This window comes from Pseudomonas sp. R5-89-07, assembly GCF_003851685.1.
Classification (GTDB): domain Bacteria; phylum Pseudomonadota; class Gammaproteobacteria; order Pseudomonadales; family Pseudomonadaceae; genus Aquipseudomonas.
Genome location: NZ_CP027727.1, coordinates 4,571,637 through 4,683,068, shown reverse-complemented (window position 1 = coordinate 4,683,068; position 111,432 = coordinate 4,571,637). Strand labels below are relative to the sequence as shown.

General features: G+C 60.4%; 115 protein-coding genes and 2 pseudogenes (2 of these 117 running past the window's edge). 55 read left to right on the top strand and 62 right to left on the bottom strand.

What is annotated here, in order from left to right; translation table 11 throughout:
- The 3 genes in view from C4J94_RS21395 to arcD (C4J94_RS21385) are tightly spaced (at most 25 nt apart) and all read right to left on the bottom strand, a layout consistent with a single transcriptional unit that may run on beyond the window.
- Positions 1-80, bottom strand: the 5' portion of a protein-coding gene (locus C4J94_RS21395) for an ornithine carbamoyltransferase (protein ID WP_124387953.1). It extends 931 nt beyond the left edge of the window; only the first 80 of its 1,011 coding nucleotides appear in the window; the start codon lies at positions 78-80; its stop codon lies off the left edge, out of view.
- A gap of 11 nt (positions 81-91) precedes the next feature.
- Entirely contained in the window at positions 92-1,348 is a 1,257-nt protein-coding gene (arcA, locus tag C4J94_RS21390) for an arginine deiminase (protein ID WP_124387952.1), read from the bottom strand.
- Between the two features lie 25 nt (positions 1,349-1,373).
- Positions 1,374-2,801, bottom strand: a complete 1,428-nt coding sequence (gene arcD / locus C4J94_RS21385) for an arginine-ornithine antiporter (protein ID WP_124387951.1) — start codon at positions 2,799-2,801, stop codon at positions 1,374-1,376.
- A gap of 402 nt (positions 2,802-3,203) precedes the next feature.
- On the opposite strand from arcD (C4J94_RS21385), the gene arcD (C4J94_RS21380) reads away from it, so the two are divergent.
- Together arcD (C4J94_RS21380) and C4J94_RS21375 are read left to right on the top strand one after the other, a co-directional pair.
- Positions 3,204-4,631: an arginine-ornithine antiporter gene (gene arcD, locus C4J94_RS21380; protein ID WP_124387950.1), complete on the top strand. Its 1,428-nt coding sequence runs from the start codon at positions 3,204-3,206 to the stop codon at positions 4,629-4,631.
- On the top strand, positions 4,628-5,491 hold the full coding sequence (locus C4J94_RS21375) for a DNA-3-methyladenine glycosylase (RefSeq protein WP_124387949.1): 864 nt from the start codon (positions 4,628-4,630) through the stop codon (positions 5,489-5,491). The genes arcD (C4J94_RS21380) and C4J94_RS21375 overlap by 4 nt, the downstream gene beginning before the upstream one ends.
- Before the next feature lie 104 nt (positions 5,492-5,595).
- On the opposite strand, the gene C4J94_RS21370 is transcribed toward C4J94_RS21375, so the two are convergent.
- The 7 genes from C4J94_RS21370 to C4J94_RS21340 form a co-directional block, all read right to left on the bottom strand.
- A complete protein-coding gene (locus tag C4J94_RS21370) occupies positions 5,596-6,945 on the bottom strand; it encodes a CoA transferase (RefSeq protein ID WP_124387948.1) in 1,350 nt (449 codons plus the stop codon).
- Between the two features lie 40 nt (positions 6,946-6,985).
- Entirely contained in the window at positions 6,986-8,329 is a 1,344-nt protein-coding gene (locus C4J94_RS21365; protein WP_124387947.1) for a HAMP domain-containing sensor histidine kinase, read from the bottom strand.
- A 69-nt stretch (positions 8,330-8,398) separates the two neighbouring features.
- Positions 8,399-8,860, bottom strand: coding sequence for an LTXXQ domain protein (locus tag C4J94_RS21360; RefSeq protein ID WP_124387946.1), 462 nt, complete (start codon positions 8,858-8,860; stop codon positions 8,399-8,401).
- A gap of 227 nt (positions 8,861-9,087) precedes the next feature.
- Positions 9,088-9,765, bottom strand: coding sequence for a response regulator transcription factor (locus C4J94_RS21355; protein ID WP_124387945.1), 678 nt, complete (start codon positions 9,763-9,765; stop codon positions 9,088-9,090).
- Between the two features lie 7 nt (positions 9,766-9,772).
- Positions 9,773-10,144, bottom strand: a complete 372-nt coding sequence (locus C4J94_RS21350) for a translation initiation factor 2 (RefSeq protein ID WP_124387944.1) — start codon at positions 10,142-10,144, stop codon at positions 9,773-9,775.
- A gap of 106 nt (positions 10,145-10,250) precedes the next feature.
- Positions 10,251-10,550: a YciI family protein gene (locus C4J94_RS21345; protein WP_043049070.1), complete on the bottom strand. Its 300-nt coding sequence runs from the start codon at positions 10,548-10,550 to the stop codon at positions 10,251-10,253.
- Position 10,551: 1 nt separating this feature from the next.
- A complete protein-coding gene (locus C4J94_RS21340) occupies positions 10,552-11,148 on the bottom strand; it encodes a septation protein A (RefSeq protein WP_124387943.1) in 597 nt (198 codons plus the stop codon).
- A gap of 87 nt (positions 11,149-11,235) precedes the next feature.
- Here C4J94_RS21340 and C4J94_RS21335 point away from each other — a divergent pair, with 87 nt between their 5' ends.
- The 6 genes from C4J94_RS21335 to rluB all read left to right on the top strand — a co-directional run bounded on the left by C4J94_RS21335 (position 11,236) and on the right by rluB (position 16,165).
- Entirely contained in the window at positions 11,236-12,099 is an 864-nt protein-coding gene (locus C4J94_RS21335) for a PHP domain-containing protein (protein ID WP_124387942.1), read from the top strand.
- A gap of 13 nt (positions 12,100-12,112) precedes the next feature.
- A complete protein-coding gene (locus C4J94_RS21330; protein WP_124387941.1) occupies positions 12,113-12,742 on the top strand; it encodes an L-threonylcarbamoyladenylate synthase in 630 nt (209 codons plus the stop codon).
- A gap of 120 nt (positions 12,743-12,862) precedes the next feature.
- Positions 12,863-13,561 (top strand): ScpA family protein, encoded by a 699-nt coding sequence (locus tag C4J94_RS21325; RefSeq protein WP_170827597.1) that lies wholly within the window; start codon positions 12,863-12,865, stop codon positions 13,559-13,561.
- Between the two features lie 12 nt (positions 13,562-13,573).
- Positions 13,574-14,488, top strand: a complete 915-nt coding sequence (scpB, locus tag C4J94_RS21320) for an SMC-Scp complex subunit ScpB (protein ID WP_124387940.1) — start codon at positions 13,574-13,576, stop codon at positions 14,486-14,488.
- 129 nt (positions 14,489-14,617) lie between these two features.
- Positions 14,618-14,809, top strand: coding sequence for a DUF1289 domain-containing protein (locus C4J94_RS21315; protein ID WP_005790815.1), 192 nt, complete (start codon positions 14,618-14,620; stop codon positions 14,807-14,809).
- Between the two features lie 144 nt (positions 14,810-14,953).
- Positions 14,954-16,165 carry a 23S rRNA pseudouridine(2605) synthase RluB gene (gene rluB, locus C4J94_RS21310; protein ID WP_124387939.1) on the top strand — a complete coding sequence of 404 codons (1,212 nt, stop codon included), beginning with the start codon at positions 14,954-14,956 and terminating at the stop codon, positions 16,163-16,165.
- 197 nt (positions 16,166-16,362) lie between these two features.
- Here rluB and C4J94_RS21305 read toward each other — a convergent pair whose 3' ends face one another.
- The gene (locus C4J94_RS21305) at positions 16,363-17,322 is read right to left on the bottom strand and encodes a leucyl aminopeptidase (protein ID WP_124387938.1); all 960 of its coding nucleotides are present in this window, start codon (positions 17,320-17,322) and stop codon (positions 16,363-16,365) included.
- Positions 17,323-17,395: 73 nt separating this feature from the next.
- The gene (locus tag C4J94_RS27665; protein ID WP_003237751.1) at positions 17,396-17,533 is read right to left on the bottom strand and encodes a hypothetical protein; all 138 of its coding nucleotides are present in this window, start codon (positions 17,531-17,533) and stop codon (positions 17,396-17,398) included.
- A 648-nt stretch (positions 17,534-18,181) separates the two neighbouring features.
- Between C4J94_RS27665 and C4J94_RS21300 the strand changes: the two genes are divergently transcribed.
- Both C4J94_RS21300 and arfB read left to right on the top strand, forming a co-directional pair.
- A complete protein-coding gene (locus C4J94_RS21300) occupies positions 18,182-19,603 on the top strand; it encodes an amino acid permease (protein WP_124387937.1) in 1,422 nt (473 codons plus the stop codon).
- Between the two features lie 102 nt (positions 19,604-19,705).
- On the top strand, positions 19,706-20,119 hold the full coding sequence (gene arfB, locus C4J94_RS21295; RefSeq protein WP_053257714.1) for an alternative ribosome rescue aminoacyl-tRNA hydrolase ArfB: 414 nt from the start codon (positions 19,706-19,708) through the stop codon (positions 20,117-20,119).
- On the opposite strand, the gene C4J94_RS21290 is transcribed toward arfB, so the two are convergent.
- The 3 genes from C4J94_RS21290 to C4J94_RS21280 all read right to left on the bottom strand — a co-directional run bounded on the left by C4J94_RS21290 (position 20,116) and on the right by C4J94_RS21280 (position 22,248).
- Positions 20,116-21,312, bottom strand: coding sequence for an MFS transporter (locus tag C4J94_RS21290; RefSeq protein ID WP_124387936.1), 1,197 nt, complete (start codon positions 21,310-21,312; stop codon positions 20,116-20,118). The two genes, arfB and C4J94_RS21290, sit on opposite strands and share 4 nt — an antisense overlap.
- A 103-nt stretch (positions 21,313-21,415) precedes the next feature.
- The gene (locus C4J94_RS21285) at positions 21,416-21,598 is read right to left on the bottom strand and encodes a hypothetical protein (protein ID WP_124387935.1); all 183 of its coding nucleotides are present in this window, start codon (positions 21,596-21,598) and stop codon (positions 21,416-21,418) included.
- Positions 21,599-21,936: 338 nt separating this feature from the next.
- Positions 21,937-22,248, bottom strand: coding sequence for a DUF962 domain-containing protein (locus C4J94_RS21280; RefSeq protein WP_124387934.1), 312 nt, complete (start codon positions 22,246-22,248; stop codon positions 21,937-21,939).
- A gap of 161 nt (positions 22,249-22,409) precedes the next feature.
- Here C4J94_RS21280 and C4J94_RS21275 point away from each other — a divergent pair, with 161 nt between their 5' ends.
- Positions 22,410-23,468 (top strand): AraC family transcriptional regulator, encoded by a 1,059-nt coding sequence (locus tag C4J94_RS21275; RefSeq protein ID WP_124387933.1) that lies wholly within the window; start codon positions 22,410-22,412, stop codon positions 23,466-23,468.
- Here C4J94_RS21275 and C4J94_RS21270 read toward each other — a convergent pair.
- The 7 genes from C4J94_RS21270 to C4J94_RS21240 form a co-directional block, all read right to left on the bottom strand.
- On the bottom strand, positions 23,425-24,879 hold the full coding sequence (locus C4J94_RS21270; protein ID WP_124387932.1) for a TrkH family potassium uptake protein: 1,455 nt from the start codon (positions 24,877-24,879) through the stop codon (positions 23,425-23,427). The genes C4J94_RS21275 and C4J94_RS21270 overlap by 44 nt on opposite strands.
- Positions 24,880-25,130: 251 nt before the next feature.
- Positions 25,131-26,471 carry an imelysin family protein gene (locus C4J94_RS21265; RefSeq protein WP_124387931.1) on the bottom strand — a complete coding sequence of 447 codons (1,341 nt, stop codon included), beginning with the start codon at positions 26,469-26,471 and terminating at the stop codon, positions 25,131-25,133.
- Positions 26,472-26,597: 126 nt separating this feature from the next.
- Complete coding sequence (locus C4J94_RS21260) at positions 26,598-28,649, bottom strand: bifunctional diguanylate cyclase/phosphodiesterase (RefSeq protein ID WP_124387930.1); 2,052 nt, start codon at positions 28,647-28,649, stop codon at positions 26,598-26,600.
- 211 nt (positions 28,650-28,860) lie between these two features.
- A complete protein-coding gene (locus tag C4J94_RS21255) occupies positions 28,861-29,049 on the bottom strand; it encodes a hypothetical protein (RefSeq protein WP_124387929.1) in 189 nt (62 codons plus the stop codon).
- Positions 29,050-29,203: 154 nt separating this feature from the next.
- On the bottom strand, positions 29,204-29,800 hold the full coding sequence (locus C4J94_RS21250; RefSeq protein ID WP_065949384.1) for a superoxide dismutase: 597 nt from the start codon (positions 29,798-29,800) through the stop codon (positions 29,204-29,206).
- Positions 29,801-29,977: 177 nt separating this feature from the next.
- Positions 29,978-30,580 carry a LysE/ArgO family amino acid transporter gene (locus C4J94_RS21245; protein WP_124387928.1) on the bottom strand — a complete coding sequence of 201 codons (603 nt, stop codon included), beginning with the start codon at positions 30,578-30,580 and terminating at the stop codon, positions 29,978-29,980.
- A gap of 5 nt (positions 30,581-30,585) precedes the next feature.
- Complete coding sequence (locus C4J94_RS21240) at positions 30,586-30,987, bottom strand: ACT domain-containing protein (protein ID WP_124387927.1); 402 nt, start codon at positions 30,985-30,987, stop codon at positions 30,586-30,588.
- Between the two features lie 98 nt (positions 30,988-31,085).
- On the opposite strand from C4J94_RS21240, the gene C4J94_RS21235 reads away from it, so the two are divergent.
- The 10 genes from C4J94_RS21235 (at position 31,086) to C4J94_RS21190 (ending at position 42,318) form a co-directional block, all read left to right on the top strand.
- Positions 31,086-31,979, top strand: coding sequence for a LysR family transcriptional regulator ArgP (locus C4J94_RS21235; RefSeq protein WP_124387926.1), 894 nt, complete (start codon positions 31,086-31,088; stop codon positions 31,977-31,979).
- A 52-nt stretch (positions 31,980-32,031) separates the two neighbouring features.
- Positions 32,032-33,030, top strand: coding sequence for an NAD(P)-dependent oxidoreductase (locus tag C4J94_RS21230; protein ID WP_124387925.1), 999 nt, complete (start codon positions 32,032-32,034; stop codon positions 33,028-33,030).
- Positions 33,031-33,157: 127 nt separating this feature from the next.
- A complete protein-coding gene (locus C4J94_RS21225) occupies positions 33,158-33,979 on the top strand; it encodes an ATPase (protein WP_124387924.1) in 822 nt (273 codons plus the stop codon).
- Positions 33,980-34,092: 113 nt separating this feature from the next.
- Entirely contained in the window at positions 34,093-35,352 is a 1,260-nt protein-coding gene (locus tag C4J94_RS21220; RefSeq protein WP_124387923.1) for an AGE family epimerase/isomerase, read from the top strand.
- A gap of 104 nt (positions 35,353-35,456) precedes the next feature.
- Positions 35,457-36,743 (top strand): ABC transporter substrate-binding protein, encoded by a 1,287-nt coding sequence (locus C4J94_RS21215; RefSeq protein ID WP_124387922.1) that lies wholly within the window; start codon positions 35,457-35,459, stop codon positions 36,741-36,743.
- A gap of 170 nt (positions 36,744-36,913) precedes the next feature.
- Positions 36,914-37,822, top strand: a complete 909-nt coding sequence (locus tag C4J94_RS21210; RefSeq protein WP_124387921.1) for a carbohydrate ABC transporter permease — start codon at positions 36,914-36,916, stop codon at positions 37,820-37,822.
- A complete protein-coding gene (locus C4J94_RS21205) occupies positions 37,815-38,660 on the top strand; it encodes a carbohydrate ABC transporter permease (protein ID WP_124387920.1) in 846 nt (281 codons plus the stop codon). The genes C4J94_RS21210 and C4J94_RS21205 overlap by 8 nt, the downstream gene beginning before the upstream one ends.
- A 2-nt stretch (positions 38,661-38,662) precedes the next feature.
- Positions 38,663-39,823, top strand: a complete 1,161-nt coding sequence (locus tag C4J94_RS21200; protein ID WP_124387919.1) for an ABC transporter ATP-binding protein — start codon at positions 38,663-38,665, stop codon at positions 39,821-39,823.
- Between the two features lie 202 nt (positions 39,824-40,025).
- Positions 40,026-41,372 (top strand): carbohydrate porin, encoded by a 1,347-nt coding sequence (locus C4J94_RS21195; protein WP_124387918.1) that lies wholly within the window; start codon positions 40,026-40,028, stop codon positions 41,370-41,372.
- Between the two features lie 100 nt (positions 41,373-41,472).
- Positions 41,473-42,318 (top strand): D-hexose-6-phosphate mutarotase, encoded by an 846-nt coding sequence (locus C4J94_RS21190; protein ID WP_124387917.1) that lies wholly within the window; start codon positions 41,473-41,475, stop codon positions 42,316-42,318.
- Between the two features lie 146 nt (positions 42,319-42,464).
- Here C4J94_RS21190 and C4J94_RS21185 read toward each other — a convergent pair whose 3' ends face one another.
- On the bottom strand, positions 42,465-43,325 hold the full coding sequence (locus C4J94_RS21185; RefSeq protein WP_169856377.1) for a MurR/RpiR family transcriptional regulator: 861 nt from the start codon (positions 43,323-43,325) through the stop codon (positions 42,465-42,467).
- 220 nt (positions 43,326-43,545) lie between these two features.
- On the opposite strand from C4J94_RS21185, the gene zwf reads away from it, so the two are divergent.
- The 3 genes from zwf to C4J94_RS21170 are packed head-to-tail and all read left to right on the top strand — an operon-like array spanning position 43,546 to position 46,395.
- A complete protein-coding gene (zwf, locus tag C4J94_RS21180; protein WP_124387916.1) occupies positions 43,546-45,012 on the top strand; it encodes a glucose-6-phosphate dehydrogenase in 1,467 nt (488 codons plus the stop codon).
- The gene (gene pgl / locus C4J94_RS21175; RefSeq protein ID WP_124387915.1) at positions 44,999-45,712 is read left to right on the top strand and encodes a 6-phosphogluconolactonase; all 714 of its coding nucleotides are present in this window, start codon (positions 44,999-45,001) and stop codon (positions 45,710-45,712) included. The genes zwf and pgl overlap by 14 nt, the downstream gene beginning before the upstream one ends.
- Before the next feature lie 17 nt (positions 45,713-45,729).
- Positions 45,730-46,395 carry a bifunctional 4-hydroxy-2-oxoglutarate aldolase/2-dehydro-3-deoxy-phosphogluconate aldolase gene (locus tag C4J94_RS21170; RefSeq protein ID WP_065949399.1) on the top strand — a complete coding sequence of 222 codons (666 nt, stop codon included), beginning with the start codon at positions 45,730-45,732 and terminating at the stop codon, positions 46,393-46,395.
- A gap of 201 nt (positions 46,396-46,596) precedes the next feature.
- Here the strand turns inward: C4J94_RS21170 and C4J94_RS21165 are convergent, their stop codons facing one another.
- Together C4J94_RS21165 and C4J94_RS21160 are read right to left on the bottom strand one after the other, a co-directional pair.
- The gene (locus C4J94_RS21165) at positions 46,597-47,772 is read right to left on the bottom strand and encodes an aminotransferase class V-fold PLP-dependent enzyme (protein WP_124387914.1); all 1,176 of its coding nucleotides are present in this window, start codon (positions 47,770-47,772) and stop codon (positions 46,597-46,599) included.
- 14 nt (positions 47,773-47,786) lie between these two features.
- Positions 47,787-48,023 (bottom strand): DUF3820 family protein, encoded by a 237-nt coding sequence (locus tag C4J94_RS21160; protein ID WP_065887770.1) that lies wholly within the window; start codon positions 48,021-48,023, stop codon positions 47,787-47,789.
- A 206-nt stretch (positions 48,024-48,229) separates the two neighbouring features.
- Here C4J94_RS21160 and C4J94_RS21155 point away from each other — a divergent pair, with 206 nt between their 5' ends.
- Positions 48,230-48,697, top strand: a complete 468-nt coding sequence (locus C4J94_RS21155; protein ID WP_124387913.1) for a PA2169 family four-helix-bundle protein — start codon at positions 48,230-48,232, stop codon at positions 48,695-48,697.
- A 119-nt stretch (positions 48,698-48,816) separates the two neighbouring features.
- Here the strand turns inward: C4J94_RS21155 and C4J94_RS21150 are convergent, their stop codons facing one another.
- From C4J94_RS21150 to C4J94_RS21140, 3 genes are all read right to left on the bottom strand, one after another.
- Entirely contained in the window at positions 48,817-50,175 is a 1,359-nt protein-coding gene (locus C4J94_RS21150) for a hypothetical protein (protein ID WP_124387912.1), read from the bottom strand.
- Positions 50,176-50,430: 255 nt separating this feature from the next.
- Positions 50,431-50,901 carry a MaoC family dehydratase gene (locus tag C4J94_RS21145; protein ID WP_065949403.1) on the bottom strand — a complete coding sequence of 157 codons (471 nt, stop codon included), beginning with the start codon at positions 50,899-50,901 and terminating at the stop codon, positions 50,431-50,433.
- A gap of 57 nt (positions 50,902-50,958) precedes the next feature.
- Positions 50,959-51,903: an alpha/beta hydrolase gene (locus tag C4J94_RS21140; RefSeq protein ID WP_124387911.1), complete on the bottom strand. Its 945-nt coding sequence runs from the start codon at positions 51,901-51,903 to the stop codon at positions 50,959-50,961.
- A gap of 213 nt (positions 51,904-52,116) precedes the next feature.
- Between C4J94_RS21140 and fadD2 the strand changes: the two genes are divergently transcribed.
- Positions 52,117-53,805 carry a long-chain-fatty-acid--CoA ligase FadD2 gene (gene fadD2, locus C4J94_RS21135; protein ID WP_124387910.1) on the top strand — a complete coding sequence of 563 codons (1,689 nt, stop codon included), beginning with the start codon at positions 52,117-52,119 and terminating at the stop codon, positions 53,803-53,805.
- A 383-nt stretch (positions 53,806-54,188) separates the two neighbouring features.
- Positions 54,189-55,880 (top strand): long-chain-fatty-acid--CoA ligase FadD1, encoded by a 1,692-nt coding sequence (gene fadD1 / locus C4J94_RS21130; RefSeq protein WP_124387909.1) that lies wholly within the window; start codon positions 54,189-54,191, stop codon positions 55,878-55,880.
- Positions 55,881-55,934: 54 nt separating this feature from the next.
- Here the strand turns inward: fadD1 and C4J94_RS21125 are convergent, their stop codons facing one another.
- On the bottom strand, positions 55,935-56,312 hold the full coding sequence (locus C4J94_RS21125) for a hypothetical protein (RefSeq protein ID WP_124387908.1): 378 nt from the start codon (positions 56,310-56,312) through the stop codon (positions 55,935-55,937).
- A 200-nt stretch (positions 56,313-56,512) separates the two neighbouring features.
- On the opposite strand from C4J94_RS21125, the gene C4J94_RS21120 reads away from it, so the two are divergent.
- The 3 genes from C4J94_RS21120 (at position 56,513) to def (ending at position 58,368) form a co-directional block, all read left to right on the top strand.
- Positions 56,513-56,698 carry a CsbD family protein gene (locus C4J94_RS21120; protein ID WP_124387907.1) on the top strand — a complete coding sequence of 62 codons (186 nt, stop codon included), beginning with the start codon at positions 56,513-56,515 and terminating at the stop codon, positions 56,696-56,698.
- Positions 56,699-56,878: 180 nt separating this feature from the next.
- Positions 56,879-57,832, top strand: coding sequence for a YihY/virulence factor BrkB family protein (locus C4J94_RS21115; RefSeq protein ID WP_124387906.1), 954 nt, complete (start codon positions 56,879-56,881; stop codon positions 57,830-57,832).
- Positions 57,829-58,368 carry a peptide deformylase gene (def, locus tag C4J94_RS21110; RefSeq protein WP_124387905.1) on the top strand — a complete coding sequence of 180 codons (540 nt, stop codon included), beginning with the start codon at positions 57,829-57,831 and terminating at the stop codon, positions 58,366-58,368. The genes C4J94_RS21115 and def overlap by 4 nt, the downstream gene beginning before the upstream one ends.
- A 169-nt stretch (positions 58,369-58,537) precedes the next feature.
- Here the strand turns inward: def and C4J94_RS21105 are convergent, their stop codons facing one another.
- Positions 58,538-58,951, bottom strand: coding sequence for a GNAT family N-acetyltransferase (locus C4J94_RS21105; protein ID WP_124387904.1), 414 nt, complete (start codon positions 58,949-58,951; stop codon positions 58,538-58,540).
- A gap of 132 nt (positions 58,952-59,083) precedes the next feature.
- Between C4J94_RS21105 and C4J94_RS21100 the strand changes: the two genes are divergently transcribed.
- The 5 genes from C4J94_RS21100 to C4J94_RS21080 all read left to right on the top strand — a co-directional run bounded on the left by C4J94_RS21100 (position 59,084) and on the right by C4J94_RS21080 (position 63,372).
- Entirely contained in the window at positions 59,084-60,013 is a 930-nt protein-coding gene (locus C4J94_RS21100) for a fatty acid desaturase (protein ID WP_124387903.1), read from the top strand.
- A gap of 9 nt (positions 60,014-60,022) precedes the next feature.
- Entirely contained in the window at positions 60,023-60,814 is a 792-nt protein-coding gene (locus tag C4J94_RS21095; protein WP_124387902.1) for a phosphate/phosphite/phosphonate ABC transporter substrate-binding protein, read from the top strand.
- A 109-nt stretch (positions 60,815-60,923) separates the two neighbouring features.
- Positions 60,924-61,436: a sigma-70 family RNA polymerase sigma factor gene (locus C4J94_RS21090; RefSeq protein WP_124387901.1), complete on the top strand. Its 513-nt coding sequence runs from the start codon at positions 60,924-60,926 to the stop codon at positions 61,434-61,436.
- A complete protein-coding gene (locus C4J94_RS21085) occupies positions 61,433-62,446 on the top strand; it encodes an ABC transporter substrate-binding protein (protein WP_124387900.1) in 1,014 nt (337 codons plus the stop codon). Before C4J94_RS21090 ends, C4J94_RS21085 begins: the two co-directional genes overlap by 4 nt.
- Positions 62,446-63,372 (top strand): aliphatic sulfonate ABC transporter substrate-binding protein, encoded by a 927-nt coding sequence (locus tag C4J94_RS21080; RefSeq protein WP_124387899.1) that lies wholly within the window; start codon positions 62,446-62,448, stop codon positions 63,370-63,372. The genes C4J94_RS21085 and C4J94_RS21080 overlap by 1 nt, the downstream gene beginning before the upstream one ends.
- A 51-nt stretch (positions 63,373-63,423) precedes the next feature.
- On the opposite strand, the gene gstA is transcribed toward C4J94_RS21080, so the two are convergent.
- A complete protein-coding gene (gene gstA / locus C4J94_RS21075; protein ID WP_124387898.1) occupies positions 63,424-64,026 on the bottom strand; it encodes a glutathione transferase GstA in 603 nt (200 codons plus the stop codon).
- A gap of 96 nt (positions 64,027-64,122) precedes the next feature.
- On the opposite strand from gstA, the gene C4J94_RS21070 reads away from it, so the two are divergent.
- The 3 genes and pseudogenes from C4J94_RS21070 (at position 64,123) to C4J94_RS28175 (ending at position 66,469) form a co-directional block, all read left to right on the top strand.
- Positions 64,123-64,983, top strand: coding sequence for a LysR family transcriptional regulator (locus C4J94_RS21070; protein ID WP_124387897.1), 861 nt, complete (start codon positions 64,123-64,125; stop codon positions 64,981-64,983).
- Positions 64,984-65,104: 121 nt separating this feature from the next.
- A pseudogene (locus tag C4J94_RS28180) lies at positions 65,105-65,926 on the top strand (PAS domain-containing protein); the annotation flags it as partial.
- Positions 65,927-66,043: 117 nt separating this feature from the next.
- Complete coding sequence (locus C4J94_RS28175) at positions 66,044-66,469, top strand: methyl-accepting chemotaxis protein (protein WP_372240904.1); 426 nt, start codon at positions 66,044-66,046, stop codon at positions 66,467-66,469.
- Positions 66,470-66,520: 51 nt separating this feature from the next.
- On the opposite strand, the gene C4J94_RS21060 is transcribed toward C4J94_RS28175, so the two are convergent.
- The 5 genes from C4J94_RS21060 to C4J94_RS21040 all read right to left on the bottom strand — a co-directional run bounded on the left by C4J94_RS21060 (position 66,521) and on the right by C4J94_RS21040 (position 71,172).
- Positions 66,521-66,991: a hypothetical protein gene (locus C4J94_RS21060; RefSeq protein WP_124387895.1), complete on the bottom strand. Its 471-nt coding sequence runs from the start codon at positions 66,989-66,991 to the stop codon at positions 66,521-66,523.
- Positions 66,992-67,124: 133 nt separating this feature from the next.
- Positions 67,125-68,534 (bottom strand): MFS transporter, encoded by a 1,410-nt coding sequence (locus C4J94_RS21055; protein ID WP_124387894.1) that lies wholly within the window; start codon positions 68,532-68,534, stop codon positions 67,125-67,127.
- 11 nt (positions 68,535-68,545) lie between these two features.
- Positions 68,546-69,283 (bottom strand): NAD(P)-dependent oxidoreductase, encoded by a 738-nt coding sequence (locus C4J94_RS21050; protein ID WP_124387893.1) that lies wholly within the window; start codon positions 69,281-69,283, stop codon positions 68,546-68,548.
- A gap of 16 nt (positions 69,284-69,299) precedes the next feature.
- A complete protein-coding gene (locus C4J94_RS21045) occupies positions 69,300-69,932 on the bottom strand; it encodes a glutathione S-transferase family protein (protein WP_124387892.1) in 633 nt (210 codons plus the stop codon).
- Between the two features lie 208 nt (positions 69,933-70,140).
- Positions 70,141-71,172, bottom strand: a complete 1,032-nt coding sequence (locus C4J94_RS21040) for a LacI family DNA-binding transcriptional regulator (protein WP_164485622.1) — start codon at positions 71,170-71,172, stop codon at positions 70,141-70,143.
- Positions 71,173-71,385: 213 nt separating this feature from the next.
- Here C4J94_RS21040 and C4J94_RS21035 point away from each other — a divergent pair, with 213 nt between their 5' ends.
- Both C4J94_RS21035 and C4J94_RS21030 read left to right on the top strand, forming a co-directional pair.
- The gene (locus C4J94_RS21035) at positions 71,386-71,919 is read left to right on the top strand and encodes a gluconokinase (RefSeq protein ID WP_124387890.1); all 534 of its coding nucleotides are present in this window, start codon (positions 71,386-71,388) and stop codon (positions 71,917-71,919) included.
- A gap of 83 nt (positions 71,920-72,002) precedes the next feature.
- Positions 72,003-73,355 carry a GntP family permease gene (locus tag C4J94_RS21030; RefSeq protein WP_010208235.1) on the top strand — a complete coding sequence of 451 codons (1,353 nt, stop codon included), beginning with the start codon at positions 72,003-72,005 and terminating at the stop codon, positions 73,353-73,355.
- Between the two features lie 678 nt (positions 73,356-74,033).
- Here C4J94_RS21030 and alaC read toward each other — a convergent pair.
- Positions 74,034-75,251 (bottom strand): alanine transaminase, encoded by a 1,218-nt coding sequence (gene alaC, locus C4J94_RS21025; RefSeq protein WP_124387889.1) that lies wholly within the window; start codon positions 75,249-75,251, stop codon positions 74,034-74,036.
- A gap of 193 nt (positions 75,252-75,444) precedes the next feature.
- On the opposite strand from alaC, the gene C4J94_RS21020 reads away from it, so the two are divergent.
- Entirely contained in the window at positions 75,445-75,927 is a 483-nt protein-coding gene (locus tag C4J94_RS21020; RefSeq protein WP_124387888.1) for a GyrI-like domain-containing protein, read from the top strand.
- A gap of 103 nt (positions 75,928-76,030) precedes the next feature.
- Here the strand turns inward: C4J94_RS21020 and C4J94_RS21015 are convergent, their stop codons facing one another.
- A complete protein-coding gene (locus tag C4J94_RS21015) occupies positions 76,031-77,224 on the bottom strand; it encodes a delta-60 repeat domain-containing protein (protein WP_124387887.1) in 1,194 nt (397 codons plus the stop codon).
- Positions 77,225-77,387: 163 nt separating this feature from the next.
- A complete protein-coding gene (locus C4J94_RS21010) occupies positions 77,388-77,876 on the bottom strand; it encodes an N-acetyltransferase (RefSeq protein WP_124387886.1) in 489 nt (162 codons plus the stop codon).
- Between the two features lie 148 nt (positions 77,877-78,024).
- Here C4J94_RS21010 and C4J94_RS21005 point away from each other — a divergent pair, with 148 nt between their 5' ends.
- From C4J94_RS21005 to C4J94_RS20995, 3 genes are read left to right on the top strand one after another with little or no spacing between them, the layout of a single operon-like run.
- A complete protein-coding gene (locus C4J94_RS21005) occupies positions 78,025-78,444 on the top strand; it encodes a nuclear transport factor 2 family protein (RefSeq protein WP_124387885.1) in 420 nt (139 codons plus the stop codon).
- 42 nt (positions 78,445-78,486) lie between these two features.
- Positions 78,487-78,837, top strand: coding sequence for a YciI family protein (locus tag C4J94_RS21000; protein WP_124387884.1), 351 nt, complete (start codon positions 78,487-78,489; stop codon positions 78,835-78,837).
- Entirely contained in the window at positions 78,834-80,063 is a 1,230-nt protein-coding gene (locus tag C4J94_RS20995) for an RNA polymerase sigma factor (protein ID WP_124387883.1), read from the top strand. Before C4J94_RS21000 ends, C4J94_RS20995 begins: the two co-directional genes overlap by 4 nt.
- Before the next feature lies 1 nt (position 80,064).
- On the opposite strand, the gene C4J94_RS20990 is transcribed toward C4J94_RS20995, so the two are convergent.
- On the bottom strand, positions 80,065-80,919 hold the full coding sequence (locus tag C4J94_RS20990; protein ID WP_124387882.1) for a LysR family transcriptional regulator: 855 nt from the start codon (positions 80,917-80,919) through the stop codon (positions 80,065-80,067).
- A gap of 87 nt (positions 80,920-81,006) precedes the next feature.
- Here C4J94_RS20990 and C4J94_RS20985 point away from each other — a divergent pair, with 87 nt between their 5' ends.
- The gene (locus C4J94_RS20985) at positions 81,007-81,444 is read left to right on the top strand and encodes a multidrug/biocide efflux PACE transporter (RefSeq protein WP_124387881.1); all 438 of its coding nucleotides are present in this window, start codon (positions 81,007-81,009) and stop codon (positions 81,442-81,444) included.
- A gap of 11 nt (positions 81,445-81,455) precedes the next feature.
- On the opposite strand, the gene C4J94_RS20980 is transcribed toward C4J94_RS20985, so the two are convergent.
- Positions 81,456-82,214: an SDR family NAD(P)-dependent oxidoreductase gene (locus C4J94_RS20980; protein WP_124387880.1), complete on the bottom strand. Its 759-nt coding sequence runs from the start codon at positions 82,212-82,214 to the stop codon at positions 81,456-81,458.
- Between the two features lie 112 nt (positions 82,215-82,326).
- On the opposite strand from C4J94_RS20980, the gene C4J94_RS20975 reads away from it, so the two are divergent.
- Positions 82,327-83,223, top strand: a complete 897-nt coding sequence (locus tag C4J94_RS20975) for a LysR family transcriptional regulator (protein ID WP_124387879.1) — start codon at positions 82,327-82,329, stop codon at positions 83,221-83,223.
- Here the strand turns inward: C4J94_RS20975 and C4J94_RS20970 are convergent.
- On the bottom strand, positions 83,220-84,137 hold the full coding sequence (locus tag C4J94_RS20970; protein WP_124387878.1) for a LysR family transcriptional regulator: 918 nt from the start codon (positions 84,135-84,137) through the stop codon (positions 83,220-83,222). The genes C4J94_RS20975 and C4J94_RS20970 overlap by 4 nt on opposite strands.
- Positions 84,138-84,293: 156 nt before the next feature.
- Between C4J94_RS20970 and C4J94_RS20965 the strand changes: the two genes are divergently transcribed.
- From C4J94_RS20965 to C4J94_RS20955, 3 genes are all read left to right on the top strand, one after another.
- Positions 84,294-85,052 carry a 5-oxoprolinase subunit PxpA gene (locus C4J94_RS20965; protein ID WP_124387877.1) on the top strand — a complete coding sequence of 253 codons (759 nt, stop codon included), beginning with the start codon at positions 84,294-84,296 and terminating at the stop codon, positions 85,050-85,052.
- Positions 85,053-85,128: 76 nt separating this feature from the next.
- Positions 85,129-86,007, top strand: a complete 879-nt coding sequence (locus tag C4J94_RS20960; RefSeq protein WP_124387876.1) for an allophanate hydrolase subunit 1 — start codon at positions 85,129-85,131, stop codon at positions 86,005-86,007.
- Positions 86,004-86,978 (top strand): biotin-dependent carboxyltransferase family protein, encoded by a 975-nt coding sequence (locus tag C4J94_RS20955; protein WP_124387875.1) that lies wholly within the window; start codon positions 86,004-86,006, stop codon positions 86,976-86,978. The genes C4J94_RS20960 and C4J94_RS20955 overlap by 4 nt, the downstream gene beginning before the upstream one ends.
- A gap of 48 nt (positions 86,979-87,026) precedes the next feature.
- Here the strand turns inward: C4J94_RS20955 and C4J94_RS20950 are convergent, their stop codons facing one another.
- The 4 genes from C4J94_RS20950 to C4J94_RS20935 form a co-directional block, all read right to left on the bottom strand.
- Positions 87,027-88,643, bottom strand: a complete 1,617-nt coding sequence (locus C4J94_RS20950; RefSeq protein ID WP_124387874.1) for an inorganic phosphate transporter — start codon at positions 88,641-88,643, stop codon at positions 87,027-87,029.
- Positions 88,644-88,936: 293 nt separating this feature from the next.
- Positions 88,937-89,959, bottom strand: a complete 1,023-nt coding sequence (locus tag C4J94_RS20945) for a transporter (RefSeq protein ID WP_124387873.1) — start codon at positions 89,957-89,959, stop codon at positions 88,937-88,939.
- 148 nt (positions 89,960-90,107) lie between these two features.
- Positions 90,108-90,416, bottom strand: coding sequence for a PepSY domain-containing protein (locus tag C4J94_RS20940; RefSeq protein WP_124387872.1), 309 nt, complete (start codon positions 90,414-90,416; stop codon positions 90,108-90,110).
- A gap of 91 nt (positions 90,417-90,507) precedes the next feature.
- The gene (locus C4J94_RS20935) at positions 90,508-91,659 is read right to left on the bottom strand and encodes a glycerophosphodiester phosphodiesterase (RefSeq protein WP_124387871.1); all 1,152 of its coding nucleotides are present in this window, start codon (positions 91,657-91,659) and stop codon (positions 90,508-90,510) included.
- 233 nt (positions 91,660-91,892) lie between these two features.
- Between C4J94_RS20935 and C4J94_RS20930 the strand changes: the two genes are divergently transcribed.
- Positions 91,893-92,216: a DUF2025 family protein gene (locus C4J94_RS20930; protein ID WP_124387870.1), complete on the top strand. Its 324-nt coding sequence runs from the start codon at positions 91,893-91,895 to the stop codon at positions 92,214-92,216.
- 26 nt (positions 92,217-92,242) lie between these two features.
- On the opposite strand, the gene C4J94_RS20925 is transcribed toward C4J94_RS20930, so the two are convergent.
- Together C4J94_RS20925 and C4J94_RS20920 are read right to left on the bottom strand one after the other, a co-directional pair.
- On the bottom strand, positions 92,243-92,563 hold the full coding sequence (locus C4J94_RS20925; protein WP_124387869.1) for an antibiotic biosynthesis monooxygenase: 321 nt from the start codon (positions 92,561-92,563) through the stop codon (positions 92,243-92,245).
- Positions 92,560-93,267 carry a CTP synthase gene (locus C4J94_RS20920; RefSeq protein WP_177413462.1) on the bottom strand — a complete coding sequence of 236 codons (708 nt, stop codon included), beginning with the start codon at positions 93,265-93,267 and terminating at the stop codon, positions 92,560-92,562. Before C4J94_RS20920 ends, C4J94_RS20925 begins: the two co-directional genes overlap by 4 nt.
- 80 nt (positions 93,268-93,347) lie before the next feature.
- Between C4J94_RS20920 and C4J94_RS20915 the strand changes: the two genes are divergently transcribed.
- On the top strand, positions 93,348-94,232 hold the full coding sequence (locus C4J94_RS20915) for a LysR family transcriptional regulator (protein ID WP_124387867.1): 885 nt from the start codon (positions 93,348-93,350) through the stop codon (positions 94,230-94,232).
- Here the strand turns inward: C4J94_RS20915 and C4J94_RS20910 are convergent.
- From C4J94_RS20910 to C4J94_RS20895, 4 genes are all read right to left on the bottom strand, one after another.
- Positions 94,229-94,747, bottom strand: coding sequence for a DUF1003 domain-containing protein (locus tag C4J94_RS20910; protein ID WP_124387866.1), 519 nt, complete (start codon positions 94,745-94,747; stop codon positions 94,229-94,231). The two genes, C4J94_RS20915 and C4J94_RS20910, sit on opposite strands and share 4 nt — an antisense overlap.
- Positions 94,748-94,821: 74 nt before the next feature.
- Complete coding sequence (locus C4J94_RS28020) at positions 94,822-96,141, bottom strand: PAS domain-containing methyl-accepting chemotaxis protein (protein ID WP_124389030.1); 1,320 nt, start codon at positions 96,139-96,141, stop codon at positions 94,822-94,824.
- 262 nt (positions 96,142-96,403) lie between these two features.
- Positions 96,404-97,462: a diguanylate cyclase gene (locus C4J94_RS20900; protein ID WP_124387865.1), complete on the bottom strand. Its 1,059-nt coding sequence runs from the start codon at positions 97,460-97,462 to the stop codon at positions 96,404-96,406.
- A gap of 190 nt (positions 97,463-97,652) precedes the next feature.
- Positions 97,653-98,279: a TetR/AcrR family transcriptional regulator gene (locus C4J94_RS20895; RefSeq protein ID WP_124387864.1), complete on the bottom strand. Its 627-nt coding sequence runs from the start codon at positions 98,277-98,279 to the stop codon at positions 97,653-97,655.
- A gap of 122 nt (positions 98,280-98,401) precedes the next feature.
- Between C4J94_RS20895 and C4J94_RS20890 the strand changes: the two genes are divergently transcribed.
- The 3 genes from C4J94_RS20890 (at position 98,402) to C4J94_RS20880 (ending at position 101,955) form a co-directional block, all read left to right on the top strand.
- Positions 98,402-99,460 (top strand): MBL fold metallo-hydrolase, encoded by a 1,059-nt coding sequence (locus tag C4J94_RS20890; RefSeq protein ID WP_124387863.1) that lies wholly within the window; start codon positions 98,402-98,404, stop codon positions 99,458-99,460.
- 317 nt (positions 99,461-99,777) lie between these two features.
- Entirely contained in the window at positions 99,778-100,308 is a 531-nt protein-coding gene (locus C4J94_RS20885) for a hypothetical protein (RefSeq protein ID WP_124387862.1), read from the top strand.
- A 111-nt stretch (positions 100,309-100,419) separates the two neighbouring features.
- Entirely contained in the window at positions 100,420-101,955 is a 1,536-nt protein-coding gene (locus C4J94_RS20880) for an amidase family protein (protein ID WP_256657572.1), read from the top strand.
- An 89-nt stretch (positions 101,956-102,044) separates the two neighbouring features.
- Here C4J94_RS20880 and C4J94_RS20875 read toward each other — a convergent pair whose 3' ends face one another.
- The 7 genes from C4J94_RS20875 to argH all read right to left on the bottom strand — a co-directional run bounded on the left by C4J94_RS20875 (position 102,045) and on the right by argH (position 108,920).
- Positions 102,045-102,425, bottom strand: a complete 381-nt coding sequence (locus C4J94_RS20875) for a helix-turn-helix transcriptional regulator (RefSeq protein WP_124387861.1) — start codon at positions 102,423-102,425, stop codon at positions 102,045-102,047.
- Between the two features lie 106 nt (positions 102,426-102,531).
- A complete protein-coding gene (locus C4J94_RS20870) occupies positions 102,532-103,479 on the bottom strand; it encodes a hypothetical protein (protein ID WP_124387860.1) in 948 nt (315 codons plus the stop codon).
- 54 nt (positions 103,480-103,533) lie between these two features.
- The gene (locus tag C4J94_RS20865; RefSeq protein WP_124387859.1) at positions 103,534-104,703 is read right to left on the bottom strand and encodes an MFS transporter; all 1,170 of its coding nucleotides are present in this window, start codon (positions 104,701-104,703) and stop codon (positions 103,534-103,536) included.
- A 167-nt stretch (positions 104,704-104,870) separates the two neighbouring features.
- Positions 104,871-105,692: an ABC transporter substrate-binding protein gene (locus C4J94_RS20860; protein ID WP_124387858.1), complete on the bottom strand. Its 822-nt coding sequence runs from the start codon at positions 105,690-105,692 to the stop codon at positions 104,871-104,873.
- A gap of 26 nt (positions 105,693-105,718) precedes the next feature.
- Positions 105,719-106,483 carry an amino acid ABC transporter ATP-binding protein gene (locus tag C4J94_RS20855; RefSeq protein ID WP_124387857.1) on the bottom strand — a complete coding sequence of 255 codons (765 nt, stop codon included), beginning with the start codon at positions 106,481-106,483 and terminating at the stop codon, positions 105,719-105,721.
- 24 nt (positions 106,484-106,507) lie between these two features.
- Positions 106,508-107,386: an amino acid ABC transporter permease gene (locus C4J94_RS20850; protein WP_124387856.1), complete on the bottom strand. Its 879-nt coding sequence runs from the start codon at positions 107,384-107,386 to the stop codon at positions 106,508-106,510.
- A 106-nt stretch (positions 107,387-107,492) separates the two neighbouring features.
- Positions 107,493-108,920 (bottom strand): argininosuccinate lyase, encoded by a 1,428-nt coding sequence (gene argH / locus C4J94_RS20845; RefSeq protein ID WP_124387855.1) that lies wholly within the window; start codon positions 108,918-108,920, stop codon positions 107,493-107,495.
- A gap of 193 nt (positions 108,921-109,113) precedes the next feature.
- On the opposite strand from argH, the gene C4J94_RS20840 reads away from it, so the two are divergent.
- On the top strand, positions 109,114-110,073 hold the full coding sequence (locus C4J94_RS20840; RefSeq protein ID WP_124387854.1) for a LysR family transcriptional regulator: 960 nt from the start codon (positions 109,114-109,116) through the stop codon (positions 110,071-110,073).
- A 91-nt stretch (positions 110,074-110,164) separates the two neighbouring features.
- On the opposite strand, the gene C4J94_RS20835 is transcribed toward C4J94_RS20840, so the two are convergent.
- The 3 genes and pseudogenes from C4J94_RS20835 to C4J94_RS20825 all read right to left on the bottom strand — a co-directional run.
- Positions 110,165-110,812: an HAD-IB family hydrolase gene (locus C4J94_RS20835; RefSeq protein ID WP_124389028.1), complete on the bottom strand. Its 648-nt coding sequence runs from the start codon at positions 110,810-110,812 to the stop codon at positions 110,165-110,167.
- A gap of 71 nt (positions 110,813-110,883) precedes the next feature.
- Positions 110,884-111,027 (bottom strand): annotated as a pseudogene (locus C4J94_RS20830) (HNH endonuclease); the annotation flags it as partial.
- Positions 111,028-111,089: 62 nt separating this feature from the next.
- On the bottom strand, positions 111,090-111,432 hold the 3' portion of the coding sequence (locus tag C4J94_RS20825) for a ribonucleotide-diphosphate reductase subunit beta (RefSeq protein ID WP_124387853.1). The gene runs 908 nt beyond the window's last position; the window shows 343 of its 1,251 coding nt (coding positions 909-1,251); its start codon lies beyond the right edge, outside the window; its stop codon occupies positions 111,090-111,092.

Here is a 111,432-nt window from a genome sequence, read left to right as displayed (position 1 = left end):
AGGTCCAGCAGGTAGTGCAGCTCGCGGGTGGTGTGGTGCATCAGCGACAGCAGGCTGCGGTTGTGCATATTGAAAGCCATGGGAATTCTCCTTAATAGTCGATTGGGTCGCGGATGATCGGGCAGGTCATGCAGTGGCCGCCGCCACGGCCTCGGCCGAGTTCACCGGCGCTGATGGTGATGACTTCCACGCCAGCCTTGCGCAGCAGGGTGTTGGTGTAGGTGTTGCGGTCGTAGCCGATCACCACGCCTGGCTCCACGGCCACCACGTTGTTGCCGTCGTCCCATTGCTCGCGTTCGGCGGCGAAGCTGTTGCCGCCGGTCTCGACCACGCGCAGGGCCTTGAGGTTGAGCGCCGCGGCGACGGTTTCGAGGAAGTTGGTTTTCTCCCGCTGGATGTCGATGCCGTGGGGCTTGCTTTCATCAGGACGCAGGGTGAAAGGCACGATCTGGTTGACCACTTCGGGGAAGACGGTGACCAGGTCGCGGTCGCAGAAGCTGAACACCGTGTCCAGGTGCATTGCCGCGCGGGATTTGGGCAGGCCGGCAACGATCACGCGTTCCACGGCTTTGTTCTTGAACAGGTTGCGCGCCAGTTGGCCGATGGCCTGGTGCGACGAACGCTCGCCCATGCCGATCAACACCACGCCGTTGCCAATCGGCATTACATCGCCGCCTTCCAGCGTGGCGGCGCCATGGTCCTGGTCGGGGTCGCCGTACCAGATCTGGAAATCCGCGTTGGTGAACTCGGGGTGGAATTTATAGATGGCGCTGGTCAGCAGGGTTTCCTGGCGGCGCGCCGGCCAGTACATCGGGTTGAGCGTCACGCCGCCGTAGATCCAGCAGGTGGTGTCGCGGGTGAACTGGGTGTTGGGCAGCGGCGGCAGAATGAAACTGGCATGGCCGAGAAAGTCGCGGAACATTTCGATGGTCTTGCCGCCGAAGCTGCTCGGCAAGTCTTCGGCCGATACGCCACCGATCAGGAATTCGGTGATCTTGCGCGGCTCCAGGCTGCGCAGCCACGAACCGACTTCATCGACCAGGCCCAGACCGACGGTGTTGGCAGTGATCTTGCGTTGCAGAATCCAGTCCAGCGCTTCGGGGATGGCGACGATGTCGGTCAGCAGGTTGTGCATTTCCAGCACATCAATGTCCCGCTCGCGCATTTTGGTGACGAAGTCGAAATGGTCGCGCTTGGCCTGCGCGACCCAGAGCACGTCATCGAACAGTAGCTCGTCGCAGTTGTTGGGAGTCAGCCGCTGGTGGGCCAGGCCTGGGGAGCACACCATGACTTTGCGCAGTTTGCCGGCTTCGGAATGAACGCCGTACTTCACTTTTTCCGTGGTCATTTCAGATCCTCCAGTGAACATAGAGTTACAGAGTCAGGAAGCCGTCATACAGGCCATAGGCAGCCACCAGGGCGCCAATGATCACTGCGGCGAAAATCAGCTTCTCGACGTTGGTGAATATCGGTTTGCCCAGTTCACGCTTGGCCTTGGCGAACAGGATCGCGCCGGGGGCGTAGAGCAGGGCGGAGAGCAGCAGGTATTTGGTGCCCCCGGCGTAGAGCAGCCAGATCGCGTAGATCAGCGCAATGGCGCCGATGAACAGGTCTTTGCGGCGCTCCTTGAGGGCGTTTTCGTACGTCTCGCCGCGCACCGCCAGCAGCAGCGCATAAGCCGCCGACCACAGGTAAGGCACCAGGATCATCGAGGTGGCGAGGTAGATGAGCGACAGGTAGGTGCTGGCGGAAAACAGCGTGATCACCAGGAACAGTTGCACCATCGCGTTGGTCAGCCAGAGGGCGTTGACCGGTACGTGGTTGGCGTTCTCCTTGCGCAGGAACTCGGGCATGGTGTGGTCCTTGGCGGCGGCGAACATGATCTCCGCACACAGCAGCACCCACGACAGCAACGCACCCAGCAGCGAGATGATCAAGCCGACGCTGATCAGCACCGCGCCCCAGTGGCCCACCACATGCTCCAGCACGGCGGCCATCGACGGGTTCTGCAGCTTGGCCAGTTCCGGCTGGGTCATGATCCCCAGGGACAGCACGTTCACCAGCATCAGGAACAGCAGCACGGTGATAAAGCCGATCACCGTGGCCTTGCCCACGTCGGAGCGTTTTTCGGCACGGGACGAGAAGATGCTCGCGCCTTCGATGCCGATGAACACCCACACGGTGACCAGCATCATGTTGCGCACCTGGTTCATCACGCTGCCCAGTTCGGGGTTTTTCACGCCCCAGATGTCAGCGGTGAAGATGTCCAGCTTGAACGCGAACAGCGCAATCAACACGAACAGCACCAGCGGCACCACCTTGGCGACGGTGGTCACCAGGTTGATGAACGCGGCTTCCTTGATCCCGCGCAGTACCAGAAAGTGCACCGCCCACAGCAACACCGAGGCGCCAATCACCGCCGCGGGGGTATTGCCTTCGCCAAAGATCGGGAAAAAGTAACCGAGGGTGCTGAACAGCAGCACGAAGTAACCGACGTTGCCCAGCCAGGCGCTGATCCAGTAACCCCAGGCGGAGGAGAAACCCATGTAGTCGCCGAAACCGGCCTTGGCGTAGGCGTAGACACCGCCGTCCAGGTCCGGCTTGCGGTTGGCCAGGGTCTGGAACACGAAGGCCAGGGTCAACATGCCGATGGCGGTAATCAGCCAGCCAATCAACACCGCGCCCACGTCGGCACTGGCGGCCATGTTTTGCGGCAGTGAGAAGATCCCGCCGCCAATCATCGAACCCACGACCAGCGCAACCAGCGCGCCAAGCCTAAGTTTTCCGGGAGAATCAGACATCGCATGACTCCAATGCAGGAGAGAGAGACCACAGAATAATTCTGTGCGCTAATCAAACAGCTGACTCAGATCACTTCATTGGCACATTCCATTGTGAATTAACGACTTAGGGTGGATATTTCGCAGGCGATGAAAATCTCGAGGAGGCGCTTTGCAGAGCGCCTGCGCCTTTCTGATTAATGATTTGGTTGGGCATGGATGTATGAAGCTAGTTCGTATTCGCAAATGTGCAAACTTTTAAATAGAGATTTGACGATGGCTCCATGTGGCACTTATTTAAATTCTAAATAAGCCTAAACTTCCTGTGTTTACATGCCCTTATGTTATGAAGCACTACATTGATTAAAATGAATTAGTTGAGTGCACAGGTGTCAGCTAAAAAATTTACTCTGAGGAATTTTGATGTCCCACCCAGCACAGAAACTTCGGCTTAGTGCCCTGATCGCCTTGGTGGTGGGTTCGATGATCGGCGGCGGAATCTTTTCTTTGCCACAGAACATGGCGGCACGCGCGGGAGCCGGCGCTGTGCTGATCGGCTGGGGTATCACGGCGGTGGGGATGCTGACCCTGGCCTTTGTGTTCCAGACCCTGGCCAACCGTAAGCCTGAATTGGATTCCGGTGTGTATGCCTACGCGAAGGCCGGGTTCGGCGACTACATGGGTTTTTCGTCCGCCTGGGGTTACTGGATCAGTGCGTGGATGGGCAACGTCGGTTACTTTGTGCTGCTGTTCAGCACCCTCGGCTACTTTTTCCCAGTGTTCGGCCAGGGCAATACGCCGCTGGCCATCGGCTGTGCGTCGCTGTTGCTGTGGGCTGTGCATTTTCTGGTGATGCGTGGGATCAAGGAGGCGGCCTTCATCAACCAGGTCACCACCGTGGCGAAGATCGTACCGCTGCTGATGTTTATCGTGATTGCCGCCGTGGCGTTCAAGGCGGACATCTTCAGCCGTGATATCTGGGGCCTGGGCAACCCGCAAATGGGCAGTGTGACGGAGCAGGTGCGCCACATGATGCTGGTCACTGTGTTTGTATTTATCGGTATCGAAGGCGCCAGCGTTTACTCGGCGCGGGCCGAGAAGCGCGCGGATGTGGGCCGGGCTACCGTGATCGGTTTTCTCGGCGTGCTGGCGCTGCTGGTGCTGGTGAACGTGCTGTCCCTGGGGATCATGAGCCAGCCGGAACTGGCGCAGTTGCAAAACCCATCGTTGGCGGGCGTGCTGGAGCATATCGTCGGGCCGTGGGGGGCGATATTGATCAGCATCGGCCTGGCGGTTTCGCTGCTGGGGGCGCTGTTGTCGTGGGCATTGCTGTGCGCGGAAATCCTGTACGCGACCGCCCAGGACAAGACCATGCCGGCGTTCCTGAAAAAGGAAAACGCCAACCAGGTGCCGGTTAATGCCCTGTGGCTGACCAACCTGATGATCCAGGCCTTCCTGGTGATCACGCTGTTTTCCGCCAGCACCTACACCACCCTGATCTACCTGGCGTCCTCGATGATTCTGGTGCCCTACCTGTGGTCGGCAGCCTATGCGGTGCTGTTGAGCGGGCGCGGGGAAACCTATGAAGGCGCCGGGCGCCGGCGCATGAAGGACTTGTTCATAGGCCTGATCGCATTGGCTTACGCCGTGTGGCTGCTGTACGCGGGCGGCCTGAAATACCTGCTGCTGTCGGCGCTGTTGTATGCGCCCGGTGTGATCCTGTTTGCCCAGGCCAAGCGCGAGCAGGGCCAGCCCTTGTTCACTGCTGTGGAAAAAGGCATTTTCGGGTGCGTGGTGGCAGGGGCTGGGCTGGCGGCATACGGGCTGTATAGCGGGATGTTGTCGTTGTGAGGCTGGCCTATCAGCCGCCCTACGATTGGGCGGCCATGTTGGAGTTTCTGTCGGCGCGGGCGATCAGCGGGCTGGAGAGCGTCGAGGCCGGGGTATACCGGCGCAGCATCCGTCTGGCTGGGCAGCAGGGTTGGATCAGCGTTGCGCCGGGGGCGGGTGATTGGTTGGACGTGGAGGTCGACTTTCCCGACCCTGCAGTCCTGCCGGAAATCGAGTGGCGGCTGCGCAGAATGTTTGACCTGGATGCCCAACCTGAACGGATCAACGCAACGTTGGCCCGTGACCCGCTGATGGCGCAACTGGTGGCTGCTCGCCCTGGGCTGCGCCTGCCGGGAACGTGGGACGGTCTGGAGCTGGCGATGCGCGCCGTGCTGGGCCAGCAGATCACGGTGGTGGCGGCGATTCGCCTGGCAGGCAAATTGGTGGCGCAATACGGCCAGCCGCTGCAAACACCCCATGCCGCTATTACCCACGTGTTCCCGACGGCTGAAGTACTGGCGGCGGCGGACCTTGCCACCCTAGGCATGCCGAGGGCACGAGGGCGCACGTTGTCGGGAGTGGCCCAGGCCCTGCTGGATGATCCGCAGCTGTTTGCGCCCAAGGCCGGCTTGAAGGAGAGCGTTGCGCGGTTGGTCGCGCTGCCGGGGATTGGCGACTGGACCGCGCACTACATCGCCATGCGTCAATTGCGCGAGGCGGATGCGTTTGCGTCCGGGGACATCGGGTTGATCAATGCGCTGGCGGCGCTGGAAGGCGGGCCGGTGTCGGCGCGGCAATTGTTGGCGCGAGCCGAGGCGTGGCGGCCGCTCAGGGCGTATGCGGCGCAGCATTTGTGGGCGTCGCTGGGGCGTCGGGATTGAGGGTGGCTGTACGGGCCTCATCGGGGGCAAGCCCCCTCCCACACTTTTAAAGCGTTCACCGTTCAAATGTGGGAGGGGGCTTGCCCCCGATGGCATTCTTCAAGTCACCACTGTGGCCGGTGCGACCCCAGCTCTCCGGCCGGCAAGTCCCACTGCAGAGGCGTGCCATTGATGCTCACCGGCGCCAACAAGCGATGCGCCTGGCCCCAGGCCGTCTGCTCCACCACCAGGCCTTGATCACGGGTATCTTCGGCCCGCAGCAGCGGTTGCTGCGGCACGTGGCCTGCGTCCACCAACAATTTCGCCGTGCGCGCCAATGACAAGCGCGCCGACCCACCCCGGCCGGATGCCAGGCGCTCGGCCAAGGCGCGGATCGCACTGGCCGCCATCAGATAACCGGTGGCGTGATCCAACGCCTGCACCGGCAGCGGCACCGGTTTGTCCGCTTGCTGGCAGGCCATGCCGGCGTCGGCAATCCCGCTGCTCATCTGCACCAGGCTGTCAAAGCCGCGCCGATTGCGCCACGGGCCGCTCCAGCCATAGGCATTGAGGCTGACATCGATAAGCCCCGGGGCGATGCGTTGCAGTTTTTCGGCCGGGTAGCCCAATTGCTCTAACGCATCGGCACGGTAACCGTGCACAAGCATATCGGCGTCCATGAGCAAGGTTTCGAATACCTGCCGACCTTCGCGGCTTTTCAAATCGAGGCGCGCGCAGCGCTTGCCCAGGGTCATTTCCGGCACGACGCCGGGTTCGTTCCAGGTAGGCGAGTCGATGCGCACTACATCCGCGCCCAAGCCCGCGAGGAAACGACTGGCGACGGGGCCGGCCAAGACGCGGGTCAGGTCCAGCACCTTTATACCGGCCAGCGGGCGGGCGGCGCTGCCGAGCCAGGGTTTGTCGCCGAAGGTTTCGAAGGTGTGACGCTGCACCAGTGGTTCAGCATTTACCGCCAAGCCTTGGGGGTGGTTCTGCCAGGCCTGCAAGGTGCGCATTTGTGCCGCACAACCGCCCGCATCGACCACCGCCTGTTCCAGTTCGGCGGCGGTCCACTGGCCGACGTAACGCGCCATTTGTGCGCGGTCAGTGGCCCTGCCCAGCACCCGTTCGGCCGCCGCACGGTGATGGGGGGCGTTGGTGTGCAAGCGGACCCAGCCGTCGGCGCTGGCGTAGTCGCCGGCGATCGGGTCCCACAGCGCGGGTACCTGCCAGCCCAGTGGGCGAATCGTGGAGGAAAACCAGAACGAGGCGAGGCGGCGGTCCACACTGGGGCTGGGCAAGCGTGCAGTTTGCTGCCGGATAAGCACGGCGATGGCCTGGCCGGCTGCGCCGATGCTGGCGGCGGCCAGGTCAGTCACGGCGAATACCGAGGGCAGGGCGCCGGACTCGCTCAAGGTCAGGGGTGTTTGCGCAAGATCGAGTGCGGCTTGGATGGGGGTCAGCAGGTCAGTCATCTAAGGCCCTCCGTAAGAGAAGGGCCACTATAGAAGATCATCAGGCCGGTGTGGCAACCCCTGGCACCAGAGGCAGTTCGATACTGGCGATAAAACCGCCATCGGCATGATTGGCCAGGATCAGCTGACCGCCATGGCGTTCGGCGGCGCGACGTGCAATCGCCAGGCCCAGGCCGTGGCCTTGCGCGGTCTGGCCGGGTGCGCGGTAGAACGGTTCGCCCAGTTGGCTCAGGTGCTCGGCTTCAACGCCGGGGCCGTGATCGCGCACGCTGATCAGGATGCGCTCGCCGCGCCGCTGCGCGTTCAGCTCGATGGCTTGGCCGGCTGGGTTGAAGCGCTGGGCATTGCGCAGCAGGTTATCCACCGCGCGCTCGATCATGGTCGGCCAGCCCTTGAGGCGCAGGTCGGGTTCAGTCGTCAGTTGCACCTCTTGCTCCGGGGCGCTGAGTTGGGCGTCCTTTTGCAGTGTCTTGAGCAGCGGGTTGAGGTCCACCTCTTCGGCGCTGGCGTTGTCGGCGTCCACCCGGGCCAGTACCAGAATCTCACTGATCAGGGCTTCCAGGCGGTCGCATTCGCGAGTCAGGCGCGGCCACAGTTTTTCCCGTTCTTCGGGGCTGGCGCGCTCGGCCAGGGCCAGGGCGATACGCAGGCGGGCCAGGGGCGAGCGCAGTTCGTGGGAAACGTCGCGCAACAGTTGGCGCTGGCTGGCGATCAGGCTTTGCAAGCGCGCGCCCATGCGATTGAAGTCGGTGGCCAACACGCCGAATTCATCGCGGCGGTTGGCCAATTGCGCCAGGCTGTTCTGCTGGTAGGTGGCTTGGCCCAGATCATGCACCGCGCCTCGCAGTCGGCTAAGCGGACGGGTGATGGACAATGTCACCAGCAGGCTGAACAGCGTCAGCACCACCAAGGCAATGGCCAGGGCGCTGAACGGCCACAACAGGCTGCTGCGGTGCCAGGCGTCGAGTTCCGGATGGGGAATGCGGTAGATCAGCAGGTAGGTATCGCCGGTTTTTTCACTGGTGTATTCGGCGGTCAGGCGCCGCCAGGGCAGGTGGCCGTCCTGGCTGTCGTTCTGCCTGGCTTCGAAGGCCGCAGCGCGGCGCGGGAAGGTGCCGCGCACCACCGGTTCGCCGCTTTCATTCAACACCTGCACGTCAATGTGATACTGGCGCTTACGCTGCTGCAGCAAATCCTGGGCAGCCTCTTCGCCCTGGGCTTCGTAGAGCTGCGTCCACTCTTGCGCCAGGTTATTGAGGCCGGGGTGTCGGCTGAGGATCCAGGCGTCCTGGTTCAGCATATGCCCAAGCAGGATCGACAACCCGGCAACCAGGGCGATGGCCAACCAGAAACTCGCCAGGATGCGCCAGAATAATGACCGCACAGGAAACCCTCAAACAGGAAAAGCCCAGCGGCGGGGGGCCACTGGGCTGGGAGCATTAACGCTGGGGTATTATTGCGCTTTTTGCGGCTGTTGCGCTTTCCAGGCCTGGAATTCCTTCCATTCGGCGCGACGCTGCTCTTGCTGCTTGACGATATCGTCGAACTTCTTCTGCTGGTCGGGTTTGAGCACCGCGCGAATATCGGCCTGGGTTTTCTGCTTGCCGGCGGTGATCTCGTCCTGCATGGCTTTCTGGTCAGCGGCGGGCAGCTTGGCCAGGTACTTCTGGGTGAGGTCTTTGCGAGCGTGCCATTGGTCACCCATCAGCTTGCGGATCTGCTCGCGTTGTTCCTTGCTCAAGTCCAGTTGGCTGAATGGGCCACCTTTACCACGCGGACCGTGTTCACCGTGGCCTGGGCCACCCATCATGTGGCCTTCAGGGCCGCCCATCGGGCCTGGACCTTCGGGCATGGCGGCCATGGCGACGGTAGGCAGTGCAGCGGCGAACATCAAAGCGATAAGGGTCTTGCGCATGGTGATTCTCCTGTCTCTATTCCGGTGAGTCCGGATGTGAGTAGGTTACCCAGAGCAAGGTCAGCGGCGGTCAGGGGAGCGTAAAGCTTGGGTAAAGAGGTTTTTGCCTGGAACTGACAAAACCCTGTAGGAGCTAGCTTGCTCGCGAAAGACGTCAACGATAAAGCGGGTTGCCTGGATGAACGTGGTGTTCTCAGGTTCTCCGCGAGCAAGCTCGCTCCTACAGGTTAGAGGCTGTAATAGTACCCGCGGCTGCGCAGCGCCACGATCCGCGGGCGGCCGTCCGGGTGTGGGCCGATCTTCTTGCGCAGGTTGCTCACGTGCATATCCAGGCTGCGATCGTACAAGGTCAACTTGCGGCCCAGGGCGATTTGCGCCAGTTCCTGTTTATCCAGCGGTTCGCCGGGCTGGCCCAGCAAGGCTTCGAGCAGGCGGCTTTCGGAAACAGTGAGGGTGAATTCCTTTTCGTCGATGCTGACCACGCCGCGCACCGGGCTGAAGCACAGGTCGCCCAGCTCGAGCTGGCTCGACACCGCGGCCGGATGGCTGCGGCGCAGTACGGCACGCAAGCGCGCGGTGAGTTCGCGCGGGTCGCAGGGCTTGGCCAGGTAATCGTCGGCGCCCAGCTCCAGGCCGAGGATACGGTCCAGTGGTTCACCGCGGGCCGAGAGCATCAACACCGGCAACTCCGGGTGGTCGTTGCGCAACTGCTTGAGCAACTCCAGGCCGCTGCCGTCGGGCAGCATCACGTCGAGCACCACCGCCGCCGGAGCGGCGTCGGCCAAGGCCTTGCGGGCGCTGGCGCCGTCATGGCAGGCGCGCACCTGGAAACCTTCCTGGCTCAGCCAACTGGTCAGCAGCTCACAGAGCTCCTGGTCATCATCTATCAGTAACAGCTCGCTCATGACTCACTCAATTTAGCCATTGTCGACGACGACGGTGCCCACCGCTGGCGAAGATGCCGCACAGCAAGGCGATCAGTGCGACGGCCGCGCCGGTGACAAACCATTGCTGCTGCTCGGTCAGCCATCGGGTCAAGGCGCCGCCCTGTGTCTCTTTGAGCTGCTGGACCAGGCGTTGGTTCTCCTGGCGCAAACGACTCAGTTGCGTGTTCAGTTCTTCGCGTAGCCGTTCGCTTTCTTTCAAGCGTTGCTGCAATTCGGTGACCTGGCTGCCGGCACTCAAGGACAGCGGCGTGGAGTTGCCACTACTTGAGGTCTCTTCAGCGTGGGCCGTCGCCCCGATCGTTAACACTGCCAACAGACACAACTGACGTAAGCGCATCGGAACTCCTGATTCCACACGAATATTCAGAACGTTGTCGGCAGGTTACCGGGAATAATGAGCCATTGGGATCACGCCGAACCGTTTTGGTTCGGCGCCACCGGGCTCAAGGCAGGACTTGCTTGAACGGCTTGATCACGACATCAGCGTAGACGCCCGCCGCCACATACGGATCAGCCTTGGCCCAGGCCTGGGCATCGGCCAGGGAGGCAAACTCGGCAACGATCAAGCTGCCGGTGAAACCCGCTTCGCCCGGCTCGTTGCTGTCGACGGCCGGGTGCGGGCCGGCCAGTACGATGCGGCCTTCGGCTTGCAGCTGCTTGAGGCGCTCGACGTGGGCCGGGCGCACGCTCAGGCGTTTTTCCAAAGAGTTGGCAACATCGGTGGCAATGATGGCGTAGAGCATGTCAGTCCTCGGTTTTCGGCGTGGTAGCGGCAGTGTCATGCAGGTGACGCGACAGGTAGATACCTTGGCCAACCAGGAACAGCAGGGTCATGGCCAGGCTGCCGAACACCTTGAAGTCGACCCAGTATTCCTGAAAGGTAAAGGCCACGAACAGATTGGCCGCACCGCAGAAGATGAAAAACACGATCCAGGCCACGTTCAAGCGCAGCCAGATGGGTTCCGGCAAGGTCAGCGCATGGCCCATGATCCGCTTGATCAGCAGGCGATCACCAATGAAGTGACTGCCGATGAAGACCAGGGCGAACAGCCAGTTGACCACCGGAGCTTTCCACTTGAGGAAGGTTTCGCTGTGGAAGGCCAGGGTCAGGCCGCCAAACACCAGGCAGGCGACGAGGGTGAGCCATTGGCTTTTTTCCAGTTTGCGCTGGGAGATGAAGATGGCGCCGTAGACCACGATCGAGCTGACGATCAGTACGGCGGTGGCGCTGTAGATGCCTCCGAACGACAGTTCGTGACCGGCGATATCGATGACCCTGGGGTCGAGTTTGGTAACGATGAAAAACAGCAACAGCGGGATGAAGTCGATGAATTGTTTCACAGTAAGAGCCAGAAGCTGGATGTGGCGGCATAATAACAAACATCCTTGGTTGCGATAGCGCCAGCTGACTTGAGGTTACACACTCCCGTGAATGTTGATTTGCACTGCCACAGCACGGCCTCCGACGGCGCCCTGGCGCCTGCGGTACTGGTTGCGCGTGCGTTTGAAAAAGGCGTGCGAGTCCTGTCCCTGACCGACCACGACACCCTCGAAGGCCTCGATGAGGCACGTACGGCGGCCCATGCATTGGGTATGCAACTGGTCAACGGCGTGGAATTGTCCTGCACCTGGGGCGGCGCCACCATTCATGTGCTCGGCTACGGTTTCGAGCAGAACGCCCCGGCATTAGTGGCCGCCATCGCCCAATTGCACGATGGCCGCTGGCTGCGGTCCGAAGAAATAAGTCGCAAACTCGGCCTCAAAGGCATGCCCGGCGCCCTCGACGGCGCGCGGGCCATCCAGCAGGCATTGGGCGACAGCGGCAATGCACCGGCCCGTCCGCACTTCGCCGACTGGATGGTGCAAGAGGGTTTCGTCAAGGACCGCGCCGAAGCCTTCCGCAAATGGTTGGGCGCGGGCAAGTTGGGCGATGTGAAGCAGCACTGGCCGACCCTGGAGGATACCGTCGAGACTTTGCGGGCCTCCGGGGCCTGGGTCAGCCTGGCGCATCCCTGGCACTACGATTTCACCCGCAGCAAGCGCCGCAAGCTGATCAGCGACTATATTGGAGCGGGCGGCCACGCGATCGAAGTGGTCAACGGGCATCAGCCCGCCGAGCAGGTCGGCAGCCTGGCGATCCTTGCCCGCGAATTTGGTCTGCTGGTCAGTGCCGGCAGTGATTTTCATGGCCCAGGCGGCTGGTCCGAGATCGGCGAGTATCGCCAGGTCCCGGAAGACCTGCCGCTGTTGTGGGGGCGATTCAAGCATGACCCCATTATTGCCACCGTCTGAGCAGGTAGAACACGTGAGTCAATTCTTCCAGATTCATCCGGAAAACCCCCAGGCGCGCCTGATCAAACAGGCCGTGGAGATCATTCGCGCCGGCGGCGTGGTGATCTATCCAACTGATTCGTCCTACGCCATCGGTTGCCAGATCGGCGACAAGGGCCCGGTCGAGCGGGTAAGACGCCTGCGCCAGCTGGATGACAAGCACAACTTCGCGCTGATCTGCAGCGACTTGTCCCAGCTCGGGCTGTTCGCCAAGGTCGACACGGGCACCTTCCGCTTGCTCAAGGCGCACACGCCAGGGCCGTACACCTTCATTCTCAACGCCACCCGCGAAGTGCCGCGCCTGTTGTTGCACCCGAAGAAGCGCACCATCGGCCTGCGGGTACCGGAACACCCGATTGCCCTGGCGCTGCTGGCTGAACTGGGCGAGCCGTTGATGAGCGTGTCGTTGATCCTGCCCGGCGAGACCGAGCCGCTGTACGACCCTTACGAAATGCGCCGCCTGCTGGAAAAGCACGTCGATCTGATCATCGACGGCGGCTACGGCGGCAACAAAGCCTCCACCGTGATCAACCTGGCCGATGGCGAGCCGGAAGTGGTGCGCGTGGGCTGCGGCGACCCGACCCCGTTCATGGTCGAGGCCTGAATGTCGGTCGTGGAAACCGTCGACCCCCAGGCGGGTGCCCAGCAGGAACTGCCATTTGCCATGGTCTACGGCCAGGCCGTCATGGAAATGCCCCTGGACCTGTACATCCCGCCGGACGCTTTGGAGGTGTTCCTTGAAGCCTTCGAAGGCCCGCTGGACTTGCTGCTGTACCTGATCCGCAAACAGAACATCAACATCCTCGATATTCCCGTGGCGGAAATCACCCGGCAATACATGGGCTATGTCGAGTTGATGCAGTCGGTGCGTCTGGAACTGGCCGCCGAATACCTGGTGATGGCCGCCATGCTCGCCGAGATCAAGTCGCGCATGCTGCTGCCGCGCTCGGAGGCGGTTGAGGCTGAGGAAGATGACCCGCGCGCAGAATTGATCCGCCGCCTGCAGGAATACGAGCGCTTCAAGGCGGCCGCCGAAGGTATCGACGGTTTGAGCCGCGTCGGCCGCGATGTGGTGGTGCCCAAGCTGGATGCCCCGGAGGCCCGTGCGCGCAAGCTGCTGCCCGACGTGAGCCTGGAAGAATTGCTGATGTCCATGGCCGAGGTACTGCGCCGTGGCGACATGTTCGAAAGCCACCAGGTCAGCCGCGAAGCACTGTCCACCCGCGAGCGCATGAGCGATGTGCTGGAGCGCCTCAAGGGCGGTGGCTTTGTGCCGTTTGTCGAGCTGTTCACCGCAGAAGAAGGGCGCCTGGGCGTGGTGGTGACCTTCATGGCGATCCTGGAGCTGGTCAAGGAGTCGTTGGTCGAGCTGGTCCAGAATGAGCCGTTTGCGGCTATCCACGTGCGGGCGCGAGCCGAATAACGAGCTGAATCGATGAATCTGACTGAACCCCGCGAACTGGCGCCCTTGCTGGAAGCCTTTCTCCTGGCCTCGGGCAAGCCGCAATCCCTGGAGCGCCTGTTCGAACTCTTCGAAGAGGCCGAACGCCCCGAACCGCCAGTGTTCAAGAAGGCGCTTGAGATCCTGCGCAAGTCCTGCGAGGGGCGTGCCTTTGAATTGCGTGAAGTGGCGTCCGGTTATCGCCTGCAGATCCGCGAGAAATTTTCCCCGTGGGTGGGGCGCTTGTGGGAAGAACGCCCCCAGCGTTATTCACGGGCGATGCTGGAGACCATGGCGTTGATCGCCTATCGCCAGCCGATCACCCGGGGCGAGATCGAAGACGTGCGTGGCGTGGCGGTCAACAGCCATATCGTCAAAACGTTGCTGGAACGCGAGTGGATCCGCATCGTCGGCTACCGTGATGTGCCCGGCAAACCGGCAATGTTCGCCACCACCAAGGTGTTCCTCGACCATTTCAATCTGAAGAACCTCGACGACCTGCCACCACTGGCCGAACTGCGGGAGATGGAAGCCGAGCCTGTATTGGATTTCGACGACGCCCCAGTCCCGGCCAGCTTGCAGGAACTGGCCGACGCCAGCGCCGAACCGGAGGAGCCCAAAGACGAAACCAGTTTCCACACCTTGCTGCTGGAACTGGACGATATGGAGCAGGGCATCAAGACCGACTTTGACGACTTGCTGCGTGACGGCGCGGCTGAGCCTGAAACCCAGGTGAACGTTGAGGTTGAGCCGCCAGTCGAGGAAGACATCCTCGGCGTTGCCGATGCGCGGGAAAAACTCCTGGCCGCCGTCGCCGCCCTCGAACAGCCGCCCTTGAGCGATGAAGAAGACGAAGCCAGGGCGCTGGCCGAAGCCATCGAAAACGAACGCCGCCAGCTCGAAGACTGACGTATATCAAAATGTGGGAGGGGGCTTGCCCCCGATAGCGGTGTGTCAGCCAACCTATGCATCAACTGACCCACTGCCATCGGGGGCAAGCTCCCTCCCACATTCGATCTCTATTGCCTGGGAGAAAGCATGAGCTCAACCAAAGATCCCTGCATCAGCATCTGTAAGTTCAGCGACGATATCTGCGTCGGCTGTGGCCGCAGCAAGCGCGAAATCCGCGCCTGGAAGAAACTCGACAAGGTCGACAAGCGCACGGTGCTGGCCGAAGCCGAGCTGCGCCTGCTGGCCCTGGGTGCCACCGGTCGGCGGAAAAGCAAATGATTGTGCCTGGATCGACTAGTCTCTGATGCGCAACGCGCGGCATGCGCGTATGATTCGCGACCCTTTGCCGACCTATTCGGCTAAAGCCCCGCTTTCAACATTCTTCAGGCCACGCCTGAATTGACCCACCGGGAGGTGCTTAAGATGAACGACAAAGACCAGAACGACAGCCAGGAAATCGGCCCAGCAGGCGAAAAACTGCAAAAGGTGCTGGCGCGTATCGGCGTGGGCTCGCGCCGTGACGTCGAAGCCTGGATCACCCAGAAGCGCATCAAGGTCAACGGCGTCGAGGCCACCCTTGGCCAGCGCGTCGACCTGCATGACGCAATCACCATCGATGGCAAGGTCATCAAGCGTGAAGAGGCGGCCGAGTCGGTACGCCGCGTGATCATGTACAACAAGCCCGATGGCGAGATCTGCACCCGTGACGACCCGGAAGGCCGTCCGACCGTGTTCGACAAGATGCCCAAGCCAAAAGAAGGCCGCTGGATCAACATCGGTCGTCTCGACATCAACACCACCGGCTTGCTGATGTTCACCACCGACGGTGAATTGGCCAACCGCCTGATGCACCCGTCCTACGAGATGGACCGTGAGTACGCCGTGCGTGTACGCGGTGAAGTCGATGACGAGATGATCGAACGCCTCAAGGCTGGCGTGGTGCTGGAAGACGGCCCGGCCAAGTTCACCGACATCAAGCAGGCGCCGGGTGGCGAAGGGTTCAACCACTGGTACCACTGCGTGGTGATGGAAGGCCGTAACCGTGAAGTGCGTCGCCTGTGGGAATCCCAGGGCCTGGTGGTCAGCCGCCTCAAGCGCGTGCGTTTCGGCCCGGTGTTCCTCAACTCCGACCTGCCCATGGGCCGCTGGCGCGAAATGAGCCAGTACGAAGTCGACATCCTCAGTGCCGAAGTCGGCCTGACGCCGGTGGCGATGCCGCAGATGAACGCCAAGAGCAAGGACAAGCTCGAGCGTATGCAGCGCAAGTCGTCGCGTCCTGTGGCGCGTACCGAACGTGTTGCCCGCACCCTGCGCCCAGCGTTGAATGCGCCGGCCACTGGCGGTCGCATTTCGCGTGAGCCGCAGATCGAAGGTGAGCGTCGCCCCACCGCGCCATCGCGTCAGGAAGGTGACCGCGCGCCCCGCACGCCGCGTCCAGCCCCGACGGGTGGTCGCAGCAACCGTGGTGAAGCGGATCGCCCCGCCGACAACGCCAGCACCAAGCGTCCAGCCAAGCCGGCGGCCAACAAGCGCCCTGGCCCGAAACTGGTAGCCGACGAGCCGTCGGGCAAGCGCCGTGGTGCGCCGGCCGGTTCTGGTCAGCGTCCTGGTTTTGGTCGCAAGAAGCCGCAGTGATGTTTTAGGCGCTGCACAAGAAACGCCAACCTTCGGGTTGGCGTTTTTTTTGCGATCTCAAATTGGAATGCAGTTACCTGTGGGAGGGGCTTGCCCCCGATGGCGGTCTGTCAGTTACGGATTTATTGGCTGAACCACCGCAATCGGGGGCAAGCCCCCTCCCACATTTTGAACCTCATTTGATTCGAAATAGGGGCTCAGAAAGCAAACGTGCCATCGAACACCGGCTTGTCATCCAGCGCCAACACCCCGCTGGCAAAAATCAGATCCAGGTGATGACTGCCTTTCTGCCCGCCACCCAAACCCAGATGCAACCCGCAATGGCGCTCTTCAAAGCCGGCATTGCGCGCGTACAGTTCCTTCACGCCTTCATTGGTGCCGATGCCCAGTTCCTCCACACGGCGGTTGGACGGGTTGGCATTGAGGTACTTGTTGAAGTCATCCGCCAGCCCCGGCACGTCGCTGGCTACGCTGCAGATGGTGGAATTCTCGATCCACAGTTCCAGGGGCGACTCGAGCACGCCATATTTGCGTGCAAAAGGAATGGTGCTGAGAAAAGTGCCGACAAACCGCACTTGCCCGTTGATGGCTTCGCTGTGGGTGGCGATTTCGCCGGGGGCCAGGTCGTGGTTGCCGACGCCGTTGATATTGGTCCACTTCTTGATGCTGCTCATCGGTGCTTCAAGGCGTGAGCCGTGCTTGTCGGTGAAGCTCAGCACATTGGCCTCGGACATGCGCCGGATCAAGGTGGCGTTGAGGTCGGCAATGCGTTGCGGTTCGACGCTGAAGGTGTCGTAGAAATAGTCGCCATAGTCCTTGAACAGTAGGGACTTTTTCCAGTGTTCGGCCATGACGCCGTGCAATGCGCGGATAAAATCCGGGCCTTCGGCACGCGGGTTGGGCAGGGTCGAGGAATCGTAGAGAAACAGGTACAGGTCGCAGGCTTCGATGGCCTGGGCCAGGGATTCGCTGGCGCTCAGGTCCAGGCGCTGCACCTGGAAATTGAAACGGGCGGCACTGCCCTGGGTGATCGCCTGGGCAATGGCGTCGTAGCGTTCGGTATGGCCTAGCAGCACGGTAGGGCGGTTCAGGCCCATCAGTGCCGGGTGGTGGGCGAGGTAGTAAAGAAAATGTTCGACGGCGCGGGCCTTGTCCATGACGGGTGTCCTTCGGTGCCTTGGGTAAGGGGGCAGGTGCCGTGCACAGCACCTGCCGGATGCCTGCCGGGTATTAGAACGGCCACATCGCGGTGCCAAATGGCACTACGGCATCGGCTTGCATCATTTCAACGGCGGCCTCGTGGGTCGGCGCTTCAAACCAGTCGTCGAGTTGCAGTTCGGTTTCCAGGTCTTTTTCCAGTGCTTGCATGGTGTATCTCCTAGAGGACGGTGTTTGAGAACGGCTTGCCTGCGGGCTTCGCGGGCAAGTGCAGAGAACCTAGGAGAGAGTGTTTCGAAATGCAAAATATTTATTGACACGGTTTCATTTGGATTTTTTCTTCTGTTTTTTTGGGTTTATTTTTTATCGTGAAAAAACAGTCGATTGGCTGAACCGATTCTTCAGAAAAGTCTGACTGACAATTTTCCATAAATCGTCATCTGAGACCGGCCGTAAAGCTAATTTTCCGGCTTGTAACGTTAGCTTTACGCTCTTTACCTGCCCGCTTTAGGTGGAAAATCCCTGTAAGGAATACCTGACAGTTTGTCGGGTGCACGTTCCTGGTGCGTGCCGAAGCTGTCGAGCGGTGTACAATGCGCCGCGTTTTACTGTGACCCCCTCTTGCGTATCCACGCAAAGGCCAAGACCTCGGGGTTTATCCGCCCTGATCACTCCGCCCGGCCACGAGCCAGACGGGTTCGATTTCGTCACAGATAAAAACAACAGGTGACGCATGACCGCTATAAAGACGCTGTACTCCTGGTGCCTGCGCTGGGGTTTGAGCGGCGCTGCTTGAGTCGGTAATTCAAGGCAGCAACCTGCATTCAACCTCTTCAAACCTTGCGTGAGACCCTTTTCATGAGTGGACCCCATTCCTCTTCAGGCGAGCTGAAACGCGGCCTGAAAAATCGGCATATCCAGTTGATCGCCCTGGGTGGCGCTATCGGCACCGGCCTGTTCCTTGGCTCGGCCGGGGTACTTAAATCCGCTGGCCCGTCGATGATCCTGGGCTATGCCATCTGCGGCTTTATCGCCTTCATGATCATGCGCCAGCTCGGCGAAATGATCGTCGAAGAGCCGGTCGCCGGCTCCTTCAGCCATTTTGCCCACAAGTACTGGGGCGGTTTCGCCGGTTTCCTGTCGGGCTGGAATTGTTGGATTCTGTACATCCTGGTGGGTATGTCAGAGCTGACCGCGGTCGGCAAATACGTGCATTACTGGTGGCCGGAAATCCCGACCTGGGTCTCGGCGGCTGCGTTCTTCGTGCTGATCAACGTGATCAACCTGGCCAACGTCAAAGTCTTCGGTGAAGCCGAGTTCTGGTTCGCGATCATCAAGGTCGTGGCCATCGTCGGCATGATTGCCTTGGGCAGCTACCTGCTGGTCAGTGGCAGCGGTGGCCCGCAAGCCTCGGTCAGCAACCTGTGGGACCACGGCGGCTTCTTCCCCCATGGCGTGGGCGGGTTGGTGATGGCCATGGCGATCATCATGTTCTCCTTCGGTGGCCTGGAAATGCTCGGCTTTACCGCGGCCGAAGCGGACCAGCCGCGCACCGTGATCCCCAAGGCGATCAATCAGGTGATCTATCGCATCCTGATTTTCTACATCGGCGCCCTGGTGGTGCTGTTGTCGTTGACGCCGTGGGACAGCTTGCTGGCCACCCTCAATGCGTCGGGCGACGCCTACAGCGGCAGCCCGTTCGTGCAGGTGTTCTCGATGCTGGGCAGTAACACCGCCGCGCATATCCTCAACTTCGTGGTACTGACCGCGGCGTTGTCGGTGTACAACAGCGGCACCTACTGCAACAGCCGCATGCTGTTGGGCATGGCTGAACAGGGCGATGCGCCTAAGGCGCTGGCGAAGATCGACAAGCGCGGCGTACCGGTGCGTTCGATCCTGGCATCCGCGGCGGTCACGCTGGTGGCGGTGTTGATGAACTACTTCATCCCGCAGCATGCGCTGGAGTTACTGATGTCGCTGGTAGTCGCCACGCTGGTGATCAACTGGGCGATGATCAGCTTCTCCCATTTCAAGTTCCGCCAGCACATGAACCGTACTGGCCAGGTGCCGTTGTTCAAGGCGCTGTGGTATCCCTATGGAAACTACATCTGCCTGGCGTTCGTGGTGTTTATCCTGGTGATCATGCTGATGATTCCGGGGATCCAGGTGTCGGTGTATGCGATCCCGGTGTGGGTGGCGTTCATGGCGCTGTGTTATTGGATGAAAAACAAGCGTAAGGCACAAGCTGCCCTGGTCAGGCCACAGACGGTACTTGAGTAACCTCGCTAACCCTGAATAAAGAACCCGGCGTATCGCCGGGTTTTTTTGGACTGGCCGGACGTGTCGCGTATGCTGGACGGCCTGAATCACGGACCTGTTCCAATGCTGGTAATTTCCAATACGGTGCATTTGCCCGATGCCGAAATCGAGCTGACCGCCATTCGTGCCCAGGGCGCTGGTGGGCAGAACGTCAACAAGGTGTCCAGCGCAGTGCACCTGCGTTTTGATATTCCGGCATCGTCGCTGCCAGAATTTTACAAGGAAAGGTTGCTGGCGTTACGCGACAGCCGTATCACCAGTGATGGCGTGCTGGTGCTCAAGGCCCAGCAATATCGCACCCAGGAACAGAATCGCGCCGATGCCCTCGAGCGCCTGGTGGAGTTGATCCTCAGCGCCACCAAGGTCGAGAAAAAGCGCCGTCCGACCAAGCCTACCCTGGGCTCGAAGAAGCGCCGCCTGGAATCCAAGACCAAGCGCGGCAGCATCAAGGCCGGGCGCGGTAAAGTCGACTTCTAGGTGTCGCGTGCCTCGCGCGCTTTGGGCGCCTGGCGGTAGAGGTACAGGCTCAGCAGCAAGCCACCGCAGGCGGCGAGGGCGGCGAACAGGAAGATCGACGCAAAGCCGAAGCCTGCCGCCACGGCCCCGGCCAATGGCCCGGTGATGCCCAGCGATAAGTCGATGAACAACGAATAAGCCCCCACTGCCGCGCCGCGACTTGAGGCAGGCACCAGGTTGACCGCCTCCACGCCTAATGCAGGAAAGACCAGGGAAAACCCGAACCCGCTCAATGCCGCTCCAGCCAGTGCCAGGTGCGCATCCGGCGCGAGCCACAGCAACAGCAGGCCGAGCACCTCCACCGACAGGCAAGCGATTGCCACGCGAAAGCCGCCGATCCGGTTGATCAGATTACCGAACAGCAGGCGTGCACCGATAAAGCTGGCGCCGAACAGGCTCAAGGCCCACACCGCGTTTTCCCAATGCTGAGTGGTGTAATACAAAGTAATAAAGGTCGCGATGGTGCCAAAGCCGATAGAGCCCAGCGCCAGCGCGCAACCGTGCGGTAACACGCGGCCCAGTACATTCATGAACGGCAGGCGTACGCCGGTTACGATAGGCGCGGCGACCTTGTTCCAGGCCAGCAACAGGCCGATTGCCGCCAGCAGGAGGATGCTGGCGCCCATGCTCCAGAGTCCGAAATGTCTTACCAGTAATACGCCCAGCGGTGCACCGACCGCCAAGGCGCCATAGCTGGCGATGCCGTTCCAGGAGATGACCTTGGCGGTGTTCGCCGCACCGACCCGCCCGATGCCCCAACCAATGGCGCCCGAGCCCACCAGGCTTTCAGCACTGCCCAATACCAGACGACCGATCAGCAGGCTGGCAAGGCTCAAGGCCGGCAGGCTTGAAAACCACGCCGCGAGCAGCATGAACACGCCGCTCAAGCCGCACCCCGCCAAGCCGATCAGCACCGCACGCTTGCTGCCCAGGTTATCGATGATCTTGCCCGCATAGGGGCGACTCAGCAGGGTGGCCAGATACTGCACGCTGATCACTAGCCCTGCGATGACCGCGCCATAACCCAACTGGCTATGCACATAGCCCGGCAGCACAGCCAGCGGGATGCCGATATTCAAGTAACCGATAAAGGTGAACAGCACGATGGAAACGACTTGCAGCGTGACCGCCATGGGGCGCTGGGTATCTGGCATAGGAGAGGTCCACTGTCGCAGCAGGTAAAGATAGGCTGCTAATGATACCGATGCTTTGCTTGGTGCAGGGGCGCGAAACGCAAAAACCTCGGATCAAGCAGGTTCAGGTTTGGGCTGGGGTCAGCAACTGGGTGGTCACCAAGGCGGCCAGGGCGTTTTCCTGGGTGCCGAAACGCTGGAGCAGCGTGGCTTGTTTGTCTGCGCTGAGGCGGTTCCACACCTCGATCATGTGCAAGGCGGCATCGAGGACGGCGGTGTCCGGGGCATCGGGGAGGGTGTCGGTCATGGTGGGTATCTCATGGTTCAGGCAGTGTGGAAAGCGCTTGGAATTGCGCTTTCCACACGGTCTGGTACGGCGTCAGTCCTGGCGTTTGCTGTCGACTGGTTTGGCTTGTTTGGCCTCAGGCTGCTTTGGGCTGGCCTGTTGCGGGGTTGGCTGCTCTGTAGGGTGCAGGCTTGGGAAGGGGAGATTAGGTATCTCGTGCATCGTCGTCGCTCCTCGCAAGGTCTGTTTGTTAATCGCAGGTGATTCCGCGCTTTCAAAAAGCCTTGGCAGGATACAGCACCCTAAATGACAAATAGACTTTTATCGCCGTGGATGTACGGATTTTCATCCTGCACGCGTTAGAAAGGTACCTTGCCCAGAATCATGTCGCGGTACATCACGAAGTCACCGAGCAGGCTATAGAACGGGTGCTGGAAGGTAGCCGGGCGGTTCTTTTCATAGAAGAAATGACCGATCCAGGCAAAGCTGTAGCCAGCAATCGGCACGGCCAGCAACAGGCCCAGCGAGCCTCGGCCAATGGCATACGCCAGAATGCCGATCACCAGCGTGGTGCCGATAAAATGCAGGCGTCGGCAGGTGCTGTTGCCGTGCTCCGTCAAGTAGTACGGGTAAAACTCGGCAAAGCTGTTGAACCGCTTGAGATTTTCCACTGTAGCCGGCCCTCTGATTGTTGTGCCGCCCAACAGAGGTTGGGCGGGGAGCTTATTTGAGTCTAGAGTGATCGTTGCTTACAGCCAGTGACAATAGATGCCACTTTAGTATCCTTGCCTTCCTGGCTGCCATTTCGGCCCGCTTTATTCAAGAAGACGCCATGAGCGAACGAACAACTTCTGCAAGCTGGGCGATGGGGATAGTCAAGGCCCTGGAAATGGACGGCCTGGATTGCCGGGCCCTGTTCAAGCAACTGGGACTGGACTACGCCGCCCTCAGTGACCCCGACGCACGTTTTGCACAAGACGCCATGACCCGTTTGTGGCAGCGCGCGGTAGAACTGTCGGGCAACCCGGCCATCGGCCTGAACATGGGGAAGGTGGTGCGACCTGCATCGTTTCATGTGGCCGGTTATGCCTTGATGTCCAGCAACACTCTGGCCGAAGGGTTCCGGCGCCTGGTGCGTTACCAGCGCATCATTGCCGAAAGTGCCGACTTGAGCTTTCGCTTGTTACCCGAAGGCTATGCGCTGATTCTGACCGTGCACGGCGACCACCTGCCGCCCACCCGGCAAAGCGCCGAAGCGTCCTTGGCCAGCGCATTGGCACTGTGCGGCTGGCTCACCGGGCGAACGCTGCAACCGCTTAAAGTGCTGCTGCAGGGCGAACAGCCGGTGGACCTTGCGCCCTACAAACAGGTGTTCCATGCGCCGCTGGAATTCAACGCGCCGTATGACGCGCTGATTTTCGAGCAGGCTGACATGGATGCACCGTTGCCCACGGCCAATGAAGCCATGGCGCTGTTGCATGATCGTTTTGCCGGTGAATACCTGGCGCGCTTTTCCGAAAGCCGCGTGACCCACAACGCACGGCAAGTGTTATGCCGCCTGCTGCCCCAGGGCGAACCCAAGCGCGAAGTCGTGGCGCAGACGTTGCATCTGTCCCAGCGCACCTTGCAGCGGCGTTTGCAGGAGGAGGGCACCAGCTTCCAGGCGCTGCTCGATGACACTCGCCGTGAGTTGGCCGAGCAGTACCTGGCACAGCCGAGCATGACCTTGCTGGAAATTGCCTACCTGTTGGGGTTTGCCGACCCCAGCAACTTCTTTCGTGCGTTTCGCCGCTGGTTCGACGCCACGCCCGGCGAATACCGGGCGCGGTTGCTGCAAGCGTCGAGCGTCAGTGACGCCAGAACGCCGGAATACAGAGCACAAACACCGTAATGATTTCCAGCCGCCCCAACAGCATGCCCAGCGACAGAATCCACTTGGCCGCATCCGGCAGGCTGGCGAAGTTACCGGCCGGGCCGATGGTTTCACCCAGGCCCGGGCCGACCCCGGATACGGTACTCGCCGCGCCGGTCAACGCGGTCATCCAGTCAAGGCCCAGCAGCGACAGGGCCAGCGCGATGGCGCAGATGGTAATGGCGAAGAAAAACGAGAAGGTCAGGATCGACCGCACGATCTCTTCGTCGAGACGATGGCCGTTGTACTTCTGTTTGATCACCGCGCGTGGGTGAATCAGCTGGTTAAGGTTGGCCTTGAGCAGGATATAGGCGACCTGGAAGCGGAAAATCTTGATCCCGCCGGCGGTGGAGCCCGAACAGCCCCCAATAAAGCCCAGGTAGAAAAACAGCATCAGTGAGAAGTTGCCCCACAGGCTGTAGTCCCCCAGCGCGAAACCGGTTGTAGTCACCACCGAGGTGACGTTCAGCGCCACATGGCGCAGGGCGTCCAACCAGTGCAAGTTGGTGGTCCACCAATACCAGGTGCCGAGCACCAGCCAGGTCACCAGCAGCAAGCCGAGCAAACCCTGCACTTGCTGGTCCTTGATCAGCGCCCGACGGTTGCCGCGCAAGGTCGCCACATACAGGGTGAACGGCAAGCTTCCGAGGATCATCACCACCACCGCCACCCAGTGCACCGCCGGTTGCTTCCAGTGCGCCAGGGATTCATCGGAGGTGGAAAACCCGCCGGTGGAAATCGCCGACATGGCGTGGTTGATCGCATCGAACAGCCCCATCCCGGCCCACCAGAACGCCAGGCTGCCGAGGATGGTGATGCCCACATACGCCGCAACGATCAGCCGCGCGACCATATGCGAGCGCGGCATGACCTTTTCCGAACGGTCCGAGGATTCGGTCTGGAACAGGCGCATGCCGCCGATACGCAGCAGGGGCAGGATCGCCACCGCCATGCCGATAAAGCCGATGCCACCGAGCCAGTGCAGCAGCGAGCGCCACATCAGGATGCCCGGCGACATGCTGTCCAGCCCGCTCAACACCGTGGACCCGGTGGCCGTGATGCCGGACATGCTTTCAAAAAAAGAGTCGGTGTAACTGATGTGCTGTGTCAGCAAGAACGGCAGCGCCGCGAAGACGCACACCACCACCCAGCTGGTCACGGTAAGCAGGTACATGTCCCGCGGGCGCAGGTGCACATGTTCGGGGCGACCGGGGATCACCAGGGCCAGGCCGGCGAGAAAGGTGATCATGCTGGCCCACAGAAACGAGGGCAGGTCGCTGGTGCGTTCGAAGATCACCAGTGTGGCCATGGGCACGACCATGGCGATCGCAAGCGTGATCAGGAAGATGCCGATGATGAAACCGATGATGCGCAGGGTCGGCAACGCCATGAAGTTCGCTCTGGAGATTGGGCAGAGGCGCCATTCTACCTGCGGTGCAGGGCATGTAAACCGGTGGGCTCGGGAAACAACCTGGAGCAAATGTGGGAGGGGGCTTGCCCCCGATGGCGCCGGGTCAGCAAATAAATCTTTGCTGACACACCGCTATCGGGGGCAAGCCCCCTCCCACATAGGTTTTGTGGTGGTGGGGATGGCGCATGAAAAAGGCGACCCAAAGGTCGCCTCGTTCAACTGCGCCTGGATCAGAACTCGTGATCAGCGCTGTCCGGGTTCAGGTCGCTGATGCCCAGCTTGCCCGCGGCGGCTTCGATCGAGCCGGTCTGCTTGACCAGCGCAGCGATGGCGTCACGCACGATCTGGTTGCCCGCATCGTTACCGGCTGCGATCAACTGGTCGTAGTGCTCACCTTTGTCAGCGTGGTCAACCATCACCTGGATCTTCGCTTCGGTCGCCGCCAGGTCAGCCTTGAGGGCTGCATCGGCAGCCGGGTCGGCTTTCGCGACCAGGGACGACAGGCTCGGGCCGCTCAGCTTATTGCCGTCGACGCGGGTGTACTCGCCCAGGTAGACGTTGCGGATGCCCTTGGCGTCGTAGAAGTGCGAGTTATGCGTGTTGTCGCTGAAGCAGTCCTGCTCGTCTTCCGGCGAGTTGGCTTCCAGGGATACCTTCATGCGTTCGCCGGCCAGCTCGCCGAGGGACAGGCTACCCATGCCGAACAACATTTTGCGCAGGCCGTCGGTAGCCGGTTCCGATTCGAGGGTGGCGCGGTAGTTGTCTTCGACGTTGGGCTTCCAGTTGCCGACCATTTCCTGCAGGTCGCTGACCAGCAGTTGGGTCACGGCGCGCAGGTAGGTACGACGACGCTCGTTGTGGCCACCGGTTGCACCGTCACCGGTCAGGTAGTCCGAGGCCGGACGGTTGCCCGCGCCTGGACCAGTACCGTTGAGGTCCTGGCCCCAGAGCAGGAATTCGATGGCGTGATAGCCGGTGGCGACGTTCGCTTCGGAACCGCCCAGCTCATTGAGGCTGGCGAGTTTTTCCGGGGTGATTTCCTTGACGTCGACCTTGTCTTCGCCGACCTGGATTTCGGTGTTGGCGATGATATTGGCGTTGGCGCCCGGGTTACCCAGGGCGTGTTCGTAGGATTTGTCGACATAGTCGATCAGCCCTTCGTCCAGGGGCCAGGCGTTCACCTGGCCTTCCCAGTCGTCGATGATGGTGTTGCCGAAACGGAACACTTCACTCTGCAGGTAAGGGACGCGCGCGGCGATCCAGGCGGTACGGGCCGCTTTGAGCGTGTCGGCGTTCGGGTTGGCAAGGAAGGTGTCGATGGCGCTCTGCAGGGTTTTCGCGGTGGATTCGGCGTCGCTGTACACGGCAAACACCATGTCTGCGTAATGCGCGACCACAGCCTTGGCGGCAGCCTCGTCGACCTGGCCCGCAGGCGTGGCCGCCGCTGGAGCGGTGGTGCTGGCAGCGGCGGGCGCCTGAGGCGCGGTGGCCTTGTCTTTACCTTCGCCGCAACCGGCGAGAGAAATAGCAATGGCCAGCAGACTGGCGGTGGCCAGGGGCATACGAATCATGGCGAACATCCTGCTTCGGTTGTTGATAGGGCGCACGAGCGGGCGCAAAACTGCGACATAATGCGAAAGATTTGCATTTTCTGTAAAGGCCTATACGCGGGAAATATTCGGTATTGTTCGGCTTGCTCAAAGAATCGCCGCGTTATTGCGTTCCGATTGCTTCAAAAAAGCCGCCAACTCCCGGGCCTGCAGCGGTTTGCTGTAGTGGTAACCCTGGCCTTCATGACAGCCCTCGGAAATGATGTAGGCCTCTTGCTCGGCGGTCTCCACGCCTTCGGCGATCACCTGCATGCCCAAGCTTTTGCCCAATTGGATAATGGCCCGCACGATGGTTGCATCATCGTCGTCGTCCAGCAGGTCCTGGACGAAGCTCTTGTCGATCTTGATCTTGTCCAGCGGCAGGCTTTTCAAGTAACTGAGGGATGAATACCCGGTGCCGAAGTCATCGATGGCGATCAACGCGCCCGAACGGCGCAGGCTCAGCAGGTGTTGGGCGGCGGTGCTGATGTCTTCCATCAGGCCCGTTTCGGTGACTTCCAGCTCCAGGCTACGGGGCGGCAGGCGGTAAATCTGCATCAGGTTGTTGACCACTCGCGGCAACTCGGTGTGGTGCAGCTGCACGGTGGACAGGTTGACCGCCATGCGCAGCTCGATGAAGCCCAGGTCATGCCATTCGCGCAGTTGGCGGCACGCCTGGTCCAGTACCCATTCGCCGATGGGAATGATGGTGCCATTCTGTTCCGCCAGCGGGATGAACAGGTCCGGCGGAACCAAGCCGTGTTCCGGGTGCTGCCAGCGAATCAACGCCTCGACACCGACTACGCGGTGGTCGCGATAACTGATTTGTGGTTGATACACCAGGTGAAATTGGTCACGGCCCAAGGCCTCGCGCAGGTCCTTTTCCAGCTCACGGCGCCGGCGCATTTCGCTGTCGACGCTGGCGATATAGAACTGATAACGGTTGCGCGAGCGGCTTTTGGCCAGGGTCATGGTCTGTTCGGCTTTTTGCAGCAATTTTTCTGTGCTGTCGCCGTCTTCCGGGAACAAGGTGATGCCGATGGTGGCGCGCAGGCGTATCTGGTCCTGGTCGAGGGCAAATTCCGCTTCCAGATCGTCCAGGATACTTTGCGCCAGCTCGGCGGCTTCGTAGGGCTGGTCGATATCGGCTTGTACCAGGGCGAACTGATCGCCACCCAGACGGGCGAGTGCACCCAGGCGGCCGCTGTGGGCGCGCAAACGATCGGCCAGGGCCAGCAGCAGTTTATCGCCGTTCTGGTAGGTGAACTGTTCGTTGACGCTCTTGAAATCATCCAGCCCCACGCACAACACCGCCACACGGCGCTGGCGACGGCCGGCATCGGTCAGGATCCGGTCGAGTTGCTCCTGCAGCTTCTGGCGGTTCGGCAGGCCGGTGAGAAAGTCATACTGGGCCATGCGCAACAGGCTCGACTCGGCCTCGTGGCGCAGGTGGGTGTTGCGTTCGATGGACTCGAGCAACTGGTTGGCGGTGTTTATCCACAGGCCCAGCTCGTTACGCTCATGCCCCTTGAGTTGCGGGATCTTATGCTCGCTGGGCCGGTCCGGGTTGATCGAGGTCAGGTGCTCGATGATCCGCGACAGCGGTTTGGTCAGCAGCCAGTGATACACCAGGTACAGCACCAGGCCCATGGCCAGGGCGCGCAGCACGCCGGCAATAAAGATGATCACCGAACTGACCAGGAAGCCTTCGCCATAGGTGGCGGTGTCGAGGGTTATGCTCAGGTCGCCGTAATACTCGCTGTAGGGGCCCTTGCCGACCAGTGGAGTGGTGAAGGTGCGTTCCTTTCCAAGAATCAGGTCGGTCAGCCAGCGGCTGGAGGATGGCTGCAACGGGCGGCTTTTTTCCGCGAGCATGGTTTCGTTGGGATGGCCGATGGACGCCACGCGCACGGCGTCATCCTGGAACAGCCCTTCGATCACCTGCATGCCCATTTCCCGATCCAGGCTATAGACAGCCTGGGTAGAGGGGTCGCGAAACATGTCGAGGATACGTTGGGCATCGCCGGCCACGGCCTGGCGCGTCTTGTAGGCATCGAAGACGATCTGCGCCACGCTCAATGCCACGCCCACGATCAATGCCGAGAGCAAGACAACCCGGAGCAACTTCACCGACAAGCTGTTTTTGAGTTCCAGCTTCAAAGGGGCATTCCTTGTCTCAATGCGGGGGTGGCCTTCAATATGCCATGAGTATTGGCAATCTGGTGATGGCAGTCAAAGGAACATTGGAGCGGCAGGCGACTTGATGCGGGATACACAGAAAAAACCAAAAAAAACGGCGGATTCGCTCCGCCGTCTGACTGTCGACTCACGCACTGCGTGCCAATGGTTTTTGGCATCGCAAGTGCCTTTGTCAACTGACTGAAAAATCAATCTTTGGTGGCGGCGGCGGCATGTTGTCCTCACCTGGCCGGCCAGGTGCGCTCGCGCCACCGCCTTCATCACCACCGCCAGCACCAGCACCACCGGCGAGACCTTTCATGAGGCCGCTGATGAGTTGCATCGCCATCTGCCCGCCTGCTTTTCCGATTTCTTCCATCATTCTTTCTCCAGAAGAGCTCGAGAGGGTTATTCCTCTCACTCAGTGCGTGGCAAATTCCCTTCGGCGAGTTCCACGAATCCAGACCGCTTGCCTGCTGTTGAGCGCACACAAAAAAGCCCGGCAATCGCCGGGCTCCTTGTACTGCAAGCGTCGCTTATGCGGTGAAGGTCTTGCCTTCAAACTGCTCAGCCACGAACTTCCAGTTGACCAGGTTCCAGAACGCTTCCACGTACTTAGGGCGCACGTTGCGGTAGTCGATGTAGTAGGCGTGTTCCCAGACGTCGCAGGTCAGCAGCGGGGTGTCGCCGTTGGTCAGCGGGTTGCCTGCGCCGATGGTGCTGGCCAGGGCCAGGGAGCCGTCAGCTTTTTTCACCAGCCAGCCCCAACCGGAACCGAAGGTACCGATGGACGTCTTGCTGAACTCTTCCTTGAACTTGTCGAACGAACCGAACGCAGCGTTGATGGCTTCAGCCAATGCGCCGGTTGGTTGACCGCCAGCGTTTGGCGCCAGGCAGTTCCAGTAGAACGTGTGGTTCCAGACCTGAGCGGCGTTGTTGAAGATACCGCCCGAAGAAGACTTGACGATTTCTTCCAGGGTCTTGCCTTCGAACTCGGTGCCAGGCACCAGGTTGTTCAGGTTCACGACATAGGTGTTGTGGTGCTTGTCGTGGTGATACTCCAGGGTTTCCTTGGAGATGTGCGGCTGCAGGGCATCGTGTGCGTAGGGCAGCGGCGGCAATTCGAAAGCCATGATGATTCTCCTAATCAGGTCAGTTGCGGTGAGCGCAAGGCCGATCACGGGCGGCCAGACAAGCGCCGGCGAGTCTGTACTCTTTGCGGCGCAAGTTCGGGATCATAGCACCGGGGGTGCGGCAAAACCACGCAACAACTGTGTGGAATAGAGGTTCCAGAGCCTTTTGGAATAAGTTCATGGCGCACTGATTAATTGGTAGGCCACGCTGAACATCATCACCGCCACCAACAGGTCCAGCAGGCGCCAGGTCGCCGGCCGTGCCAGCCACGGCGCCAACCAGGCCGCGCCGAGTGCCAGCGTTGCGAACCACAGCAACGAAGCGCTGGCGGCGCCGGCTACATACGCGCCCGGTTCGGCCTGCTGCGCGCCGAGTGAGCCGATCAACAACACGGTGTCCAGATAGACATGGGGGTTGAGCAGCGTCACCGCCAGGGCGCTGAGTAACACCGCGCGCAATGAGCGCACCTTGAGGTTGGCGCCTTGCTCCAGGCTCTGCTTCGAAAACGCCCGGCGCAATGCCAGCGTGCCGTACCACAATAGAAACGCCGCCCCACCCCAACGCGCGACGCCCAGCAGCAGCGGGCTTTGCGCCAATACTGTCGCCAGGCCGAATACGCCAGCCGCCACCAGCAACGCATCACACACCACGCACAACGCGGCCACCGGCAGGTGATGTTCACGGCGCAGGCTTTGCGCCAGGACAAAAGCATTTTGGCTGCCGATCGCCATGATCAGGCCGAGGGACACCAGCAGGCCATTCAGATAGCTTTGCCACATAGGGTTTACTCCGCGTCTGTCGCCAGCTGGCGCAACACATCCATGGCGCGCTCGGCATCCGCGCGGCCGACAAACAGGTGGTCGTGGTAATAACCGGCGATCACGTTGCAACTGATACCGGCCTTGCCCAGCGCACTGGCGAATGCAGCGGTCAGGCCTACCGCTTCGAGGGCCGAATGCACATTCAAGGTGATCCATGCCGCCACATAGTCGAAGGCCAGGCCGGCCTGCTCGGCGTGTCGGCGCTCCAGGATCAGCGTCAGGCCCTCCTGCTCGCGAAAGCTGCCGATCACCTCGCAACCCGCCGGAATGCGCTGATCGGGCAGGGTGCAGAACACGTAGTCACCGTCATTCAGATGAGGGCTCATGCTGCGCAACAGAGTTGCCAGGGCGGTTTCGCCAGCCATGGAGTGTTCCTTTTAAAGAGAGAAGCGATGCTGGCTATTCTCTGGGGTTGCGCGGTATAAGAAAAATCAATCTTGCTGATCGCTCATTAGAGAAACTGATGTTCGACTATAAATTGCTTTCTGCCCTGGCGGCGGTGGTGGAACAGGCCGGCTTCGAGCGCGGTGCTCAGGTGCTGGGGCTTTCGCAGTCGGCGGTGTCCCAGCGGATCAAGCTGCTGGAGGTGCGTGTCGGCCAACCGGTGCTGGTACGGGCGACGCCGCCGACCCCCACCGATATCGGTCGGCGCTTGCTCAACCATGTGCAGCAGGTACGTCTGCTGGAGCGCGACCTGCAAAGCCAAGTGCCCGCGTTGGACGAGGAAGGCATGCCCGAGCGTTTGCGTATCGCGCTGAACGCCGACAGTCTCGCCACCTGGTGGGCGTTGGCGGTCAGTGATTTCTGTGGCGAGCAGCACTTGCTGCTGGATTTGGTGGTGGAGGACCAGACCGTGGGCCTCAAACGCATGCGCGCCGGTGAAGTGGCGGCCTGTATCTGCGCCAGCGAGCGCCCGGTTGCCGGCGCCCGCAGCCTGGCGCTGGGTGCCATGCGTTACCGTGCATTGGCCAGCCCTGCATTTATAGCGCGGCACTTTCCAGGCGGCGTGCAGGCTAATCAATTGGCCAGTACGCCGGCGCTGGTGTTCGGGCCGGATGATTTCCTGCAACACCGGTACCTGGCTTCGCTCGGGGTGAGCGGTGGTTTCGAGCACCATTTATGCCCGTCGTCCGAAGGCTTTATTCGCCTGGCGGAAGCCGGCCTGGGCTGGGGCCTGGTGCCCGAATTGCAGGTGCGCGAGCAGCTGCAAACCGGCTTGTTAGTCGAATTGCTGCCAGATAAGCCCATCGACGTGCCGTTGTACTGGCATCATTGGCGCAGTGGCGGGCAACTGTTGGGCCTGTTGACCGAGCATCTGGCGCACGTCTGTGGGCAATGGTTGGTGCCGTTGGAGTGATGGCGGGCGTCAAGGCAACAGCGATGAAAAACGAAAGAACATGGGGTAATGCATGAAAATTCTGGTCACCGGCGCAAGCGGCTTCATCGGCGGGCGCTTTGCGCGTTTCGCCCTGGAGCAGGGCCTGGACGTGCGGGTCAACGGGCGACGTGCCGAAGGTGTGGAACACCTGGTGCGCCGCGGTGCCGAGTTTATCCAGGGTGATCTGAACGATGCCGACCTGGTGCGCGACCTGTGCCGTGACGTCGAAGCCGTGGTGCATTGCGCCGGAGCCGTGGGGCTGTGGGGCAAGTATCAGGATTTTCATCAAGGTAACGTGCTGGTCACCGAGAACGTCGTCGAAGCGTGCCTCAAGCAGCGGGTCGGGCGCTTGGTGCACCTGTCGTCACCCTCCATCTACTTTGATGGGCGCGACCACCTGGGGCTGACCGAAGAGCAAGTGCCCAAACGTTTCAAACACCCTTACGCCGCGACCAAGTACCTGGCCGAGCAGAAGGTGTTCGGTGCTCAGGAGTTCGGCCTGGAAGTGCTGGCCCTGCGCCCGCGTTTCGTCACCGGTGCCGGCGACATGAGCATCTTCCCGCGCCTGTTGAAGATGCAGCGCAAGAACCGCCTGGCCATCGTGGGTGATGGCCTTAACAAGGTCGACTTCACCAGCGTGCACAACCTTAACGAGGCGTTGCTCAGCAGCCTGCTGGCGCCGGGTTCGGCGTTGGGCAAGGCCTACAACATCAGCAATGGCACGCCGGTGCCGGTGTGGGATGTGGTCAACTACGTGATGCGACAAATGGACCTGCCGCAGGTCACTCGCTATCGGTCCTACGGCTTGTCCTACAGCGTGGCGGCGTTGAACGAGGCGTTTTGCGCGATGTGGCCGGGCAGGCCGGAGCCATCGTTGTCGCGCCTGGGCATGCAGGTGATGAACAAAGATTTCACCCTCGACATCAGCCGGGCACGGCATTATCTCGATTACGACCCCAAGGTCAGCCTGTGGAGCGCCCTCGACGAGTTCTGCACATGGTGGAAGGCCCAAGACCTGGGCCAGCAGTAAGCTCATACCTGGCAACACATCGGGAACCGAATGGAGGGTTGCGTGTCGACCCATGCGCCGGGAGCAGGGTTTATACTCCCGCCGCTCGGCTTCTCAACGGGCCATCTCATTGATTCAGGGTAGATTCATGCGTAACGATGCTAAAGACGATTTCGACAACGTTCCCAGCCTGCGGGCCGATCTTGGGGACGATGATGATTTCGTGCCGACAGCCGCCACTTCGGTGCGCTCGCGCGCCACGCCTGTGGTCAAGCTGAAAAAGGCCAACACCGGGCCGTTATGGGCCCTGGTCGGCGCATTGCTGATTGCCTTTGCCGGCCTTGCCTGGTGGAGCTTCCAGCAGATTTCCCTGATGGGCCAGCAACTGGTCGCCACCCAGGAAAGCTTTGCGCGTATCAGCGAAGAAGCGGCGGGGCGCCTGCAGGATATTTCCGGCAAGTTCGTGGCCAGCGAAGCCAACGTGAACAACGGCAGCGAAGCGCTGAAACTGCAGATCGAACAGTTGAAAGCCCAGTTGCTCGAGCAGGGCAAGCAGCAATCGGGCGTGGTCGGGCAAGCCACCGAGCTGGATCAGCGCCTGGCACAGATGAGCGCCAGCACCACCGAGCTGACGAACGCGAATGCCAAATTGCAGGGCCAGGTGCAGGCGTTGACCGATGCGGTCGCCACACTCAAGGCGGCACAAGGCGAGACCAAGGGCCTTGCTGAGGATGTGGCGGCGTTGAAGAAACAGGGAAATCCGACGGCGGCCATCGCTCGAATCGAGCAGGATCTGCTGGTGCTAAAGAGCGCACAGGAAAACCAGCCAGCCAACGCTGATGCGCCAACCAATAAAGAGTTCGACGTGTTCCGCATCCAGACCACGCGCAATATCACCACCCTGCAGAGCCAGGTGCAGAACCTGAATCAACGTCTCAATGCGCCGGGGGCGGCTACGCCGGGTCAATGACATAAATCGCAAAATGTCACCATCTGGTGACATTTATCTTCGCCTTCGTTACTTGCCGCTCCCATGCCCTTGTTTAGACTCCGGTCACCCATAAAAAATAACAAGGGCCACCCATGACCATGCAACCACTGCCCGCCAGCAGTTGGCTGAACGCACCTGCCCATCACGGCTGGCTCGCTGCCGAAGGCCAGCGCCTGCTCTCGTTTGCCAAGGCTTCCCGCCTGCCGCACGGCTTTGGCAACCTCGACGATACAGGTCAGCTCCCGGCGGATGCCCACGCTGAAACCATGAACACTGCCCGCATGACCCACAGCTTTGCCATGGCCCATGCCATGGGCTTGCCCGGTTATGCCGAGCTGGTCGCGCACGGCGTCGCCGCCCTGAGTGGCCCGTTGCACGATAGCGAACACGGTGGCTGGTTCGCCGCGCCCGAGGCCATCGATGGCAACACCGGCAAGGCCGCTTACCTGCATGCGTTCGTCGCCCTGGCCGCCAGCTCGGCGGTGGTGGCCGGCGCACCCGGCGCGCAAACCCTGCTCAACGATGCGATCCATATCATCGACCAGTTCTTCTGGAGTGAGGAGGAAGGCGTGATGCTCGAATCCTTCGCCCAGGATTGGAGCGGCGTCGAAGCCTACCGCGGCGCCAACAGCAACATGCACGCCACCGAAGCGTTCCTCGCCCTGGCCGATGTCACGGGTGACACGCGCTGGCTGGACCGCGCGTTGCGTATCGTCGAACGGGTCATCCATGCCCATGCCGCCGGTAACCGCTTCATGGTGATCGAGCACTTCGACGCCCAGTGGCAGCCGGTGCTCGGTTACAACGAAGACAACCCCGCCGACGGTTTCCGTCCCTATGGCATCACCCCCGGCCATGGCTTCGAATGGGCGCGGCTGGTGCTGCACCTGGAGGCTGCGCGCCTGCAAGCCGGGCTGCCCACGCCAGACTGGTTGGTGACCGACGCCCAAGGGCTGTTTGCCAGTGCCTGTGACTATGCCTGGGCAGTGGATGGTGCGCCGGGCATTGTTTATACCCTGGATTGGAGCCAGCGCCCGGTGGTGCGTGAACGCCTGCACTGGACCCATGCCGAAGCCAGCGCCGCTGCCCAGGCGCTGCTCAAGCGTACCGGCCAGTTGCATTACGAAATCTGGTATCGGCGGTTCTGGGAATTTTGCGAAACCCACTTCATTGACCGACTCCATGGCAGTTGGCATCACGAACTCAGCCCGCACAACCAACCCAGCAGCAAGATCTGGGGCGGCAAGCCGGACCTGTACCATGCCTGGCAAGCGGTAGTGCTGCCTGCGTTACCCTTGGCACCCAGCCTGGCCAGTGCATTGGGCAGCGGACGCTATGTCACCAAGTGGTGACATTTGTGCGTCCCTTTGTTACCTGCGCCCGGAAAATCCCTGTTTAAACTCCGTGCAGCGCAAGCTCTAGACTTGCATGCATAACAACAAGAAAAGGTACTCAGATGAACGCGATTAATCGCCTCGCCGTTGCTATTTCCATTGCCTCGATGTTTCCCCTCAGTGCATTTGCCGCCGACTCCAAAGGTACGGTTGAAGTGGTGCATTGGTGGACCTCCGGCGGTGAAAAGGCAGCAGTGGATGTCCTGAAGGCCCAAGTTGAGAAAGACGGCTTCACCTGGAAAGACGGTGCGGTCGCAGGTGGCGGTGGCGCCACGGCCATGACCGTGCTGAAAAGCCGCGCGGTCGCCGGTAACCCGCCAGGCGTTGCCCAGATCAAAGGCCCCGACATCCAGGAATGGGCGTCCACCGGCCTGCTCGACACCGACGTGCTCAAGGACGTCGCCAAAGAAGAAAAGTGGGATTCGCTGCTCGACAAGAAAGTCTCCGACACCGTGAAGTACGACGGTGACTACGTTGCCGTACCGGTCAACATCCACCGCGTGAACTGGCTCTGGATCAACCCGGAAGTCTTCAAGAAAGCCGGCATCACCAAGAACCCAACTACCCTCGAAGAATTCTACGCCGCCGGCGACAAGCTCAAAGCGGCAGGCTTCATTGCCCTCGCTCACGGCGGCCAGCCTTGGCAGGACAGCACCGTGTTCGAAGCGGTGGTGCTCTCGGTGATGGGGGCCGATGGCTACAAGAAAGCCCTGGTCGACCTGGATAACGCCGCCCTGACCGGCCCGGAAATGGTCAAGGCCCTGACCGAGCTTAAGAAAGTCGCGACCTATATGGACGTTGACGGCAAAGGCCAGGACTGGAACCTGGAAGCCGGTAAAGTCATCAACGGCAAGGCCGGCATGCAGATCATGGGTGACTGGGCCAAGTCCGAATGGACCGCCGCCAAGAAAGTCGCCGGCAAGGACTACGAGTGCGTAGCCTTCCCGGGCACCGACAAAGCCTTTACCTACAACATCGACTCCCTGGCGGTGTTCAAGCAGAAAGACAAAGGCACCGCGGCTGGCCAGCAGGACATCGCCAAAGTCGTGCTGGGTGAAAACTTCCAGAAGGTCTTCAGCATCAACAAGGGTTCGATCCCGGTGCGTAACGACATGCTGAACAAAATGGATTCGTACGGCTTCGACTCGTGCGCCCAGACCGCGGCCAAGGATTTCCTCGCCGACGCCAAGACCGGCGGCCTGCAGCCAAGCATGGCGCACAACATGGCCACCACCCTGGCGGTACAAGGTGCGTTCTTTGACGTGGTTACCAACTACATGAACGATCCGAAAGCCGACCCGGCCGACACTGCCAAGAAACTTGGCGCTGCGATCAAGTCGGCCAAGTAACGCCGAGCACCTGTAGGAGCGAGCTTGCTCGCGAAAATCTCAAAGTGACCGCGTTTATCCTGTATGAGCGCGAAATCGTTGAAGGCCTTCGCAAGCAAGGGCTCGCCGCCCGCCTCGCTCCTACAAGGGTCGGTTCACCTGCTAGTCCTTTTCCTGTACTGGATTTTCCCATGAGTTCTGTTGCTGTGTTCAGCAAGGCCTCGCCGTTCGATGCACTGCAGCGCTGGCTCCCTAAACTGGTGCTGGCGCCGAGCATGTTCATCGTGCTGGTGGGCTTTTATGGCTACATCCTGTGGACGTTCGTGCTGTCGTTCACCACTTCCACGTTCCTGCCCAGCTACAAGTGGGCTGGCCTTGCGCAATACGAGCGGTTGTTCGACAACGATCGCTGGTGGGTCGCGAGCAAGAACCTGGCCGTTTTCGGCGGGATGTTCATCGGGATCACCCTGGTGATCGGCGTGATGCTGGCGATTTTCCTCGACCAGAAAATCCGTCGCGAAGGTTTCATTCGCACCATTTACCTGTACCCGATGGCGCTCTCGATGATCGTCACCGGTACCGCCTGGAAATGGCTGCTCAACCCGGGTATGGGCCTGGACAAATTATTGCGTGATTGGGGCTGGGAAGGCTTCCGTCTCGACTGGCTGATCGACCCCGACCGCGTGGTCTACTGCCTGGTCATCGCCGCCGTATGGCAAGCCTCGGGCTTTATCATGGCGATGTTCCTGGCGGGCCTGCGTGGGGTTGATCAGTCGATCATCCGCGCCGCGCAGATCGACGGCGCGAGCCTGCCGCGCATCTACTGGAGTGTGGTGCTGCCAAGCCTGCGTCCGGTGTTCTTCAGTGCGGTGATGATCCTGGCGCACATTGCGATCAAGAGCTTCGACCTGGTGGCGGCGATGACCGCAGGCGGCCCGGGCTATTCGTCCGACTTGCCGGCCATGTTCATGTACTCGTTCACCTTCAGTCGCGGCCAGATGGGCATGGGCTCGGCCAGTGCAATCCTGATGCTCGGTGCGATCCTTGCGATCATCGTGCCCTACCTGTATTCCGAGCTGAGGACCAAGCGCAATGACTAGTCTCGCCGCCAAACCCGCCATCAGCCTGAGTCGCATCGCGATCTACGCGGTGCTGATCCTCGCGGTGCTGCTGTATCTGGTGCCGCTGGTGGTGATGCTGCTCACCAGCTTCAAGACCCCGGAAGACATCAGCAACGGCAACCTGCTGAGCTGGCCGACCGTGTTCAGCGGCATCGGCTGGGTCAAGGCCTGGGCCACCGTTGACGGTTACTTCTGGAACTCGCTCAAGATCACCGTGCCGGCTGTGCTGATCTCCACGGCCATCGGTGCGTTGAACGGCTACGTGCTGTCGTTCTGGCGCTTTCGCGGTTCGCAGCTGTTCTTCGGCCTGTTGCTGTTCGGCTGCTTCCTGCCGTTCCAGACCGTGTTGCTGCCAGCGTCGTTCACCCTCGGCAAGATGGGCCTGGCCAGCACCACCACCGGCCTGGTCTTCGTGCACGTGGTCTACGGCCTGGCGTTCACCACGCTGTTCTTCCGTAACTACTACGTAAGCATTCCGGATGCGCTGATCAAGGCGGCTCGCCTGGACGGTGCCGGTTTCTTCACCATCTTCCGCCAGATCATTCTGCCGATGTCGACGCCGATCATCATGGTCTGCCTGATCTGGCAGTTCACCCAGATCTGGAACGACTTCCTGTTCGGTGTGGTGTTCTCCAGCGGCGACTCCCAGCCCATCACGGTGGCGCTGAACAACCTGGTCAACACCAGTACCGGGGCCAAGGAATATAACGTGGATATGGCGGCGGCGATGATCGCCGGGCTGCCGACCCTGCTGGTCTATGTGATCGCAGGCAAGTATTTCGTGCGCGGCCTTACGGCCGGCGCGGTCAAGGGGTAATCATGGCTACGCTTGAACTTCGCAATGTAAACAAGACCTATGGCGCCGGCCTGCCCGACACCTTGAAGAACATCGAACTGTCGATCAAGGAAGGTGAATTCCTGATCCTGGTCGGCCCTTCGGGTTGCGGCAAGTCCACGCTGATGAACTGCATCGCCGGCCTTGAGACCATCTCCGGCGGCGCGATCATGATCGGTGATCAGGACGTGAGCGGCATGAGCCCCAAGGACCGTGACATCGCCATGGTGTTCCAGTCCTACGCGCTTTACCCGACCATGAGCGTGCGCGAGAACATCGAGTTCGGCCTGAAGATCCGCAAGATGCCCCAGGCCGACATCGACGCCGAAGTGGCGCGCGTGGCCAAGCTGCTGCAGATCGAGCACCTGCTCAACCGCAAGCCGGGCCAGCTTTCTGGCGGCCAGCAACAGCGCGTGGCCATGGGCCGGGCCTTGGCGCGTCGGCCGAAGATCTACCTGTTCGACGAGCCGTTGTCGAACCTCGACGCCAAGCTGCGCGTCGAGATGCGCACCGAAATGAAGCTGATGCACCAGCGCCTGAAGACCACCACCGTCTACGTGACCCACGACCAGATCGAAGCGATGACCCTGGGTGACAAAGTGGCGGTGATGAAGGACGGCATCATCCAACAATTTGGTACGCCGAAAGAAATTTACAACGACCCGGCCAACTTGTTTGTGGCAAGCTTTATCGGTTCACCTCCCATGAACTTCGTACCTTTGCGCCTGCAACGCAAGGACGGTCGCCTGGTGGCGCTGCTCGACAGCGGCCAGGCCCGTTGCGAGCTGCCGCTGAGCATGAATGACGCTGGGTTGGAAGACCGCGATGTGATCCTGGGCCTGCGCCCGGAGCAGATCGTGCTGGCGGTAGGCGAGGGCAACGGTGCTTCGAGCATTCGCGCCGAAGTCCAGGTGACCGAGCCGACCGGCCCGGACACCCTGGTGTTCGTGCAGCTCAATGACACCAAGGTCTGCTGCCGTTTGGCGCCGGACGTGGCACCGCAGGTTGGCGAGACCCTGACCCTGCAGTTCGACCCGGCCAAGGTATTGCTGTTCGATGCCAAGACCGGTGAGCGATTGGGCAGCGCTGCTTCATTGCCGGCGCAGGGGCATGCCGACAACGTGGCCCAGTTCAAAGGCCGTTGAAGCATCTGTAGGAGCGAGCTTGCTCGCGAAGGTCGTTAACGATGACGCAGCGCTCCTGGTTGAGAGTGGCGCTCTCGGATTTTTCGCGAGCAAGCTCGCTCCTACAGGGATTTGATTAGGATTTAAGTTGTTGTTTTAATTAAAAAATGTAACCCGCGTTAGATAAAAACAGTTTAATAACAATAAAGACGAGGATGTAGGGATGAAAAAGCAACACAACAACACCCGGCTGCTCTGCCAACTGTCAGCGGCAGCAGCCCTTGTATTGTCCGCCAATGCGATGGCGGCCGATGCGTTCAGCGCCGATTCCAAGTGGATGACCGGCGATTGGGGCGGCGAGCGTACCAAGCTGATCGAGCAAGGTATCGACATCAAGGCCGACTACGTTGGGGAAATGGGCTACAACGCCCACGGTGGCTACAACGACGACAAGACTGGTCGTTACTCCGACCAGTTCGGTCTGGGCGTGGCACTGGACCTGCAAAAGCTGTGGGGCTGGGATAACACCCAGGCCAAGATCCAGTTCACCAACCGTAATGGCCAGAACATCTCCAACGACCGTATCGGCGACCCGCGTGCCGGCACCCTGAGCTCGTCCCAGGAAGTGTATGGCCGTGGCCACATGGTGCGCCTGACCCAGTTCTGGGTTCAGCATCAGATGTTCGACAACAAGTTGGACGTCAAACTCGGCTACTTCGGTGAAGGCGAAGACTTCAACACCTTCCCGTGCGACTTCCAGAACCTGTCGTTCTGTGGCTCCCAGGTGGGTAACTACGTAAACACCTGGTACAACTGGCCCGTCAGCCAGGCGGCTATCCGCGTGAAGTACAACATCACGCCTGAGCTGTATGCGCAGATCGGTGCCTACAACCAGAACCCGTCGCAGCTGGAGCACGGCAACGGCTTCAAACTCAGCGGCAGCGGTACCAAAGGCACCGTGATTCCGGTGGAGTTGGTCTGGTCGCCGAAGGTCAACAACCTGCCGGGCGAATACCGTGTGGGTTACTACAAAAGCGCCGCCGATGCCTCTGACGTGCGTGAAGACATCAACGGCAACGACGCCGCTACCACTGGCGCCGCCTACCGTACCCGCAGCAGCAAGAAAGGCTACTGGTTCGTTGCGCAACAGCAACTCACCACGCATAACGGCGACGCTACACGCGGCCTGAACATTGCCGCCAACGCGACCTTCCACGACAAGGAAACCAACCTGGTCGACAACTACCAGTCCTTGATGCTGGTGTACAAGGGCCCATTCGACGCGCGTCCAAAAGACGACGTCGGCATTGGTGTCGCTCGCCTGCACGTCAACGATGACGTGAAAAAGAACTCCGAGCTGCTCAACGCCGCCAATGGTGTCAGCGACTACGACAACCCGCTCTACACGCCGATTCGCGAGACCGAGTACAACGTCGAACTCAACTACGGTTTCCACGTCACCAACTGGCTGACCGTGCGTCCTAACCTGCAATACGTTGTCCAGCCGGGTGGCGTGGACAAAGTCGACAACGCGCTGGTAGCGGGCCTGAAAATTCAGTCTACGTTCTAACGCTGTTGCGATAAGCTCCTTCTCTCTGTGCGCATTTTGCGGGTAGCCATGGCTATCCGCTTTTTTTTGGGTTGCACTGTGATATTCAGGACCGTGGCACATGCATGAGCAACCACTGCAACGCTTTTTCAAGTCCTTGCGCGAGCGTCCGGTGTTCGCCTGGGAGCGCTTTCAGATGCGCGATGTGTTGGTGATCGACCATCCGCTGTGCCAGGCGGTGTTCAGTCGCCAGGGCGCTCAGTTGCTGCATTTTCAGCCCACCGGCCAGAAACCCTGGTTGTGGTGCGCGGCCAAATGGCCGCAAGTCGGTGCCATCCGTGGTGGGGTTCCGGTGTGCTGGCCTTGGTATGGCCGTCACCCCAGCGAAAACGCCTGGCCGTCCCATGGCTGGGCACGCTTGATCGACTGGAAACTGCTCGACAGCAGCACCGATGACGATGGCGTGCGCCTGCACTGGCAGTTGCAGTTGTGCGACTGGCAGGTGGACCTGCATGCGCATCTGGGCGAAACCCTGGAGCTGCGCCTGAGCACCGAGCATCAGGATGAACTGCCGTGCCAGCTGAGCCATGCTTTGCATGCCTACTGGCGTATTGGTCACGTTGATGAGGTAGCGCTGTCTGGGCTCGACGGAGCGCAAGGTTATGACCAGCTCAACCGTCAGGCTTGCCAGCAGGAAGGCGAACTGCGTGTGGATGGCGGCTGCCAGCGGGTGTTCCAGCATGAGGGTGAGTTACACCTCAAGGACCACGCCTGGCAGCGTGAACTGTGCATCGACACCGGCGACAGCGCCGATACCGTGGTGTGGCACCCCGGCAGCCGGCCGTTGCTGGGCGTAAGCTTCAACGAGGCGTCGGGGTTTGTGTGCGTGGAGTCGGCGATGGCCGGCGCGAGCCTGGCGCCGGGGGAGAGGGCGCACTTGAGTCTGCAGGCGAGGGCTGGGGTTTAGCGGTGTGGCTGATGGCCTCATCGGGGGCAAGCCCCCTCCCACATTTGATCTTCAGTGTTAACCGACTGTGAGAATCACAAAGAACCCATGTGGGAGGGGGCTTGCCCCCGATGAGGCCAGTACATCCAGCACACAAGCACGCTGGCTCAGTTGAACTCATCCCCCACCGGATACCGGCTGTCATTCAAGCTCTCTTTGATCTTGCGCAAGTGCGGCTGGAAATCCACCCCGCGGCGCAACGTCATGCCGGTCGCCAGCACATCCAGCACCGTCAGTTGAATGATCCGCGAGGTCATTGGCATGTAGATGTCGGTGTCTTCCGGCAGCGGAATATTCAGGCTCACGGTGCTGGCCTTGGCCAGCGGCGAGTTCTCTGCCGTCACGCCCAGCACCGACGCGCCGTTTTCCCGCGCGATACGCGCCACTTCCACCAACTCACGGGTACGCCCGGTGTAGGAAATGATCACGAACAATTCACCCGTATGCGCCACCGAGGCGATCATGCGTTGCATCAATACGTCGGCGTGGGCGGTGACCGCCAGGTTGAAGCGGAAGAACTTATGCAGCGCATCCATGGCCACCGGTGCCGAGGCGCCCAGGCCGAAGAAGTGGATCTGCCGCGCCTGGATCAGCAAGTCAACGGCCTTGCTGATCAGCGCAGGGTCGAGGGCCTGGCAGGCGCTGTCCAGGGACGCAATGGCACTGCCAAAGATCTTCTGGGTGTAGGCCTCCGGGTTATCATCGGCTTCCACGGCGCGGCTGACATACGCCGCACCACTGGCCAGGCTTTGCGCCAACTGCAATTTAAGTTCAGGGTAACCGCTGACGCCGAACGAACGGCAGAAACGGTTGACCGTCGGTTCACTGACCGAGGCGGCCTGGGCAAGGGCAGCGATCGAGAAGCGCGTGGCCTGCTGCGGGTTGAGCAGGATCACTTCGGCGACCTTGCGTTCGGCCTTGTTCAATTCTTCGAGGCGGTTCCGGATCTGTTCCAGAAGATTTCGCACGCGGTCCATTCAGTCTTTCCTTCGGGCGACGATGCAAATAAAAAGGCGGTAACCAATCGATGAGTGGCTTTTCGCGGTGGCCTATCCTACTGAGGGTAGCTGAACACCACCACTCGCAATGCGTATTTGCGGAAAATGTTGTGGTTATTACTACATTTTTCCTTGAGTGATGCCTTGAAAAAAGGTATTTGTAGCTTAACTTGATAAAAGAACAAACATCATGCCTTCGATAACCGTGGAACCCTGCACCTTTGCCCTGTTTGGCGCCTTGGGTGATCTGGCGCTACGCAAGTTATTTCCTGCCCTCTATCAGCTCGATGGCGCAGGCCTCCTGCACGAGGATACGCGCATCCTGGCCCTGGCCCGCGAAGCCGGTTCCGAGCAGCAGCACCTGGCCCATATCGAAAAAGAACTGCGCAAATACGTTGGCAAGGAGCTGGACGAAGCCGTGGCCCAGCGTTTCCTCGCTCGCCTGGCCTATGTGCATGTCGACTTCATGAAGGCCGACGACTACGTCGGCCTTGCCGAAAAGGTCGGTAGCGAGCAGCGCCTCATTGCCTACTTCGCCACTCCGGCCGCCGTGTATGGCGCGATCTGCGAAAACCTGTCGAAGGTCGGCCTGGCGGAAAACACCCGCGTGGTGCTGGAAAAGCCGATTGGTTCTGACCTGGAATCCTCGCGTAAGGTCAATGACGCCGTCGCGCAGTTTTTCCCGGAAAACCGCACCTACCGTATCGACCACTACCTGGGCAAGGAAACCGTCCAGAACCTGATCGCCTTGCGTTTCGCCAACAGCCTGTTCGAAACCCAATGGAACCAGAACTACATTTCCCACGTGGAAATCACCGTGGCCGAGCAGGTGGGTATCGAGGGCCGTTGGGGTTACTTCGACAAGGCCGGCCAACTGCGCGACATGATCCAGAACCACCTGCTGCAGTTGCTGTGCCTGATCGCCATGGACCCGCCGGCCGACCTATCCGCCGACAGCATCCGTGACGAGAAGGTCAAGGTACTCAAGGCCCTGGCGCCGATCAGCCCGGAAGGCCTGACCACCCAGGTGGTGCGCGGCCAGTACATTGCCGGCTACAGCGCCGGTAAAGCCGTGCCGGGGTACCTGGAAGAAGAGAACTCCAACACCCAGAGCGACACCGAGACCTTCGTCGCCCTGCGGGCCGATATCCGTAACTGGCGTTGGGCCGGGGTGCCGTTCTACCTGCGTACTGGCAAGCGCATGCCGCAAAAGCTGTCGCAGATCGTCATCCACTTCAAGGAACCGTCCCACTATATTTTCGCCCCCGAGCAGCGCCTGCAGATCAGCAACAAGTTGATCATCCGCCTGCAGCCGGACGAAGGTATTTCCTTGCGCGTGATGACCAAGGAGCAGGGCCTGGACAAGGGCATGCAACTGCGCAGTGGTCCGCTGCAACTGAATTTTTCCGACACCTATCGCAGCGCACGGATTCCCGATGCCTACGAGCGGCTGTTGCTGGAAGTCATGCGCGGCAATCAGAACCTGTTTGTTCGCAAAGATGAAATCGAAGCCGCGTGGAAGTGGTGTGACCAGTTGATCGCCGGGTGGAAAAAATCCGGTGATGCGCCCAAGCCGTATGCGGCGGGTTCCTGGGGGCCGATGAGCTCGATTGCACTGATCACGCGGGATGGGAGGTCGTGGTATGGCGATATCTGAATTGAAACTGCCTCAGGGCGTCACTGCCCATGAGTACCGCACGCCCGTGCAGTTGGCGGACGGCCTGGCCAATGACGTGGCCGAACAACTGCGCGCGGCCATCAGTGCCCGTGGCGCGGCGACCCTGGTGGTGTCCGGTGGCCGCAGTCCCGTGGCGTTCTTCCAGAACCTGGCCAGGCAGGCCCTGGACTGGTCAAAGGTCACCGTCACCCTGGCCGACGAGCGCTGGGTGCCGGTTGAGCACGCCGACAGCAATGCCGGCCTGTTGAAGCAGCACCTGCTGCAAGGCCCGGCGGCCAAGGCAAAGTTTTTGAGCCTGTACAGCGCCGCAGCCAACCTCGAAGACGCGGCCGAGCAGGCTGATCGCCTGCTGGCCGAGCTGCCAGCGATTGATGTGCTGGTGCTGGGCATGGGCGATGACGGTCACACCGCCTCGCTGTTCCCCAACAGCCCGAACCTCGCCCAAGCGTTGCAGGCCGACGGTACCCGTCGTTGCTGGCCCATGCTGGCGCCGACCGTGCCGCACCAGCGCCTGACCATGAGTCGCGCCTTACTGGCCACGGCCCACTACACCGTGCTGTCGATTTCCGGGAGTTCGAAATTGACCACCTTGAGCGCGGCCCTGGCCAGTGACGATGTTGCTGCCATGCCGATTCGCGCGTTTTTGCAACCTACTCTAGAGATTTACTGGTGCCCATGAGCCAAGGATCAGCCGCTATGAAAAGCCCTCAACCGACCGTGTCCATGGCGGATAAAGTTGCCCTGATCGACAGCCTCTGCGCCAAGGCGCGGATTCTGCCGGTGATCACCATCGCTCGCGAACAGGACATCCTGCCGCTCGCCGATGCCCTGGCCGCCGGTGGCCTGACCGCCCTGGAAGTGACCCTGCGTTCCGAGTTCGGCCTCAAGGCCATTCAGGTGCTGCGCGAGCAGCGCCCTGAACTGTGCACCGGTGCCGGCACCGTGCTGGACCGCCATATGCTTGAAGCCGCTGAGGTGGCCGGTTCGCAATTCATCGTCACCCCCGGCATCACCCGCGATCTGCTGGAAGCCTCGGTGCACAGCCCGATCCCGCTGCTGCCCGGCATCAGCAACGCCTCCGGCATCATGGAAGGCTATGGCCTGGGCTATCGCCGCTTCAAGCTGTTCCCGGCCGAAGTCAGCGGCGGCGTAGCGGCGATCAAGGCCTTGGGCGGCCCGTTCGGCGAAGTGAAATTCTGCCCGACCGGCGGCGTCGGCCCGGCCAATATCAAAAGCTACATGGCGTTGAAAAACGTGATGTGCGTGGGCGGTAGCTGGATGCTTGATCCTGAGTGGGTCAGGAACGGCGACTGGGCGCGCATCCAGGAAGTCACCGCCGAGGCGCTGGCGCTGCTGGACTGATCTGATTTACCGAATCGTTGTTGCTGTGCTTAACGGCATTTTTGCGGTGCGCTTGGTCGGCGGACCGCTTTTTTTTGCCTGTGGAAATCAAGACCACCACACAGTCTAATGTGGGAGGGGGCTTGCCCCCGATAGCAGTGGTTCAGTCAATACATTTGGTGACTGATACACCGCCATCGGGAGCAAGCCCCCTCCCACATTTCAATCTGTGTTGAGCTGGGTAATCGCGTGCACCAACACATTGATCTCCGTAGCCGTAGTCATCAACCCCGGTGTCACCCGAATACACGTGCCAAACGCTGCCCCTGAGCGGGTCGTGGTGAACACGTCATACTCTTTGAGCAACCGGTCGACCATCACCTGCTGATCGCGACCAGCGAACTTGAACGCCGTGATCCCGCAATACAGGCGCGGATCATCCGAAGTCAGCACTTCAATCCCCGGTAGCGGCCGCACCTGGCTCACCCAAAGATCGCGCAGGTAGTTCACCCGCGCCCCCTTGGCCGCCGCACCCCCCAATTGGCGATGCTCTTCAAACACCAAGGGCAGGCTCATCAGCGCCGGAAAGTTCGGCGTGCTGTAGGACGTTCGCGCACGCACGTCGGTGGTGGGGTAGTGGAATTCACCCATGTCCGGGTCGATATCCGCCAGGCGCTCCGGGGCGATATACAGAAAGCCCAGGGTCAGCGGTGCCCCAATCCATTTGTGCAGGTTGAAGCCGGCGAACTGAATGCCCAGTTCGGCAAGGTTGAAGTCGATCTGGCCCAGGGCGTGGGCGCCATCGAGGATCACGTCGACATCGCGTTCACGCGCCGCCCTGGCGATTGCCGCCACCGGCATCACCAGGCCAGTGCGATGGGTGACATGGGTCAGCGCCATCAGCTTCAAGCGCGGGTATTGAACGAAGGCATCGCGATACGTCTGAAGCAGGCTGTCGAAACTGGCTGGGTGAGTGTGGGTAATTTCGACGACCTCCACCCCGCGCACGCCGGCCAGCCAGCGCATCGCGCCTTTGACCGTGTCGTACTCCAGATCACTGATCAGCACCTGATCGCCCGGCTGCAGGCGGTTGTAGTTGCGGATCAGCGACTGCAAGGCTTCGGTGGCGTTGCGGGTGAAGGCCAGCGAGTCCGGGTCTGCATCGATCAAGCCGGCCAGCTGGCGGCGAATCTGCAGATTTTCTCCCTGCTCGAAACGCTGGCGCACATACACCGAGTTGCTGCGGTTGATAAACGCAACATGCTCCAGGTACTGCGCCTGGACTGCACGGCTCATGCGTCCGAAGTAACCGTTTTCCAGATTGATCGGGCCTGGCTCCGGCTCGTAGCGCTGGGCAATGGCCTGCCAGTGAAGTTCGTTGTCTGCATTCCTTGGCATCGGGCGGCTCTTAGTTAATGGCGAGGGGCGGGTTTACCGTGTTTTACGCGTAGCGGTTCGAGCAATTCGGCCAGGCCGTTGTGGTCGATTTCCTGCATCAGTGCCAGCAAGCCACCCAGTTCGCCGTGGGGAAAACCCTCGCGGGCGAACCAATTCAGGTAGGGGCCGGGCAGGTCAGCGATGATCCGCCCTTTGTATTTGCCGAAGGGCATTTGGCGGGTGATCAGCAATTCGAGTTTTTCGGGGTTCATGGGCTTCAAGCGTGCGGGTCGGTAGTTGGGAAAATACAGGCATTCTGCACGAAGGCCAAATGACAGATCATGCAAATAACGTACATACAGATGGTTCAATAAATCGTAAGTCTTTGAAATATAAAGGTTAAATAGTTTTTCAAAACCTGGCACGGGCGCTGCAATCATTAAAGCAACCTTCCTCAACCCACATAAGGAATTGAAAAATGACTGACATCAATAAAGAATCCATCTCGGTATTGAACGACCTGATCGAAACCAGCATTGACGGCCAAAAGGGTTTCAAGGAATGCGCTGAAGACATCAAGCACCCTGAACTCAAGGCGTTGTTCGCCAAGCGTGCCGTTGATTGCGGTACCGCCGCTGAAGAACTGAAAACCGCCGTGCGTGCCCTGGGTGGCGAGCCAAAAGAATCCGGCAGTGTGGCCGGTGCAATGCACCGCGGTTGGGTCGACGTGAAGTCGATGGTGACCGGCAAGGACGAAGAAGCGGTACTGAACGAGGCCGAGCGCGGTGAAGACCACGCACTGAAGGCTTACAAGGAAGCGATCGAGAAGATCAATCAGCACAACCTGCTGGGTATTCGTGACCTGGTGGAGCGCCAGTTCCACGGCGTGCAGCGCAACCACGACCAGGTTAAAGCCCTGCGTAACCAGGCGCGTGCCCAGTCTTGATTTGAGCCGCATCACGGTTGCAAGCGCATTGACTGATGTCTAGCGCCTAAGAAAATCCGAGGCCCGTTTTGGGCTTCGGATTTTTTTCGCCTGCCCGGCAGGCCCCGGGCTATAGCGGCTCAGCTTCTGTATTTTTTATAGGCGTAAACGGGGTGGAAGTCCTTGGAAATCTGATCGATTGGCGAGGGCAGCGTGGCGGTGCTGATAGGTTTGAGCCGAAACTTGTTTCTAATTTGAAACATCTCCCTTTCCTGCTCATCCGGCGCGAATAAAAATACGGTGCCTTCGATATCAAGTACTCGACCTATTTCATCAGCTACCCTTTCGGTGATGGGGGCGCCCATTAAAGTAACGGTTTTAACGTGCTCGCAGCCGATGGGGAAGTCGGGCTCCTCGTATGTCGAAACCGGCATGATGTTTGGGATTGCACTGTGGCGGCTAATGCCATTGGAAACGGCCTGTCGGTATAAATTCAAGTTAACTGCCGTGTCGAAGCCGGATACCAAGTTGCCGGAATGTATGCGTCCTTCGCCCCAGACATCAAGCAATGGGATGGCCCGGTTCAGGGTTTGATAATGTTGGAAAGTGTACGACAGGGTATGGTTGTTGTTTCGATAGAAGCAATAAAGAAGACCTTCATACTCTACCAGGCACGGGCTGTTCGAGATGTCGCTTTTCACGATGACCTTGTCAGCGCACCAACTGCCATTTTCCAGATAGTTTACGCAGAGGCTGGCGTGCTCGGACTTGACGGTGCGCGCGCTATAAAGGCTGTCATTGTAAGTATAAAGGGAGGGGCTTTCCAAAACGTTGGCAGACAGGCTCATTTCATGAGACCAGTGCGTGCCGTCAAACTTAATGCACCAGGCGGTTTTGGCGCTCGCCCTATGATAGGCGCAATACAACGCACCGTTATGCACGGCCAGGGAAGGCGACTCCGTTATCTCAACGCCTGGGATACGGTGATCCTCGTCCCAATCGGAGCCATTGAATGTGGAATACCAAAGGGTTCCCCGGTCCTCCTCCCAGCCTTGGTGGAAGCAATACAATCTATCTCGGTAAACCGCCAGGGAAGGGGAGGTCAAAATACCCTTGCTCGTCGTGATGACGCTTGACCAGGCGTTCCCGTCAAAGGTGGTGTACGTTAACTTTTGCGAGTCTCCGCCGGGCCGAAACGCGCAATAGATTTTATTATCGTATACCGCTACCGCAGGTGTGCCGGTGACGTATATATGCGCGATCGTGTGTTTGGAAATGTTCTTCAGTTGGCCCGATGCCATGCGATGGAAAACCAGGTAGTCAACTTTGCCGTTGTCCATGCTGCCGTAGTGTTGAATAAATACATACAGGTTGCCTTGGAACACCACTGCGCTAATACTGGCTGAAGCTCTATCAGGTAGGAGTGTGCCGCTGAACCAAGTTCCCGATTCTTTGAAAGTGTTATTTTCATAAATCACGTTTTCGAGCGGATTCTTCATTCTTAATAGTTTCCTGGCGTGTTCTGAATACGGCGTCAGCCGTAAGAACGGATTACCCTGGTTTGAGGATTCGACTGAACAGACAACTGGCTTTGCATGTTTGAAGCCAGTTAAGTTTTCTCGAACGTACAGGACGACGCCAGTCGCTATTAGGGGCGTAGGGTGTGGGATAACGCCTGGTTCAATGAACGTTGATGCGTGGATGGCCAAATCAGGACGGCCGGTGGGAGGCCGTCCCTTACGTGACGCGACGGATCAGCCAATGCTGATTGGCGGCAGCTCGGTCAGCGTCACCACTTGTTGTTTGCGAGGGGCAAGAATCTCCGCTTCGCCGTCCACCACCAGCTCATCGCGCTGATTGAACACGCGCGTGGCAATGCGCACACGAAACTTGGGCAGCTTTTCCAGGATTTCCAGGCGCACGGTCAGGGTGTCACCGATTTTGACCGGCTTTTGAAAGCTCATCTGCTGGCCGATATAAATGGTGCCCGGGCCAGGCAGTTCACAGGCTACCGCTGCGCTGATCAGCGCACCGCTGAACATGCCGTGGGCGATTCGCTCCTTGAACATGGTCGCCTTGGCATAGTCGGCATCCAGGTGCACCGGGTTGTGATCGCCGGACATGGCGGCGAACAGCTGGATATCGCGCTCTTCGACGGTCTTGCTGAAGCTGGCGGTCTGGCCGACTTCGAGGGCTTCGTACGGGGTGTTGGTTACCTGGGTCATCTAAACGTGCATCCTGTGGCTAAACGGTAATTTAATTGGCTGATTTTAAACGAAAAATTATTCGCAGCGGGCGGGCCTGCGCAATGTCAGGGCTTGCTCGATCCATGTCAGCACATCCGCAGTAACGTCGTCGCGGTTGGTTTCGTTGAACACTTCATGACGCGCCTGCGGATGGATCGTCAGTTGCAGGTGCTGGCAGCCGGCCTCACGCAGGGCATGGGCCAGGTTTTTGAGACGCTTGCCTTCGCTGACCGGATCACATTCGCCGCCTATTATCAGAATCGGCAGGCCCGGATCGATCTGCGCGAGATTGGACGCTTTGCTGATTTGCTGCAAGCCACCGAGCAGGTCGACCCACAACTGATTGGTGCAGCGAAAGCCGCACAGCGGATCGTTGATGTACTTGTCGACTTCAACCGGGTCGCGGCTGAGCCAGTCGAAGGCGGTGCGATTGGGTTTGAACGCTTTGTTGAAGGAACCGAACGATAGAAAGTCAATCAACGCACTGCGCCCGCGCAAGCCCTGGCGTGCGCGTTCGATACGTGCGATCGCCCGCGCGGCTCGATACAACGCCACCGGCTGGAAATTCGAACCGCTGAGTATCGCCCCATGCAGGCTGGCGCTGTGGTGCAGCAGATAGGCCTGGGCGATATAGCTGCCCATGCTGTGGCCCAGCAGAATAATCGGCAGCCCCGGTTGCTGCTGGCCGATATGCTGATTAAGGCTGGCGAGGTCGCCCACCACTTTGTTCCAGCCATCTTGCTCGGCGTACAGCCCCAAAGTGCCTCCCTCGGCGGTGCGGCCATGCCCACGCTGGTCCAGCGCATACAAACCGTAGCCGGCGCCACATAACGCCTGCGCCAGGCGCTCGTAACGGCCACTGTGCTCGGCCATGCCATGGGACAGCATCACTAGAGCCTTGGGGGTGGCATCGGGCATCCATTGATTGACGTACAGGCGGCTGTGGTCGTTCGCGGTCAGCCAGAAAGCGTTGTGGTTCATGGCGGTTCCTTTGCTCAGGGTCGTTGCAGTGTATAGCTCATCTGTCGAAGGGCGGGGTATCTGCCTACGCCTCAGCAACAAGATTCATACAATCAATGACACAGTTCAGTGTATTTGCCTGTTTGGCCATTACTGCTAACGTCCTCAAAGCTCCGCTCTTTATAGCTGCATAGAAAAGCGGCCGGACACACTCAGGTAAAGAGGACAAGAATAATGCAACCTGATTTTTGGAATGACAAACGCGCGGCGGGCGTGCCCAATGCCATCGACCTCACCACCTATCATTCGGTGATCGAAGTTTTCGAGCGTTCCTGCAAGACCTTTGCCGACCGTCCGGCGTTCAGCAACATGGGCATTACCCTGACCTACGCCGAGCTTGAGCGCCAGAGTGCGGCGTTCGCCGGTTACCTGCAGCAGCACACCGACCTCAAGCCCGGCGAGCGCATCGCGGTACAGATGCCCAACGTGTTGCATTATCCGATTGCCGTGTTTGGCGCCCTGCGCGCCGGGCTGATCGTGGTCAATACCAACCCGTTGTACACCCCGCGTGAAATGCGCCATCAGTTCAAGGATGCCGGCGTGCGTGCGCTGGTCTACCTCAACCTGTTCGGTTCGCGGGTACAGGAGGTGTGTACCGATACCGAGATCGACTACCTGATCGAAGCCAAGATGGGCGACTTAATGCCCGCCGCCAAAGGCTGGCTGATCAACACCGTGGTCGACAAAGTGAAGAAGATGGTCCCGGCCTACCACCTGCCGCGCGCGGTGTCGTTCAAGCGCGCCTTGCGTATGGGGGCGGGCCTGGGGGTGACGCGACATCCGGTGAGCCTCGATGATATTGCCGTGCTGCAATACACCGGTGGCACCACCGGCCTGGCCAAGGGCGCGATGCTCACCCACGGTAACCTGGTGGCGAATATGCAGCAGGCGCGGGCGTGCATGTCGCAAGTGGGGGACGACGGCCATCCGCTGATCAAGGAAGGGCAGGAAGTGATGATTGCCCCGTTGCCGCTGTACCACATCTATGCGTTCACGGCGAACTGCATGTGCATGATGGTCTCCGGCAACCACAACGTGTTGATCACCAACCCACGGGACATCGGCGGGTTCATCAAGGAGCTGAAAAAATGGCGCTTCACCGGGCTGCTGGGGCTCAACACGCTGTTCGTGGCGCTGATGGACCATCCGGAATTCAAGAACCTGGATTTTTCCCACCTCAAGCTGACCAACTCCGGCGGCACCGCGCTGATCAAGGCCACCGCTGAGCGCTGGCAGCAAATCACCGGCTGTGCGATCGGCGAGGGCTATGGCCTGACCGAAACCTCGCCAGTGGCCAGCACCAACCCTTATGGCAACAAATCGCGGCTGGGTACGGTGGGTATTCCGGTGCCGGCCACGGCCATGAAAGTGATCGACGACGAGGGCGCCGAGCTGCCGTTGGGCGAACGCGGCGAACTGTGCATCAAGGGCCCGCAGGTGATGAAGGGCTATTGGCAGCAGCCGCAGGCCACCGCCGAAACCCTGGACGCCGAAGGCTGGCTCAAGACCGGCGATATCGCGGTGATCGATGCCGACGGCTTCATACGCATTGTCGATCGCAAGAAAGACCTGATTATCGTGTCGGGCTTTAACGTGTACCCCAACGAAATCGAAGACGTGGTGATGGCCCACCCGGCCGTGGCCAACTGCGCAGTGATCGGCGTGCCGGATGAGCGCACGGGGGAGGCAGTGAAGCTGTTTGTGGTTGCGCGTGCCGAAGGGGTGAGCCTTGAGGAGTTGAAGGCCTATTGCAAGACCAACTTCACGGGCTACAAGGTGCCCAAGCATATTGTGCTGCGTGAGTCGTTGCCGATGACGCCGGTGGGCAAAATTCTGCGGCGGGAGCTGCGCGACATCGCTTGAAGTGAAATAGCCAGGAAATGTGGGAGGGGGCTTGCCCCCGATTGCGGAGTGTCAGTCACGTTATTGGTGACTGGCCCACCGCTATCGGGGGCAAGCCCCCTCCCACATTGTTTTTGTATGGCCTGCGAGTCCCATTCCAGAGCCTTCCAGTGGGTTATTTTGCCTACGTTTAAAGTGTGACCAATTATTGTAGGACAGTCGTGATAATGACCGTAGGGCCCTCGTTTGGCTCTAGGCGGCCCTTGGCAAAGCTGCTACTCTCGGCGCGCTTTGTGACGTCTAGGCCCTGCTTTAAAGCGCCAGATTCACCTTAAAAATACATACACCAATAATAATCGCATCAAATGCGATGATGAATTCGCGTCGCTGAGGAGTGGGCTTCCATGAACGAAGACTTTTGGAAGGATAAGTACCCCGCCGGGATTGCTGCACAAATCAATCCGGACGAGTATCCGAATATTCAGGCGGTACTGAAGCAGTCCTGCCAGCGCTTCGCCAACAAACCGGCTTTCAGCAACCTGGGCAAGACCATCACCTACGGTGAGCTGTACGAATTGTCCGGTGCCTTCGCCGCCTACCTGCAGCAGCACACCGACCTGAAGCCTGGCGACCGAATCGCCGTGCAACTGCCCAACGTTTTGCAGTACCCGGTCGCCGTGTTCGGTGCGATTCGTGCCGGGCTGATCGTGGTCAACACCAACCCGCTGTACACCGCGCGGGAAATGGAACATCAATTCAATGACTCCGGGGCCAAGGCCCTGGTTTGCCTGGCCAACATGGCGCACCTGGCTGAAAAAGTCGTGCCCAAGACCGCCGTCAAGCACGTGATCGTGACCGAAGTGGCCGACCTGCTGTCGCCATTCAAGCGCCTGTTGATCAACAGCGTGATCAAGTACGTGAAGAAAATGGTCCCGGCGTATCACTTGCCGCAAGCGATCAAGTTCAACGATGTGCTGGCCAAGGGGCACGGCCAGCCGGTGAGCGATGCCAACCCGGCCAGCGGCGATGTGGCGGTGCTGCAATACACCGGCGGCACCACCGGCGTGGCCAAGGGCGCCATGCTCACCCATCGCAACCTGGTCGCCAACATGCTGCAGTGCAAGGCGCTGATGGGCTCCAACCTCAATGAAGGTTGCGAAATCCTGATCACGCCATTGCCGCTGTACCACATCTATGCGTTTACCTTCCATTGCATGGCGATGATGTTGATCGGCAACCACAACATCCTGATCAGTAACCCGCGTGACCTGCCGGCAATGGTCAAGGAACTCTCGAAGTGGAAATTCAGCGGCTTCGTCGGCCTCAACACCCTGTTCGTGGCGCTGTGCAACAACGAAGCGTTCCGCAAGCTCGATTTCTCCGCGCTGAAGGTCACCCTGTCCGGCGGCATGGCGCTGCAGCTGGCGGCGGCCGAGCGCTGGAAGGCCGTGACCGGTTGTGGCATCTGCGAGGGTTACGGCATGACCGAGACCAGCCCGGTGGCCACGGTGAACCCGATCCAGCATAACCAGATCGGTACCATTGGCATCCCGGTGCCATCCACCGTGTGTAAAGTGATCGCCGACGATGGCACCGAGCTGCCGCTGGGCGAAACCGGCGAGCTGTGCGTGAAGGGCCCACAGGTCATGAAGGGCTACTGGCAGCGCCAGGACGCTACCGACGAGATGCTCGACAGCGAAGGCTGGCTGAAGACCGGTGACATCGCGATCATCCAGCCTGACGGCTACATGCGTATTGTCGACCGCAAGAAAGACATGATTCTGGTGTCGGGCTTCAACGTGTATCCCAACGAACTGGAAGACGTGCTCGCCGGCCTGCCGGGCGTTTTGCAGTGCGCGGCCATCGGCGTGCCGGATGAAAAATCCGGGGAACACATCAAGCTGTTCATCGTGGTCAAGCCAGGGGCTACGCTGACCAAGGAACAGGTAATGGAGCACATGCGCGCCAACGTCACCGGCTACAAGGTGCCCAAGGCCATTGAATTTCGCGATGCGCTGCCGACCACCAATGTGGGCAAGATTCTTCGGCGTGAACTGCGGGACGAAGAGCTGAAGAAACTCGGTCTCAAGAAGTAACGCACCTCAAATGTGGGAGGGGGCAAACCCCCTCCCACATTTTTTTCAGCATTCCTACAGGGCGAACTGCGCGAAGCTTATGCCGGCCCCGGCAGGGCGCACGTCCTTGAGGAACGAGTCCTTGTCGGCGCTCAGTTCCAGAGTGATTTCCGGCTTGCGCTTGCCGGCATTGCGCACCACCAGCCCTTCGAGGTTTTCGCGCAGGAACACGGTTGGCACTTTCAGGTGCAGCAGTTGGTCGGTCTCGGCGTTGTGCATCAACAGGTGAATCCACTCGTACTGGCCCACGCCAATCCGCGCCACTGGCAGGTCGAACCACCAGATATTGCGTTTGGGGTCCAGGTCGGTGAAGTGGCAGTTGTTGACGCCGAGTACGGCACCGCCCAGTTCCTGGTTTCTGCGGGCGATGGCCTGTGCTTTATTGAGTTTCATAACCTTCCTACGGGATCTGTTATTCAGCGTTCGAGCCTGAATCTGCCGGGCATTCTCGTGGGTTGGCCGCAAAACATAAAGGCAAACCTGCCCCATTCGATGAAATGCCCACTGAAAATAATTGAAACTCTGGCGCTTGGCTTCGAGTCAACCGCTGCGTAGTGACCAAAAACCATTTGATTGTTATCAGGAGTAATACCATGGGCAGCACTTCCGATAAGGTAAAAGGCGCGGCTAATGAAGCCGTCGGTAACATCAAGCAAGGTGTCGGCAAGGCTACGGATAACGACAAACTGCGTGCTGAAGGCGTGGTCCAGGAAAAGAAAGGCGAAGCGCAGCAGGCAGTGGGCAAGACCAAGGACGCGGTGAAAAAAGCCACCGAGTAAGACGGTATGGCTGGCTCACCCCTGCAGCCCGACGGCCATCCACGGATGGCCGTTTTTGTATCCGCTGCTGCAACTAAAGTTTAGAAATTGTTTCAAAGTCGCCAAATGGGCTACTTTGATGTAGAAAACGGCCCCTGAGTCGCCCACGATCTCAACCTCTTTGCGGCGAAAGGAGACGCTATGATTTTTCCGGTACTCGATGGCCTCAAGCTGCACAAGGTGCTGGTGCGCACCGTCACGGAATTCGTCGATGACGAGATGCCCACCTACGCGTCGGCACTGGCCTACCAGATGCTGTTCTCGCTGTTTCCCTTCCTGCTGTTCCTGATTGCCCTGATCGGTTTCCTGCATCTGCCCGACTTCTTCACCTGGCTGCGCCTGCAGTCGGAATTGGTGCTGCCGCCACAAGCCCTGGAGCAGGTCAACCCGGTGATCGACCAGTTGCAGCAATCCAAGGGTGGGCTGCTTTCGGTGGGTATCGTGATTGCTCTCTGGACTGCATCCGCCGGCGTGCGCTTGATGATGAGCGCGATGAACGCGGCCTATGATGTGGTGGAAGGGCGGCCGATCTGGAAGCGTTTCCCGTTGTCGATTTTCTACACCATCGGCATCGCCGGCATGCTGCTGGCCGCCGCCGCGTTGATGGTACTCGGCCCGCAGGTGATGGAATGGCTGGCGGGGCAGATCGGCATGCAGGAGTTTGTCGTCACGCTGTGGACCATCCTGCGCTGGCCGCTGATCGTGATCCTGCTGATGTTTGCCGTGGCCCTCATGTATTACGTGATGCCGGACGTCGAACAGGAGTTTCGTTTCATTACCCCAGGTTCCGTATTGGCGGTGGTGGTATGGATTGTCGCTTCCCTCGGCTTTGGTTACTACGTCAAGACCTTCGCCGACTACAACGCCATGTATGGCAGTATCGGTGCGATCATCGTCCTGCTGCTGTATTTCTATATCTCTGCCGCGGTGCTGTTGCTCGGCGCGGAGATGAACGCGGTGATCGAACACATGTCCGCCGAAGGCAAGGACCCCGGTGAGAAGGAAATCGGCGAACCGGGCCATGCCGGCGAAAAACAACATGTCTCAGGCCTGGGCCGGGACCACTCCAAACCCATCATCGAGCCCGATCAATGATCCGTGAAATCCTGAAAATGGGCGATGAACGTCTGCTGCGCATTGCTCCGCCAGTGCCGCCGGAAATGTTCGACAGCCCGGAGTTGTGGCAACTGATCGACGACATGTTCCAGACCATGGAACATGTGGGCGGCGTCGGCCTGGCCGCACCGCAGATCGGCGTGGACCTGCAACTGGTGATCTTTGGTTTCGAGGCCAGCGAACGCTACCCGGACGCGCCACCGGTACCGCAGACCATCCTGATCAACCCGTTGATCACGCCGCTCAGCCCAGTGCTGGAAGAGGGTTATGAGGGTTGCCTGTCCGTCCCCGGCCTGCGCGGCGCCGTGGACCGTTATCAACAGATCCGCTACGAAGGCTTCGACCCCAAGGGCGAGCCGATCGTACGTTTTGCCGACGGCTTCCATGCGCGGGTGGTGCAGCATGAATGCGATCACCTGATCGGCCGCTTGTACCCGTCGCGGATAACCGACTTCAGCAAGTTCGGCTTTATCGACGTGATGTTCCCCGACATGGACCCAACGGCCGACGAATAACCCTCGAAACACCCCCGGCGAACACCGTACCCGTGGCGAGGGAGCTTGCTCCCGCTGGGCCGCGAAGCGGCCCCAAACAATAGGCCTGCTGCGCAGTCCAGCGGGGGCAAGCTCCCTCGCCACAGATGACTTCTCGCTTGGGCTGCTGCTTGACCGCCCCCCGCAGTGGTTACTGTTCATCCCGGGCATTCAAGCCCATCGCAATCATCGGCTTGTTGCGCTTGTAGCGCACCAGCCGTTCGCTCAGCGACTGCGGCAACACGGTGTCTTGAGAAAACCCCATGCGCTGGTACAGCGGTTCAAGGTCTGGATGGCACAGCAACCATACCGTGCCGTCCACCTGCGCCACGGCTTGGTGGATCAACCGCGCCGCCAGCCCCTGGCCGCGATAGGCTGGGTCGACGAACACACCCGTGAGCCATTGCCCACCGACCACGGATGTCAGGCACAAACCGGCAACGATGTCCGTGTCCCTTGCCACCCACAGCTGCCCGCCCTTGAGCGCCTTCATCGACGAGTTGTGGCTGCGGTAAAACTTGTTCAGCAGCGGCCATAGCGGCGCTGCCAGCAGTTCGATGGACATGTTCAAACCAATCAAGGGGCAAGGCGTGCATTGTAGCCGTTGCAGCTTTTGCTTCTAAGCTCAGCGCCAAACGTTCTGCAAGATTTTCGCGCGTGGTTGCACAGAGTGATAAACACCTGCTCTGAGCGTTCGATGGCCAACTATCTGGATACGACCCACCGCCGCGAAATCGAAGCCCTCTGCCAAGGCTTTACCGTGCGTAGCGAATGGCCGACGTGGCTGCTGCTGATCGGCATCTATGCCGGTTGGTTCGCGGTGATACTCGCCAGCGCCTGGCTCGGCGTATGGCTGAGCACGCTGTTGCTGATCCCGTTGGTGACCTTGTGGTTGTCGTTGCAACACGAATTGCTCCACGGTCATCCCACCCGCTCCCTGTGGCTGAACAAACTGCTCGGCTACGCGCCGTTTGCCGTGTGGTACCCCTACACCCTGTATCGAGACAGCCACCTGCTGCACCACAACGACGAGGACCTGACCCTGCCGGGCATCGACCCGGAAAGCCGCTACCTCAATCAGCAGCAGTGGGACCGCAGCTCATTATTCGAGCGCGGCGTGCACTGGTTGACCAAGACCCTGCTGGGCCGTTTCCTGCTGGCGGCGCCGCTGGCGATCAGCCGATTGGCCCGTCATGAGTGGCAACGCCTGCCGCACGCATGGCCGATGTGGTTGGCCCACGGTGCAGTCACCTGCCTGATGCTGGGTTTTATTGCCCATTTCAGCGCACTCCCGGTCTGGCATTACGTGCTGTTGGTGACGGTGCCGGCCTTGTCCCTGGCCTCGATCCGTTCCTACTATGAACATCGCCCGCACCCGCAGCCGGAACGACGCACCGTACTCAATGAGGCGTCGTGGCCGTGGAGCTGGCTGTTCCTCAACAACAATTTGCACCTGGTGCACCATGACTTGCCGAAGCTGCCCTGGTATGTGCTGCCCACGGTGTACCGTGCGCGGCGTGAACAGTGGGTGGCGCGCAGTGGCGGTTTTCTTGTGCAGGGCTACGGCCAGTTGCTCAGTCGTTACGGCGTCAAGGCCATCGACAGCCCCCGGCATCCCTTTGCGTGAGAAACGAGCATGAGTGAGCACTACGCCGAGTTGCTGATGTATATCGCGCCGGAGCAGGTGCGGCAGGCCAACCAGCAGTGGCTGGAACGCATCTTTGAGCGATTGGGCCTGACGCGTCGCCGCGCTGACCACCTGGACCTGCACAGCCTGTGGCTGGCCCCCGAATTGCTGGTCGCGCAAACCTGTGGCTACCCGTTGGTGACCCAACTGCGCGGCCAGGTCCGGGTCATCGGCCGCCCCCGCTATGAACTGGCCCATAGCCGCGATGGCGAGCATTGCAGCCTGCTGCTGACCCGCGAAGACAACCCGCGTACCCGCCTTGAACAGTTCTACGACAGCCGGGGGGTGATCAATGGCCATGATTCCAACAGTGGCATGAACCTGCTGCGCGAGTGCTTGGCGCCGTTGCAGCGCGGGGGGCGTTTCTTCGCCAGTGTCGGTATCAGCGGCGCCCATCGCGAAAGCCTGCGCTGGCTGCGCGAAGGCCGCGCCGACCTGGCCGCCATCGACAGCGTTACCTTTGATTACCTGGCCCGTTTCGCGCCCGCCGAAGTGGCTGGGCTGCGCATCGTCACGCGCAGCGCACCGAGCCCGACGTTGCCCTATATCGGTTCTCGGGGTTTGAGCGATGAGCGCCTGGGGCAGATCCGCGAAGCGATGAACCTCGCGCTGCGCGATCTACCGCATGTGGCTGAAACGCTGGGCTTGCAAGCCGTGCTGGCAGCGAGCCAGGACGATTACCGCGTGCTGCTGGACTACCAACAGCAGGCCGAAAACAGCGGCTATCCTGTCCTTATATAAAGTTATATAGAGATGAATTTTAAATATTATTAAAGAATAAGAGGGCTTGTTAGGATCGCTCCACCGGAACACCGGACATACCGTGCAACCTACCCAAATGGAGCCAACTATGTCCGGCGCCGACACTTTTCACCGCGACTACGTGGGCGGATTGTTCCACAGTCACTACGCCTGGCTGTGCAGCCGTTTGCACCGCCAACTCGATTCCCGTGCTCACGCCGAAGACATTGCTGCCGACGCGTTCGTCCAGCTTTTGCGTTCATCCGATGCACTGCCGATCCGCCAGCCCCGCGCCTTGCTCACCACCATCGCCCAGCGCCTGATGTACCAGCTGTGGCGCCGCCGCGACCTGGAGCGCGCTTACCTGAACGGCCTGGATCACGACGACGCCAGCTGCACGCCATCCCCCGAAGCGCTGGCCCAGCAGCTGGAAACCTTGCAGGCCATTGACCAGTGGCTCGACGGCTGGCCCGCCAAGGTCAAGGCCACCTTCTTGCTCTCGCGACTCAACGGTTTGACCTACCCGCAAATAGCCGCCGAGCTGGGCATTTCCCAGCGCTCGGTCAGCGACTATTCGGCGCAGGCGCTACGCCGCCTGCACTCATCACGAGGCTTTACATGAAAACACTCAAACACCTGCTCGGCGGTTCGCTGCTGGCCCTAGGCCTGCTGGCCCAACCCGCGCCAGCGGCCGAGGCGACTAAACCGATCCACTTCGGCGACATTACCTGGGAAAGCGGCAGCCTGATCACCGAGGTGCTGCGCCTGATCGTCGAGAAAGGCTACGGCTTGCCGACCGACACGCTGCCCGGCAGCACCGTGAGCCTGGAAGCGGCCCTGGCCAAGGATGATATCCAGGTGATCGGCGAGGAATGGGCCGGGCGCAGTCCGGCGTGGGTCAAGGCCGAAGGCGAAGGCAAAGTGTTCGGCCTGGGTGACATCGTCAAGGGCGCCACCGAAGGCTGGTGGGTGCCGGAATATGTGATCAAGGGTGATGCCGAGCGCGGCATCAAGCCTCTGGCGCCGGACCTCAAATCGGTGGCCGACCTGGCGCGCTACAAGGATGTGTTCCGCGACCCGGAAGACCCAAGCCGTGGACGCTTTCTCAACAGCCCCACCGGCTGGACCTCGGAGATCGTCAACAGCCAGAAGCTCAAGGCGTATGGGCTGACCGACAGCTTCGTCAACTTCCGCACCGGCTCAGGTGCTGCCTTGGACGCCGAGGTGGCGTCGTCGATCCGTCGCGGCAAGCCGGTGCTGTTCTACTACTGGTCGCCCACGCCGCTGCTGGGGCGGTTCAAACTGGTCAAATTGGAGGAGCCAGCGTTCAACGCCGAAGCCTGGAAAACCCTGGCGGACGCCAACAACCCCCATCCGATCGGCACGCGTTCGTTACCGGCGCATTTGGCGATTGGCGTGTCGGCGCCGTTCAAGGCGCAGTATCCCCAACTGGTGACATTCTTTGAAAAAGTGGACCTGCCGATTGACCTGCTCAACAGCACGCTGGCGCAAATGAGCGAGAAGCGCCTGCCACCGCGCCAAGTGGCGCTGGCATTCCTCAAGGAACAACCGCAGGTCTGGCAGCCATGGCTGCCGACGGACATCGCCGCCAAGGTCAAGGGAGCGCTCTGATGCTGAAGATAATTGCCGTCGCCATACTTTCGCTGGTCGCCGCAAACGCACTGGCCGCCGACCCCGCCACGCTGCGCATCGGCTATCAGAAAAGCTCGGTGAGCATGGTGCTTGCCCGTGAGCACAAGCTCTTCGAAGCGGCGCTGCCCGGCACCCAGGTGCAGTGGACCGAATTCCTCGGCGGCCCGCCGCTGATCGAGGCGCTCAACGCCGGCAGCCTGGACATCGGCAATATCGGCGACATCCCGCCCATTTTCGCCCAGGCCGCGGGTATCGAGCTGCAATACATCGCCGTCGAGCCCAATGAGGGCAAGAACGAAGCCGTCCTTGTGCCTCAAACCAGTACGATCCAGAGCGTGGCTGAGCTCAAGGGCAAGCGCGTGGCGCTGCTCAAGGGCTCCAGTTCGCACAATCTATTCCTCAAGAGCCTGTTGCGTGCCGGCTTGCAGTGGAAGGACGTGAACGTGGTGTACCTGTCGCCATCCGACGGGCGCGCCGCGTTCGAGCAAGGCAAGGTGGACGCCTGGGTGATATGGGACCCGTACTACTCGGCCGCCGTGGTCGACGGTGCCGCGCGCGTGCTGGGCACCGGCGAAGGCCTCAATCCGGCCGGCAGTTTCTTTGTGGCCAGCAGCGCATTTGCCAGGCAAAACCCCCAGGCGATTGCCACCATTCTGCAAACCCTCGCCAAAGCGCAGCGTCTGTCGCTCGACCAACCCGAAGACAGCATCGCGCTGATGGCCAAGACCCTGGGCCTGCAACCGGCCGTGGTCAAGCGCTACTTCGAGCACCGCTCGCCCGAGCCGATACGGCCGCTGCAGGCGAGCGACGTCGCCACTCAGCAACGCACCGCCGACCTGTTTTTCGCCAACGGCTTGATCCCGAAAAAGATCGATGTGCAGCAAGTTGTGTTCAAGGGGCCATAAGCCCTGTGGCGAGGGAGCCGCTCCCTCGCCAGCGCTTGATTAGCGGCTCGCTCATGGGTTTTCCGCTGCCAGGGCCGCAATGACGGCGGGCCGCTCGCCCACCCGTTGCTCAAACGCCGCCAACGCTGGCCACTGCGCCAGCTCGATCGCATGAACCGCCGCCCAGCGCAGCACCACGTACAGATACGCATCCGCCACCGAATACTGCGCGCCCAGCAGGTAGTCCTGCCGCTCCAGCGTGCGCACCAGCACCGCAAAACGTTTGAACAACGTGGCCTGGAACATCGCTCGCACCTCGCCCTGTATCGCAGGGTTGAAAAACACGGCCAGCCCGCCATGCACTTCGCTGGCGATGAAATTCAGCCATTCCTGCAAGCGCACGCGCTCCCAGCTGCCGTTGGCCGGGGCCAGACCGGAATTGGGTTGCAGGTCGGCGAGGTATTGCAGGATCGCGCTGGCTTCGGTCAGCACCTGGCCGTTGTCCAGTTGCAGTGCCGCCACGTAGCCCTTGGGGTTGATCTGCAGGAAGTCCGCGCCGTCGGCCGTAATCTTGGCCTGGTTGTCCACGCGTACCAGGTCGAAGGGCAGGGCCAACTCCCGCAGGACGATATGGGGGGCGAGCGAGCAGGCATTGGGCGAAAAGTACAGTTTCATGCAGGGCCTCTGTGTAGGATTTGCGCCAGTCTCGCGGGCGTGACACCGTGAGTAAAATTAATCCTTCATACCTCACCCATAAGGACAGCTACTGCCATGATGAACCTGATGCATTGGCGTTTGCTGGTGACGGTGGCCGATCACGGCAGCATCACCGCCGCTGCCGAGCGGGTGGGCATGACCCAGTCCGCCGCCAGCCAGGCCATGGCGTCCATGGAGGCCACGCTGGGGGCACAACTATTCACGCGCGAGCCGCGCAGGACCTTGCCCACCGCCTTGGGCGTGAGTGTGCTCGAACAGGCACGGGTGATGCTCGGCGCCTTGCAGGCGATACGCTGCCGCGTGGAGGAAGCCAGGCCCGCGCTGCGTGGGAGCCTGCGCATCGCCTGTTTCCCCCAGGTTCTGGCGAAGTTTCTGAGCCCCAGGCTGCAGCGGTTTGCGCAGCTGTATCCGGGCATTGCGGTCACCACCCTTGAAGTCACTGACAACGAAGTGAATGCCTTGCTCGACGCCGACCTTATCGACCTGGGCGTGGTGCTCAATCCCGGAACCGAGCGTAACGCCACGCTACTGGGACGGGACACTTGGCTGGCGGTGGTCCCGGCCCGGCATGAGTTGGCGCAGCAGGCCACGGTGACCCTTGCGCAGTTGCTGGAGCAGCCCTTCGTGCTAGCCACCGGCGGCTGCACCGTCAACGCCCGCAGTCTGGGTGTCGACGCCGGGCTGGTGCTGCGCGATGTGCGCGTGCAAGTGCGTGAGTGGAGCAGTGCTTTCAGCCTGGTGCGCGAAGGTGTCGGCGTGACCCTGGTGCCGGAAATGACCTTGCCGGTCCAGCGCCAGGGCTTGCATGTGCTGCCCTTGAGCGTGCCGATACACCGCGAGTTCGCCTTGGTCGGCTCGCCTGCTCGAGCGCCTTGCGCCGCAGCCCGCGCTTTGTTGGCAATGCTGGCTGAGTAGTGGCCTTGCATAGCGCCAAGCCCTGTCTATGCTCACCCAGAACCGTTAACGATGCTTGGCGTACAAAGCATTCGAAGGGTTATGTGCCCATGAAAGTTTGCCAGCAGCATGCAGTTGAAGAATGGAATGCGCCGTCCCGGCGCCGGGACCCAAGGGTGATCTGACCATGTTCAATCTCCACCACAAATCCGACCTGCAACAAATCGAACGTTTTTCCTCGGCCCTCACCGAATCCAACGCCAAGCTCGCCGCCATCAGCCGTTCCATGGCAATGATTGAGTTCGACAGCCATGGCGTGATCCTCGACGCCAACGACAATTTCTGCAAAACCATGGGTTACAGCGTCGAGGAGATACGTGGCAAGCATCACCGCCTGTTTTGCGACGAGGCCTATACCCACACCGAGGCCTACGGCAAATTGTGGCGCGACCTGGCGCACGGCGAGGCGCTCAGTGGCACGTTCATGCGCCTTAACAAGCGCGGCGAGGAAGTCTGGCTGGAAGCCAGCTATATGCCGGTACTCGACAGCGATGAGCAGGTGCACAGTGTGATCAAGGTCGCGTCGGATATCTCTGCGCGCGTCCACCATGAACACGAGAATCAAAGCCTGATTGACGCGATCGGGCGTTCCATGGCGGTGATCGAATTCACCCCGCAAGGCCAGATCCTCAATGCCAACGACAACTTCCTGCGCACCGTGAAGTATTCACGCGAGGAGATCATCGGCCAGCACCATAGCCTGTTTTGCCATCGCAGCGACGTGGAGTCGCCCGCGTACAAGGCGTTCTGGGCCTCGCTCAATCGCGGCGAATATCACTCGCATCGCTTCGAACGCAAAGACAAGTACGGCAAGACCCTGTTTCTGGAAGCCTCTTACAACCCGATCTTCGATACCAATGGGCGCTTGTACAAAGTGGTGAAGTTCGCCAGCGACATCACCGAGCAGGTCACCACGTTGCGCAGCGCCGCCGACTCGGCTCACGCCACCTCGGTACAAAACGACGCCTGCGCGCGCAAGGGCTCGCAGGTGGTGCAGCAAACGGTGCAGACCATCCAGGCCATGTCCGATGATCTGAACCAGGCCGCGCAAAGTATTGATGCAGTGAGCAAGCAATCGGACATTATCGGCACCATCGTGCAGACCATCCGCGGCATTGCCGAGCAGACCAATCTGCTTGCGCTCAACGCCGCGATTGAAGCGGCGCGGGCCGGTGAGCATGGGCGTGGCTTTGCGGTGGTGGCCGATGAAGTGCGCAGCCTTGCGGCGCGCACCAGCCAGGCCACGGTGGAAATTGTCGACGTGGTGCGCAAGAACCACGACCTGTCGCTGAGCGCGGTGTCGAGCATGCAGTCGAGCTTGAGCCGCACGGGGCTGGGGGTGGAACTGGCGAACGAAGCAGGGCAGGTGATCCTGGAGATTCAGGAAGGCTCGCGGCATGTGGTGGATGCGATCAGTCAGTTCAATTCAACGTTGCAACTGCAGTAGCGCAATGTGGGCGCAGGCAAGCCAGCGCCCACATTGGCTTCGCGGTTTGGCTTAGATCGCAGCCAGGGTTTCCTTTATCGCCTCAGCCTGGGGAGCGGCCGTTTTGGCCGCCACCTGCTGCTGTTGCTGTTCCTTCAGGCGCTCCGCCACTTGCTTGGCAATCGCGTCCTGCTGTTGCTGCGGCAGGGCCTGCACTTGCTCCTCGGTCAACCCCTGCTCCTTGAGCAACTGTTCGCGGATGCGCTCGGCAGGCGATTTGCTCATGTACTCGGTCAGTTCAGCCCGCGCCCCGGAGGTCGACGCCGAGGCCTGCAGTTGCACACGGGTTTTGGCGAAGGCTTCATCGATGCGATCGCTCGCCTTGTCCAAGTCCTTCTGGGCGGCCGGCACCGTCACACTTTGCTGCGCGGCTTGCAGGGCGCCGCTGTACAGCGCGCTGGCGGCGGCGTTGGCCGGGTCCATGTCGGAGCGCTTGAGCTGTTGGACGGTCGACGCGGCTTGGGTGTCGTTGTTAACCAGCATGATCGGTCACCTGGGAGAATGTTCGGTGTGACAGCTGGAGCAATTAGCATGCCGGGCATGACATGCCCGGTTTGATTGGGGTGGAAGTCGCCGTTGCGGCAAATAATGTCCCGTCGACGGCCAACCGTTGCCGTCAGTGAGCGATGTTCTCCAGCGCCAGGTTGCGCGTTCGTGGCCCGAACCAACTGATGGTGATCATCACAATCAACATGCTGCTGGCGATGAACGCCAGCACGCCCGGCGTGCCCAGGTGTTCGAGGATAAATCCGATCAGCAGGCTACTGAACACCGTAGACAGGCGGCTGAACGAGTAGCAGAACCCCACCGCCCGCGCACGGATATTGGTGGGGAACAATTCGCTCTGATACGAGTGATAACTGAAGCTCAGCCAGGCATTGCAGAAGGTGATCATCACCCCGCAGAAAATCAGCCCCAGCGCCGTGGTTTGCAGGGCGAACAGGCTGCCGAAGATCACCGCACCCATGGCCGAGCCGACGATCTGCCATTTGTTTTCAAAACGGTTGGCGACCTTCACGAACAGCAACGGGCCCAGCGGATAGGCGAGGGTGATTATGAACGCGTAGAGCAGGCTATGGGTCACGCTGACACCCTGGCCCGAGAGCAAGGCCGGCAGCCAGTTGCCAAAGCCGAAGAAACCGATGGCCTGGAACACGTGGAACACAATCAGCATCAAGGCGCGGCGCCGGTAGGGCGGTTGCCAGATATCGGCAAACCGGCCGCTGCCCTGCACGCTGACAGCCTCGGGTTGCGGTTCGTCCAGCGGCTTTCCGTGATCCTTCAGGCAGCGTGCTTCCAGGCGATCCAGGATCGTGCCGGCTGCTTCGAAACGACCTTTCTGGGCGAGCCAGCGCGGCGACTCCGGCAGGCGCTTGCGCAGTTGCCAGATAAACAGCGCAAACACCGCACTGCTGAGCACCACCCAGCGCCAACCGGAAATCCCCAACGGCGCCTGGGGCACCAGCCACCATGACATCAGCGCCACTGCCGGCACCGACAGAAACTGGATGAAGAACGCAAAGGCGAACGCCGAACTGCGCATGCGCTTGGGCACCAGTTCCGACAGATAGGCGTCGATCGTCACCAGTTCGATACCCAGCCCGATGCCCACCAGAAAACGCATGCAGATAATGCCCAGCGCGGATGTCTGAATGCCCATCAACACGGTGGCGACGGTGTACCAGATCAACGCAAAAGTGAAGATTGCCCGACGCCCGAAACGGTCAGCGATGGGGCTGAGCAGGCTGGCGCCGAGAAACAGGCCGAGGAAGGTGGCCGAGGCGAATGCGGCCTGGTCGGAAAAACCGAACACGCCCTCGCTGCCCGTGTGAAAGATCCCGTCGCTGATCAGGCCAGGGCTGATGTAGGCCGTCTGGAACAGGTCATACAGCTCGAAAAAACCGCCGATCGACAGCAATGCCACCAGGCGCCAGATGCTGGCGACGGCGGGCAGGCGGTCGATACGTGCGCTGATGTGGGCGGCGCGGGTCGGGTCGATGCCGTCTGCGGCAGAGAATGAGGGCATGGCCGGAGAACTCAGTCGGTAATGGGGATTTCAAAGGTCTGGAACGCATCATCCACGGGATGATAGCCCAGCACACGCGTGGTTTCGCTCAGGTCCAGCCGCTTGAAACGGTTATTGGAGATGCCATGGGCGATCAAGTGTTTCACACCTTCGGTCTCTACCGCGCGCTGCAGCAGTTGCACGGCATCACGGGGGCTGAGCCAGGCGCTGAGGTCACGGGCATTGCGCAAGCCGTGGCTTTGAGCCGATTCGAAGGCGCCGATGCGCAGGGCGATAGTCGACAGCGGCGTCCTGGCGGCGTAATAACCGCACAGCGCCTCGCCGTAGCATTTGCTCACGCCATACAGATTGGCCGGTAGCACGGGCATGCCAGGCGTTATCTGGCTGTCCACCGGGTAGCCTTCGATGGCTTGCGCGCTGCTGGCGTAGACCAGGCGCTGCACGCCGGCAGCCACAGCGGCTTCGAACAGGTAGGTGGTGGCGAGGATATTATTGGGCAGCAGTTCGTCGAACGTCGCCTCGGGGTCGGGGATACCCGATAGGTGCACGATCACATCGATGCCTTCGAGCAGCGCGGCAAGGCTGGATTTGTCGCTGAGATCGGCGCGTATGAAGCGGTGTTCATCCAGCTCGAAATCCGGCGCGATGCGGTCGGTGAGGGTAAAGCGATAGCGGTCTTTCGACGCCTCGAAAAAGGTCTTGCCGATTCTGCCGCAGGCGCCGGTGAGGAGTACGCGGATTCCATCCACGGTATCGTCCTTTTGTTTAATTATGCCCATCAAGAGCGAAGGCTCTGAAGCCCGCGTGCTGGGCGAGCCGCTGATAGTAGGCGGCGATGGCCGGGTAGGGCGGACGCTGCATGGGCGTTACTTGCCAGCGGTGCACCGAGAGGCCAATCAGGATGTCGGCGAGGGTGAATTCATCGCCCGCTACGTAAGCGCCGGTCTTGGATAACTGTTGCTCCAGAATGCCCATCACGTTGTTCCAGCGCTGCACGGCAGCGGCAATCTGTGACGCGTCCAGACCGTCGGGATTGCTCCGCACCAGCGCGGTGAACGCATCGCCCCAGGCCCGGTTGAGCTCGATCGCTTGCCAGTCGATCCATTGCTCGACGCGGGCCCGTGGCGCGGGTTCGAGGGGCAGCAGGTCAGTGCGTTGATACAGGCCGACGAGGTAGCGGCAGATGGTATTGGACTCCCACAGCACGCCATGGTCGTCGATCAGCACCGGCACCTGGGCATTGGGGTTCAAGGCGAGAAATTCGGGGGATTGGGTGGGCTTGAAGCCGATGCCCCAGTCTTCACGCACGTAGTCGATGCCCAGTTCCTGGCAGGTCCACAGTACTTTTCGTACGTTGATGGAGGAGGCGCGGCCCAATATTTTCAGTGAGTGTCCCATGGTGCTTCCCTGGCGATGGAGAGTGGTCAATTTAGCAGGGGCCAAGTGGGCATGGTTAAAAAATGTGGGAGGGCTTGCTCCCGATAACGGTGAGTCAGTCAACTTATTTGTGGCTGACCCACTGAATCGGGGGCAAGCCCCCTCTCACCTTTAAAGATCGTTTCCATGCGTGAACGATCGACAACGGCTTGCGCCTAAGCGCAGATCTTCAAGTACTCTCCCGCACCTGCAACTCAAACCCCATATCCACCACCGGTTTGGCGATCTTGTTGCCGGCCATGATCGTCAACAAATGCTCCGCCGCACGCCGGCCGATGGCTTCGCGCGGTGTGCTGATGCTGCTCAGGCGCGGCACCATGAACGAGGAGGCGGGCAAGTCGTTGAAGCCCAGCACCGCCACGCGCTCCGGTACTTTGATGCCGTGGCGCATGGCTTCGAGCAGGGCGCCCTGGGCCAGGTCGTCGTTGCCGAAGAAAATCGCATCCACATCCGGATGGGCGGCGAGCAATTGCAAAAACAGTTCGCCACCCAGGCCCACGGACGAGGGGCGCGGTGTCAGCAGCTCCAGCGCCGGGTCGTACAGGCCGGCCTGTTGCAAGGCGCGGCGAAAGCCCTCACCCCGCAGCAATGTGCGCTGGTCCAACTGCGCGCCGATATAGGCCAGGCGCTTGCGCCCACGGGACAGCAAATGCGCGGCTGCCGTTTCACCGGCGGCCAATTGCGAGAAACCCACACAGTTCACCCCGGCGTTGGGGTCCAGGTCCATCATGTACACGCACGGTACGTTGCTGACCTCGACCATCCGTCGCGCGCTTTCGGTGCGGTCGAACCCGGTCAGCAGCAAACCGCGGGGTTGGTAGGCCATGTAGTTGCGCAGCAGGTTTTCTTCTTCATCGCGCGAATAATGGGAATTGCCGATCAGCACTTCAAAGCCTTTAGGCCGTAGTACCTGGTGGATAGCTTCCAGCGTTTCGATAAACAGCAGGTTGGACAAGGATGGCACCAGTACCACCACCGAATGGCTCTGGGCCGAAGCCAGCGCGCGGGCGGCGGGGTTGACCACATAGCTGAGTTCGGCGGCGGCGTGCTGTACTTTTTCCACCAGTTCGGCGGCGACGGTACTGATACCGCGCAGGGCGCGGGAGGCGGTGATCGGGCTGACGCCGGCCAGGCGCGCGACTTCGTTCAGGGTAGGGCGTCCCGTGGTACGGGTATTTTTATCGTTCTTGGAGGTCATCAGGCGGCTTGCCAAACAAAAATCGAGGCACTAAGGTAGCGCTGTCTCCGAAGGGCTGCAAATCATGAACGAAGGATTGCCTGATCCTGTTCAAAACCGTTGGAGCGGATGCACGCGTCACTCCATAAAAAAAGACAAGACGGCGCGGGAAAAGCCTGTTTTTGCACTAGCCTTACAGCGTGCAAAGGTAGCGCTATCTGCGTCCTGAGGTGTTTCATGAGTCAACCTGTTACCGCCCTGGTCATCATGGGTGTTTCCGGCTGTGGCAAGTCCAGCGTCAGCGAGGCCCTGTGCCGCCTGAACGGTGCCACTGCTATTGAAGGCGACAGCTTTCACCCCGCCGCGAACATCGAGAAGATGAGCGCCGGCCACCCCCTCAACGACGACGACCGCGCCGGCTGGCTCGACATCCTCTGTGATGAGCTGCGCCGTTCGCTCAAGGCCGGTGAGCACCCGGTGCTGACCTGCTCCGCACTTAAAAAGAAATACCGCGACCACCTGCGCGAAGCTGCGCCGGGGCTGGGCTTCGTGTTTCTGGAGCTGACCCGTGAAGTGGCCGCCGACCGCGTGTCCCATCGCCCCGGCCACTTCATGCCGGCAAGCCTTATCGACAGTCAGTTCGCCACCCTTGAATCGCCCAAGGGCGAGCCGCTGACCCTGGCCCTCAACGCCAGCGAAGACAGTGTCGAGGACCTGGCCGCGCAGACCAATACCTGGTGGCGCAAGCACGGCTTTGAACCAACTCATTAATTTTTTGCCGGAAAGATAGCGCTATCCCCGGCAGGAAGTTCAACACCCGCTTTAATAACAACAACAAACAGGAGAGACCCCCCATGTTTGGCATGTCCCACGAGTCCTACCTGCTGCTAGACGCAGTAGTCACTATCATCGGGTTGATCGTTCTGATCACCAAATTCAAGGTGCACCCGTTCATTGCACTGATCATCGCGGCCGGCTTTCTCGGCCTGACCTCGGGTATGCCCGTGGACAAGATCATCAAGGCGTTCCAAGACGGTTTCGGCGGGGTGCTCGGTTTTGTCGGCATCATCCTCGCGCTGGGAACCATGCTCGGCAAGATGATGGCCGAATCCGGCGGTGCCGATCAGATCGCCCAGACCTTGATCCGTGCCTTCGGCAAGGAAAAGGTTCAGTGGGCCATGATGTTCGCCGCGTTCCTGGTGGGCATCCCGCTGTTCTTCGAGATCGGCTTTGTACTGCTGATCCCGCTGGTGTTCATCGTCGCGCGCCGCACCGGCGTGTCGCTGATCAAGATCGGTATTCCGCTACTCGCCGGCCTGTCGGCGGTGCACGGTCTGGTGCCTCCGCACCCGGGTCCGCTGCTGGCCATCGGCGTGTTTGGCGCTGATATTGGCAAGACCATTCTGTATGGCCTGATCGTCGCGCTGCCGACGGCCATCATCGCCGGCCCGATCTTCGGTACCTTCATCGCCAAGTACATTCCGGGCAACCCGTCCCAGGAACTGGTGGATCAACTGGCCCGCGAGACCGATAACAAATCACTGCCAAGCTTTGGCATCACCCTGGTTACTGTGCTGCTGCCAGTGTTCCTGATGCTGCTCAAGACCTTCGCCGACATCGCCTTTGCCGAGGGCAACGTGGTGCGCAACTGGATGGACATGATCGGTCACCCGATCACCGCTCTGTTGCTGGCGTTGCTGCTGTCGCTGTACACCTTTGGCCATCGCCAGGGCATCCACTCCAAGCAGATTCTCAAACTGCTCGACGCCAGCCTTGCGCCTACCGCCGCGATCATCCTGATCATCGGTGCCGGCGGCGGCTTCAAGCAGATGCTGGTGACCAGCGGCGTGGGTGACGTGATCGGCCATATGGCGGTGAACGCACAGATCAACCCGATTTTGCTGGCATGGCTGGTGGCGGCGGTGATTCGCGTGGCCACAGGCTCGGCAACCGTGGCGACCATTACCGGCGCGGGCATCGTGGTGCCGGTGGTGGGTATGATTCCAGGGGTTAACCGCGAGCTGCTGGTGCTGGCGACGGGCGCGGGTTCGTTGATCCTGTCTCACGTCAACGATGCGGGGTTCTGGCTGGTGAAGCAGTACTTCAACATGACCGTGGCGGAAACGTTCAAGACCTGGACCGCGATGGAGACCATCCTGTCGGTGGTGGCGTTGATCTTCATCATGTTGCTGTCGCTGGTGGTATAAGCCACACCACGCAACAAAGGTGGGAACCCTATCCAGTGTGGGAGGGGGCTTGCCCCCGATAGCAGAGTGTCAGTCACTGCATCTGGTGACTGATGCACCGCCATCGGGGGCAAGCCCCCTCCCACATTTTGACCGAGTCGGGCACTGATTTTCATCATGTTGCTGTCGCTGGTGGTATAAGCCACAGCACGCAACAAAGGTGGAAACCCAATCCAGTGTGGGAGGGGGCTTGCCCCCGATAGCAGAGTGTCAGTCATTGCATCTGGTGACTGATGCACCGCCATCGGGGGCAAGCCCCTCCCACAGTTTTGACCGAGTCAGGTGCTGATTTTTATCATGTTGCTGTCGTTGATGGTGTAAGCCACACCACGCAACAAAGGTGGGAACCCAATCCAGTGTGGGAGGGGGCTTGCCCCCGATAGCAGAGTGTCAGTCACTGCATCTGGTGACTGATGCACCGCCATCGGGGGCAAGCCCCCTCCCACATTTTGACCGAGTCGGGCACTGATTTTCATCATATTGCTGCCGTTGATGGTGTAAGCCACACCACGCAACAAAGGTGGGAACCCAATCCAGTGTGGGAGGGGGCTTGCCCCCGATAGTAGAGTGTCAGTCACTGCATGTGTTGCTGACCCACCGCCATCGGGGGGCAAGCCCCTTCCCACATTTTTGACCGGGTTAGGCGCCGGTTTTTGCTACCAGTCCATCCGCGCGGAACATTGCGCGAATCCCCCGCACCGCCTGGCGGATCCGGTCCTGGTTTTCGATCAGTGCGAAGCGCACATGGTCATCCCCGTACTCGCCAAAGCCGATCCCCGGCGACACGCACACCTTGGCCTCCAGCAGCAGTTTCTTGGCAAATTCCAGCGAGCCCATGGCGGCATACTGCTCGGGAATCTTGGCCCAGACGTACATCGACGCCTTCGGGTTCTCCACCATCCAGCCCAGCTCGTGCAGGCCCTTGACCAGTACATTGCGGCGCTGGCGATACTGCTCGGCAATGTCTTTCACGCACTGCTGGTCGCCTTCCAAGGCCGCGATGGCGGCGACTTGCAGCGGGGTAAAGGTGCCGTAGTCGTGGTAGCTCTTGATCCGCGCCAGGGCGTTGACCAGTTCCGGGTTGCCCACCATGAAACCGATACGCCAGCCGGCCATGTTGTAGCTCTTGGACAGGGTGAAAAACTCCACCGCGATGTCCTTGGCGCCGGGCACCTGCATGATCGATGGGGCTTTCCAGCCGTCGTAGACGATGTCGGCGTAGGCCAGGTCATGCACCACCAGCACGTCGTATTGCTTGGCCAGGGCGATTACACGTTCAAAGAAATCCAGTTCCACGCACTGCGCAGTGGGGTTGGACGGAAAACCCAGGATCATCATTTTCGGCTTGGGGATCGAGCCGCGAATCGCCCGCTCCAGCTCGGCGAAGAAGTCCACGCCGGGCACCAGCGGCACCGAGCGCACTTGGGCGCCGGCAATCACCGCACCGTAGATGTGAATCGGGTAGCTGGGGTTGGGCACCAGCACGGTATCGCCCTGGTCCAGGGTGGCCAGCATCAAATGCGCCAGGCCTTCCTTGGAGCCGATAGTGACGATGGCTTCCGACTCGGGGTCGATGTCCACTTCGTAGCGGTCCTTGTACCAGCGCGAAATCGCCCGGCGCAGACGCGGAATGCCTTTGGAAGTGGAGTAGCCGTGGGTGTCTTCACGCTGGGCGACGGTGACCATCTTTTCCACGATGTGCGGTGGCGTGGCGCCGTCGGGATTACCCATGCTCAAGTCGATGATGTCTTCGCCGCGCCGACGCGCAGCCATCTTCAGCTCGGCAGTGATATTGAACACGTAAGGGGGGAGTCGATCTATGCGCGCAAAGCGGCGCGGCGAACCTTGGTCTGCCATTGTTGCCTCGAGGTACGTAAGCGCCCGGAACCGTCCGAGCGACGTCGGCCACTGCGGTGGCCTGCGGCAGACAATACGGTCGATGATGGCCAGTTGTCCAGATACGTAGGAAAAATTTCTGCATGGAGTGCGGCGCGGATATGCCCCTATACTCGATGCGGGTTCTATCCCTCACAACAAGGAGACTGTTCGTATGGATCAGCAGACAAGACAAGCGCTGGAGCCACGCATGGAAGCCGGCAAGGCCTTGGTGATCGCAGGCGTCCAAGGGCGCTATTCGAAGGCCACGGTGGGCGATATTCCAAAGCTGTGGGAGTTGTTCGACAGCTGTATCAAGGACATCAAAAAGCGCGTCGGCGGCGTGACCTACGGCGTGTGCCACAACGTCCACCACGGCGAATTCGACTACCTGGCCGGGGTTGAAGTCCCGACCCGCGGCGATGTGCCGAGCAATTTCCAATCCATTGAAATTCCTCCACTCAACTATGCCGTATTCCCCCATTACGGGTCGGTGCAAGCGCTTGCGCAAACCTACGAGCGCATCATGTTCGAATGGCTGCCGAACTCGGGCTACAAAGTGGTGGGGGCTGATTTCGAGCGCTATAGCGCTGATTTTGATGGAAGGAAGGGCACCGGGACGGTGGAAATATGGCTGCCGGTGGGTGAACGCAGTTAAGCTGGGTCAGCGGACTTTCCACTCACCCACTGCCTACTCATTCCAGAACACTCAAAACAGGGAGGCGGATGAGTGGGCAGTGGAGCGTCTGCGTCCAAGTGGCTCACTCGCTTAGCAAGCGCCCGATAAAATAGCCATAAACATAAAGAGCGCCGCTGGACTGTAGCTTATCGCCAGGCAGCACACATTCGAGTTTGTTCACATATGACGACACTGGCCTGCTTTGCGGGTCTATGTAAGCCTGTGCAATGCCTTGAACTCCAAATGTTTGATCCAAGGGGCCCGCCAGGCTATGCCTCACCAAGTGGACTTTGCTTCCTTTGGCATCCTCCCGAGCCAGCGCAACCATTTTCCCGTCGCTCTGGAAGACTAAGTCGATATAAGCGCCGATATCTCCGTCGGTGACAATGGCTTTGCCTTGGTTGAATGCTTGAGAGGGCGTGCCATCGCTGCGCAGCGAAGTAATGAAGTTCCATTCTCGCTCCGGGAAAGACCGGCTGGAGCCAACCACTCCGATCAAGCCTTGTGGGCCTGGCGCGATGGCCAAGACGATGAGATTTTGCTCGCCATTGGGAAACGCCAGGACTGTCTCGCCTTCAACGCCAAATCCTGAGTCAAGCCTGCCCTGCGCATCGTAACCGCGCACAATCGCATCGTTTCCCCGGTAACCGCCTGCCACGAACCCCGAAACGGAGGTGATCAGGCAGGTGATTGTGGTCGATTCAAGGGTGATGGGTTCCGGTTTACCAAAGTTGATCGGGGTACCGTGAGTGTCCAATTGGAAAATGTAGCTATGGGCGTTGTCGCTGAAAGCGGTCAGGATTTTTCCATCGTTTTGAAGCGTCAGGCTACTTCTTGGCAGCAATCCGCCATAAATGGGCTTGGACAGCGAGGTTTCGCCGTTGATACCAAAGGCGGTATCAACGGTGCCGTCTTCGTTGAAACGCATGATCGTAGCCGTTTGTGTGTCCCGTTGTGAAAACAGTAAAAGCGCCTTTCCATCAGGTTGGAGTGTCAGGTTGAAGAGGACTACGCGGCTAACCATAGGAATAAGAGTGATCCTATGATTTGGATCGGTTTCGCCGGCGTTCGTGGTCTTGACAAGGGCGATGTTGGGCACGTTATCGACGTAAGTGGTGCCGACGGTGATGATCACCCCATCGGGTCTGGTAGCGCAGATGCCCTCGACGTCATAAAAAATCGCATCACCGGTTTTCGGGTCGGTGTTGCCGAAGGTCAAGTCTTTGCTGCCTGCGGTGTTTGTGTTCTCGGCCAAAGGTTGTGAAGGGATGCTCATGATCTGTGCTCCTCAAAAGTAGGAAGCCATACCTGCTTGATAGCGATGATCAAAGCGACAACGATGGAGCGTCATTTAAAATGAATGTCACCCCTTCGAATAGCTGTCAGATACCACAGTAGACAGCCGCTACCGGGTCGTGTAGCCAGCCACTCGTGAATCCTCAAAGCGCCAGCGTCAACCGTCGCTCGTACCCCAGCCGCCCTTTATAGGCCACCCCGCTGTCCACCCAATCGGCGCCCAGATACAACCCCATCGCCGCCACATTGTCGCTATCGACCGACAACTCCAACGCCTTGATCCGTGGCCACACCTGGATTGCCATTGCCGGCAGTGCCTGCAGACACGCCCTGCCGAACCCTCGGCCCTGCTGGCGCCTGTCGACTTGCAACGCATGCAGCGTCGCACTGTGTTCGTCGGCCCAATGGGGCAAGCAAGGCGGGCGTTTGAGCAGCAGGAATGCCACGGGAACTTCGTCGGCGAGCAGGGCGAAGCCTTTGATAGCGTCAGGGTTGGGATTGACCAGCAAGCTGTTCAGCGCACAGTAGATATCACCCGAGTACGCCAATTGTTCTGGATTCACTTCCAGGCCGTCGAGCTGCTGTTTTTGCAGCGCGTTCAGCGTCTCATAGGGAACGAGGCGGGTTTCCATGGGCGGCATATCCGAAATCCTGCAAAGAGGGGCGGATTCTAGCGTTTTTGCGGGAGGCGAAATTATTTTTGTGCGGGCTGTCGATTTGCCTGGAGCGCGTTCGACTAAGGGTGTCTTCCGTACTTTCCCACCCCAAGGAGTCATCGCCATGAGTACCGCAATCAACAGCCTGATCGAGCAATGGAAACACGCTGTCGTCAGCCGTGATATCGATAAGATTGTCAGCTTCTACGCCGACGATATCGTCTCGTTCGACGCCGTCACTGCCCTGCAATTCAAAGGCAAGGCGGCCTACCGCGCGCACTGGGAGGCGTGCATGGAGCATTGCCCCGGCCCCGGTATTTTCGAGTTTCACGAGTTGCGCATTGTGGAGGCTCAAGACAGCGCGTTTGCCCATTGGCTGGCCCATTGTGGCGGCGCCGGGCCGGATGGCGAGGTGAAGGCCTGCTGGATGCGCGTTACCGCCGGCTATCAGCGAGTCAACGGTGAGTGGAAGGTGGTGCATGAGCATTGGTCGGCACCTTTCGATATGCAAAGCGGCACGGCGCTGTTCGACCTGAAACCTTGATCGCGGCGAACTATAGTCAGTCATCCGACACCGGAGAACGCCATGAAATACCTGTGCCTGATCTACAGCAACGAACAGGTGTTGCACACCTCACCCGACAGCCCGGCTGACACTGAGTGTTTCGCTTATGCCGAGGCGATACAGAAAAGCGGTCGCATGCTCGCCGCCGAGCCGCTGGAGTCGGTAAGCACCGCCACCACCGTGCGCATGCGCAACGGCAAGCTTTCGATCACGGACGGGCCTTTTGCCGAAACCAAGGAACAGCTCGCCGGCTTTTACCTGATCGAGGCCAGGGACTTGAACGAGGCCATTCAGGTGGCGGGCGGCATTCCAGCTGCGCGGGTCGGCAGTGTGGAAGTGCGCCCAGTGCGTGAATTGAACCTGCCGCGATGACGCTCAACCGCCAGGTCGAGGCCCTTTACCGCAGCGAATCACGCCGCGTACTCGCGACGCTGATTCGCCTGCTGGGTGATTTCGACCTGGCCGAGGAGGCCCTGCACGAGGCGTTTTTGGTTGCGGTGCAACGCTGGCCGCAGGACGGCGTGCCGGATAACCCCCGTGCATGGCTGGTGTCGACCGGCCGCTTCAAGGCGATTGACCGTTTGCGTCGCCAGGCGCGTTTTACGCCTTTATTGCAGGAGCAGGTCGACGCGTTGGAAGCGGCTGACTGGAGTGCCGAAGCGGTGGAAGACGATCGCCTGCGCCTGATCTTCACCTGCTGTCACCCGGCCCTGGCCGCAGACGCTCAGGCAGCGCTGACCTTGCGCGAAATCTGCGACCTCAGCACCGAAGAAATCGCCCGTGCATTTCTTGCCACTCCTACCACCATCGCGCAACGCATCGTGCGCGCCAAACACAAGATTCGCGACGCGAAAATTCCCTATCAAGTGCCGTCCCTGGCCGAGCTGCCCGAGCGTCTCGACAGCGTGCTACGGGTAATTTACCTGGTGTTCAACGAGGGCTATTCGGCCTCCACGGGCACCGACCTTATGCGCCAGGACTTGACCCGCGAAGCGATTCGCCTGGGCCGTTTGCTGATGGAATTGCTGCCGGAGCCGGAAGTCATGGGCTTGCTGGCGTTGATGCTGCTGCATGAGGCGCGTCGCCCTGCACGCACCTCGGCGGGCGGTGAGCTGGTGCTGCTGGGTGAACAGGACCGTTCACTGTGGGACGCGTCCTTGATTGCCGAAGGCTGCGCATTGGTGGAGCAGGCGCTGACCACGCCGCGCTTCGGGCCGTATTGCCTGCAGGCGGCGATTGCCGCCGTACACGCCGAAGCACCGAGTGCGCAGGCAACCGACTGGCCGCAGATCGTCGGGCTCTACGATGTCTTGCTCAGGGCAGTGCCGTCGCCGGTGATCGAGCTGAACCGGGCGGTGGCCGTGGCGATGGGGCAGGGGCCGCTGGCGGGGCTGGCGCTGGTAGACGGCATTTTGCAGCGCGGTGAGTTACAGGATTACCACTTGGCGCATTCGGCGCGAGGCGAATTTTGCCGGCAGTTGGGACGGGTTGATGAAGCGCGCGCTGCCTATGCGCGGGCACTGGCCCTGACCCGGCAAATCCCTGAGCAGCGCTTCCTCGAACAACGCCTGGCCGAACTCAAATCCAATGAGCCCTGACTCACTCAAGCATCTTGCCCAGTAACCAACTGCCCGCCGGCCCAGGCGGGCTTTGCCGCGACCACAGCGCATCCACCGCCACCGAGCGGGGCCAACTGCGAACCTTGAGCTCGACCAGCTGCCCGCCGCCAAAACGCTCCACCAGCCAGCGCGGAATCGGTGCCCAGCCGAAGCCCAGTTGCGCCATTTCCATCAACATCAAATAGCTCGGTGCCGACCAGACGCGCTGTGTGCTACGGGTTTCATTGGGGTTGATGATGCTCGCCAAGCGCAACTCTCGGTGCAGCTGCAGCGTATGCGGGTCAACCTTGGCCAGGCTCGCCAACGGGTGTTTGGGCGAGACGAACAGGGCGATTTCCGTGCGCTCCTCAACGCTGGAAAAAGTCAGGTCGGGCGGGTAAACCTCCTGCTTTTCGATAAATGCGATGTGCGCCCGGCCACTTTGCACCAAGGCGATCAGGTCTTCGCATTCGGCGATCAGGCATTCCAGCTCAAGGTCCGGGTAGCGTTGTTCGAAGGCGCTGAGGGCGATCTCGAAGCGGTCGGACTGGTAGGTATCGGACATGGCGATACTCAGCTTCGGCTCAAGGCCCTGGGCCAATTGGCTCGCCGCCAGCTCCAGCCGGCTGCTGGCCTCCAGCACCTGCTCGGCACGCTGCAACAACACCTGGCCAGCCGGGGTCAGCGTCGGTTTGCGGCTGCTGCGGTCGAACAGCGCCACATTCAGGTCGATCTCCAGGCTCGCCACCGCCGCGCTGATGGTGGACTGACTCTTGCCCAGCTTGCGCGCCGCCGCAGAAAACGAGCCCTGGGTGGCGGCCTGGACAAACGCCTGGAGCACTTCATGGGACGCCATAGTATCGCCTTGGTCGATGGTTAATGGTTATGAAGTATCGGCTCAAGGGGTAATCATGGCAACCATCGTCCTTCACGGAGCCGGGTCATGAACCCTACCAAATCGATTACTGAACGCGTTTTCCAGGCCCTGGGGTTCGAGGGCCTGGCCTTGTTGATCTGTACGCCGTTGCTGGTCTGGATCACCGGCCGACCGGCCCTGGAAATGGGCGCGGTAACGCTGGGCATCAGCCTGCTGGCGCTGAGCTGGAACGTCATCTTCAACAGCCTGTTCGACCGCCTTAAAGTGCGCCTGCAACTGCCCGGCGACGGCTGGACGCGGGTGCTGCATGCGCTGCTGTTCGAAGGTGGCTTGATTGTGCTGGCGGTGCCATTGATTGCCGCCTTGATGAAGATCAGCCTGCTGGAAGCCTTCATCCTCGACATTGGGGTCTTGGTGTTCTTCCTGCCGTACACCTACGTGTATCACTGGGGCTATGACGTGATACGCGAAAGGCTTGTCAGCAAGACCCCGGTTCCTCAGTAAGCGCCAGTCGCTTACAGGAACATGCCGCCTGACGCCTCGATCCGCTGGCCGGTGATCCACTTGCTGCCATCGGCCAGCAGCAGCGCAATCGCCCCGCCAATATCGTCGGGTAACCCGGCGCGGCCCAGGGCGGTGTTGTTGGCGACCATGGCATTGAGGTTGGCGTTGTCGCGTACCGCACCGCCGCCAAAGTCGGTTTCAATCGCGCCAGGAGCGAGGATATTGACGCTGATGCCACGCGCGCCCAGCTCTTTGGCCTGGTAGCGGGTCAGCACTTCCATCGCGCCTTTCATCGCTGCGTAGGCCGCGTAGCCTGGCAGGCTGAAGCGCGCCAGCCCGCTGGACACGTTGAGAATGCGGCCACCGTCGCGGATCAATGGCAACAGCTTCTGTGTGAGAAAAAACGGCCCCTTGAATTGGATCGCCACCAGTTGGTCGAACTGGGCTTCGGTGGTTTCTGCAAAGCTTGCATGCAGGCCGATGCCGGCGTTATTGATCAGAAAATCAAAGTGATCCTGTGCGAAAACATCTTTGAGCGCGTCGGTAACTTCACTGACAAAACCCGCGAACGTCGCGCTCTGGCCCACATCCAGTTGCAACATGGCAGCGCGGCCGCCCAGTTGTTCGATTTGCCCCACTAACGCTTGCGCCTCATCGGCCTTGCTGTGGTAAGTGCCGATGATATCAACGCCCTGGGCGGCCAGGTGCAGCGCCGCGCTTTTGCCCAGGCCGCGGCTGGCGCCGGTGATCAGTGCGATCTTACGGGTCATGGTGGAGTCCTCGGAGCAGGTGAGTGAGTGTGGGACTGAGTGTATTTGTCCGCTCATAACGTGATAAACAGAGCAATACCGGAATCACTGGCCGGATAAGGCGAACAATCCCATGAATAAACTTGAGCTGCTGCGCACCTTCGTGCGCGTCACCGAACTGTCGAGTTTCACCCAGGCGGGCGAGCGCCTTGGCCTGCCGCGCTCCACGGTGTCCGAGCATGTGCAGGCGCTGGAAGAACTGCTCGGCACGCGCCTGCTGCAGCGCACCACACGCAAGGTCCAGGCCACGCAGGACGGGCGGGTGCTGTACGAGCGGAGCAAGGACCTGCTGGCGCACATGGAGGAACTGGAAGGGCTGTTTCGCCAGGATGAGGCGCAACTGGCCGGGCGGATTCGCGTGGACATGCCGAACGTGATGGCGCGCGAATTGATCCTGCCGCGCCTGCCGCAGTTCATGGACCTGCACCCGCTGATCGAACTGGAAATCAGCAGCACCGACCGCCAGGTCGATCTGCTGGCCGAGGGCTTCGATTGCGTGCTGCGCGTCGGTGCCCAGCCGGACCAGTCGGTGGTGGCGCGCCTGCTGTGCAGCATGCCGATGCTCAACTGCGTGAGCCCCGCGTACGTGCAGCGCCATGGCGTGCCGCACACGCTGGGGGACCTGGCCGAGCATCGGCTGGTGCATTACGTGCGGCCGCTGGGCGCGCGTTCGCCGGGGTTCGAGTACCAACAGGGCAACAAGGTGCACCGCGTGCCGATGGCCGGGCGGGTCACGGTCAACAGCACCGACGCCTACAAGGCTGCGTGCCTCGGTGGGTTCGGCCTGGCGCAGATGCCGGCCCTGGGAATTCGTGAGCAACTGGCCAATGGCGAATTGCTGGCTGTGCTGCCCGAATACCCGGCGCCGGCGCTGGATGTGTCGTTGCTGTACGCCGGGCAACGGCATCTGCCACTGCGGGTGCGGGTGTTCATGGACTGGCTCGCCATGACCTTGCAGGCCCAGCTTTAGCGGCGGGCCGACAGTTGTTGCGGTGCGAGGAACGCATCGTGGAAGTAATCACGGAAGGCCTGCATCGCCGGGGTGAAATCCCGCTCGCGGTGCCAGGCCAGGCCGACGCTCATGGGGGTGACCTTGTCGGTCACGCTTACCGTTTCGATGCGCTTGCCTTCCAGCGACCAGGGGCGGTGCACCAGGTCTGACAGAATCGCCACGCCGCTGCCATTGGCCACCATGCTGCGCACCGCTTCCACCGAGCTGGTGCGCAGGCGCACCGTGGGTGTTTGGCCGGCCTGTTCCCAGTAGCGCATGGCGCTTTGTTCGGCTTCGTCGACGGTGAGAAAAATGTACGGTTGCCGCGCCACATCGGCGAGGCTCACCGCCGGCTGGTTGCACAGTGGGTGGTGGCTGGGCAGCCACAGGCGGCGTTCGGAGTTGAACAGGGTTTCGGAAACGATAGCCGGATGTGTCAGGTTGGCGGTCAACACCACGGCCATGTCGAACTGGCCGTTGAGCAGGCCGTGCTCGATGGCTTGGCGTTCCTGTTCGAACACCTCGATGGTCACGTCCGGGTGCCAGTGTTCCATGCGCTGCAAATGGTGCGGCAGGAAATACCCGAGCACCGTGTAGCTGGCCGCCACGCGCAGCACACCGCTGGCGCGGTAGTCCGGCAGCGGGCTGTTCAGCGCGTCGTCGACGCTGCGCACGATCACATAGGCGCGGTTGAGAAAGTGCCGTCCGGCGTCGGTCAGGCTCATGCCTTGGGCCGAGCGCACGAACAACTGCGCGCCGAGCATGGCTTCGAGTTCCTTGATCGCGGTGGTCACCGCCGATTGCGAGATGTTCAGGTGAATCGCCGCCTGGGAGATCTGGCCGATTTCGGCGGTGGCGACGAAGTAGCGAACCTGGCGCAGGGTGAGGGACATGCGGTTCTCCACAGTGAGGGTAATCGTTCCCGCGCGGAGCGTTGGAGTGATCCTGATATCTGATTTTCAGAAGATGGCCTATCTGATAATAGATCTTCCCAAGGGGTCAAGCCGCGGCCTACTTTCGACGCCACGAACCTTTGCGGAGCGACCTCGATGCAGGCAGTGGATTTCAATTCGGACATGGGCGAAGGCTTCGGTCCCTGGACCATCGGTGATGGCGTCGACAGCGAACTGATGGCCTACATCAGCTCGGCCAATATCGCCACCGGCTTTCACGCCGGTGACCCCGGCACGATGCGCCGCACCGTCGAGCGCGCCCGTCAGCTGGGGGTTGGCATCGGCGCGCATCCGGGGTTTCGTGACCTGGTCGGCTTCGGTCGCCGGCACATCAACGCGGCGGCCCAGGAACTGGTGGACGACATCCTCTACCAGCTCGGCGCCTTGCGCGAAATTGCCCGCGCGCAGGGGGTGACGCTGCAACACATCAAGCCCCACGGTGCGCTGTACATGCACCTGGCACGGGACGAAGAAGCCGCGCGACTGCTGGTGGAAAACCTGCAGATCGTCGAGCCCACCTTGTTGCTGTACTGCATGCCCAATTCGGTGATCTGGCAGGTTGCCCAGGAACTGGGGCAACCGGTGGTGCGCGAATTTTACGCTGACCGTGAGTACGATCTCTCCGGTTCCATCGTATTTACCCGCAAGGTACGCGCGCTGGATCCGGCCACTGTCGCGGCACGTGTCCTGCGTGCGTGTCAGACCGGCCTGGTGCGTACCGTCGAAGGGGAAGACTTGCTTATCGAATTCGATTCCATCTGCCTGCACAGCGATACCCCCGGCGCGCTGGAACTGGTGGAAGCCACGCGCGAGGCACTGGACCAGGCAGGGATCGTAGTGCGCACGCCACGCTGAATGACACCGGTACACAGACACCGGGTTTGACTGATTTTTTGCCTGCCTTTCTACAATGATTCCAAGAGGAACAGACATGGCTGAATCTTCCCCGATCCGCTACAGCTTTGGCGGTGATGAGCACCTGTTTGCCGAGGTCAGCGAGAGCATGTCCCTGCAGGCCTTTTTCAAGGGCATGGCCGTGACCCGTGCGGTAGAGCGCCTGGCGCTGGACGGTGTACTGGACGTGTGCCTGGCCAATGCCTCATTCCAGATCCGTTTCGACCCCGACCGCATCGCGCCCCAGGTGCTGCTCGATGCGGTGCAAAGCGCCGAAGGCCTGGCCGTGGCCGAGCGCACCCTGCACACGCGGATCATCGAGATTCCGGTGCTGTACAACGACCCCTGGACCCATGAAACCTTGATGCGCTTTCGCGACCGTCACCAGGACCCGAGTGGCACCGACCTGGAGTACGCCGCGCGGATCAACGGCCTGGCGGACGTCGACGCCTTTGTCGCGGCCCACAGTGGCGCGCCGTGGTTTGTGTCGATGGTCGGTTTCGTCGCCGGCCTGCCGTTCATGTTCCAGATGGTCGAGCGCGAGCGACAGTTGCAGGTGCCCAAGTACCTGCGCCCGCGCACCGACACGCCAAAACTGACCCTCGGCCACGGCGGCTGTTTCGGTTGCATCTATTCGGTACGCGGCGCCGGTGGTTACCAGATGTTCGGCGTGACCCCGGCGCCGATCTACGACCCGGCGCAGCAACTGGCGTACCTCAAGGAACACATGGTGTTCTTCCGCCCCGGCGATATCGTTCAGTTCAAGCCCATCGACCGTGGGGCCTATGACCAGGCGGTGGCCCAGGTGGATGCAGGACGTTTCGACCTGCGCATCCGCCCGGTGGAGTTTTCCCTCGATGCATTTCTCGCCGACCCCATCGGTTATCCGAAAACCCTGCAGGAGGCGCTGGCATGATTAAGGTCCTCAAACCCGGCCTGGCCACCTCGGTGCAGGACCTTGGCCGTGAAGGCTATTACCACCTGGGCATTCCGCCGTCGGGCGCGTTGGACCAGTACGCATTGAGCGCGGCCAACCATCTGGTGGGCAACCCGATTGGCGCGGCGGGGCTGGAATGCACCTTGATCGGCCCGCAGTTGCAGTTCCAGCGCGATGGCCTGGTGGCACTGTGCGGCGCGCTGATGTCGCCGCGCCTGGATGGCGAAGTGGTGCATCAGGACACCGCCTTCCACGTGCGCGCCGGGCAAGTGCTGCGGTTCGAATTTCCCAAGGCCGGCGCACGCACTTACCTGGCCGTGGCCGGTGGCATCGATGTGCCGCTGGTGCTTGGCAGCCGCTCCACTTACACCCTTGGGGCGCTGGGCGGGTTTCATGGGCGGCGCCTGGTGGAAGGCGATGAACTGCCGGTCGGCGAGGCCAGCGGCAAGGGGCGGGCGGGCAACAGCCTGCCGATGGCCTTGCGCCAATCGGTCGGCGGCGATGTGACCTTGCGTGTGGTGCCGGGGCTGTATTACGAGCGGTTGACGGCAGCGGCAAAAAGCAGCTTTTTCGCTGAGCCATGGACCGTGGGCTCGGAGGCAGACCGCATCGGCTATCGCTTCAAGGGCGGCAGCGCCTTGAGCTTCGAGCCACGGGAACAGCCGTTTGGCGCGGGTTCCGACCCTTCTAACATCGTCGACAGTTGCTACCCCATCGGCTCGATCCAGGTGCCGGCCGGGCTGGAGCCGATTGTGCTGCACCGCGATGCGGTGTCGGGCGGCGGCTATGCCATGATCGGCACCGTGATCAGCGCCGACCTGGACCTGATCGGGCAGATGCAGCCGAACCAGCGGGCGGGGTTTGTCGCGGTCACCCTGGAGCAAGCGCTGGAGGCGCGGCGGGTGTACAAGAAGCGACTCAAGGCGATGACTGGACTTTTCAACCTCTGACACACAACAGGGTAATGTGGGCGCTGGCTCCCACATCTCCCTGTTGTGTCAGAACAATTGGGTGAACAGCCAGTACAAGCTGCCTGACAACACAATCGCCGCCGGCAACGTCAGCACCCACGCCATCAACAGATTGCGGATGGTGCGCATCTGCAAACCACCCCCGTTAGCCACCATGGTCCCGGCCACACCGGATGACAGCACATGGGTGGTCGACACCGGCAAGCCGAACATGTCGGCTGCGCCGATGGTCAGCATCGCCACGGTTTCGGCCGACGCGCCTTGGGCGTAGGTCAGGTGGGTCTTGCCGATCTTTTCCCCGACCGTTACCACGATGCGCTTCCAGCCGACCATGGTGCCAAGCCCCAGGGCGATGGCCACGGCGATCTTGACCCACAGCGGGATAAAGCGTGTGGCATTGTCGATCTGTTGCTTGAACAACTGCAGCTTGCCCTGGGTGTCGGCGTCGAATTGGCCGACCTTGCCCTTGTCCATCAACCGAATGGTTTCGCTGGTCAGGTACATGTCGTTGCGCACGTTGCCCACCGCCTCAGCCGGTACCGCGGCGAGGGAGCCATAGCTTTTGACTTCGCTGCCGATGTGTCCGGTGATGGCGGCGAGGGCGGGCACCAGTTCCGGCGTGGCTTCCTTGGTGCGCACGTAGGTCGACAAGGTCGCGCGGGAGTCGGCAGGTGCCGGCTGCGGTGCGGCCTTTACCAACGCGGCCTGGGTCACCTCGGCGACGGCGGCAAATTGCAGCGACTGGTCGGCGGGCATGGTGCGGTTCAGCGCATAGGCCATCGGCAGGGTGCCCACCAGGATCAGCATGATCAGGCCCATGCCTTTTTGCCCATCGTTGGAGCCGTGGGCGAACGACACGCCAGTGCAGGTGACGATCAGCATGCCGCGAATCCACCACGGCGGCGGGGTATCGCCCTTGGGCGCCTTGTACAGCGCGCGATTTTTCACGAAGGCGCGCAGGGCCAGCAACAGCAAGGCGGCAAACGCGAAGCCGATCAGGGGTGACAGCAGCAACGCGTAACCGATCTTGGCGGCCTGGCTCCAATCCACACCGCTGGTGCCATCGCGGCCATGCATCAAGGCGTTCGCCACGCCGACGCCGATGATCGAGCCGATCAGCGTGTGCGACGACGACGCCGGCAAACCCAGCCACCAGGTACCCAGGTTCCACAGGATCGCGGCGATCAGCAGGGCAAAGATCATGGCAAACCCCGCGGATGAGCCCACCTGCAGGATCAGCTCGACCGGCAGCAGGGCGATGATGCCGAACGCCACCGCACCGCTGGAAAGCAGCACGCCGAGGAAGTTGAAAAAGCCCGACCACACCACCGCGAAATGCGGCGGCAGCGAGTTGGTGTAGATCACCGTGGCCACTGCGTTGGCGGTGTCATGAAAACCGTTGACGAATTCGAAGCCCAGGGCGATCAACAGCGCCACGCCCAGCAGCAGGAACGGTGTCCAGGTGGTGACCACCGTGCCCAGTTCATGCATGTCGTGCATCAGGCTGTAGGCGGTGAACAACAGGCCCATGGCGAGTACGGCGAAGAACAGGATCACCGTCACCAGGCCGGGCTTGGTGTCCAGCCGGGGTTTAGGGGCTGCGGGTGATACGTGGGGGGAGGCAGTCAGGGAAGGGGTGGCCATGCCGGAGCATCCAGTGTGGGAAGGATGTCTCCCATGATCATTGCAGAATGTTACAGAGATGCTGCGGCAGGTCAGTGTTTAGGCGGATGCGTGCGCCGCTGGTCTATTAAACCTGCGGTTCCTGCAGGCGGTGCAAGCCTTGAAACTGTTCTGGCCTTGAGGGCCTCATCGCGGGCAAGCCCGGCTCCCACAGGGGGCTGCATTCCAATGTGGGCGCTGGCTTGCCTGCGATAGCGTCAGTCCGGGCAATGCATGCCGCATCCGCGAGCACGCTCGTTTCCGCAGGTTGAGTCTCAGTAATCCGTGCGTTTCCTGAACGCCCAGCGCCCGGCAATCAAGGTAAACGTCGCCACCAAGGCCACCAGAATCCAGAACCCCTCCGGGTCGGTAGAAAGCGGCACCCCACCGACGTTCATGCCGAAAAAGCCGGCGATGATGTTGATCGGCAGCGCCAGCACCGTCACCACGGTGAGGGTGAACAACGTGCGGTTGCTCTGTTCGTTGAGGTTGGCGGCGATTTCTTCCTGCAGCAACTTGATGCGCTCGCCCAGGGCCGTCAGGTCGTTGATGATCAGCGCGAACTCTTCGGTGGATTTGCGCAACTCCTTAACGTCTTCCTTTTGCAGCCATTGCGGCGGCCGGTTGAGCAGGCGCAACAGTGAGCCCGGTTCCAGCGCCAGCAGGCGTTGCAAGCGCACCAGCACGCGGCGCGCGGCACCGAGTTCGGCACGGTTGGTGGACAGGCGCGAGGACAGCAACTGGTCTTCGATCTGGTCGACACTGAGGCTGGTCTTGCGCACGATCTGCGTCAGCACTTCGCCCTGGTCGCGCAGTAAATGCACCAGCAATTCCAGCGGCGAGCGGAAGCGTTCACCGGCTTTGACCGACGAGCGCAATTTATCCACCGAGTGCAGCGGTTGCAGGCGCGCACTGATCAGCAAGCGGCTGCGCGCGCATACCCACAACGTGGAAATGTCCGACGATACCAGGCTGCTGAAATTGAACACCACGTCGTTGACCACCGCCAGCAAGGCTGAATCGACGTGCTCGATGCGCGTCGAGCGCGAGCCTTCGTGCAAAGCCTCGAAAAACTCCTCGGGCAGCTCCAGGTGCGCCTGCATCCAGCGTTCACACGCGGCATGAGCCAGGTTCAAGTGCAGCCAGAGAAACTCTTCTGGATCGGTGGGCTGCTGCAGCGCCCTGAGCGCCGTGGCCGAATCAATCTGCTCAGCTTTTTCACCGGGCAGGAAGCGGAAACCGTAAAGCAGGCCAAACAGATCCGAATCCTGGTGGCTGTGGTCAATGCTGTGGTTCATGGTGGCTCGCAAGAAAGCGCCTGTAGGAAGTTTCACAGGTTCGCATGCGCAAATAATTGCAAGGCGGGATGACGGTTATGTGACGGTTTGGCGAGCGGCCATAAAAAAACGCGCCACCCGAAGGTGGCGCGTTTTTGGGGGATCGAACTCAGGTGTCTTGCTTGTCTTCCAGCACGGCACCGGTCTTGGCGTCGAGCTTGACATCAAATTGCTTACCGGCAGTGTCGGTCAGTTCGACTTCGTAGACCAATACGCCGCTGTTGTTGTGGTCTAGCTCGGTGTCGTTAATGGTGGCGCCTGGGTGTTTGGCGACGGCCGCAGCGTTCAGTTGATCGAATGGCTTCACGGCACCGGACTTGAGCAGACCTTCAATCTGATCCGGGCGAACATCAGCCTGTGCCAAGCCGGCAGTCAGGGTCAGGGCGGTGGCGGCGAACAGAGCGGTCAAAGTTTTCATGGTGTGTGTCCTTTGGGTTGAGCTGTTTAAGTGGCGCCAGATTAACCGGCGCAACTTAATTCACGCTTAATGGCTCGCTGACACAAACGACTCAGTACTTATGGTCGCTCAGCAGGTCCTGCACGCTGGACGACGGCCAGCGCTTGTAGAACTTCAGCAGTTCGGCCGCGCGGTTGGTGAAGATGCCATCGACGCCGGCTTTCATCACTTTGTCGAAATCGACCGGCTCATCCACGGTGTACACGTGCACCAACAGGCCCTTGTCGTGTGTCAGCTTGTTCATTTCAGGTTTGACCAGGTCGGTGTAGCTCTGGTCGCCATGGTCGGTCAGCTCGGCCGAAGGGCCGGTGCCGATGGCGCCGAGGCTCTTGGCCTGGTCAACCCATTTTTCGAACTCGGCCGCATCCTTTGGTTCCTGCTTGGCGTAGTAGGCGGCTTTGGTCGGTTCGCCAGACTCGGCGAAGCTTACTTTGGACTTCGGCTCAATGCTGCCTTCACCGACCCACAACAGCAGGATTTTCGGCGTGTTGGGCATTTCTTGCTGCAGTTCTTTCAGGCTGGCCACTTCGAAGGTCTGCAGCACCACGCGGCCTTTGCCTTGGCCGACACCGGTGTTGCTCTTGCCCAGCTTGGAGCCGGCGGAGCTCAGCCAGCCTTTGTCCAGCAGCTTGTTTTTCAGGTCGGCCTCGATGCCCGGGAATTGCTTGGGCTCCTTGGTCTCGATGTACAGGCCGGGTTTGTGCTGCGGATTGCCTTCGGCGATCTTGATGATGTCATCCAGGCTCTGGATTTTCAGGCCGACGAAACCAGGGCGTGCGCGGTCCGGGTAGGCGGCGTTGAACCAGCTGCCGGCGTCGAGGGTTTGCAGCTCTTTCCAAGTGAATTCGTTGGCTGGCGCGTCTTTGCGCTCGGGGAACTTGGTCGCCACGTCGGTGGTGCGTTGCAGGTTGTTGTCGTGCAGGGCGAACAGCACGCCGTCCTTGCTGCGCTGCAGGTCCAGTTCCAGGTAGTCGGCGCCCAGGTCGCGCGCGACTTTGTAAGCCGCGGCGGTGGACTCGGGAGCGTCATAGGAGGCGCCACGGTGGGCGATCACGGCAGGGTAGGGGATGCCTTCGTTTGTCGCCAGTTCAGCCGGGCTGATCGGGTCGGCAGCCTGTGCAGGGGCAATGCCGAGCATCAGTGCCAGCAGCAAGGCACTCCCTAGGGTTGCGGGCACCGGGCCGTTGGTAAACGTGACAGGCATATGCGAAGTCCTTTCGTGGAGGTAACTTTGAGAAGGTGTCCTTTTTAACAACTGATTGCGAAAGGCGCTATCACCAAACCGACATTAACGTGCGCGCGGCCCATTTTTGTGGGTTTTTTTTGTGATGCATTGCAGTACTCTTAGCCGAAGCCGCCCCGTTAGAGGGCGGTATTTCCTGCCACGCGTGTAAACCATCTTTCCAGTCCGAGTAGGACTTTTCAGTGAGGTTTACCATGCGCATCACTTCCGAGCTTATCTGCCAGGCCGCCGACCAACTCCACGGCTTTGTCGGCCTGAACCGCAAGACTGATCAGTACATTGTGCGTTTCAGCGAAGATGCCTTCGGCATGGACGTGGCCGATGACGGCATCATTCCCACCGCCGAATTCGTCTGGGTACCGGCTGCCGATCACACCATGACCCTGTCGCGTGCGCGCATTCAATTGCTGCTGGACCAGCACATTGACGAGCGCATCAACATCAGCGAGCCGCTGCGGGTCTACATGCGCCGGGTCGAGATCCCGCAGATCAGTGCGTTACGCAGCCTGGTCAGTTAAGCGCGCAGGTTTGCAGACAAAGATCATCATCCGTGGAAGGCATAGGCCCGTTCCACCTTGCACACGCGGGTATGAAACGCCGTGTACCAGAGGGCGCGTCCTTGCTCGCGTACTTGCCGATGCTCGGCCTGCTGTTTCCAGGCGAGGATCGCCGCTTCGCTGCTCCAGTAGGACACAGTGATCCCCAGCCCATCTTCCCGCGCCGACTCCACGCCGAGAAACCCCGGCTGTTCACGCGCCAGTTCCAGCATGCGCGTGGCGGCCTGGCCGTAGCCCTGATCGCCATCGCTGCGCAGTGAGCTGAATATCACTGCGTAATAGGGGGCAGCGGGAGTCTGGGCGATCATGCGCAGGCCTCCTGGCACGCCTTGAGCAGGGCAAGTGCCAGCGGCGGCGTGGTGCCTTTGAGGGCGGCGCGTTCGGGTTGGAACAGGGTGGCGACGAAAAACGGGTGGTTCAGCAGCTCCATCGCTCGAAGGTCGCCTGCAGTGTCATGGCCGCTGGCAATCAACTCTCCTTCGAGCAGGGCGTGAGCGAACTCGGGGTTCATGCCGTAGCGGCAATGATAGCCTTCGTGGATATCCAGGCTGCCATAGGCTTCAGCGATACGGGTGTAGGGCGCCAGGCGTATGGCGTCGCTTGCTTCTACCAGTGCGCAACTCAAGGGTGTGATGACGGCGCGCCGAGCGTCCGGTGCCAACTCGCCGTGTTCGGCATCTGCCCAGCCGAGCACGTTGCGGGCATATTCCAGCACCGCGTGTTGAAAACCACCACAGGTGCCGAGGAAAGGCCGCCGCTGTTCGCGGGCAAACCGAATGGCCCGCAGTGCGCCGTCGATGTCGCGGTAAGGGCTGGCGGGCACGCACCAGAAACCGTCGAACCCGTGCAGCGAGGCCGTGGAGGTGATGGTGTCGGTGTCCAGCCATTGCGCGTTGACGCTTAGGTTCAGGACTCGGGCGGCTTGTTGCAGCGCGACGGGGATGGCCTGGTGCGCAATCACATCAGGGTTGTAATCGCCGATCAGGGCGAGGTGCAGCGGGGCGTCATTCATCGTGTGCATCCCATGGCTTGTGGTGTCCTGAGGGGCACTATAGATTGGCGTTCACGCAATCAATATTGGCGTTTTCCCACATGCTCAATGCAGCTGCGCACTATCAAGTCGACTATCCCGACCTGTCGCTGATCCTCGCCCTGGTTCGCGGCGGCACCCTGGCGCGGGCGGCGGGGCTGCTGCGGGTGGATGTGTCCACGGTGTTCCGGGCGGTGCGGCGCCTGGAAGCGGCCCTTGGCCAGACGCTGTTTGAAAAAAGCCGTGCTGGATACCTGCCCACCGGTTTAGCCAATCACTTGGCGCAGCAGGCCGAGCGTGCCGAACAGGCCCTGGAGGCCGCGCGCATCGGTGTGGAACAGGGCGGTGAAGTGATCAGCGGCACGGTGCGCCTGACCTGTACCGACTCTGTGCTGCAAGGTCTGCTGCTGCCGGCCCTGGCCCGGTTCATGACGGCTTACCCGGCGTTGATCCTGGAGCTGAGCACCTCCAACGATTTTGCCAACCTCAGCCGTCGCGATGCGGATATCGCCCTGCGCCTGACCCGCAAGCCGCCCGAGCATCTTGTCGGGCGTTGCCTGGGAACGGTGACGTACCAGGTGTGTGCCAGTGCCGACTATGCCCGTGAATATGCAGGCCGTGAACTGGGCGACCTGGCCTGGATCGCGCCGGATGATTTTTTGCCCGATCACCCCACAGTGGCCTGGCGCCGTGAGCATCTGCCGGGCGTACGGCCCAGTTATCGCTGCAACAGCATGCAGTCGGTGACCGAACTGGTACGCGCCGGGCTGGGGGTGGCGGCGTTGCCGGACTTTCTGATCGGGGATGGGTTGCATCCGCTGGGCCCTGCATTGGCAGGGCACGACACGGCGCTGTGGCTGCTGACGCGCCCGGACTGTCGGGCGTTGCGTTCGGTGGTGACGCTGTTTGATGAGCTGGGGCGACATGTGCGCGGGCTGCGCAGTTAGGTTTTGCGCACAAAGTGCTCATGCATTTCACAGGTCAGGGTTTCGATGCGTTCGGTCAACTGTTTGGTCATTTCCGTCAGCCGCGTGTTTTGCTCCAACAGCTCCAGCAGCTGTTTGGTGGTCTGTGCGGCCTGGGCTTGGCGGGCGGTGTTGGCGGTGGCCAGTGCTTCGCGGTGCTGCGCGTCGGCGTCGGACTGGGCTTTGTCGCGCGCGGCCTGGCGCGTCTGGGCCAGCAGGATCAGCGGCGCGGCGTAAGCGGACTGCAGGCTGAAGGCCAGGTTGAGCAGGATGAACGGGTAAACGTCGAAGTGGGTGATGCCGGTGATATTCAACACCACCCACAGCACCACAATGGCAGTTTGCGCGCCGAGGAAGGCTGGCGTGCCAAAGAAGCGCGCAAAGGCTTCGGCCTTGAGGGCAAAGGTATCGTTGCCAAAGGTCGGCGCCAGGTGAGCGTGGCTTCGGTGAAAGCGCAGGTGGTCGACCGGGGTTGGGTCAGGTTTTTCTGAGGTCATGGCAGGCTCGAGTCGGTGGCGTGGGGCATCACGCACTATAGACCGAGCCCTCTGAGAGGCACATGAAGAAGCGGTCAGCGGTTGCCCCGCTCATTGGCGAACGCGCTCACGGCCTGCACCGCCTCGCTGGTGCCTTCACGAATCTGCAGGATCACTGTACCGGCCTGATTGGCCAGCTCCACGCCTTGAGCCGCGCGGTCGCGGGTAGCGTCCATGCTGTCGATGGCCTGGCGGGTTTCGTCCTGGATCATGGCGATCATGCCGGAAATTTCCGCTGTGGAGCCGCTGGTACGCGCCGCCAATTGACGTACTTCATCAGCGACCACGGCAAACCCACGGCCTTGCTCGCCTGCGCGGGCCGCTTCGATGGCGGCGTTGAGGGCCAGCAGGTTGGTCTGGTCGGCGATACCGCGAATGGTATTGACGATGGTGGTGATCTGTTGCGAGCGCTCGCCCAGCTTGGCGATCAATTGCGAAGACGCGTCGATATCGACGGCAATTTCGCGCATGCCGCTGGCGGTTTTCTGAATCACGTCGGCGCCTTTTTCGGCCATGTCCTGGGTGCTCAGCGACAGGTGATACGCCTGCGCAGCGCTGTGTGCATCTGCCGCATGCTGTTGCACGCGGGCGGTGACGTCCGAGGCGAATTTCACCACTTTGCACAGGCGTCCGCTGGCGTCGTACACCGGGTTGTAGTTGGCTTCAAGCCACAACGTGTTGCCGTGCTTGTCCACCCGTTCGAACTGGCCGCTGAACAATTCGCCCTGGTTCAGGCGCTTCCAGAATTCGCTGTACGTTGAGCTGTTGGCCAGTTCAGGCGTGCAGAACAGGCGGTGATGCTTGCCCTGGATCTGCGCCAGGCTGTAGCCCATGCGCTGCAGGAAGTTGGCATTCGCCGTGATGATGGTGCCATCCAGGTTGAATTCGATCATCGCCATGGCGCGGTCGATCGCTTGCAGCTTGGCATTGGCTTCACTTTCGGCTTGCAGGCGCGGGGTGACGTCCATGGCGTACTTCACCACTTTGATCACACGGCCGGCTTCATCGCGTACCGGGTTATAACTGGCTTCCAGCCACACCGACTGACCCGTGCCACTTACCCGCTCAAACGTACCGGACTGGAATTGGCCATTGCGCAAGTGCGTCCACAGCTGGTTGTAGTCGGGGCTGCGAGCGAACGCCGGGGTGCAGAACATCCGGTGAGACTGGCCCAGGACCTGTTCGGCGCGGTAGCCCATGGTCTTGAAGAAATTGTCATTGGCGCGCAGCACAGTGCCCTGCAAATCGAATTCGATGACCGCCATCGAACGCTCGATCGCTTCCAGCAGGCTGGTCTGTTGCGCATTGGTGTGTTGTAGAGCCGTGATAGTTTTTTTGTGGCCGTTGAATAGCATGGTCGGGAGCTCGAGCAGGCATGCGTAGGAGGGATCCATGTAAATGCGCCTGACCCCGTAGGGCGCCTGGGCCTCACGGTTGACTTGCTCATTGCCAGCTTCCGTGTGCTGACAGAGGGGGGAACAACGGCTTCAGAGTGATCGGCCTGCCAAGAAGTTCGCCTCTGGGGAGGTTCATTTTCAGCTCAGGCGACCAATGGCGGCATTATGCTATCGCAGAGGGTTGGGCGAAGAACATTCAGACGAGGAGTTGTAGGACGACTCAGGCCGGATACGCGACGGCGTCAGCGCTGGCATTGACCCGGTTGCGGCCGTTGCGTTTGGCCACGTACAACGCGCGATCCGCAGCATTGAGCCACGCCGCCGCATCGCTCAAGGCAGGCTCGAAACCTGCCAGGCCAATGCTCAGACTTACGCGTAATTCTGGGATGTGCGGGTGGCGATAGTTACCGAACGTTTCGCGCATGTGTTCCATGATTTGCGCTGCTTTTTCCAACGGCGTTTGCGCAAGAATCACACAAAATTCATCGCCACCGTAGCGCCCGGCCAAGTCGTTTTCCCGCAGATGCTGGCGTAGCTCGTGGCTTAGCTGGCGCAGCACCGTGTCACCAACGATATGGCCGTGGGTGTCGTTGATGCGCTTGAAGTGATCGATATCAATCAGGGCGATGGTGGCCACCCCCTGTTGTTGCTGACGCTGATGAAACTCGAGACTCAGCAGGTCTTTCCACGAGCCGTGATTGAGCAGCCCCGTCAGGCTGTCGATGCGACTCAAGGCGCTGAGGGCGCGTTTATGTTCTGACAGTTTGATCGCCAGCTCATAGCAGACCATGCCGATCAACATCGGGTAGAGCGTCAGCATCGGCAGGCAGGTGTAGACCTCGACCAGGTCCACTTGCGGGTTGAACCGAATGCCGAACAGCGCCCACGCCACACCCACACCGGCGGCCTGGGCCAGCAAGCCGCGCACGAACAGGCGCCGGCCGCCGGCCGCGACATTGTTCATCGCCATCATCGACACAAGGGTGACCGCCGTCAGTGGGGTGAATTGGGTGGCTGCGGCCCAGAACCCGCCGAACAGTGAGTCGTACAGAAAATTGCGTTGCTCGGCCTGGTAGGGGAAGGGCGAACGGGTCGACATCAGGTAGGCCACATGCGCCCAGGCATAGCCATTGAACAACAGCAATGCCCATACCCAAGCGGGCAGCGACAGCGGGTGCATAGCCCCCATTACACTGATGCAGCCGACACCCAGTCCGATGATCCTTGGCTTGTAGATACGCTTGGCAAATGAAAGTCCCTTGCCTCGTCTGTTTTCCATAATGTCCTGGGGTGGCTCGTTTTTGCAGATACAACCGCGTGCGTCGGTGAGTTAACCGTTGATCGGATGAAGAGGGGCAATATTGTCGATTATTCCTACAGGAATAATCAGTGTCCTTTCGGGCCATTCGCGCAGAAAAGGACGCGAGTACCTCAAAAGCGACCTGGAATGTCGCTTACACATCAGGCTTTTACTGAGGGGGGTGAGGGCTGACCTCATAACCGGCAAGGAACAGGTCGATTGCCGATTCGATCACATGGGCCTGGGACGTTGCGTCGAGGATGGGTTGGCCAAGGGTGATCTGCGGCCAGAACGCAAAGGCTTTGAGCATGCTTTGGATCTGGTGAGCGGCGAACGCCGGGTCACCGCAGCGCAGACGCCCATCTTCCTGGGCGGCGCAAACCCATTGGGTGAAGCCTTCTTCGCGCTCGCTCAAACGGTTGACCATGTCCTGGGCGCGTTCCGGCGAGTGAATGGTGGCAGCAATAGCCACGCGCGCCAGGTCGAGGAAGTTGGTATCCGACATCATCTTCATTTTCGCTTCCAGCAACCCGCGCAGTTGGTCGCGCAGGGGGTGTTCGCTGCTGTACGCCACGTCCAGTTGCGCGACGCTGCTGGCCCACAATTGATGCAGGATTTCGGCAAACAGTTCTTCCTTACTGGGGAAGTGGTTGTAGACCGTGCGTTTGGAAACACCAGCAGTGGCGGCGATCTTGTCCATGCTGGTGACCTCGAAGCCATTCGCCCGAAATTCGGCGATGGCCGCCGCCACGATGGCTTCGCGTTTACGGTCGGTGAGGCGTGGGGAAGCATTCATGGAGGACGGTCGGCTCGAAAATGAAATTACACTGGGTAGTTTACTTGGTCAGGGTTTTGTTGCAATCTAGAAACTACACTGTGCAGTGTAATTTTGTGAGCGGACGTAGGAGTCACTCTGTAATGGCTACGATCTCAACCCCTGTTGACCCGGCACCCACTGCGCTCAAGCCTGCCGAGCGCGACCAGGGGCATTTCCACAACGACGCACCAGTGCCCCACGGCGGCTTTGGCAAGACGTTGCGCATCTTCTGGAACATGGCATTCAATAAACCGCGCACGACCAGGCCTGTGGGCACCATCCCGGTACAACCCCTGACCCGCGAGCAGTTGGTGGCAGCCCCTGACCACAGTGTGTTCCGCCTGGGCCATTCAACCGTGCTGCTGAAAATGCGCGGTAAATTCTGGGTCACCGACCCGGTGTTCGCCGAGCGCGCCTCGCCGTTCAGTTGGGCCGGCCCCAAGCGTTTCCACCAACCGCCTATCAGCCTGGAAGAATTGCCACCGTTGGAAGCGGTGATTCTTTCCCACAATCACTACGACCACCTTGACCGCACGGCTGTCACCCAACTGGCCGACAAGACGCGCTACTTTCTGGCGCCTCTAGGGGTGGGAGACACGCTGGTCAAATGGGGGGTGGACGCCGACAAGGTGCGGCAACTGGATTGGTGGCAGGGCACCGAGGTCGATGGCATTCGTTTTGTTGCTACGCCGGCGCAGCATTTTTCCGGACGTGGCCTGTTCGACAGCAACCAGACCCTCTGGTGTTCCTGGGTGATGATCGATGACGCGCGGCGGATCTTTTTCAGCGGCGACACGGGTTATTTCGACGGCTTCAAGCGGATCGGCGAGCAATACGGACCGTTTGACCTGACCTTGATGGAAACCGGGGCCTACAACGTAGATTGGCCGCATGTGCATATGCAGCCGGAGCAGACGTTGCAGGCGCATATCGACCTCAAGGGCCGCTGGCTGCTACCGATTCACAACGGCACGTTCGACCTGGCCTTTCACGCCTGGCACGAGCCGTTTGACCGTATCATGGCGCTGGCGTGGGAGCGCAACGTGTCGATCACTACGCCGGCGATGGGACAGGCATTCAGGCTCAACCAGCCCGAACGAGGGCATGCGTGGTGGATGGACGTAGAAAATCATGAGGTGAAGGAGCAGGCAGCAGGTTGAATAGAAAAGCATCTGGAAAAAGGTGTTTTCAGCGTGTTTCAACTCTGCGACAAACGTCAGAAGAGAGTGCGATGATCCCTCGGAAAGTTAATTCCGGGGGATAGGTTGTAATGAATGACGACTGCAAGAAACTAAGGCGATCGGGCATACCCTGCCTCTCAGCGTTGCCTCAGGCCACGCCAGGGCATGACGTTGATCCTGGCGCTTCAACCGCCTCCCGGGCGCGAACCGATAACCCTAGCCCGAGCACTATTGTTTTCGATACCGGACACGCTGAGGGGACGCTGCTTATACCCGGCTACAATGCCCTGGCGCCGATGATCAAGCCCACGCGAGACCCCGCTTTATCACTGATCGCCATCAGTGGTGTAGACCCTACTGAGCCGGTGATGGTGGAAGTGCCTCTGGTGCAGAACAACAGCGCTTTCAGTGCCTCCCCTGTGCTGGCAGGGTGGCGCATCGGCTATGCCAGCCGCTATGTACGCGGTGGCCATACCGTGCCCACGGACCAGAGCGCAAACCTGCGCCGAGCCTTCGTCATCCTGCGCCACGCGGGGGCGCAATTAGTGGCAGTGGACGCGCAGCGTACGGACAACCCCCTTGAGTCTGGCAAGGCCATCGACGAGCTCGTGGCCAGCTATCGTTTGGATGCCTTGGTGTCAGACGATCAAAGTGCGGCGTTTCATGCCGCGTGCAGAAGCGGCTACCCCAGCGCCTGTGAGGTTCTGGACGACGGGACCAGGCTATGGTTCTACGGTGCCCGCTGGGCGGCTGACCGCGTGAACGTTTTGCTGCGAACTTACCGCCAATTGGTATCCCCAGGCGCGCCTACAATGGATATTGAATGATCATACCGGGCAGCCGGATTAGCGCTGCATAGCGCTGGCGCAACAGCCTCTTAGACTGGTGTCGAGCTATCGGCCGATAGCTCTTATTCAGTCAGCTACAGGTGGGATTTTATGATCGGACCATTTTCGGCAGGTGGGTGGGCGACAGGCTTGTTCCAAGCGCTTTCAAATCCGCCGCAGGGTTTCAAGGGCGCCTTTCAAATGGCAGGGGAGATGACCAGTGGCGGCGGGGTCACTTCAGAGTTACTGGTGAAAGATGCGTTCAGGCAAATCGCCAACATTGATCGCGGACTGCAGGGCGGTAATGCATTTATCGAAACCAATCCGGATGCGCTCAAGGACGCCAGGGCACGAGATGCGGAACGTAAAAAAGGCCATGTGCGCGGGTATTTGCACGGTGTCCCGATCGCGCTCAAGGATGTGTTTGAAACCAAGGACCGTATGCAGACAAGTGCTGGTTCCAAAGCGCTGGTGGGGCAGGCCGCGACTAAAAATGCCAGGGTCGTGGACAACTTGCTGAAGGCAGGAGCGGTGGTTGTGGGTAAAACCAATATGAGCGAACTGTCTAACTTCCGCTCTGAGTTACCGGCGGACGGCTGGAGCTCCCGAGGTGGCCAGACCCTGAACCCGCATCGCCTGGGAGGGGTGGTCGCAGGATCGAGTTCAGGCTCTGCCGTGGCGGTTGCCCAAGGGCATGTACCGCTGGCGTTAGGGGTGGAAACCAGCGGGTCAGTCATTGCGCCAGCGGCCTACAACGGCGTTATTGGCTTGAAAACCTCCGTGGGCTTGCTGAGCAACGAGGGGGTCATGACCAGTACACGCATGGATACGATTGGCACGTTCACGCGCAATGTCTGCGATGCGGCAGAAGCGCTCAACGCCATGGCAGAGACAAGTCTTTACAGTGAAGGCCTGCGGTCCGATGCCTTGAAAGGCAAACGAATTGGCTACACGCCTGTGCCTGAATTGTCCGAGGCGGAGGCTAAAGACCCCGCGAAGCGGGCGGACAGTAAACATTACGCGGACGCGCTCGAGGTGTTGAGGTCCCAGGGTGCGATTCTGGTGCCCTTGGGCTCGCTCGAAGAGGACGTCGGTGAGGAAACCTATGCCGGCTACAACGAGGCGTTGTTTTCAGACGTCAAGCATCAATTGGAAGAGTACCTAGCCGGGCGCGAAGGCTTGCCGGTCAAATCGCTTACGGAGCTTATTGCGTTCAATAAGCGTCACCAGAAGCCGGGTGAGCCTGACCAGAAACTGCTGAAACTTATCAGCGGCCTGGAGACGACTCAGGACCAGCGCGACAAGTTGTGGGAGGCCGTCATCCCGGTGTTCCAGAAAACCATCGATGATCCGATAAAAGAGCACAAGCTCGACGCCATGGTGTCGAACTTCCTCTCAAACAACTATTTTTTCAGCGCTGCGGCAGGTTACCCAGGAATGTCCATTCCGTCTGGCATGGATGAGGAGGGGATGCCAACGGCGCTTTACATTTACGGGTCGGCTAACAGCGAGGCCACATTGTTGTCGGCTGCCTATGTTTATGAGCAAGCAACGCAGGCGATAAAAGAGCCGGCGTTTCTGCCAGGCACGCCCTTCATGCCAGCACCTGTAATTACACTTGAAGTGGCCGAAGTCCCAGCGGGCTAAATTTCTGCTCAAAGGCGTACAGCAAAGGTTGCTTCTGTACGCCCAGCCCCTCGGATAACGCTTGAATTGCCCGGTAATCAGGCTGGACTCTACGCACCATTGGGTTGAGGCGTTGGTGATTCAACCGACGCTGCGGGTGAGCCCAGCAACCGAGAGATCAGGCCGGGTGCCGCAGGTTCGGCCGATACAGTGTCGAACCGGCGCTTGCTCATTCCCCATCCCGGTGCGAACCCCGGAAAAAACACCAACCCTTGCGCTTCCAGGCAAAACGCCAGGGCCAATCGGATTTCATCATCCACGTCGCCGTGGCTCTCCAATTGTTCAATGGCTCGCACCGCCACGTCAGCCTGACGGGCCAGTTCTTCGCGGCTCCAGCCCAACATGACGCGGGCCTGGGCGCTGTGTTTGGCGGTGAATTGGTGAAGCACGATCTGCTGTTCTACGAAAGAGCTCATTGCCAGAGAGGACATGGGATTTCTCCAGGTTCGACAGGGGAGCAACAACTATACTGTGTTTTTATACAGTTGTTTATACCGCTCATCCATTCAGGCCGACGGCTGGTGTTTTAGCCTGCGTTTACTCCATGCCTGGCGCCTCCCGAATGATCAGATGATCCAGGTTTTCAATATTTGCGCTGAAAACGCCGAACGTCTGCTCGGGTTTCTTCTTGCTCGGTACTTGCTTGAGCGTTGGCGTGACCCCATAGAAAAAGCAGTACAACGGCCGTTCGCTACCTGCCGCGGCCTTGATCTGCTCCAGGAAGGCGGTGCGTTTGCGATAGCTCTCAAGAAGTTTTTTGCTCAGGTAGACGTTGACGGAGTAGGGCTTTTTATCGAGCCACACCTTCTTTTCGAAGTCGATGCGAAAGCTGTTGGTGTAGTCCTTGATGGCTTTGATCTTGCCCCAGTAGATCAGGCCCTTGTTGTCTTGCAGGTATTCGATTTTCTTGAAGAACGTCCAGTACGTCGCGGTGTGCTCGCCGATTTTCAGCGGCATTGATTTGAGCTTGTCCTTGTCGTCGATATTCGACACATAGCATTCCACCGGGTGGGCGAAGACGCTGGTTTTATCTGGCGTGGTTTCAACCGGGGTGCGGGACGTGGAGGCGCGATTCGCAGGGGCTTCCGTAAGTTCTGGCAGTGCCCCGCTCTCGGTGCCTGACAGCGGGGGCTTGCGTTCGTATTGACGCCGTGTGAGTACAAACTCCGATGGGAAGTTTTCCTCGCGCTCATCATCACTGTCACCGGCCACGCCCTTGTGTGTACTGGCGTAGCGGCAACCAACGATATGCTGGGTGCTGGTTTTGTTCTTGAAATGCGGCGTGCGCTGGTAGTTGACGTTTTTCGCGTTGAACGTGCTCAGCGTATTACCCGCATCGAACGCTGCACGGCACGCATCGTTGGGGCAGAGAAAACGCTCCTTGTCGGAGTCGAAATCGGCGGTTTCGTCGAAATTCAGGTCTCGTACGTCATAGATTGACAGCTTGTCATCGAGACTCAGGCTGTAGGCCGTGTCGAATTTCATGGGGCTCGGGTCCGTGAGAAATTTGGCTATTAATAGCGAGAACCTGCGCAAATATCAGCAAGAACTTGCAACCCGTCGCCCGCTGAGGAAACACAGTGTTCCTCCGGCTGCGGTCAATGCCGCCAGCGCATAGAACATGCTGGCCGGCGCGGCATTGATCAGCAAGTACCCGCAAATCACCGGGCTCATTGCCCCGCCAAACGCCGCCAGGTTCTGCGCACCGTAGTAACTGCCTCGCAATGCATCGGGGGCGATGGTGTCGATAAACAGGAACTCGGCAGGGTAGATGATCATCTCGCCCAGGGTGAACACGAACATCGCCAGGCACCAGGTGACCAGGCTGTCGGCCAGGCTGAAACCAATCAGGCCGCACATGAACAACAAGGTGCCCAGGACGATCCAGTAGCGCAGTTGCTCACGCTTGAGAAAACGGCCGATCTGGTACTGCATTAAAATCACCGTGATGGCGTTGCAGGCCAGCACCGCAGACAGAATCTTCAAGGCCTCGGCGGGCTTGTAGGCCACCAGCAAAAACTGCGACAGATACAGGGTGTAGCGCCCGTGGACGATGGTGCTTAACAAGCTGCCGCTGGTGAACAGGATCAGCGTGCGGTCGCTGCGCAAGGTCTGCAGGGTGCTCAGAAAGCTTTGCGGTTTATGACGGGCGTCCCGTACGGTCGGTGCAATACCGATCATCAGGAACAGGCTGCCAAAGGCGATGGCGCTGGCTATCAGGAACGGTGCCCAGGGCAGTTGGCCGGCGATTACCACGCCAAGCATGGGGCCGGTGGCGTAGCCGACATTGGTCAGGGTGTAGCGCAGGGAAAACACTTTGGCACGTTCGCCCACCGGCAAGTTTTCGCTGATGATCGCCTTGGAGCCGATCAAGAACAGCGCCGACGCGGCTTCGGTGATCACCAGGGTCAGGGTGGTGAGATAGAGGTTGCTGGCAAACGTCAGTAACAGAAAGCCAATCGAGCTGGAGAGCATGGCCAGGATCAGCAGCTTGCGCTTTTCCAGGCGGTCAATGATGTAGCCGCCGTACAAACCGAGCAGGGTGGCGATAAACACCGCAACGCCCATCAGCAGGCCGATGTCCTGCTGGTTGAGACCCAAGCGAGTGCTCAGCCAGAGGGCCAGCAGCGGGCTGGTCATGGACCGGCTGACCACGATGGTCACCGAGCAAATCAACAGGCGGCGAATTACCAGGGAGTAGGTGGCCATGTTGGGGTGGGCGCGTCCTTGTCATTTGTCCAAGACCAGATTGAATCTGAACACAGTTCCACTGTGGGAGGGGGCTTGCCCCCGATGAGGGCGTGTCAGTCAATGCATGTGTATCTGACCCACCGCAATCGGGGGCAAGCCCCCTCCCACATTTTCAGACTGTGTTGTTACTGGCCGGCGTTGATGGAGATTTTTTCCACCGCACCCTGCTCCAGATCCCACTTCTTCAGGATCTTGCCGTAGGTTCCATCGTCAATCATGCCCTGCAACGCCTCACTGATCGCAGCGACCAGCTCGGTATTGCTTTTCTCGATCCCCAGCCCCGTGAACTGCTTGGAAATCGCCAACCCCACCGGCTTGTATTTGCCCTTGTCCAGCGACATCAAATAAGGAATCGTCTCACTGCCCTGCATCGCCGCATCAAGACGGTTCTGCTGCAACTGCGCCCGCGCATCGGCCGAGCCTTCGGTACCGATCACCACGATCGCCGGCTTACCGGCTGCCTCGCAGTTTTCCTTGCTCCAGGCGGCAATTTCCGACGGCCAGGTGGTACGGCGGCTGGTACCGACTTTTTTCCCGCACAAGTCGGTCAACTCCTTGATCTCTTCGCGCTTGGCCAAGGTGTAGAGCTGCGGGCCGCTGGTGAAGTAGTCGATAAAGGTCACCGACTTCTGGCGCTCGGCGGTATCGGTCATGCCCGACAACACGATGTCCACGCGCTTGGTGGTCAAGCCGCTGAGCATTTGCTCGAAGCCGGTTTCCTGCCACTTGATTTTCACCCCCAGGCGTTCGGCCAAGGCGTTGCCCAAGTCGAAGTCAAAGCCGGTGAGCGTGTTGGTGGCCGGGTCCTTGAAGTCCATCGGTGGGTAGTTCGGCACGATGGCCGCGCTGATTTCACCCTTGTCCTTGATGGCCGCCGGCAATGCCGCGAATACACACGAGGAGGCCATCAGGCCCGCGAGCAAGGTTGGGATAAACAGGTTTTTCATTGGGGGCGTTCTCGTTAGTTTTTTAGTTAAGTGCGAACGGCAGAAATGAAGCTTTGGGTACGCGGGTTTTGTGGGCTTATTAGAATTTCTTCCGGGCTGCCGGCTTCCACAATCTGGCCGGCATCCATAAACACCATGCGGTTGGACACTTCGCGAGCGAAGCCCAATTCATGGGTGACCACGATCATGGTCATGCCGGTGGTGGCCAGATCGCGCATCACCGACAGCACTTCTCCTACCAGCTCCGGGTCGAGGGCTGACGTGGGTTCGTCGAACAACATCAGCTTGGGGCGCATCGCCAGCGCACGGGCGATCGCCACGCGCTGCTGTTGCCCGCCGGACAATTCCACCGGGTAGGCATTGCGCTTGTCCGCCAAACCCACGCGGGCCAGCAGTTCCACTGCGTCTTCGATGGCCTCCTTGGGCGAGCGCTTGAGCACCTGGCACGGGCCTTCGATGATGTTCTGCAACACGGTCATGTGCGGGAACAAATTGAAGCGTTGAAACACCATGCCGGTGGCCAGGCGCTGGCGGGCAATCTGCGCTTCATTCATCTCGTGCAACTTGTTGCCGACCACGCGGTAACCCACCAGCTCGCCGTCGACCCACAGGCCGCCCTTGTCGATTTTTTCCAGCTGGTTGACGCAGCGCAGCAGGGTGCTTTTACCCGAGCCGGACGGCCCGATGATGCACATCACCTCGCCTTGCTCGACCTCGATATTGATGTCGCGCAGCGCGTGATACTGGTCGTAATACTTGTTCAGGTTGACGGCCTTGACGATGCTTCTCATGGGGCAAATCTCCTCGACCCAGACTTACGAACGCTTGCCGGCGCCGCGGGCAAAGCGACGCTCGAGGCGGCTTTGACCAAATGAAAGAACAGTCACCACTGCCAGGTACCAGATGCCGGCCACAATCAGCAGCTCCATCACCCGGGCGTTGGCGTAGTAGATGTTCTGCGCGTTGTGCAAAAGCTCCGAGTACTGGATGACGCTGGCCAGGCTGGTCATTTTCACCATGCTGATAAACTCGTTGCCTACAGGCGGAATGATCACGCGCATGGCCTGCGGGAGAATGATCCTGCGCAGCGCCTGCAGGCTCGGCATGCCAATGGACTTGGCGGCTTCGTACTGGCCGGTGTCCACCGACAACAGGCCGGCACGCACTACTTCGGCGGTGTAGGCACCCTGGTTGATACTCAGGCCGAGCAGGGCGGCCACGAACGGCGTCATCAGGTCCACGGTGTCGATGCTGAACAGACCGGGAATGGCTATCACCGGGAAAATCAGCGCCAGGTTGAACCACAGCAGCAGCTGCAGAATCAGCGGCGTGCCGCGAAACAGCCAAGTGTAGGTGATGGCCACGTAGCGCAGGATCGGGTTGGCCGACATGCGCATGATCGCCGTGATCACCCCGATCACCACCCCCAGCGCCATCGCCAGGATCGACATGACAATGGTATTCAGCAGGCCCCAAAGAATGGCTTCGGACGTGAGGAACTGGCCGATGTAGGACCATTCGATCTGGCCATTGGCGAAGGCGCGCAACAGCGCCGCCAACACAATCACAATCAACGTGGCAAAAAACATCCGCCCGTAATAGCGCCGCGGCACATGCTCGTACTGCGTGATATCGAACTGGTTCTCGGACAGTTTGCGCTCGGCTTGCAAGCGCTCGGCCGGGGTTTGATTCATGGTGCTTCTCCAAAACTAACGACGCTCTAACGGCTGTACGCGGTCCAAATGTGGGAGCTGGCTTGCCTGCGAAGACGCCAGCCCAGTCAGCACAAATCGCCCAGTGCTAAATCCTGAACCCCTGATAGCTCTCAACCCACTTCTGCTGGGTCGCCAATGCGCTCTTCAACCGCCCAATCTGCTCCTTGACCCGCTCCGGCGCCGTGCCACCCCAGCCACTGCGCGCTGCAATCGCCGCCTCCACGGTCAGGCAGTCGCGCACCTCGGGCGTCAACCGAGCATCCACCTGCGCCAACATCGCCGGCGACGCTTCCCACAATTCAATCTCATGCTTCTCACAGGCCTGCACCAAAGCGCCTGTAATCTCATGTGCCTCCTTGAACGGCACGCCGCGCATGGCCAACCAATCCGCCACCTCGGTCGCCAAGGTAAAGCCCATCGGCGCCTGCCGCCGCAGTTCCTGCACTTGCACCTGCATGGTCGACACCATCCCGGCCATTGCCGGCAGCACCAGCAGCAAGGTGTCCACGCTATCGAGCACGCTGTGTTTGTCTTCGCTCAAATCGCGGTTGTACGACAGCGGCAACGACTTGAGCGTCGACATCAACCCGGTCAGGTTGCCGATCAAGCGCCCGGCCTTGCCTCGTGCCAGTTCGGCAATGTCCGGATTTTTCTTCTGCGGCATGATCGAACTGCCGGTGGCGTAGGCATCGTCCAGCACCACCCAGCGAAATTGCCGCGATGACCACAGGCAAAACTCCTCCGACAGCCGCGAAATGTTCACCCCGAGCATGCCCGCCACAAACAGGAACTCCGCCACATGGTCACGGCTGGCGACGGCATCGATAGAGTTTTCGCACGGCCCGGTGTAGCCCATCTCCTTGGCCGAATGCTCAGGCTGTCGCGCAATCGCCGAACCGGCCATCGCTGCAGCGCCCAGTGGCGACAACGCTGTACGCACATCCCAATCCATCAGGCGGTGTACGTCGCGCAGCATCGACTGGGCGTGAGCGAGCAAGTGGTGGGCGAACACGATGGGTTGCGCCTGCTGCAAATGGGTAAAGCCCGGGCAGATGCTCTCGATATGTTGTTCGGCCTGCTCGACCAACGCCTGCTGCAAACCCAACACCTCGGTGGCGATGGTGCGCGCATGGTCGCGCAGGAACAGGCGCAGATCGTTGGCGGTCTGGTCGTTGCGTGAACGCCCTGCGCGCAACTTGCCGCCCAGGGCGCCCAGGCGCTCGGTCAATACGCGTTCGATAAAGGTGTGTACGTCTTCGTCATCCAGGGTTGGATGCAGGCGCTCGGAGGCGAAATCCTCACCGATACGGTCCAGCGCTTCCAGCGTGCGCAACGTCTCGGACTCATCCAGTAAACCGGCGCGCTGCAGTTCACGGGCATGGGCTCGGGAGCCGGCGAGGTCGTAGGGCGTGAGGCGGAAGTAGCGCTCAGGGCAACGTGACAATGCGGCCAGCGCCGCAGACGGGCCGGTGCTGAAACGAGCGCCCCAAAGGCGGTCGGTGGGCTGGGACATGGGTATTCCTCACGCTTGTTTTTAGAAGAGTCGGAGGCAGTAACAGCAAAATTTCAACGCGGCAGAACCGGCGTCTGACGCGCCGTATTCAAGGTTGCCAAGGGCGGATGTTTATGTTCATTATCGCCGCCTGGCTATGTTCAAGGATTGGGTTCAAGCCTGTTGAATATGGCACTAGAGGTCAACGCGCATTATGGAAACCCCACTTTCCACTTCTGGAAACCTGCCGCCAAAACCCGGCACCCGGCCGCCGCTGCAACTGAGCGGGCTGGACTTCAAGTTGCTGCGGGTATTCATGGCCGTGGTCGAAGCCGGCGGTTTCAGTGCGGCGCAAAATGAACTGAATGTGGGCCTGGCGGCCATCAGCAAACAGATCTCCGACCTGGAAATTCGCATTGGCATGCGCCTGTGCACCCGCGGCCGTGAAGGCTTCGCGCTGACCGAAGAAGGCAAGTTGGTGTATCAGGCGTCCATCCAGTTATTTACTTCGGTGGACAGTTTTCGCGACAAGCTGAGTTCGGCGCAAAACGAGCTTATTGGTGACCTTAGTGTGGGCGTTATTGATAACACCGTATCGGACGTTAATTCCCCGCTAATTGCCGCGCTGGGGACATTACATCGCGAATCGCCCAAGATTAGATTGCGCCTCCACGCTTCACAACTGGACGAAGTTGAGCGCGGTGTTGTTGAAGGCCGACTGGTTGTCGGCATCGTCCCCGTGTACCAGCGCCGCGAAGAATTCGACTACTTCCCCCTGTACGAAGAAAAGGCCTACGCCTACTGCGCCGTAGGACACCCGCTTTTCGCCATGAGCGACATCGCGCCCGAGCAGCTGCGCCAATACGAAGTGGTCAACCATCGCTACGCGATCCACCGTGACAAGCCCAACTTCGTCCACTACGACAGCCAGTCCGCCTCAGCCTCCCAGGTTGAAGCTGTCGCCATCCTGACCCTCACCGGCCGCTTCCTGGGCTTTCTGCCGGAGCACTACGCCGCGCCGCTGGTAAGGGAAGGGCGCCTGCGCGCACTGTGCCCGGAGCACGTGCACCTGACCACCGCGTTCAACCTGATCCTGCGCCACAACGCCCCAAGAAGCCCGATGGTCAAAGCCTTCGCCACGGCCCTGGGCGTAGACCTGAAGACGCCGCTCTAAGCCCCGCCAAAGATCAAATGTGGGAGGTGTCGAGCTTTAGCGAGGCTCCGATGGGATCACCGCCATCTCCCAACCAACCCCTCTACCCGCATCACCGCTGCACCCGAGCCCGCCTTTTCTTCTTCGCATGAAAATGCCGAAAGTGCGCATCTTGCGCCGCCGCCAGCAACTCCCGATCCCCACGCGTATCGCCCCAGGCCCTTAGCCGATACTCCCCCAAGTCCCCATACACCGCCTCAAGCCGCAGCACCTTGTTCTCACAGCGGCAATTATTGCCGGTGAGCTTGCCGGTCAACACCCCGTCGATCACCTCAAGCTCGGTCCCAATCAACTTGATTCCCAGCCGATCGGCAAACGGCTGCAACACCAACGCCGGCGACGCCGAACACAGCGTCACCACCGCCCCCGAACCCAATTCCTGCTCCACCGACAACACCCCGGCCGGGCGCATCAAGCGCGCCCAATTGCGCTGGCAATACTCCTCGGCCTTCTGCTGCACCCACGCTTTTTCCACCCCAGTCATAAAGGTGCGAATCAACTGCGCCTTCAACTCATCCCGGCTGATCTGCTGCAGCAAAAAGCGCAACCCAGGCACGGCCAGCTTCACCATCCGGCCATAGAACGCGCCAGGGCCAAAGGCAAACTTGAGGAAGGGCACGAAACTGTCGTGGTGGGTGAGGGTGCCGTCGAAGTCAAAGACGGAAAGTACTTTGGCGTCTACGGGGCCGGCTTCGAGCATGTCTGGGTTCACGGGTTGGCCTCGGTCCTATCTAGTATTTTTGAATGTGCATCAGGTGTGACAGCAGGAGTCTACTCCCGTGCCAATCTTCCCTCCCGGTCACTCGACCGGTGACAACGCTGATGGCAATTGGGGCACAAGGCTACAGCATTGGTGATGCGATCCGAACCCTTTTGGGCGAGGCGGGAAGTGCGATGTGCTTCAAGAAATGGCCGTTCACCGCGCATAAAAAAGCCCTGAACATGTCAGGGCTTCATGGGGTTGCTTGGCTCAGGAATCAATCCCAGCTCAACGCGCCGCCGGTCTGGTACTCGATCACACGAGTCTCGAAGAAGTTCTTCTCTTTCTTCAAGTCCATGATCTCGCTCATCCACGGGAACGGGTTGGTGGTGCCTGGGTATTCTTCCTTCAAGCCAATCTGCGACAGGCGACGGTTAGCGATGAACTTGAGGTAATCCTCCATCATCGCCGCGTTCATGCCCAGCACGCCGCGCGGCATGGTGTCGCGTGCGTATTCGATTTCCAGTTGGGTCCCCTGCAGGATCATCTGGGTCGCTTCTTCCTTCATCTCGGCATCCCACAGGTGTGGGTTTTCGATCTTGATCTGGTTGATCACGTCG

Coding starts and splice junctions, on each gene's coding strand:
- arcA (WP_124387952.1), bottom strand. CDS start 1,348: ATGACCACGGAAAAAGTGAAGTACGGCGTTCATTCCGAAGCCGGCAAA.
- arcD (WP_124387951.1), bottom strand. CDS start 2,801: ATGTCTGATTCTCCCGGAAAACTTAGGCTTGGCGCGCTGGTTGCGCTG.
- arcD (WP_124387950.1), top strand. CDS start 3,204: ATGTCCCACCCAGCACAGAAACTTCGGCTTAGTGCCCTGATCGCCTTG.
- C4J94_RS21370 (WP_124387948.1), bottom strand. CDS start 6,945: ATGACTGACCTGCTGACCCCCATCCAAGCCGCACTCGATCTTGCGCAA.
- C4J94_RS21360 (WP_124387946.1), bottom strand. CDS start 8,860: ATGCGCAAGACCCTTATCGCTTTGATGTTCGCCGCTGCACTGCCTACC.
- C4J94_RS21355 (WP_124387945.1), bottom strand. CDS start 9,765: ATGAGCGAGCTGTTACTGATAGATGATGACCAGGAGCTCTGTGAGCTG.
- C4J94_RS21350 (WP_124387944.1), bottom strand. CDS start 10,144: ATGCGCTTACGTCAGTTGTGTCTGTTGGCAGTGTTAACGATCGGGGCG.
- C4J94_RS21345 (WP_043049070.1), bottom strand. CDS start 10,550: ATGCTCTACGCCATCATTGCCACCGATGTTGCCAACTCTTTGGAAAAA.
- scpB (WP_124387940.1), top strand. CDS start 13,574: ATGAATCTGACTGAACCCCGCGAACTGGCGCCCTTGCTGGAAGCCTTT.
- C4J94_RS21315 (WP_005790815.1), top strand. CDS start 14,618: ATGAGCTCAACCAAAGATCCCTGCATCAGCATCTGTAAGTTCAGCGAC.
- rluB (WP_124387939.1), top strand. CDS start 14,954: ATGAACGACAAAGACCAGAACGACAGCCAGGAAATCGGCCCAGCAGGC.
- C4J94_RS21305 (WP_124387938.1), bottom strand. CDS start 17,322: ATGGACAAGGCCCGCGCCGTCGAACATTTTCTTTACTACCTCGCCCAC.
- C4J94_RS27665 (WP_003237751.1), bottom strand. CDS start 17,533: ATGCAAGCACTGGAAAAAGACCTGGAAACCGAACTGCAACTCGACGAC.
- C4J94_RS21300 (WP_124387937.1), top strand. CDS start 18,182: ATGAGTGGACCCCATTCCTCTTCAGGCGAGCTGAAACGCGGCCTGAAA.
- arfB (WP_053257714.1), top strand. CDS start 19,706: ATGCTGGTAATTTCCAATACGGTGCATTTGCCCGATGCCGAAATCGAG.
- C4J94_RS21290 (WP_124387936.1), bottom strand. CDS start 21,312: ATGCCAGATACCCAGCGCCCCATGGCGGTCACGCTGCAAGTCGTTTCC.
- C4J94_RS21285 (WP_124387935.1), bottom strand. CDS start 21,598: ATGACCGACACCCTCCCCGATGCCCCGGACACCGCCGTCCTCGATGCC.
- C4J94_RS21275 (WP_124387933.1), top strand. CDS start 22,410: ATGAGCGAACGAACAACTTCTGCAAGCTGGGCGATGGGGATAGTCAAG.
- C4J94_RS21270 (WP_124387932.1), bottom strand. CDS start 24,879: ATGGCGTTGCCGACCCTGCGCATCATCGGTTTCATCATCGGCATCTTC.
- C4J94_RS21265 (WP_124387931.1), bottom strand. CDS start 26,471: ATGATTCGTATGCCCCTGGCCACCGCCAGTCTGCTGGCCATTGCTATT.
- C4J94_RS21255 (WP_124387929.1), bottom strand. CDS start 29,049: ATGATGGAAGAAATCGGAAAAGCAGGCGGGCAGATGGCGATGCAACTC.
- C4J94_RS21250 (WP_065949384.1), bottom strand. CDS start 29,800: ATGGCTTTCGAATTGCCGCCGCTGCCCTACGCACACGATGCCCTGCAG.
- C4J94_RS21245 (WP_124387928.1), bottom strand. CDS start 30,580: ATGTGGCAAAGCTATCTGAATGGCCTGCTGGTGTCCCTCGGCCTGATC.
- C4J94_RS21240 (WP_124387927.1), bottom strand. CDS start 30,987: ATGGCTGGCGAAACCGCCCTGGCAACTCTGTTGCGCAGCATGAGCCCT.
- C4J94_RS21235 (WP_124387926.1), top strand. CDS start 31,086: ATGTTCGACTATAAATTGCTTTCTGCCCTGGCGGCGGTGGTGGAACAG.
- C4J94_RS21230 (WP_124387925.1), top strand. CDS start 32,032: ATGAAAATTCTGGTCACCGGCGCAAGCGGCTTCATCGGCGGGCGCTTT.
- C4J94_RS21225 (WP_124387924.1), top strand. CDS start 33,158: ATGCGTAACGATGCTAAAGACGATTTCGACAACGTTCCCAGCCTGCGG.
- C4J94_RS21220 (WP_124387923.1), top strand. CDS start 34,093: ATGACCATGCAACCACTGCCCGCCAGCAGTTGGCTGAACGCACCTGCC.
- C4J94_RS21215 (WP_124387922.1), top strand. CDS start 35,457: ATGAACGCGATTAATCGCCTCGCCGTTGCTATTTCCATTGCCTCGATG.
- C4J94_RS21210 (WP_124387921.1), top strand. CDS start 36,914: ATGAGTTCTGTTGCTGTGTTCAGCAAGGCCTCGCCGTTCGATGCACTG.
- C4J94_RS21205 (WP_124387920.1), top strand. CDS start 37,815: ATGACTAGTCTCGCCGCCAAACCCGCCATCAGCCTGAGTCGCATCGCG.
- C4J94_RS21200 (WP_124387919.1), top strand. CDS start 38,663: ATGGCTACGCTTGAACTTCGCAATGTAAACAAGACCTATGGCGCCGGC.
- C4J94_RS21195 (WP_124387918.1), top strand. CDS start 40,026: ATGAAAAAGCAACACAACAACACCCGGCTGCTCTGCCAACTGTCAGCG.
- C4J94_RS21190 (WP_124387917.1), top strand. CDS start 41,473: ATGCATGAGCAACCACTGCAACGCTTTTTCAAGTCCTTGCGCGAGCGT.
- zwf (WP_124387916.1), top strand. CDS start 43,546: ATGCCTTCGATAACCGTGGAACCCTGCACCTTTGCCCTGTTTGGCGCC.
- pgl (WP_124387915.1), top strand. CDS start 44,999: ATGGCGATATCTGAATTGAAACTGCCTCAGGGCGTCACTGCCCATGAG.
- C4J94_RS21170 (WP_065949399.1), top strand. CDS start 45,730: ATGAAAAGCCCTCAACCGACCGTGTCCATGGCGGATAAAGTTGCCCTG.
- C4J94_RS21165 (WP_124387914.1), bottom strand. CDS start 47,772: ATGCCAAGGAATGCAGACAACGAACTTCACTGGCAGGCCATTGCCCAG.
- C4J94_RS21160 (WP_065887770.1), bottom strand. CDS start 48,023: ATGAACCCCGAAAAACTCGAATTGCTGATCACCCGCCAAATGCCCTTC.
- C4J94_RS21155 (WP_124387913.1), top strand. CDS start 48,230: ATGACTGACATCAATAAAGAATCCATCTCGGTATTGAACGACCTGATC.
- C4J94_RS21150 (WP_124387912.1), bottom strand. CDS start 50,175: ATGAAGAATCCGCTCGAAAACGTGATTTATGAAAATAACACTTTCAAA.
- C4J94_RS21145 (WP_065949403.1), bottom strand. CDS start 50,901: ATGACCCAGGTAACCAACACCCCGTACGAAGCCCTCGAAGTCGGCCAG.
- C4J94_RS21140 (WP_124387911.1), bottom strand. CDS start 51,903: ATGAACCACAACGCTTTCTGGCTGACCGCGAACGACCACAGCCGCCTG.
- fadD2 (WP_124387910.1), top strand. CDS start 52,117: ATGCAACCTGATTTTTGGAATGACAAACGCGCGGCGGGCGTGCCCAAT.
- fadD1 (WP_124387909.1), top strand. CDS start 54,189: ATGAACGAAGACTTTTGGAAGGATAAGTACCCCGCCGGGATTGCTGCA.
- C4J94_RS21125 (WP_124387908.1), bottom strand. CDS start 56,312: ATGAAACTCAATAAAGCACAGGCCATCGCCCGCAGAAACCAGGAACTG.
- C4J94_RS21120 (WP_124387907.1), top strand. CDS start 56,513: ATGGGCAGCACTTCCGATAAGGTAAAAGGCGCGGCTAATGAAGCCGTC.
- C4J94_RS21115 (WP_124387906.1), top strand. CDS start 56,879: ATGATTTTTCCGGTACTCGATGGCCTCAAGCTGCACAAGGTGCTGGTG.
- def (WP_124387905.1), top strand. CDS start 57,829: ATGATCCGTGAAATCCTGAAAATGGGCGATGAACGTCTGCTGCGCATT.
- C4J94_RS21105 (WP_124387904.1), bottom strand. CDS start 58,951: ATGTCCATCGAACTGCTGGCAGCGCCGCTATGGCCGCTGCTGAACAAG.
- C4J94_RS21100 (WP_124387903.1), top strand. CDS start 59,084: ATGGCCAACTATCTGGATACGACCCACCGCCGCGAAATCGAAGCCCTC.
- C4J94_RS21095 (WP_124387902.1), top strand. CDS start 60,023: ATGAGTGAGCACTACGCCGAGTTGCTGATGTATATCGCGCCGGAGCAG.
- C4J94_RS21090 (WP_124387901.1), top strand. CDS start 60,924: ATGTCCGGCGCCGACACTTTTCACCGCGACTACGTGGGCGGATTGTTC.
- C4J94_RS21085 (WP_124387900.1), top strand. CDS start 61,433: ATGAAAACACTCAAACACCTGCTCGGCGGTTCGCTGCTGGCCCTAGGC.
- C4J94_RS21080 (WP_124387899.1), top strand. CDS start 62,446: ATGCTGAAGATAATTGCCGTCGCCATACTTTCGCTGGTCGCCGCAAAC.
- gstA (WP_124387898.1), bottom strand. CDS start 64,026: ATGAAACTGTACTTTTCGCCCAATGCCTGCTCGCTCGCCCCCCATATC.
- C4J94_RS21070 (WP_124387897.1), top strand. CDS start 64,123: ATGATGAACCTGATGCATTGGCGTTTGCTGGTGACGGTGGCCGATCAC.
- C4J94_RS28175 (WP_372240904.1), top strand. CDS start 66,044: ATGTCCGATGATCTGAACCAGGCCGCGCAAAGTATTGATGCAGTGAGC.
- C4J94_RS21060 (WP_124387895.1), bottom strand. CDS start 66,991: ATGCTGGTTAACAACGACACCCAAGCCGCGTCGACCGTCCAACAGCTC.
- C4J94_RS21055 (WP_124387894.1), bottom strand. CDS start 68,534: ATGCCCTCATTCTCTGCCGCAGACGGCATCGACCCGACCCGCGCCGCC.
- C4J94_RS21045 (WP_124387892.1), bottom strand. CDS start 69,932: ATGGGACACTCACTGAAAATATTGGGCCGCGCCTCCTCCATCAACGTA.
- C4J94_RS21035 (WP_124387890.1), top strand. CDS start 71,386: ATGAGTCAACCTGTTACCGCCCTGGTCATCATGGGTGTTTCCGGCTGT.
- C4J94_RS21030 (WP_010208235.1), top strand. CDS start 72,003: ATGTTTGGCATGTCCCACGAGTCCTACCTGCTGCTAGACGCAGTAGTC.
- alaC (WP_124387889.1), bottom strand. CDS start 75,251: ATGGCAGACCAAGGTTCGCCGCGCCGCTTTGCGCGCATAGATCGACTC.
- C4J94_RS21020 (WP_124387888.1), top strand. CDS start 75,445: ATGGATCAGCAGACAAGACAAGCGCTGGAGCCACGCATGGAAGCCGGC.
- C4J94_RS21015 (WP_124387887.1), bottom strand. CDS start 77,224: ATGAGCATCCCTTCACAACCTTTGGCCGAGAACACAAACACCGCAGGC.
- C4J94_RS21010 (WP_124387886.1), bottom strand. CDS start 77,876: ATGGAAACCCGCCTCGTTCCCTATGAGACGCTGAACGCGCTGCAAAAA.
- C4J94_RS21005 (WP_124387885.1), top strand. CDS start 78,025: ATGAGTACCGCAATCAACAGCCTGATCGAGCAATGGAAACACGCTGTC.
- C4J94_RS21000 (WP_124387884.1), top strand. CDS start 78,487: ATGAAATACCTGTGCCTGATCTACAGCAACGAACAGGTGTTGCACACC.
- C4J94_RS20995 (WP_124387883.1), top strand. CDS start 78,834: ATGACGCTCAACCGCCAGGTCGAGGCCCTTTACCGCAGCGAATCACGC.
- C4J94_RS20990 (WP_124387882.1), bottom strand. CDS start 80,919: ATGGCGTCCCATGAAGTGCTCCAGGCGTTTGTCCAGGCCGCCACCCAG.
- C4J94_RS20985 (WP_124387881.1), top strand. CDS start 81,007: ATGAACCCTACCAAATCGATTACTGAACGCGTTTTCCAGGCCCTGGGG.
- C4J94_RS20980 (WP_124387880.1), bottom strand. CDS start 82,214: ATGACCCGTAAGATCGCACTGATCACCGGCGCCAGCCGCGGCCTGGGC.
- C4J94_RS20975 (WP_124387879.1), top strand. CDS start 82,327: ATGAATAAACTTGAGCTGCTGCGCACCTTCGTGCGCGTCACCGAACTG.
- C4J94_RS20970 (WP_124387878.1), bottom strand. CDS start 84,137: ATGTCCCTCACCCTGCGCCAGGTTCGCTACTTCGTCGCCACCGCCGAA.
- C4J94_RS20965 (WP_124387877.1), top strand. CDS start 84,294: ATGCAGGCAGTGGATTTCAATTCGGACATGGGCGAAGGCTTCGGTCCC.
- C4J94_RS20960 (WP_124387876.1), top strand. CDS start 85,129: ATGGCTGAATCTTCCCCGATCCGCTACAGCTTTGGCGGTGATGAGCAC.
- C4J94_RS20955 (WP_124387875.1), top strand. CDS start 86,004: ATGATTAAGGTCCTCAAACCCGGCCTGGCCACCTCGGTGCAGGACCTT.
- C4J94_RS20950 (WP_124387874.1), bottom strand. CDS start 88,643: ATGGCCACCCCTTCCCTGACTGCCTCCCCCCACGTATCACCCGCAGCC.
- C4J94_RS20945 (WP_124387873.1), bottom strand. CDS start 89,959: ATGAACCACAGCATTGACCACAGCCACCAGGATTCGGATCTGTTTGGC.
- C4J94_RS20940 (WP_124387872.1), bottom strand. CDS start 90,416: ATGAAAACTTTGACCGCTCTGTTCGCCGCCACCGCCCTGACCCTGACT.
- C4J94_RS20935 (WP_124387871.1), bottom strand. CDS start 91,659: ATGCCTGTCACGTTTACCAACGGCCCGGTGCCCGCAACCCTAGGGAGT.
- C4J94_RS20930 (WP_124387870.1), top strand. CDS start 91,893: ATGCGCATCACTTCCGAGCTTATCTGCCAGGCCGCCGACCAACTCCAC.
- C4J94_RS20925 (WP_124387869.1), bottom strand. CDS start 92,563: ATGATCGCCCAGACTCCCGCTGCCCCCTATTACGCAGTGATATTCAGC.
- C4J94_RS20920 (WP_177413462.1), bottom strand. CDS start 93,267: ATGAATGACGCCCCGCTGCACCTCGCCCTGATCGGCGATTACAACCCT.
- C4J94_RS20915 (WP_124387867.1), top strand. CDS start 93,348: ATGCTCAATGCAGCTGCGCACTATCAAGTCGACTATCCCGACCTGTCG.
- C4J94_RS20910 (WP_124387866.1), bottom strand. CDS start 94,747: ATGACCTCAGAAAAACCTGACCCAACCCCGGTCGACCACCTGCGCTTT.
- C4J94_RS28020 (WP_124389030.1), bottom strand. CDS start 96,141: ATGCTATTCAACGGCCACAAAAAAACTATCACGGCTCTACAACACACC.
- C4J94_RS20900 (WP_124387865.1), bottom strand. CDS start 97,462: ATGGAAAACAGACGAGGCAAGGGACTTTCATTTGCCAAGCGTATCTAC.
- C4J94_RS20895 (WP_124387864.1), bottom strand. CDS start 98,279: ATGAATGCTTCCCCACGCCTCACCGACCGTAAACGCGAAGCCATCGTG.
- C4J94_RS20890 (WP_124387863.1), top strand. CDS start 98,402: ATGGCTACGATCTCAACCCCTGTTGACCCGGCACCCACTGCGCTCAAG.
- C4J94_RS20885 (WP_124387862.1), top strand. CDS start 99,778: ATGATCAAGCCCACGCGAGACCCCGCTTTATCACTGATCGCCATCAGT.
- C4J94_RS20880 (WP_256657572.1), top strand. CDS start 100,420: ATGATCGGACCATTTTCGGCAGGTGGGTGGGCGACAGGCTTGTTCCAA.
- C4J94_RS20875 (WP_124387861.1), bottom strand. CDS start 102,425: ATGTCCTCTCTGGCAATGAGCTCTTTCGTAGAACAGCAGATCGTGCTT.
- C4J94_RS20870 (WP_124387860.1), bottom strand. CDS start 103,479: ATGAAATTCGACACGGCCTACAGCCTGAGTCTCGATGACAAGCTGTCA.
- C4J94_RS20865 (WP_124387859.1), bottom strand. CDS start 104,703: ATGGCCACCTACTCCCTGGTAATTCGCCGCCTGTTGATTTGCTCGGTG.
- C4J94_RS20860 (WP_124387858.1), bottom strand. CDS start 105,692: ATGAAAAACCTGTTTATCCCAACCTTGCTCGCGGGCCTGATGGCCTCC.
- C4J94_RS20855 (WP_124387857.1), bottom strand. CDS start 106,483: ATGAGAAGCATCGTCAAGGCCGTCAACCTGAACAAGTATTACGACCAG.
- C4J94_RS20850 (WP_124387856.1), bottom strand. CDS start 107,386: ATGAATCAAACCCCGGCCGAGCGCTTGCAAGCCGAGCGCAAACTGTCC.
- argH (WP_124387855.1), bottom strand. CDS start 108,920: ATGTCCCAGCCCACCGACCGCCTTTGGGGCGCTCGTTTCAGCACCGGC.
- C4J94_RS20840 (WP_124387854.1), top strand. CDS start 109,114: ATGGAAACCCCACTTTCCACTTCTGGAAACCTGCCGCCAAAACCCGGC.
- C4J94_RS20835 (WP_124389028.1), bottom strand. CDS start 110,812: ATGCTCGAAGCCGGCCCCGTAGACGCCAAAGTACTTTCCGTCTTTGAC.